At 58.7% G+C, this 112,213-nt stretch carries 118 protein-coding genes, 2 tRNA genes and 1 pseudogene (2 of these 121 cut by a window edge); 55 read left to right on the forward strand and 66 right to left on the reverse strand.

Going from position 1 to position 112,213, the window contains the following annotated elements:
• The 7 genes in view from CFBP4996_RS19540 to CFBP4996_RS19570 are tightly spaced (at most 33 nt apart) and all read left to right on the forward strand, a layout consistent with a single transcriptional unit that may run on beyond the window.
• A protein-coding gene (locus tag CFBP4996_RS19540; RefSeq protein WP_080854133.1) for a dihydrodipicolinate synthase family protein crosses the window boundary here: on the forward strand, positions 1-544 show its 3' portion. 338 nt of this gene lie to the left of the window's left edge; only the last 544 of its 882 coding nucleotides appear in the window; the start codon falls outside the window, past its left edge; it ends in the stop codon at positions 542-544.
• 33 nt (positions 545-577) lie between these two features.
• The gene (locus CFBP4996_RS19545) at positions 578-1,537 is read left to right on the forward strand and encodes a nucleoside hydrolase (RefSeq protein ID WP_080854132.1); all 960 of its coding nucleotides are present in this window, start codon (positions 578-580) and stop codon (positions 1,535-1,537) included.
• Positions 1,534-2,514 carry a nucleoside hydrolase gene (locus CFBP4996_RS19550; protein ID WP_080854131.1) on the forward strand — a complete coding sequence of 327 codons (981 nt, stop codon included), beginning with the start codon at positions 1,534-1,536 and terminating at the stop codon, positions 2,512-2,514. The genes CFBP4996_RS19545 and CFBP4996_RS19550 overlap by 4 nt, the downstream gene beginning before the upstream one ends.
• On the forward strand, positions 2,511-3,485 hold the full coding sequence (locus tag CFBP4996_RS19555) for an ABC transporter permease (protein ID WP_080854130.1): 975 nt from the start codon (positions 2,511-2,513) through the stop codon (positions 3,483-3,485). The genes CFBP4996_RS19550 and CFBP4996_RS19555 overlap by 4 nt, the downstream gene beginning before the upstream one ends.
• Positions 3,485-4,423 (forward strand): ABC transporter permease, encoded by a 939-nt coding sequence (locus CFBP4996_RS19560; RefSeq protein WP_035264986.1) that lies wholly within the window; start codon positions 3,485-3,487, stop codon positions 4,421-4,423. Before CFBP4996_RS19555 ends, CFBP4996_RS19560 begins: the two co-directional genes overlap by 1 nt.
• 4 nt (positions 4,424-4,427) lie before the next feature.
• Positions 4,428-6,233 (forward strand): ABC transporter ATP-binding protein, encoded by a 1,806-nt coding sequence (locus CFBP4996_RS19565; RefSeq protein WP_080854129.1) that lies wholly within the window; start codon positions 4,428-4,430, stop codon positions 6,231-6,233.
• Between the two features lie 12 nt (positions 6,234-6,245).
• Positions 6,246-7,133, forward strand: coding sequence for a ribokinase (locus tag CFBP4996_RS19570; RefSeq protein ID WP_080854128.1), 888 nt, complete (start codon positions 6,246-6,248; stop codon positions 7,131-7,133).
• 75 nt (positions 7,134-7,208) lie between these two features.
• On the opposite strand, the gene CFBP4996_RS19575 is transcribed toward CFBP4996_RS19570, so the two are convergent.
• The 11 genes and pseudogenes from CFBP4996_RS19575 to CFBP4996_RS19625 all read right to left on the reverse strand — a co-directional run bounded on the left by CFBP4996_RS19575 (position 7,209) and on the right by CFBP4996_RS19625 (position 17,627).
• Entirely contained in the window at positions 7,209-8,819 is a 1,611-nt protein-coding gene (locus CFBP4996_RS19575) for an ABC transporter ATP-binding protein (protein WP_162936059.1), read from the reverse strand.
• A gap of 1 nt (position 8,820) precedes the next feature.
• Positions 8,821-9,951 (reverse strand): ABC transporter permease, encoded by a 1,131-nt coding sequence (locus CFBP4996_RS19580; protein WP_080854127.1) that lies wholly within the window; start codon positions 9,949-9,951, stop codon positions 8,821-8,823.
• The gene (gene oppB / locus CFBP4996_RS19585; RefSeq protein WP_035265000.1) at positions 9,944-10,867 is read right to left on the reverse strand and encodes an oligopeptide ABC transporter permease OppB; all 924 of its coding nucleotides are present in this window, start codon (positions 10,865-10,867) and stop codon (positions 9,944-9,946) included. The genes CFBP4996_RS19580 and oppB overlap by 8 nt, the downstream gene beginning before the upstream one ends.
• A gap of 54 nt (positions 10,868-10,921) precedes the next feature.
• The gene (locus CFBP4996_RS19590) at positions 10,922-12,517 is read right to left on the reverse strand and encodes a peptide ABC transporter substrate-binding protein (protein ID WP_078052177.1); all 1,596 of its coding nucleotides are present in this window, start codon (positions 12,515-12,517) and stop codon (positions 10,922-10,924) included.
• 641 nt (positions 12,518-13,158) lie between these two features.
• Positions 13,159-14,199 carry a tyrosine-type recombinase/integrase gene (locus CFBP4996_RS19600; RefSeq protein WP_080854126.1) on the reverse strand — a complete coding sequence of 347 codons (1,041 nt, stop codon included), beginning with the start codon at positions 14,197-14,199 and terminating at the stop codon, positions 13,159-13,161.
• 14 nt (positions 14,200-14,213) lie between these two features.
• A pseudogene (locus tag CFBP4996_RS29555) lies at positions 14,214-14,351 on the reverse strand (hypothetical protein); the annotation flags it as partial.
• Positions 14,348-14,779 carry a hypothetical protein gene (locus tag CFBP4996_RS19605; protein ID WP_080854125.1) on the reverse strand — a complete coding sequence of 144 codons (432 nt, stop codon included), beginning with the start codon at positions 14,777-14,779 and terminating at the stop codon, positions 14,348-14,350. The gene CFBP4996_RS19605 and the pseudogene CFBP4996_RS29555, both read right to left, overlap by 4 nt.
• Positions 14,776-15,444: a hypothetical protein gene (locus CFBP4996_RS19610; protein WP_080854124.1), complete on the reverse strand. Its 669-nt coding sequence runs from the start codon at positions 15,442-15,444 to the stop codon at positions 14,776-14,778. The genes CFBP4996_RS19605 and CFBP4996_RS19610 overlap by 4 nt, the downstream gene beginning before the upstream one ends.
• Positions 15,441-16,049 (reverse strand): hypothetical protein, encoded by a 609-nt coding sequence (locus CFBP4996_RS19615; RefSeq protein ID WP_080854123.1) that lies wholly within the window; start codon positions 16,047-16,049, stop codon positions 15,441-15,443. Before CFBP4996_RS19615 ends, CFBP4996_RS19610 begins: the two co-directional genes overlap by 4 nt.
• Before the next feature lie 55 nt (positions 16,050-16,104).
• Positions 16,105-16,908, reverse strand: coding sequence for an ORF6N domain-containing protein (locus CFBP4996_RS19620; RefSeq protein WP_080854122.1), 804 nt, complete (start codon positions 16,906-16,908; stop codon positions 16,105-16,107).
• 77 nt (positions 16,909-16,985) lie between these two features.
• Positions 16,986-17,627, reverse strand: coding sequence for a helix-turn-helix domain-containing protein (locus tag CFBP4996_RS19625; RefSeq protein ID WP_080854121.1), 642 nt, complete (start codon positions 17,625-17,627; stop codon positions 16,986-16,988).
• 501 nt (positions 17,628-18,128) lie between these two features.
• On the opposite strand from CFBP4996_RS19625, the gene CFBP4996_RS19630 reads away from it, so the two are divergent.
• From CFBP4996_RS19630 to CFBP4996_RS19655, 6 genes are all read left to right on the forward strand, one after another.
• Positions 18,129-18,875, forward strand: coding sequence for a hypothetical protein (locus CFBP4996_RS19630; RefSeq protein WP_080854119.1), 747 nt, complete (start codon positions 18,129-18,131; stop codon positions 18,873-18,875).
• Positions 18,872-19,030 (forward strand): hypothetical protein, encoded by a 159-nt coding sequence (locus CFBP4996_RS19635; protein ID WP_162936058.1) that lies wholly within the window; start codon positions 18,872-18,874, stop codon positions 19,028-19,030. The genes CFBP4996_RS19630 and CFBP4996_RS19635 overlap by 4 nt, the downstream gene beginning before the upstream one ends.
• Positions 19,027-19,482, forward strand: a complete 456-nt coding sequence (locus CFBP4996_RS19640; RefSeq protein ID WP_080854118.1) for a hypothetical protein — start codon at positions 19,027-19,029, stop codon at positions 19,480-19,482. Before CFBP4996_RS19635 ends, CFBP4996_RS19640 begins: the two co-directional genes overlap by 4 nt.
• Before the next feature lie 61 nt (positions 19,483-19,543).
• The gene (locus CFBP4996_RS19645; protein ID WP_080854117.1) at positions 19,544-20,005 is read left to right on the forward strand and encodes a hypothetical protein; all 462 of its coding nucleotides are present in this window, start codon (positions 19,544-19,546) and stop codon (positions 20,003-20,005) included.
• Complete coding sequence (locus tag CFBP4996_RS19650; protein ID WP_080854116.1) at positions 20,002-20,427, forward strand: hypothetical protein; 426 nt, start codon at positions 20,002-20,004, stop codon at positions 20,425-20,427. Before CFBP4996_RS19645 ends, CFBP4996_RS19650 begins: the two co-directional genes overlap by 4 nt.
• Positions 20,424-21,038: a hypothetical protein gene (locus tag CFBP4996_RS19655; RefSeq protein WP_080854115.1), complete on the forward strand. Its 615-nt coding sequence runs from the start codon at positions 20,424-20,426 to the stop codon at positions 21,036-21,038. Before CFBP4996_RS19650 ends, CFBP4996_RS19655 begins: the two co-directional genes overlap by 4 nt.
• Positions 21,039-21,191: 153 nt before the next feature.
• Here the strand turns inward: CFBP4996_RS19655 and CFBP4996_RS19660 are convergent, their stop codons facing one another.
• Positions 21,192-21,518: a cupin domain-containing protein gene (locus CFBP4996_RS19660; RefSeq protein WP_080854114.1), complete on the reverse strand. Its 327-nt coding sequence runs from the start codon at positions 21,516-21,518 to the stop codon at positions 21,192-21,194.
• 90 nt (positions 21,519-21,608) lie between these two features.
• Between CFBP4996_RS19660 and CFBP4996_RS19665 the strand changes: the two genes are divergently transcribed.
• Positions 21,609-21,686 (forward strand) — tRNA-Met (locus tag CFBP4996_RS19665).
• A gap of 162 nt (positions 21,687-21,848) precedes the next feature.
• Here CFBP4996_RS19665 and CFBP4996_RS19670 read toward each other — a convergent pair.
• Both CFBP4996_RS19670 and CFBP4996_RS19675 read right to left on the reverse strand, forming a co-directional pair.
• On the reverse strand, positions 21,849-22,250 hold the full coding sequence (locus tag CFBP4996_RS19670; RefSeq protein ID WP_137396272.1) for a DUF8243 domain-containing protein: 402 nt from the start codon (positions 22,248-22,250) through the stop codon (positions 21,849-21,851).
• Between the two features lie 230 nt (positions 22,251-22,480).
• A complete protein-coding gene (locus CFBP4996_RS19675; RefSeq protein WP_080854113.1) occupies positions 22,481-23,197 on the reverse strand; it encodes a hypothetical protein in 717 nt (238 codons plus the stop codon).
• A gap of 183 nt (positions 23,198-23,380) precedes the next feature.
• On the opposite strand from CFBP4996_RS19675, the gene CFBP4996_RS19680 reads away from it, so the two are divergent.
• From CFBP4996_RS19680 to CFBP4996_RS19745, 14 genes are all read left to right on the forward strand, one after another.
• Entirely contained in the window at positions 23,381-23,887 is a 507-nt protein-coding gene (locus CFBP4996_RS19680; protein WP_137396273.1) for a terminase small subunit-like protein, read from the forward strand.
• Positions 23,838-25,382 (forward strand): phage terminase large subunit, encoded by a 1,545-nt coding sequence (gene terL / locus CFBP4996_RS19685; protein WP_121490324.1) that lies wholly within the window; start codon positions 23,838-23,840, stop codon positions 25,380-25,382. The genes CFBP4996_RS19680 and terL overlap by 50 nt, the downstream gene beginning before the upstream one ends.
• Positions 25,382-27,343 carry a portal protein gene (locus CFBP4996_RS19690; RefSeq protein ID WP_080854112.1) on the forward strand — a complete coding sequence of 654 codons (1,962 nt, stop codon included), beginning with the start codon at positions 25,382-25,384 and terminating at the stop codon, positions 27,341-27,343. Before terL ends, CFBP4996_RS19690 begins: the two co-directional genes overlap by 1 nt.
• An 87-nt stretch (positions 27,344-27,430) precedes the next feature.
• A complete protein-coding gene (locus CFBP4996_RS19695) occupies positions 27,431-28,273 on the forward strand; it encodes a hypothetical protein (RefSeq protein WP_080854111.1) in 843 nt (280 codons plus the stop codon).
• Positions 28,274-28,299: 26 nt separating this feature from the next.
• On the forward strand, positions 28,300-29,421 hold the full coding sequence (locus tag CFBP4996_RS19700; protein WP_080854110.1) for a phage capsid family protein: 1,122 nt from the start codon (positions 28,300-28,302) through the stop codon (positions 29,419-29,421).
• 19 nt (positions 29,422-29,440) lie between these two features.
• A complete protein-coding gene (locus tag CFBP4996_RS19705) occupies positions 29,441-29,881 on the forward strand; it encodes a hypothetical protein (protein ID WP_080854109.1) in 441 nt (146 codons plus the stop codon).
• The gene (locus CFBP4996_RS19710) at positions 29,878-30,195 is read left to right on the forward strand and encodes a hypothetical protein (protein WP_080854108.1); all 318 of its coding nucleotides are present in this window, start codon (positions 29,878-29,880) and stop codon (positions 30,193-30,195) included. Before CFBP4996_RS19705 ends, CFBP4996_RS19710 begins: the two co-directional genes overlap by 4 nt.
• Before the next feature lie 18 nt (positions 30,196-30,213).
• Entirely contained in the window at positions 30,214-30,477 is a 264-nt protein-coding gene (locus CFBP4996_RS19715; RefSeq protein ID WP_080854107.1) for a hypothetical protein, read from the forward strand.
• Complete coding sequence (locus tag CFBP4996_RS19720) at positions 30,461-30,799, forward strand: hypothetical protein (RefSeq protein WP_080854106.1); 339 nt, start codon at positions 30,461-30,463, stop codon at positions 30,797-30,799. Before CFBP4996_RS19715 ends, CFBP4996_RS19720 begins: the two co-directional genes overlap by 17 nt.
• Positions 30,799-32,226, forward strand: a complete 1,428-nt coding sequence (locus tag CFBP4996_RS19725; protein ID WP_080854105.1) for a packaged DNA stabilization protein — start codon at positions 30,799-30,801, stop codon at positions 32,224-32,226. The genes CFBP4996_RS19720 and CFBP4996_RS19725 overlap by 1 nt, the downstream gene beginning before the upstream one ends.
• A complete protein-coding gene (locus CFBP4996_RS19730; RefSeq protein ID WP_162936057.1) occupies positions 32,226-32,384 on the forward strand; it encodes a hypothetical protein in 159 nt (52 codons plus the stop codon). The genes CFBP4996_RS19725 and CFBP4996_RS19730 overlap by 1 nt, the downstream gene beginning before the upstream one ends.
• Positions 32,384-33,061 carry a hypothetical protein gene (locus CFBP4996_RS19735; RefSeq protein WP_080854104.1) on the forward strand — a complete coding sequence of 226 codons (678 nt, stop codon included), beginning with the start codon at positions 32,384-32,386 and terminating at the stop codon, positions 33,059-33,061. Before CFBP4996_RS19730 ends, CFBP4996_RS19735 begins: the two co-directional genes overlap by 1 nt.
• A complete protein-coding gene (locus CFBP4996_RS19740) occupies positions 33,061-34,959 on the forward strand; it encodes a hypothetical protein (RefSeq protein ID WP_080854103.1) in 1,899 nt (632 codons plus the stop codon). The genes CFBP4996_RS19735 and CFBP4996_RS19740 overlap by 1 nt, the downstream gene beginning before the upstream one ends.
• Entirely contained in the window at positions 34,956-37,070 is a 2,115-nt protein-coding gene (locus CFBP4996_RS19745; protein ID WP_205529287.1) for a hypothetical protein, read from the forward strand. The genes CFBP4996_RS19740 and CFBP4996_RS19745 overlap by 4 nt, the downstream gene beginning before the upstream one ends.
• Here CFBP4996_RS19745 and CFBP4996_RS19750 read toward each other — a convergent pair.
• The 3 genes from CFBP4996_RS19750 to CFBP4996_RS19760 all read right to left on the reverse strand — a co-directional run bounded on the left by CFBP4996_RS19750 (position 37,050) and on the right by CFBP4996_RS19760 (position 38,061).
• A complete protein-coding gene (locus tag CFBP4996_RS19750; RefSeq protein WP_080854102.1) occupies positions 37,050-37,289 on the reverse strand; it encodes a hypothetical protein in 240 nt (79 codons plus the stop codon). The two genes, CFBP4996_RS19745 and CFBP4996_RS19750, sit on opposite strands and share 21 nt — an antisense overlap.
• Positions 37,290-37,439: 150 nt before the next feature.
• Positions 37,440-37,754, reverse strand: a complete 315-nt coding sequence (locus CFBP4996_RS19755) for a hypothetical protein (protein ID WP_080854101.1) — start codon at positions 37,752-37,754, stop codon at positions 37,440-37,442.
• A gap of 22 nt (positions 37,755-37,776) precedes the next feature.
• The gene (locus CFBP4996_RS19760) at positions 37,777-38,061 is read right to left on the reverse strand and encodes a hypothetical protein (protein WP_205529286.1); all 285 of its coding nucleotides are present in this window, start codon (positions 38,059-38,061) and stop codon (positions 37,777-37,779) included.
• Positions 38,062-38,234: 173 nt separating this feature from the next.
• Here CFBP4996_RS19760 and CFBP4996_RS19765 point away from each other — a divergent pair, with 173 nt between their 5' ends.
• From CFBP4996_RS19765 to CFBP4996_RS19810, 10 genes are all read left to right on the forward strand, one after another.
• Positions 38,235-38,501 carry a spike base protein, RCAP_Rcc01079 family gene (locus CFBP4996_RS19765; protein ID WP_080854851.1) on the forward strand — a complete coding sequence of 89 codons (267 nt, stop codon included), beginning with the start codon at positions 38,235-38,237 and terminating at the stop codon, positions 38,499-38,501.
• A 9-nt stretch (positions 38,502-38,510) separates the two neighbouring features.
• Entirely contained in the window at positions 38,511-39,464 is a 954-nt protein-coding gene (locus CFBP4996_RS19770; RefSeq protein ID WP_080854100.1) for a phage tail protein, read from the forward strand.
• 1 nt (position 39,465) lies between these two features.
• A complete protein-coding gene (locus tag CFBP4996_RS19775; RefSeq protein WP_080854099.1) occupies positions 39,466-39,810 on the forward strand; it encodes a hypothetical protein in 345 nt (114 codons plus the stop codon).
• A complete protein-coding gene (locus tag CFBP4996_RS19780; RefSeq protein WP_080854098.1) occupies positions 39,807-40,772 on the forward strand; it encodes a hypothetical protein in 966 nt (321 codons plus the stop codon). The genes CFBP4996_RS19775 and CFBP4996_RS19780 overlap by 4 nt, the downstream gene beginning before the upstream one ends.
• Positions 40,772-41,218 (forward strand): hypothetical protein, encoded by a 447-nt coding sequence (locus CFBP4996_RS19785; protein ID WP_205529285.1) that lies wholly within the window; start codon positions 40,772-40,774, stop codon positions 41,216-41,218. The genes CFBP4996_RS19780 and CFBP4996_RS19785 overlap by 1 nt, the downstream gene beginning before the upstream one ends.
• Before the next feature lie 131 nt (positions 41,219-41,349).
• A complete protein-coding gene (locus CFBP4996_RS19790) occupies positions 41,350-42,078 on the forward strand; it encodes a peptidoglycan recognition protein family protein (protein ID WP_080854097.1) in 729 nt (242 codons plus the stop codon).
• A gap of 21 nt (positions 42,079-42,099) precedes the next feature.
• Positions 42,100-42,426 carry a cell wall anchor protein gene (locus CFBP4996_RS19795; protein WP_080854096.1) on the forward strand — a complete coding sequence of 109 codons (327 nt, stop codon included), beginning with the start codon at positions 42,100-42,102 and terminating at the stop codon, positions 42,424-42,426.
• Positions 42,427-42,428: 2 nt separating this feature from the next.
• Complete coding sequence (locus tag CFBP4996_RS19800; RefSeq protein ID WP_080854095.1) at positions 42,429-42,944, forward strand: hypothetical protein; 516 nt, start codon at positions 42,429-42,431, stop codon at positions 42,942-42,944.
• A complete protein-coding gene (locus CFBP4996_RS19805; protein ID WP_080854094.1) occupies positions 42,941-44,296 on the forward strand; it encodes an SGNH/GDSL hydrolase family protein in 1,356 nt (451 codons plus the stop codon). Before CFBP4996_RS19800 ends, CFBP4996_RS19805 begins: the two co-directional genes overlap by 4 nt.
• A gap of 58 nt (positions 44,297-44,354) precedes the next feature.
• Positions 44,355-44,681 carry a hypothetical protein gene (locus tag CFBP4996_RS19810; protein WP_080854093.1) on the forward strand — a complete coding sequence of 109 codons (327 nt, stop codon included), beginning with the start codon at positions 44,355-44,357 and terminating at the stop codon, positions 44,679-44,681.
• A 417-nt stretch (positions 44,682-45,098) separates the two neighbouring features.
• Here the strand turns inward: CFBP4996_RS19810 and CFBP4996_RS19815 are convergent, their stop codons facing one another.
• Both CFBP4996_RS19815 and CFBP4996_RS19820 read right to left on the reverse strand, forming a co-directional pair.
• Positions 45,099-45,413, reverse strand: a complete 315-nt coding sequence (locus CFBP4996_RS19815) for a hypothetical protein (RefSeq protein WP_137396274.1) — start codon at positions 45,411-45,413, stop codon at positions 45,099-45,101.
• Between the two features lie 13 nt (positions 45,414-45,426).
• Positions 45,427-45,714: a hypothetical protein gene (locus CFBP4996_RS19820; protein ID WP_034499648.1), complete on the reverse strand. Its 288-nt coding sequence runs from the start codon at positions 45,712-45,714 to the stop codon at positions 45,427-45,429.
• Between the two features lie 303 nt (positions 45,715-46,017).
• Between CFBP4996_RS19820 and CFBP4996_RS19825 the strand changes: the two genes are divergently transcribed.
• Together CFBP4996_RS19825 and CFBP4996_RS19830 are read left to right on the forward strand one after the other, a co-directional pair.
• On the forward strand, positions 46,018-46,365 hold the full coding sequence (locus CFBP4996_RS19825) for a hypothetical protein (RefSeq protein ID WP_080854091.1): 348 nt from the start codon (positions 46,018-46,020) through the stop codon (positions 46,363-46,365).
• Positions 46,366-46,508: 143 nt separating this feature from the next.
• Positions 46,509-46,787: a hypothetical protein gene (locus CFBP4996_RS19830; RefSeq protein ID WP_080854849.1), complete on the forward strand. Its 279-nt coding sequence runs from the start codon at positions 46,509-46,511 to the stop codon at positions 46,785-46,787.
• Positions 46,788-46,879: 92 nt separating this feature from the next.
• Here the strand turns inward: CFBP4996_RS19830 and CFBP4996_RS19835 are convergent, their stop codons facing one another.
• From CFBP4996_RS19835 to CFBP4996_RS19850, 4 genes are all read right to left on the reverse strand, one after another.
• Entirely contained in the window at positions 46,880-47,302 is a 423-nt protein-coding gene (locus tag CFBP4996_RS19835) for a hypothetical protein (protein ID WP_233283574.1), read from the reverse strand.
• A gap of 205 nt (positions 47,303-47,507) precedes the next feature.
• Entirely contained in the window at positions 47,508-48,323 is an 816-nt protein-coding gene (locus CFBP4996_RS19840; protein WP_080854090.1) for a DUF6236 family protein, read from the reverse strand.
• A gap of 456 nt (positions 48,324-48,779) precedes the next feature.
• A complete protein-coding gene (locus CFBP4996_RS19845; protein WP_080854089.1) occupies positions 48,780-49,991 on the reverse strand; it encodes a hypothetical protein in 1,212 nt (403 codons plus the stop codon).
• Positions 49,992-50,212: 221 nt separating this feature from the next.
• Positions 50,213-50,407 carry a dehydrogenase gene (locus CFBP4996_RS19850; protein ID WP_080854088.1) on the reverse strand — a complete coding sequence of 65 codons (195 nt, stop codon included), beginning with the start codon at positions 50,405-50,407 and terminating at the stop codon, positions 50,213-50,215.
• Between the two features lie 168 nt (positions 50,408-50,575).
• On the opposite strand from CFBP4996_RS19850, the gene CFBP4996_RS19855 reads away from it, so the two are divergent.
• Entirely contained in the window at positions 50,576-50,956 is a 381-nt protein-coding gene (locus CFBP4996_RS19855; RefSeq protein WP_205529284.1) for a hypothetical protein, read from the forward strand.
• 3 nt (positions 50,957-50,959) lie between these two features.
• Here the strand turns inward: CFBP4996_RS19855 and CFBP4996_RS19860 are convergent, their stop codons facing one another.
• The 4 genes from CFBP4996_RS19860 to cpdR form a co-directional block, all read right to left on the reverse strand.
• On the reverse strand, positions 50,960-51,244 hold the full coding sequence (locus tag CFBP4996_RS19860; RefSeq protein ID WP_080854087.1) for a hypothetical protein: 285 nt from the start codon (positions 51,242-51,244) through the stop codon (positions 50,960-50,962).
• A gap of 21 nt (positions 51,245-51,265) precedes the next feature.
• On the reverse strand, positions 51,266-52,501 hold the full coding sequence (locus CFBP4996_RS19865; protein WP_137396275.1) for a hypothetical protein: 1,236 nt from the start codon (positions 52,499-52,501) through the stop codon (positions 51,266-51,268).
• Positions 52,502-52,708: 207 nt separating this feature from the next.
• Positions 52,709-52,783, reverse strand: a tRNA-Val gene (locus CFBP4996_RS19870).
• Between the two features lie 81 nt (positions 52,784-52,864).
• Positions 52,865-53,227, reverse strand: coding sequence for a cell cycle two-component system response regulator CpdR (cpdR, locus tag CFBP4996_RS19875; RefSeq protein WP_003497910.1), 363 nt, complete (start codon positions 53,225-53,227; stop codon positions 52,865-52,867).
• A 182-nt stretch (positions 53,228-53,409) separates the two neighbouring features.
• On the opposite strand from cpdR, the gene CFBP4996_RS19880 reads away from it, so the two are divergent.
• Together CFBP4996_RS19880 and hisN are read left to right on the forward strand one after the other, a co-directional pair.
• Positions 53,410-54,294, forward strand: a complete 885-nt coding sequence (locus CFBP4996_RS19880; RefSeq protein ID WP_003519728.1) for an N-formylglutamate amidohydrolase — start codon at positions 53,410-53,412, stop codon at positions 54,292-54,294.
• 320 nt (positions 54,295-54,614) lie between these two features.
• Positions 54,615-55,391, forward strand: a complete 777-nt coding sequence (gene hisN, locus CFBP4996_RS19885; protein WP_080854085.1) for a histidinol-phosphatase — start codon at positions 54,615-54,617, stop codon at positions 55,389-55,391.
• Positions 55,392-55,412: 21 nt separating this feature from the next.
• Here the strand turns inward: hisN and CFBP4996_RS19890 are convergent, their stop codons facing one another.
• A complete protein-coding gene (locus CFBP4996_RS19890) occupies positions 55,413-56,354 on the reverse strand; it encodes an alpha/beta fold hydrolase (RefSeq protein ID WP_080854084.1) in 942 nt (313 codons plus the stop codon).
• Positions 56,355-56,733: 379 nt separating this feature from the next.
• On the opposite strand from CFBP4996_RS19890, the gene hspL reads away from it, so the two are divergent.
• On the forward strand, positions 56,734-57,216 hold the full coding sequence (gene hspL, locus CFBP4996_RS19895) for a heat shock protein HspL (protein WP_080854083.1): 483 nt from the start codon (positions 56,734-56,736) through the stop codon (positions 57,214-57,216).
• 66 nt (positions 57,217-57,282) lie between these two features.
• On the opposite strand, the gene CFBP4996_RS19900 is transcribed toward hspL, so the two are convergent.
• Positions 57,283-58,302: a bile acid:sodium symporter family protein gene (locus CFBP4996_RS19900; RefSeq protein ID WP_031233554.1), complete on the reverse strand. Its 1,020-nt coding sequence runs from the start codon at positions 58,300-58,302 to the stop codon at positions 57,283-57,285.
• A gap of 98 nt (positions 58,303-58,400) precedes the next feature.
• On the opposite strand from CFBP4996_RS19900, the gene CFBP4996_RS19905 reads away from it, so the two are divergent.
• Entirely contained in the window at positions 58,401-59,261 is an 861-nt protein-coding gene (locus CFBP4996_RS19905; RefSeq protein WP_003519733.1) for a LysR family transcriptional regulator, read from the forward strand.
• Between the two features lie 5 nt (positions 59,262-59,266).
• Here the strand turns inward: CFBP4996_RS19905 and glpK are convergent, their stop codons facing one another.
• From glpK to CFBP4996_RS19975, 14 genes are all read right to left on the reverse strand, one after another.
• Positions 59,267-60,766 carry a glycerol kinase GlpK gene (gene glpK / locus CFBP4996_RS19910; RefSeq protein WP_080854847.1) on the reverse strand — a complete coding sequence of 500 codons (1,500 nt, stop codon included), beginning with the start codon at positions 60,764-60,766 and terminating at the stop codon, positions 59,267-59,269.
• Positions 60,767-60,835: 69 nt separating this feature from the next.
• Positions 60,836-62,557: an ABC transporter substrate-binding protein gene (locus tag CFBP4996_RS19915; RefSeq protein WP_003519735.1), complete on the reverse strand. Its 1,722-nt coding sequence runs from the start codon at positions 62,555-62,557 to the stop codon at positions 60,836-60,838.
• 75 nt (positions 62,558-62,632) lie between these two features.
• Positions 62,633-62,926, reverse strand: a complete 294-nt coding sequence (locus CFBP4996_RS19920) for a DUF2160 domain-containing protein (protein WP_003519736.1) — start codon at positions 62,924-62,926, stop codon at positions 62,633-62,635.
• Between the two features lie 2 nt (positions 62,927-62,928).
• Entirely contained in the window at positions 62,929-63,849 is a 921-nt protein-coding gene (locus CFBP4996_RS19925) for a carbohydrate ABC transporter permease (protein ID WP_003519737.1), read from the reverse strand.
• A 3-nt stretch (positions 63,850-63,852) separates the two neighbouring features.
• On the reverse strand, positions 63,853-64,719 hold the full coding sequence (locus tag CFBP4996_RS19930; protein WP_003519739.1) for a carbohydrate ABC transporter permease: 867 nt from the start codon (positions 64,717-64,719) through the stop codon (positions 63,853-63,855).
• Positions 64,720-64,721: 2 nt separating this feature from the next.
• On the reverse strand, positions 64,722-65,792 hold the full coding sequence (locus CFBP4996_RS19935; RefSeq protein ID WP_080854082.1) for an ABC transporter ATP-binding protein: 1,071 nt from the start codon (positions 65,790-65,792) through the stop codon (positions 64,722-64,724).
• A 12-nt stretch (positions 65,793-65,804) separates the two neighbouring features.
• Positions 65,805-66,875, reverse strand: a complete 1,071-nt coding sequence (locus tag CFBP4996_RS19940; protein WP_080854081.1) for an ABC transporter ATP-binding protein — start codon at positions 66,873-66,875, stop codon at positions 65,805-65,807.
• Between the two features lie 36 nt (positions 66,876-66,911).
• Positions 66,912-68,435: a glycerol-3-phosphate dehydrogenase gene (locus CFBP4996_RS19945; protein WP_080854080.1), complete on the reverse strand. Its 1,524-nt coding sequence runs from the start codon at positions 68,433-68,435 to the stop codon at positions 66,912-66,914.
• Positions 68,436-68,543: 108 nt separating this feature from the next.
• Entirely contained in the window at positions 68,544-69,317 is a 774-nt protein-coding gene (locus CFBP4996_RS19950; protein ID WP_020812079.1) for a DeoR/GlpR family DNA-binding transcription regulator, read from the reverse strand.
• Positions 69,318-69,484: 167 nt separating this feature from the next.
• Complete coding sequence (gene purU / locus CFBP4996_RS19955) at positions 69,485-70,369, reverse strand: formyltetrahydrofolate deformylase (protein WP_080854079.1); 885 nt, start codon at positions 70,367-70,369, stop codon at positions 69,485-69,487.
• A 61-nt stretch (positions 70,370-70,430) separates the two neighbouring features.
• Positions 70,431-71,357: a methylenetetrahydrofolate reductase gene (locus tag CFBP4996_RS19960; RefSeq protein ID WP_233283575.1), complete on the reverse strand. Its 927-nt coding sequence runs from the start codon at positions 71,355-71,357 to the stop codon at positions 70,431-70,433.
• 176 nt (positions 71,358-71,533) lie between these two features.
• Positions 71,534-72,931 (reverse strand): aminomethyl transferase family protein, encoded by a 1,398-nt coding sequence (locus CFBP4996_RS19965; RefSeq protein WP_233283576.1) that lies wholly within the window; start codon positions 72,929-72,931, stop codon positions 71,534-71,536.
• Positions 72,932-72,935: 4 nt separating this feature from the next.
• A complete protein-coding gene (locus CFBP4996_RS19970) occupies positions 72,936-73,061 on the reverse strand; it encodes a hypothetical protein (protein ID WP_272868919.1) in 126 nt (41 codons plus the stop codon).
• A gap of 16 nt (positions 73,062-73,077) precedes the next feature.
• Complete coding sequence (locus CFBP4996_RS19975) at positions 73,078-74,271, reverse strand: ABC transporter substrate-binding protein (protein ID WP_080854078.1); 1,194 nt, start codon at positions 74,269-74,271, stop codon at positions 73,078-73,080.
• Between the two features lie 198 nt (positions 74,272-74,469).
• Here CFBP4996_RS19975 and CFBP4996_RS19980 point away from each other — a divergent pair, with 198 nt between their 5' ends.
• The gene (locus CFBP4996_RS19980) at positions 74,470-75,087 is read left to right on the forward strand and encodes a TetR/AcrR family transcriptional regulator (RefSeq protein WP_080854077.1); all 618 of its coding nucleotides are present in this window, start codon (positions 74,470-74,472) and stop codon (positions 75,085-75,087) included.
• A gap of 51 nt (positions 75,088-75,138) precedes the next feature.
• Here the strand turns inward: CFBP4996_RS19980 and CFBP4996_RS19985 are convergent, their stop codons facing one another.
• From CFBP4996_RS19985 to CFBP4996_RS20025, 9 genes are all read right to left on the reverse strand, one after another.
• Positions 75,139-75,840, reverse strand: a complete 702-nt coding sequence (locus CFBP4996_RS19985; RefSeq protein WP_080854076.1) for an ABC transporter ATP-binding protein — start codon at positions 75,838-75,840, stop codon at positions 75,139-75,141.
• Entirely contained in the window at positions 75,840-76,589 is a 750-nt protein-coding gene (locus CFBP4996_RS19990; protein WP_080854075.1) for an ABC transporter ATP-binding protein, read from the reverse strand. Before CFBP4996_RS19990 ends, CFBP4996_RS19985 begins: the two co-directional genes overlap by 1 nt.
• On the reverse strand, positions 76,586-77,596 hold the full coding sequence (locus CFBP4996_RS19995; protein WP_080854074.1) for a branched-chain amino acid ABC transporter permease: 1,011 nt from the start codon (positions 77,594-77,596) through the stop codon (positions 76,586-76,588). Before CFBP4996_RS19995 ends, CFBP4996_RS19990 begins: the two co-directional genes overlap by 4 nt.
• 4 nt (positions 77,597-77,600) lie before the next feature.
• Positions 77,601-78,515, reverse strand: a complete 915-nt coding sequence (locus CFBP4996_RS20000; RefSeq protein WP_080854845.1) for a branched-chain amino acid ABC transporter permease — start codon at positions 78,513-78,515, stop codon at positions 77,601-77,603.
• Positions 78,516-78,557: 42 nt separating this feature from the next.
• Positions 78,558-79,742 (reverse strand): ABC transporter substrate-binding protein, encoded by a 1,185-nt coding sequence (locus CFBP4996_RS20005; RefSeq protein ID WP_080854073.1) that lies wholly within the window; start codon positions 79,740-79,742, stop codon positions 78,558-78,560.
• A gap of 30 nt (positions 79,743-79,772) precedes the next feature.
• Positions 79,773-80,423 (reverse strand): maleylacetoacetate isomerase, encoded by a 651-nt coding sequence (maiA, locus tag CFBP4996_RS20010; RefSeq protein WP_080854072.1) that lies wholly within the window; start codon positions 80,421-80,423, stop codon positions 79,773-79,775.
• Entirely contained in the window at positions 80,420-81,148 is a 729-nt protein-coding gene (locus CFBP4996_RS20015) for a fumarylacetoacetate hydrolase family protein (protein ID WP_080854071.1), read from the reverse strand. Before CFBP4996_RS20015 ends, maiA begins: the two co-directional genes overlap by 4 nt.
• Before the next feature lie 88 nt (positions 81,149-81,236).
• Positions 81,237-82,904, reverse strand: coding sequence for a benzoate-CoA ligase family protein (locus CFBP4996_RS20020; protein ID WP_080854070.1), 1,668 nt, complete (start codon positions 82,902-82,904; stop codon positions 81,237-81,239).
• Between the two features lie 11 nt (positions 82,905-82,915).
• Positions 82,916-84,058: an FAD-dependent monooxygenase gene (locus CFBP4996_RS20025; RefSeq protein WP_080854844.1), complete on the reverse strand. Its 1,143-nt coding sequence runs from the start codon at positions 84,056-84,058 to the stop codon at positions 82,916-82,918.
• An 82-nt stretch (positions 84,059-84,140) separates the two neighbouring features.
• On the opposite strand from CFBP4996_RS20025, the gene CFBP4996_RS20030 reads away from it, so the two are divergent.
• Both CFBP4996_RS20030 and CFBP4996_RS20035 read left to right on the forward strand, forming a co-directional pair.
• Entirely contained in the window at positions 84,141-84,542 is a 402-nt protein-coding gene (locus CFBP4996_RS20030; RefSeq protein WP_080854069.1) for an acyl-CoA thioesterase, read from the forward strand.
• A complete protein-coding gene (locus CFBP4996_RS20035) occupies positions 84,539-85,369 on the forward strand; it encodes an IclR family transcriptional regulator (RefSeq protein WP_035263466.1) in 831 nt (276 codons plus the stop codon). The genes CFBP4996_RS20030 and CFBP4996_RS20035 overlap by 4 nt, the downstream gene beginning before the upstream one ends.
• A 76-nt stretch (positions 85,370-85,445) precedes the next feature.
• Here CFBP4996_RS20035 and CFBP4996_RS20040 read toward each other — a convergent pair whose 3' ends face one another.
• The 12 genes from CFBP4996_RS20040 to CFBP4996_RS20095 form a co-directional block, all read right to left on the reverse strand.
• Positions 85,446-86,231, reverse strand: a complete 786-nt coding sequence (locus CFBP4996_RS20040) for a maleylpyruvate isomerase family mycothiol-dependent enzyme (RefSeq protein ID WP_080854068.1) — start codon at positions 86,229-86,231, stop codon at positions 85,446-85,448.
• Positions 86,232-86,252: 21 nt separating this feature from the next.
• The gene (locus CFBP4996_RS20045; protein ID WP_233283577.1) at positions 86,253-87,347 is read right to left on the reverse strand and encodes a cupin domain-containing protein; all 1,095 of its coding nucleotides are present in this window, start codon (positions 87,345-87,347) and stop codon (positions 86,253-86,255) included.
• A 294-nt stretch (positions 87,348-87,641) separates the two neighbouring features.
• Positions 87,642-89,099 carry a siroheme synthase CysG gene (cysG, locus tag CFBP4996_RS20050; protein WP_162936056.1) on the reverse strand — a complete coding sequence of 486 codons (1,458 nt, stop codon included), beginning with the start codon at positions 89,097-89,099 and terminating at the stop codon, positions 87,642-87,644.
• Entirely contained in the window at positions 89,071-91,719 is a 2,649-nt protein-coding gene (locus tag CFBP4996_RS20055) for a nitrate reductase (protein WP_080854066.1), read from the reverse strand. Before CFBP4996_RS20055 ends, cysG begins: the two co-directional genes overlap by 29 nt.
• 214 nt (positions 91,720-91,933) lie before the next feature.
• On the reverse strand, positions 91,934-92,269 hold the full coding sequence (nirD, locus tag CFBP4996_RS20060) for a nitrite reductase small subunit NirD (protein WP_003519747.1): 336 nt from the start codon (positions 92,267-92,269) through the stop codon (positions 91,934-91,936).
• 5 nt (positions 92,270-92,274) lie between these two features.
• Positions 92,275-94,722: a nitrite reductase large subunit NirB gene (nirB, locus tag CFBP4996_RS20065; protein ID WP_080854065.1), complete on the reverse strand. Its 2,448-nt coding sequence runs from the start codon at positions 94,720-94,722 to the stop codon at positions 92,275-92,277.
• A gap of 5 nt (positions 94,723-94,727) precedes the next feature.
• The gene (locus CFBP4996_RS20070; RefSeq protein WP_080854064.1) at positions 94,728-95,525 is read right to left on the reverse strand and encodes an ABC transporter ATP-binding protein; all 798 of its coding nucleotides are present in this window, start codon (positions 95,523-95,525) and stop codon (positions 94,728-94,730) included.
• A 13-nt stretch (positions 95,526-95,538) separates the two neighbouring features.
• Positions 95,539-96,432, reverse strand: coding sequence for a nitrate ABC transporter permease (gene ntrB, locus CFBP4996_RS20075; RefSeq protein ID WP_080854063.1), 894 nt, complete (start codon positions 96,430-96,432; stop codon positions 95,539-95,541).
• Between the two features lie 115 nt (positions 96,433-96,547).
• Positions 96,548-97,840, reverse strand: coding sequence for a CmpA/NrtA family ABC transporter substrate-binding protein (locus CFBP4996_RS20080; protein ID WP_035263483.1), 1,293 nt, complete (start codon positions 97,838-97,840; stop codon positions 96,548-96,550).
• Between the two features lie 380 nt (positions 97,841-98,220).
• Entirely contained in the window at positions 98,221-99,507 is a 1,287-nt protein-coding gene (locus CFBP4996_RS20085) for a CmpA/NrtA family ABC transporter substrate-binding protein (protein WP_080854062.1), read from the reverse strand.
• A 34-nt stretch (positions 99,508-99,541) separates the two neighbouring features.
• Positions 99,542-100,129: an ANTAR domain-containing response regulator gene (locus CFBP4996_RS20090; RefSeq protein WP_035260459.1), complete on the reverse strand. Its 588-nt coding sequence runs from the start codon at positions 100,127-100,129 to the stop codon at positions 99,542-99,544.
• A 101-nt stretch (positions 100,130-100,230) separates the two neighbouring features.
• Complete coding sequence (locus CFBP4996_RS20095; protein ID WP_080854061.1) at positions 100,231-100,896, reverse strand: GntR family transcriptional regulator; 666 nt, start codon at positions 100,894-100,896, stop codon at positions 100,231-100,233.
• Positions 100,897-101,264: 368 nt separating this feature from the next.
• On the opposite strand from CFBP4996_RS20095, the gene CFBP4996_RS20100 reads away from it, so the two are divergent.
• The 6 genes from CFBP4996_RS20100 to amyA all read left to right on the forward strand — a co-directional run bounded on the left by CFBP4996_RS20100 (position 101,265) and on the right by amyA (position 109,131).
• Positions 101,265-102,506, forward strand: a complete 1,242-nt coding sequence (locus CFBP4996_RS20100; protein WP_059758322.1) for an NRAMP family divalent metal transporter — start codon at positions 101,265-101,267, stop codon at positions 102,504-102,506.
• A 79-nt stretch (positions 102,507-102,585) separates the two neighbouring features.
• Positions 102,586-103,353 (forward strand): LamB/YcsF family protein, encoded by a 768-nt coding sequence (locus CFBP4996_RS20105; protein WP_080854060.1) that lies wholly within the window; start codon positions 102,586-102,588, stop codon positions 103,351-103,353.
• Positions 103,354-103,364: 11 nt separating this feature from the next.
• The gene (locus CFBP4996_RS20110) at positions 103,365-104,174 is read left to right on the forward strand and encodes a putative hydro-lyase (protein WP_080854059.1); all 810 of its coding nucleotides are present in this window, start codon (positions 103,365-103,367) and stop codon (positions 104,172-104,174) included.
• Positions 104,175-104,181: 7 nt separating this feature from the next.
• Positions 104,182-105,798 (forward strand): 5-oxoprolinase subunit B/C family protein, encoded by a 1,617-nt coding sequence (locus CFBP4996_RS20115; protein ID WP_080854058.1) that lies wholly within the window; start codon positions 104,182-104,184, stop codon positions 105,796-105,798.
• Complete coding sequence (locus CFBP4996_RS20120; protein WP_080854057.1) at positions 105,795-107,528, forward strand: acetyl/propionyl/methylcrotonyl-CoA carboxylase subunit alpha; 1,734 nt, start codon at positions 105,795-105,797, stop codon at positions 107,526-107,528. The genes CFBP4996_RS20115 and CFBP4996_RS20120 overlap by 4 nt, the downstream gene beginning before the upstream one ends.
• A 115-nt stretch (positions 107,529-107,643) precedes the next feature.
• Entirely contained in the window at positions 107,644-109,131 is a 1,488-nt protein-coding gene (gene amyA, locus CFBP4996_RS20125) for an alpha-amylase (protein ID WP_080854056.1), read from the forward strand.
• Positions 109,132-109,161: 30 nt separating this feature from the next.
• Here the strand turns inward: amyA and soxR are convergent, their stop codons facing one another.
• Both soxR and CFBP4996_RS20135 read right to left on the reverse strand, forming a co-directional pair.
• On the reverse strand, positions 109,162-109,617 hold the full coding sequence (gene soxR / locus CFBP4996_RS20130; RefSeq protein WP_003519761.1) for a redox-sensitive transcriptional activator SoxR: 456 nt from the start codon (positions 109,615-109,617) through the stop codon (positions 109,162-109,164).
• 160 nt (positions 109,618-109,777) lie between these two features.
• On the reverse strand, positions 109,778-111,886 hold the full coding sequence (locus CFBP4996_RS20135) for a TonB-dependent receptor plug domain-containing protein (RefSeq protein ID WP_080854055.1): 2,109 nt from the start codon (positions 111,884-111,886) through the stop codon (positions 109,778-109,780).
• A 147-nt stretch (positions 111,887-112,033) separates the two neighbouring features.
• Between CFBP4996_RS20135 and CFBP4996_RS20140 the strand changes: the two genes are divergently transcribed.
• A protein-coding gene (locus CFBP4996_RS20140) for a glycosyl transferase family protein (protein ID WP_080854054.1) crosses the window boundary here: on the forward strand, positions 112,034-112,213 show its start. It continues 1,290 nt past the right edge of the window; the window shows 180 of its 1,470 coding nt (coding positions 1-180); its start codon is at positions 112,034-112,036; the stop codon falls past the right edge of the window.

Raw genomic sequence — 112,213 nt, forward strand, 5'->3', positions numbered from 1 at the left:
CGAGGGTGTGGAAGCCTATTTCACTGCGATCGCCGGGGCGGCCAAGGGCCGTCCGGTGGTGCTCTATACCAATCCGCAATTCCAGCGTTCCGATCTTTCGTTGCCGGTTATCGAGCGACTGAGCCGGGTCGACAATATCCGCTACATCAAGGACGCCTCGACCAATACGGGGCGCCTGCTTTCCATCATCGAGCGAACCCGCGGCCGGATGGAGGTATTTGCAGCCTCCGCGCACATCCCTGTCTGCGTGATGATGATTGGCGGCGTGGGCTGGATGGCCGGTCCGGCCTGTATCGTGCCCAAGCAGAGCATTGCGCTCTATGAGGCGGCAAAGGCCGGTGACTGGACGCGTGCGATGGACCTTCAGCGGCCGATGTGGAAGGTCAACGAGATATTCGCGAAATATTCGATCGCCGCCTGCATCAAGACGGCGCTCGATCTGCAGGGTTTTGCCGTCGGTGCGCCGATGCATCCGCAAATGCCGCTCGGCGAAGCCGCGCGAGCGGAAATCGCCAGTGTGCTGCGTGATGTCGGCGCGCTCTGAGTTTTCTGATCCCACACATTGAAGGCATTGAGAATGAAGCCGATTTCGATCATCGTCGATTGTGATCCCGGTATCGATGACACGATTGCCCTGTTGACCGCATTCGTGTCGCCGGAACTTAAGATTCTGGGCATCACGCCGGTCTGTGGCAACCAGCCGCTGGAGCGCACGGTGCGCAATGCGCTGCAGGTCTGCGAACTCGGCAATCGTGCCGACATCCCAGTCTATGCCGGCTGCTTCCGGCCGATGCTGCGTGAGCCGATCCATGGCCAGTTTCATGGCAAGACGGGTCTCGGCAACACCGTATTGCCGGAACCGGTGAAGAAGGCGGAAGAGACGTCCGCCGTCGATTTCCTGATCGACGCGCTGGGCAAGGCCGCCGAACAGGGCGAGCGTATCACGCTCTGCTGCCTGGGGCCGCTCACCAATGTCGCGGTTGCCTTGCGCATGAAGCCACAGATTGCCGAAGGCATCGAACGCATCGTCATGATGGGCGGCGCTTATCGCGAACCGGGCAACCGCACCATGACCTCGGAATTCAACGTTCTGGCCGACCCACATGCCGCACATGTGGTGTTTTCGAGCGGCATTCCGCTTGTTGCCCTGTCGCTGGATGCCACGCATCAGGTCATGTTGAAGCCGGAGCATGTCGCCGAGTTTTCGCGTGTCAGCGGCCGTATTTCCGAAACATTGGCCGAGTTGATGGCGTTTTGGGATCGCAACGATGTGCGCCGTTATGGTTCGCGAGGCGGCCCGCTGCACGATCCCCTGGTCATGGCCTATATTCTTGCGCCACATCTGTTCGAAACCCAGAGGGCACGTGTTTTCGTCGAGTATGAAAGCGAGCTTTGCATGGGCCAGACGATTGCCGACTGGTACGGCAAGAGCGGCCTGGAGCCGAATGCCGACATCGTCACCAAGGTCAATGCGGAAGGCGTGATCGCTTTCTTCCTCGAGCGCCTGTCGCGTTATGCCGAAAAGGTCGTCGCATGAAACCCCACAAGGTCATCATCGATGCGGATCCGGGCGTGGACGACGCCGCCGCCATTCTGATGGCGCTTGCCTCGCCGGAAATCGAGGTTCTGGGACTGTCCATTGTCGCCGGCAATGTGCCGCTTCGCGATACGGTCGCCAATGCCTGCAAGCTGGTCGGCCTGAGCGGACGGCGTGATGTGCCGGTTTATGCCGGTGCCAGCGGTCCGCTGGTGCGCGAACAGGTCTATGGGAAATATGCCCGCATCGGCGCCTTCGACGATACGCTGGTCAAGCCTGGCGATATCGTTGCGGCGGAAGAAAACGCGGTGCGGTTCATCGTCCGCACGGCGCGGGCGGCGGCAGCGGCAGGCGAGCCGGTCACGATCTGCGCTATCGGGCCGATGACGAATGTGGCGCTGGCGTTGATCCAGCATCCGGACGTTGCCCGCGGCATCCGCCGGATCGTTTCGATGGGGGGCGCTTTCACCGCACTTGGCCATCGCACGCCATGGGCCGAATTCAACGTCTATGCCGATCCGCACGCCGCCGAAATCGTCTTCCAGTCTGGCGTTCCGATTGTGCTGATGCCGCTCGACATGACCTTCCAGGCGCTGTTTACGGCCAAACATTTTGAACGGTTCCGTGCCGGCGGCGAAGCGGGTGATGCCCTTTTCAATCTTTTCTCGACCTTCGACCGCAGCGACATCAAACGTTTCGGCCGACCCGGCGGACCGATCCATGACGCGACGACGATCGCGTGGCTGATCCGACCCGAATTGTTCACCAGCCGCGAGGCTTTTGTCGGCGTTGAGGTCACCGGCCTCACGATGGGTTACACCTACGCCGATTTCTACAAGAAGATGGACCGGGCGGCGAACACCACCGTCGTCACCGATGTCGACGAGGCCGGTTTCATCGAATTGCTGATCGAGCGCATCGCCCGCCATGGCGGTGCAGCGCTCGGCAGAAAAACCCTGGGAGGCTCAAGCTCATGAGCGGATATCTTCTAAGCCGGTCGCTACAAACCGTGCTCACGCTTTTTGTCATGTCGGTTCTGGTCTTTGTCGGCCTCTATCTCGTCGGCAATCCGGTTGACGTGCTGCTGAGCCCGACCGCGACACCGGCGGAACGCCTGCAGGTCATCCAGTCCTTCGGCCTCGACAAGTCGGTTTGGGAACAATACTGGCTGTTCCTCACGCGAGCGCTTTCCGGCGATCTCGGCAATTCCTTTGTGTTCAACCAGCCGGCGCTGACCCTGATTTTGAACCGCATGCCGGCGACGCTGGAACTTGCCTTCGTCGCGCTGTTCATGGCGCTTGTTATCGGCATTCCGCTCGGCGTTTATGCCGGCCTCAAGCCGAAGGGCTTTATTTCCAAGTCGATCATGACCTTCTCGATCCTCGGTTTCAGTCTGCCGACATTCTGGATCGGGCTGGTCATGATCATGCTGTTCAGCGTCTATTTGGGCTGGTTGCCCGCATCGGGTCGCGGTGAGACTGTCAACGTCCTTGGCGTGCCGCTCAGCCTCTTCACGTTCGATGGTTTGACGCATCTGCTGCTGCCGGCCTTCAATCTGGCGCTGTTCAAGATTTCGCTGGTCATCCGTCTTACACGCGCCGGCGTGATGGAAACCATGCAGCTCGATTTCGTTCGTTTCGCCCGCGCCAAGGGTCTGCCGGAACGCCGTATCGTCACCGTGCATGTGCTGAAGAACACGCTGATCCCGTTGATCACCGTCATCGGTCTGGAACTCGGCTCGCTGATCGCTTTCGCTGTCGTCACGGAAACGATCTTTGCCTGGCCGGGCATGGGCAAGCTGATCATCGACGCTATCGGCGTTCTCGACCGTCCCGTCATCCTCGCCTACCTGATGATCACCGTGGTGATGTTCAGCATCATCAATCTTCTGGTCGACATTCTGTACTCCATCGTCGACCCCCGCGTTCGCCTTAAGGGGAATTCGTGATGACCGACAACAACAGCTCGACCGTTTCGGTTCATGCCGCCGCAAACAGCGGCGCGAAATCCACCTCGCGTTCCCCCGCACGGGAGGTTGTCCATGCGCTGCTGCACGACAAGCTCGCGCTCGTCGGCATCATACTGGTGACGATCTTTATCGTGGCGGCCATCTTCGCACCGGTCATCGCACCGCAAAATCCGTATGATCTGGCTCAGCTCGACATTCTCGACGGTCGCCTGCCACCGGGTTCGGAAAGCATGTCGGGCATGACCTATCTGATCGGCACCGACACGCAGGGCCGCGACCTGTTCAGCGCCATTCTCTATGGCCTGCGCACCAGTATCCTCGTCGGCCTCTCCAGTGCGGCAATCGCGCTCGTCATCGGCGCATCGATCGGCCTCACCAGCGCCTATGTCGGCGGTCGGCTGGACTCGGTGCTGATGCGTATCGTCGATATCCAGCTCAGCTTCCCCGCGATCCTGATTGCGCTGATTTTCCTCGCCATTCTCGGCCAGGGCGTCGACAAGATTATTCTGGCGCTGGTGGTGACGCAATGGGCTTATTATGCCCGCACGATCCGCGGTTCGGCGCTGGTCGAGCGCAAACGCGCCTATGTCGATGCCGCCCGCTCGATGGCGCTGCCGGACCGCAACATCCTGTTCCGGCACATCCTGCCGAACTGCCTGCCGCCGCTGATCGTCGTCGCCACCATGCGCGTCGCTTATGCCATCATGCTGGAAGCAACGCTTTCCTTCCTCGGCATCGGCCTGCCGGTGACGGAACCGTCCCTTGGTCTGCTGATCTCGAACGGCTTCGAATACCTGCTTTCCGGTGATTACTGGATCAGCCTATTCCCGGGCATCGCCCTTCTGTTGCTCATCGTCGCGATCAACCTGATCGGCGATTCCCTGCGCGACATCCTCAATCCGCGTCGCGAGGGCTAAGATCATGACCAATCCAATTCTTTCGATTTCCAATCTCAACACGGCCTTCCGCGTCGGTGGCGAGTGGCGCAATGTCGTGCGCGATGTCAGCTTCGATATCGCGCCGAAGGAAACCGTCGCCGTTGTCGGTGAATCCGGTTCGGGCAAGAGCGTCACGGCGATGTCGATCATGCGGCTTCTGTCGCCGGGCAATTCGCGCGTGGCCGGAAAGATCGAGTTCGAGGGCAAGGATCTTCTGTCGATCCCGCTTGAAGACATGCAGAAAATCCGCGGCAATCGCATTGGCATGATCTTTCAGGAGCCGATGACCTCGCTCAATCCGGTGCTGAAGATCGGTGCGCAGATCACCGAGGTCCTGCGCCAGCATCGCGGCATGACGGAAACCGAAGCTCAGGCGGAAGCCGTGCGGCTTCTGGAAAAGGTCCGCATTCCTTCGGCAAAGTCGCGGCTTAACGAATACCCGATGAACTTTTCGGGCGGCATGCGCCAGCGTGTCGTTATCGCGATTGCGCTTGCCTGCGACCCCAAGCTGCTGATCGCCGACGAACCGACGACGGCGCTCGATGTGACCATCCAGGCGCAGATCCTCGAACTCATCAAGACATTGCAGGAAGAGGAAGGCATGTCCGTTCTCTTCATCACCCATGACATGGGCGTTGTTGCGGAAATATCCGACCGTACGGTGGTGATGTATCGTGGCGAGCAGGTTGAGACCGGCACGACGCATGATCTCTTTGCCGGCGCCAAACATCCCTATACCCGCGCGCTGTTGTCGGCAGTACCGCAGCTTGGCTCGATGACCGGCAAGGATCGTCCGTTGCGGTTCCCGCAGGTGGACATGGCAACCGGGGAAATCCAGCCGGTCAAGCCAACCGAGGATACGGTCAAGCGCAATCACCCACCGATCCTCAAGGTCGACAACCTGATTACGCGCTTTCCGATCAGGAAGGGCTTCCTGCGCAAAACCATCGGCTGCATCCACGCGGTCGAAGGCGTATCGCTGGAACTGCGTCAAGGGGAAACCCTGTCGTTGGTCGGCGAATCCGGTTGCGGTAAATCTACCACCGGCCGCTCGATCATTCGGCTTACCGATGCGGTATCCGGTGAAGTGCAGATTGGCGGCAAGAATGTACTCACGGCCGGCAAGAGCGATCTCGCCGATATCCGCCGCGAAGCGCAGATGATCTTCCAGGACCCGTTCGAAAGCCTCAATCCGCGCATCCGCGTCGGCCAGGCGATCGCCGAGCCGATCATCACCCATGGTCTGGCGCCAGCTTCGCAAGCGCGTCAGCGCGTTGGTGACCTTCTGGAACGTGTCGGCCTTTCCGCTTCGATGGCGGATCGCTTCCCGCACGAATTTTCCGGCGGCCAGCGTCAACGCGTCTGCATCGCCCGCGCCCTGGCGCTGGAGCCGAAGCTCCTGATTGCCGACGAGTCGGTGTCCGCGCTCGATGTCTCGGTCAAGGCGCAGGTCATCAATCTGATGCTGGACCTGCAGGAAAAATACGGCCTCGGCTATCTCTTCATCAGCCACGACATGGCGGTTGTCGAGCGCATCAGCCACCGCGTCGCCGTGATGTATCTCGGAGAGATCGTCGAAATTGGCCCGCGTCAGGCCGTCTTCGAAAACCCGCAGCATGAATATACCAAGCGGCTGATGGCGGCGGTCCCGATTGCCGATCCCTCGCGCCGGCAGACACGCCGTATCTCCAACGACGAGATCAAAAGCCCGTTCCGCGCTGCCGATTATGTGCCGCCGAAGCGGACCTACGAAGAAGCCGGCGAAGGCCACTTCGTTCAGATCGCTTAAGGAAACCGCGTCATGATCATCACCTTCGGCTCAATCAATGTCGACTTCGTTTATGAGGTCGAGGACATGCCGCAGCCGGGCCAGACGCTGCTTGCCAAAGGTTTCCGCACGGAAGCCGGTGGCAAAGGCGCCAATCAGGCGCTTGCAGCGGCCCGGGACGGTGCCGAGGTGGTGATGGTGGGTGCGGTCGGGCAGGATGGTCTGGCCGAGATCGGCTTGCAGAACCTGAAGACGGCAACGGATATCAGCCGCGTCGCCTCTCTTGGCGAACCGACCGGCAATGCCTCGATCCATATCGACGCCAAGGCTCGGAATATGATTGTGGTGGCGGCTGGCGCCAACCTCGCGGTTTCTTCGAATTGCGTGGAGGAGGATTTGTTGCAGCAGGCCAATGTCGTGCTCATGCAAATGGAAAACGATGTGGCCGAAGTGGAAAAGCTCATCCGCCGCACGCATGCCTCAAAGGCCATCTCGATCCTCAACCTCGCACCGGCATTTCCTTTGGCGGAAGAAGTTCTGTCTTTGTGCGATCTGATTGTCGTCAATGAAGACGAAGCCGAGGCTTTGGCGGGTTGGCTCGGTTGCGATGCATCGGCAGAGGCCTTGTCTGTGCGTCTTGGCATCGGCGTTCTGCGCACACTCGGCGGTGAAGGCGCGGAAGCCTGCGCGTTTGGCGAACATGTTCGTATCGCGGCCATGCCCGTCGACGTAGAGGACACAACGGCAGCCGGCGATTGTTTCGTCGGCGTGCTTGCCGCAGGACTGGACTGCGGCTTGCCGCTGAAGGCGGCGATGCGGCGGGCGTCGATCGCCGCGGCGCTGACATGCTCACGAAAAGGCAGTCAGAGCAGTATTCCCGAGCGGCGGGTTACGGATTCCGTCGAAAATAGGTGCAACTAACCCGGCCGCATGACGTTGCCGCTCTTTTTCAGGTGGTTCAGGGCCAGAGAAGGCCTGCCATGGCCGTGCTATAATCTATGGTGCCGCTTCCACTGAAAAAGCAGATTTGATGAGTGTTTCGGTATATTCAGCGGTCGGATTGTTGAATATGGCATCCGTTTCTCCTTCCTCCACAATCTTTCCGTTTCTCATGACGATGACGTAATCCGAAATCGCCTTGATGACAGAAAGGTCGTGGCTGATGAAGATGTAAGAAAGGCCATGCGTCTTCTGCAAATCACGCAGTAGATCGATAACTTGTCCCTGAACGGATCGGTCCAGTGCGGATGTCGGTTCGTCGAGAATGACGACATCCGGTTTGAGGATGATCGCGCGGGCGATTGCGATACGCTGACGTTGTCCGCCCGAGAACTCGTGAGGGTAACGGTTGCGAGCGGCGGGATCGAGACCGACTTCTTTCAGTGCTTCTATTGCCCGCTTGTCCCGTTCCGCTCGGCTCAGCCGTTGCTCATGCACAAACAGGCCTTCCGTAATGATCTCTCCGACCGTCTGTCTTGGCGAAAGCGAGCCATAGGGGTCCTGGAACACAAGCTGCAGACGCCGCCGCAATGGCCGCATTGCCTTCCGATCAAGTCCGGTAATTTCCCTCCCGCCGAAGAAAATACGGCCATCTGCCACAATTAGACGCAGAAGCGCACGACCGAGCGTGGACTTGCCTGACCCGGATTCACCGACGATGCCTATGGTCTGTCCCTGGTGAAGGTTGACATTGACGCCATCGACGGCTCGAAACCTGCGAGACTTCGACAAGAAGCCACCAGGAATTGTATAATCGATCGTCACGCCCTGGCCGGAGAGCACGACCGGCGCCTCTGTACTAATTGCCGGCTTGTGCCCGCTGGGCTCGGCATCGAGAAGCATCCTGGTGTAATCCGCCTGCGGGCGATCGAAGATATCTTCCGTCGTACCGGACTCGACAATCTCCCCACGGCGCATGACAGCCACACGATTGGCAAAATGGCGGACCACGCCAAGATCATGCGTGATCAGGACGATGGCCATGCCGAAGCGTTGTTGCAACGACTTCAGAAGGTCGAGGATTTGCGCCTGGATCGTCACGTCAAGCGCAGTGGTCGGCTCATCCGCAATCAGAATATCCGGTTCATTCGCAAGAGCCATGGCGATCATGACGCGCTGGCGCTGGCCACCGGAAAGTTCGTGGGGATAGCTGTCTATGCGCCGCTCCGGATCGGGAATTCCCACGAGCTTCAGGAGTTCGAGAACGCGGGCGCGCGCCTCTTTTTTGCTGCCGCCCCTGTGGTGGAGGATCGGTTCGGCGATTTGCGCGCCGATCCTGTAGAGAGGATCGAGCGAGGTCATCGGCTCCTGGAAAATCATGGTGATTTTCGCACCCCGGATATTGTTCAGCTCGCCGACCGGCAGACCGATCAGCTCTCGTCCGCGATATTTTGCCGAGCCCTCAATAACGCCGTTGGATGCTAGCAACCCCATGATGCCCATCATGGTCTGGCTTTTGCCAGAACCGGATTCTCCGACAACGGCAAGCGTTTCACCCTGCTTGACCTCAAGATCGATGCCCTTGACGGCTTTCACCGTGCCGTCCGGCGTTGTGAAATCGACCTTGAGATTACGGACGGTGAGGATGGTTTCAGATGTCGTATTCATGTCAACGATCCTTGGGATCGAGTGCATCACGCAACCCGTCACCCACAAAATTGAGCGAAAACAGGGTCAGCACGAAGAAGATCGCCGGAAATATCAGTAGCCAGGGGGCCGATTGGATATTGTTGGCGCCTTCGGAAATCAGCGCACCCCAGCTCGTAAGCGGCGCCTGCACGCCAAGACCGAGGAAGGAGAGGAAGCTTTCCAGAAGAATGACTTTGGGTACGACGACCGTGACGAACACGACGACGGGCCCAATCGTATTCGGGATAATGTGACGGCGGATGATCTGCCAGTCGCTCAAACCCAAAGCCTGAGCGGCGCCCACAAATTCTCGCCGTTTCAGGGCAAGCGTCTGGCCACGGACGATACGCGCCATATCCAGCCATTCCACCGCACCGATGACCAGGAAGATCAGGATGAAGCTGCGGCCGAAAAACACCACCAGAACGACCACCAGAAAGACAAAAGGCAGCGAATAGAGGATTTCGACGAAACGCATCATCACATTGTCGACACGCCCACCGATATACCCCGCGGTTGCGCCGTAAAGAACGCCGATTCCGAGTGAAACGAGGCTGGCGAGAACGCCGACGGCGATCGAGATTTGCCCACCCAGCATCACGCGAGCCAGCATGTCGCGACCGTTCGAATCCGTGCCGAAGAAGAAGTATTCGCGGTTTACATCGCCTTCCAGCTTCAGTGTTCGCCCCTCATCTTCGGTGGCAACGACCTTTGTGTTTTCGAATTCGTTGGCGCGGTCGAAATAACGTGTCGTGCGCGGGTCAATCGGACCGCTGGAGGTGACGGTTGCCGTGAAGCTTTGCCCTTCGACGGAGAATTCCTTCAGCTCCACGCGCGCCCGGCTGGCAACGCCCTCCATCACGTCTTGCAGGTTGTTCACATCCGGGCGTGGCTCAAGGCTCGGCGGGACGGAGACATAGGACGAAAACACCTGATCATAGGTGTGCGTGAGGAAATGCGGACCGATGAACGAGAAAAGCGTGATCAGCAGCAGCATGACGGAACCTGCCATGGCGGCCTTGTTTCGTCTGAAACGCAGGGCTGCCAGCTGGAACAGGCTTCGGCTTTTTACCAATGGTTGAGGGGCAATATTGCCGGGGATATCAGTCATGTCTGACCCTCGGATCGAGCAGGCCGTAGAGAATATCGACCACGAGATTGAACAGGATAACAAAAATGGCGACGAGAACGACGGTTCCCATCACCAAGGTATAGTCACGATTGATCGCGCCAAGAACGAAGTAGCGGCCGACACCCGGAATAGTGAAGATCGTCTCGATGACCGCCGAACCCGTCAACAGTGCCGCGGCGCACGGAGCCAGATAGGAAACGACCGGAAGCATCGCCGCGCGCATGGCGTGGAATACCACCACGTTGCGCGCCGGAAGGCCGTAAGCCTTGGCGGTGCGAATGTGGTCCATCCGCAAAGCCTCGATCATTGCGCCGCGTGTCAGACGCGCGATAACCGCAAGCTGCGGTAAAGCGAGCGCGATCATCGGAAGGATGAGATACCTCAGCGATCCGTCGCCCCAACTGCCGGCGGGCAGAAGTCCGAGTATGACGGCAAAGACAAGCGTGAGAACGGGTGCGACAACGAAGTTCGGCACGGTAACGCCGACCGTCGAAATGGACATGATCGAGAAATCGAAGGCACTGTTCTGCCTGAGCGCGGCCAGGGTGCCGGCAAGAACGCCGCCCACCAGCGCCAGCAAAAGAGCATAGCTGCCGAGTTCCAGCGAATAAGGCAGACCTTTGCCGATCAACTGCGCGACGGTATTGTCCTTGTAGACGTAACTCGGACCGAAATCGCCGGTGACGGCATTGCCGAGATAGATGAGATACTGGCGCCATAATGGTTCATCCAGATGATAGGTTCTCATCAGGTTTTCCATCGTCTGCGGCGGCAGGGGACGTTCAAGATTGAACGGACCGCCCGGTGCGAAACGCATCAGGAAAAACGAAATTGTGACGACGATAAACAAAGTCGGCACCGCACTCGCCAAACGGCGCAGGATAAACGAGATCATGCTTTTTCGGGCTCCGGCATGGCACGGTGGTGTCAGCCACCGTGCCGACGCTGCTTATTCGGAAACGCTCAGGAAGCGGCTGAGGTGTGCATTGGCAGCATTGTCGACCCAACCCTTGACGCGGTTGGAAACCAGCCAGAGATCGGCCTGCGTCAGAAGCGGAACAACCGGCTGTTCCTTCATGAGGATGGTTTCTGCCTCATGCAGCAGCTTGGAGCGAGCGGCAGGATCCTTCTCGTCGTAGGACTTCTGCATCAGCGCGTCGTATTCGGCGTTGTTGAACTTGGAATAGTTGAAGGTCTTGTTGGAAGATACCGAAAGCGCCAGGAAGTTTTCGGCATCCGCATAGTCGGCAACCCAACCGGCACGCGCCACGTTGAATTTGCCGCCTTCCTGAAGGTAGCCATAGTGCGAGGCGACGTCGAGGTTCACCAGCGACACCTTCGCGCCGAAGGTGTTCTTCCACATATCAGCGATAGCCGTCGCGACGCGTTCATGGTTCGGGTTGGTGTTGTAACGGATTTCGATGGAAAGCGGCTTGCCACCCTCACCGTAACCAGCGTCCTTCATGAGCTTGAGGGCTTCGTCTTCACGATCGAGCTGAGACAGCGTGGCAAAGTCGGCCTTTGCCGGCTCTTTGTAGGAATCCATGCCCGGAGGAACCATGGAATAGGCCGGAATCTGAGAACCGCTATAGATTTCCTTGGCGAGGAAATCGCGGTCCACCGCCATGGAGAGCGCCTGGCGGACACGGACGTCATTATACGGCGCTTCGCGGGTATCGAAGGTGTAGTAATAGGTAGCAAGCGTCGGCGAAACGTGAACCTGTTCGCCATAGGCCTTGCGCAGACGGTCAATCTGATCCGCGGAAAAGTTGTAGGCGAGGTCCATTTCCTTTGCTTCGAAACGACGAACGGATGCGGCCTGATCGTCGATCGGGTAGAAGATGACCTTGTCGATCTTGGTGTTGGATGCATCCCAGAAACTGGTGTTCTTGACGACCGTCAAGCTGTCATTGGGAACATGCGCTTCGAGTTTATAGGCACCGTTCGAGACCATGACGCCGGGCTTTACGAAGTCGGTGCCATTCTTTTCGTAGCTTGCCTTGGAGATTGGCAGAGCCGCCTGGTGAGAAAGGAGTTCAAGGAAGAAAGGTGTCGGGCGCTCGAGTGTGATCTCAAGGGTCTTGTCATCCACCGCCTTGACGCCAAGCTGGTCAACCGGAACATCGCCCTTGTTGATCTTTTCGGCGTTCTTGATCGGGTAAAGAATATTTGCATATTTTGCGGCGGTCTTCGGATCTTCGACGCGCTGGTAGGAGAACACAAAATCTCCGGCCGTTACCGGCGTGCCATCCGACCATTTCGCATCCGCACGCAGTTTGAACGTGTAGACGGTACCGTCCTCAGACAGTGTCCAGCTTTCCGCCGTACCGGGAACGATCTTGCCGGCGGCATCGTAAATGGTGAGACCTTCATAAAGGTCTTTCAGGATAAAGGCTTCGATGTTGATGGAGGTCTGTGCCTGATCGAGCGTCTGCGGTTCCCCGGCATTGCCGCGGTGTAGAACTGTTTCTGCAAGTGCAGAACTCGCCCCAATCAGAAGCGATCCTACCAGCAGAGTGGCGCGAGTTGTTGTTTTTATGGACATCATTTTCTCTCCCCGTGAAGATTTTGAGTCTACAAACAAGGCGATATTGCTCCGAAGCGCAACAACAATAAATTGTGAGTTGATGGGAAGCCGTGACCTCGGCAGACAAAGAAAACCGCCCAAGTGGGACCTGTGATCGCTACAGATCGCGATAAGCCATCCCCGGTGTGATGACCTAAAGCCGGTTCGAACGCCTGACTGGAAAGCGCCGTGACCTCGTCGATGCTCTTTCAATGCCCGGACTGTCGACAACTGATCTGAATACCCCCAGAGCAGAAATCCGAACCCGGGGGTCAATCTATCGTGAAAGACCTGCGCGATACGAACGTTATCTCCGAACCGCGTGGCGTCGAAGACGGTAAGGCAGATGCAAGCGTCACTCGCTGGGGGCCAGTATGTAAAAAGGCCCTGCGATCTCTCGCAAGGCCTTGATACTCAAGAATTCGGATGGTGGGCGTGACAGGGATTGAACCTGTGACCCCTACGATGTCAACTTTCGGCCTCCGGCGGAAAGTCCTGCATTTCTGGGACATATCCGCTTCGTAAACTGCCGTTTCCGGTCTTACGTTCCGTCTGTGTTCCGAATTTCAGGTTCGCTGAACCTGAGGAGCACTTCGTAAATCAGGCCGTTGATATCGTTATCAAACTGCTTTCATTACCGGGTCAGAGGTTCGATACCTAGGCTCCGGGTCATTGTTTTTCATGTCCAAGGTATCTGCCAGGTCGCGCAGGTGTTCCGGCGAATACCGGGCATATACCTTTTCCGTGATACGGCTGTTGGAGTGTCCAAGGAATTGGCCAATCCTCGTCATGCTGTGTCCGTCCTCTGCGAGCCAAACCGCGGCTGAGTGCCGAAGCATGTGCGGCGACACGTCGTCCAGATAGGCAGCCTTGGCCGCAGCCTTCAGCCCCTTCTTGATCGACTTCACCGGCACGCCGGCCCACTCGATGACAAACGGTGATAGGGCGGCGTCCTTTGCCTCCTTCAGCGCTTGCATCAGTGTGTCGTTCATCGGCACTGTTGCCCTGCCCTTCCGTCGGGACTGATCGAACGGATTCCGGAGCTGGATAAGCCGCCGCTGAAAATCAACGCGATCCCACGTCAATTCCAAGGCTGCAGCGTTTCGGGCCCCGGTACCGATCATCAGCAGGACCGCCAGCTTGATATGCGGCACCTTGGCTTTCTCCATCAGCCGCATAACTTCCACCCGCGTCAGATATCCCTCCTTGGGATCTGGCTTCGGTGGCCGCTCTACATGGGGGGCGCGATCGATCAGGCCGTTCTTCATCGACCAGACCAGAACCGTTCTCAGGTGGCCCAACTCGGTGTAGATGGTGCCATCCTGAATTCCGGCCTTTCGACGCTCCTCAGTATGCGCACGGCAATCCAGCACGGTGACGGCCGTGCCTTCCATCGGCCCGAAGCGGGCTTCCAGCGCCTTCCATGTGAACCCCATGGTGCTGACGACCGCCCTGCCCTCCTTCTCTACGCAGTACGCCTTCCAGAGATCGGCGATGGTGGTTCCTTTTGGCCGTATCAGCTCCGCGTATCGAGACGCGGCGCGGCGGGACGCCTCTTTCTGGTCTGTTGTGCCAAGTCGATAACGTCGGCGGATTCCTCCGGCTTCGTCCCATGTAACGCAGAATTCCCCGTTGAGCCGGGTAAGTCTCCATTCTGGCATTCGTATGCCTCCACGTCTTCCAGTCTGATCCTGAGGAGCTTTCCGCCAAGACGGAAAGACGGTAGCGCCCCGCTCGCACATAGCTTGCGGATATGACGTGCCGAGCATTCCCAACGGTCGGCTAGTGTCTCGGGGGTAAAAGGTCGGATCATCCGTCGTTCTCCCCGTTATTCGACTTATCCACAGAGGCGCTTTTGTCGAATGACTTGACGAAGGCTGCCAGCTCGTTTGCTTCCATGTCCTGGCATTCAGCCTCGTACTGTATGAGCAGACACATACGAAAGTGCGCCTCGTCGTCGTCTTTTGGCTTCCGGTGGTTCAGCGTCTCGATCAGCCGCGTCCGTTCCGAGTGCATAAACTCGAACATCGTGCTGAGGTATTTGCCTGCTGGATTGAGTGCCCTGTCAGTCTTGCTCCTAGGTTGGTTCATAACGCCGGACAGCCCAGTTATGGCGAGCGACAGAGCTTCGTACACTGCGTTGAACTGACGACCTTCGAAAGCCGTCATATCCAACTCGTTGAGCCAGTCCTGCTCCGGACGAAGAAACTGAGCCGGGATACCATTGATCGCGGTATTCATGCTTCTTCTCCCGCGTTGATGAGGGTTGCGAGGAAGACGGCCTGATCCTGGCCGTTCATGGACGAGCCGTAGACGTTCTTGATGTGCGCGGCCTTCATGCGCGCGTCTTCCAGCGTTTTGATCGGGTGCGCGATGATGGCTTCGTTCAGATCGTTTTCCAGACCGGAGAGGCGATCCTGCTCTTTGCCGAGATCCTGGAACCCGCTCGATGTGGCCCAGGCCTGATAGCGCGCTTCGCGGGCGTCGAATATCGCAAGGTAATGCTCGCGATCAACTTCGACCTTGGTAAATCTCGAAGCAAACGTCGCCGGTTTTTCAACCAGTTTGGCGTTAGCTTCCAGTAGACGATTTTCGCGGTCGAACAGTTCGTTCACGCCCTCCCGCGTCATGACCATCTTCTGGCGTAGCATATGCCAGCGGTAGGAGTGCGTCAGCTCTGCGCTCTCCAGCATTGCGATTGGCGGCCGCTCGGGGCTTTCCCAGAGTGCCTCAGACAAGCCATCAAGGTGATTGGCTTCCTCCGTGACTTTGTTGTAGGCCGCGATCAGCGCCACCAGCGCCGACGGCTTGGTCTGCGCGGTCGTTACACCCTCGCAGGCCGTGGCAGTTACAGGGAGCGCGGCAGCAGCTACGCCTCCAAGAAAGGTGCGACGGGTCGTTTTCATTCTGGTGCTCCTTCCAAGTAAAGGAGGGCCGCACGCGTCATGGCGGTGAGGCTGTCGGAACAGGAGAACGCATCGCATTCTTCAAGGGCGTGACGAAGGGCGGTAATCGCGCCCTCTTTTGAAGTGCATGGCGCGTCCCATTCCTTGAGAACCTTAAGGGGCGGCCCGTAGGTTTTCGCGATAACGGCTTCTTCGCCGCCATGCTTGTGGTGGTCTGCGCTGGGAATGGCCTCAAAGGCCTTGTTGCCGTCACGGTAGGCCTGAACGGCGACTATGACGGGATCAACCGGGCGCTGAACTTCACGAGTTTCCAGAAGCGCAAGCACACCGTCCAGCAGGTTCGGCACCATCTCGGGCCCGTCGAAGTCATGGACTTCCTGCACCGCGAGGCGTAGAGCCTGCAATGCCCCATCAAAGGTCGATGGCTTGGCGTCCGTCTCCTGAAGAGCTTCCAGCGATGCATGGAATTCAGCTTCAGCAGGGGTTCCTTGAGTGGCCTCCTTGGCCGTGTCCACTATCGCTTTCGCCGCGAGGTAGCGGACAATCATGGCTTCGAGGGTAATTTCGGGCATGGCTTCGCCAGCGGCCGGAATCGTATTCGGCATGATGGTGTCTCCAAGTTGTCAGGTGAATTGGGGTTGCTGAAAAATCAGCAGGTCATCATTCGTGTTTTGGCAGGACCAGTCTGAATCGGCCGTCGATGTAGGGATGGGTATGGAGCGCGCCGGCCGAGTGCTGGCATTCGCTCACGAAGCGCTTGAAGATTGCCGAGACTTCTTTGACAGCGAAGCCGGAGTTGTGCGCGCCTTCAGCGTGTTGATTGCGCACAAGCACGCGAACCGTCGGCGCGAACGGGCTGTCGCGCATGATCTTGTCGACCACCGGTACGGACAGGCAATATTCCTTGTTCATCCGCTTGCGAATGCGCTCAATGCCTTCGCAGTCGGTCGGCATACGCTCAAGAACCGTGTGCGCCTGCTTGATTTCAGCAATGTCGGAGACAACTGCCTCGAGCTTGGCGTCGTGTTCGGCTTGACGGCGCTCCATATCGACAAGCGCCTGAGCGTTCTGCAGGGCCATTTCTGCCATCGTCATCGGGCGACGGTCAGCGCGATTTGCGAAGTAGGCTTCTTCAAGCTCACCGTAAACGTCCCACGCCATATCAGTATCGAGGATCTTGGCGTGGCGCGATGCGCCGCGGTCTGTCCAGAGCATGAGGCTTTTGGCGTTCTTACCAACAGCATCCCTAAAAGAGATGCTGTTCTTCAGGTCGCGCAGATCGTCGCCGTCCACCTTGAAGAAGTGTTTGCCTTCTTCGAAACGATGAGCGTTGCGGTCGAAATTGTTGATGACCTGAGTTGTGGACGCGCCGAACACCTTTGCCAGACGTTCGGTCGTCAGCACGCGCACGCCATTGAAGGCGGTTACCGGAAGTGCATTCCCATGGATTTCTACGGTATGCATGTTCGCTCCATCGGTTAGGATGGAGTTAATAAGCCATAACGGCTAACACCATGTCAATTGAAAATAAGCCTATACGGCTAAGTTTTCTTCCCGAGGTCCGAAGTGTCGAAATGCGCGACGATCCCCCATGTGGACAGATACCCGCTTAGAAACCAAAAATATTCAATCTCGACATTCTTCATCGTTCTTCCGTTCATTGTCTTGATATCAAAAACTTTTTTGGAATGAACTTTATGTATTGTTCCGACAAACAGATCGGTTTCACCAGCCAAATTATACATGCAAAGTCGGCCTTGGAACTTATGGATGACGGTCAATTCCCGATCTGAAATTAATGTGAACTGAAGCAAATCCCCTTCGCCAAAGAACGGCAACATCGCGTCGTCTTGGACATGTATCCATTTCGCATCATAGTCACCCAACGGGTTACGAAAGGCGCTGAAGCGGTTTTCTTGAGGGTCCACAACTTCTATTTTTTCTCCATCATGGAGACGCGCGCTGGCGTCCATGCTGAATAGTTGGAATCCGCCCCATATATCCATTTGTGGGGCGTCTAGCGCATCAGACAGGCGCTCAAGCCAACTACCGGTGAGTTGCATTACTCCGCGCTCAAGTTTGCTTACGGTTATGACATGGACGCCGAGTTTGTCAGCCAGTTGCTGCTGGGTGATTTTCTTTTTGCGCCGAATTTCTGCGATGTTGTTCGTTTGCTTGCTCATGGAAGCCAATATGGCTTAGAACCATTTAGGAATACATAACCGATTTGGCTAATTTTGTGTTGACACAAACATAGCCGTTATGGCTTACTTTAATGATTATGAGCACAATCACTCAATCCCCAAAGCGCTGGCGACAGCAACGAAAAATGACAATGGCGGGCGTTGCTTCGATGCTCGGCATTACAGGGAAGAACCCCTCTCGCACATGGCAGCGGTATGAGACTGGCGAGCGTGAGCCGCCAGTTTCGGTTATGGCGAAACTTGAAATGATAAGTGAGGGTGCTGTCACGACTTCCTCGTGGATGCAGGTCCGACAGTCTTACCAGTCGCGGCAGGTGTTCCCATGAGCGCCACCTCTGCCGCCATCTGGCTTTCAAACCTGTCAACTTGGCCACTCGAACCCGCCCAGGAGTTGGCGACGCGGTTTGGCCTTTCCATGCCTCAGGCTCGTGAAGCCGTCGAGGAAGCCCGCAATATGAGGATGCTGCGGAGGGCTTTCGGATGAGCCATTACCGCAAGATCGACGTTCACGTGTGGAATGATGCCCGCTTCATGTCGCTGACGCTTCATGGGCAGCTTGCATGGTTCATGCTCCTCACGCATCCGATGATGACATCTCTCGGCGCCATCCGGGCCACGCCTGATGGGCTGGCTGCCGAACTCTCCAGAGGTGACGAAGGCTATCGTGAAGCCTTTCGTGAAGCCTTACAGGATGTCATCGACAAAGGCATGGCGGATTACGATCCGAAGGCCAATCTTTTGGCCCTGCCGAACTTCCTAAAATACAACAAACCGGAGTCTCCGAACGTCGTAAAAGCGTGGGCGAAATCGGCCGGTATGCTTCCCGAATGCGATCTGAAAACCCTTATTATTCAACGGTCTATCGCCTATGCGGAGAGCTTGGGTAAGGGGTTCAAAACTGCTGTTCATGAGGCTTTCCCGAAGGCTTCCGGTAAGGCTTCCCCGAAGACTTCCCCTATACAGAGAGCAGAGAAGCAGAGAGCAGAGAGCAGAGAGGAAGATTCTGCTTATGATGAAGAAAGAGACTCTAGAGAGGGTACGTATACGCGAGAGACGATGTTCACTCCGTATCCTAAGCCTTCTTCAGCAGCAGAAGGCCGGACATTCCTTCTGAGCAAAGGCGTCCCTCAAGAGCTTCTCGATGAATGCCTTCATCGCCTGATGGACGGAAATCTCAGCCCGTATGACCTCGAAGGCATTCTGGCCGATGCGAGGAGTGCGGCATGACGCAACTCGATTTTTTCAAAGCTGATCCGAAGAACTATCCGCCGAACGTGATCGACATCATGCCGGCAGTCATTCGCAAAATCGCCGCAGAGCCTGTTTGGCCGCCTACGCCAAAGGCTGGCGAAATCGTTCAATTGAAAAGGAGCGTGGCATGAACGGCTATTCCCAAACCCTTACGGAATACGAAGCTCATCGACTTCTCGATTTCACGCAGCAGCGCGTCTTCGGCTGGACGATTGTCATCGGCATGAACAATGCACGCGGCAGAACTGACGGGCGAACAAGGGAAGCTAAGCTTTCACATCGTCTGATGCGCGAGTGCTTTCTGCTTGGCCCCAGGCCAGGCGCAGCGCTCGACCACCTGATGGCGGGCAAAGAGCCTGAGCTTCTCTGGCCAGAATCGCATCGCGAATTCATCCGTTTCTGCCTCTGGCATCGAGTGCCGCGGGATTTGAACGAGCCGTTGAACGACGATCTGCCCGAAGATTGTGGCCCTCGTCGCGAATGGCCGGACTTCATCAGCCAGTACGACAAGCCGGCGACGTTGGCCGAGATGCCAGAGCCGCCGCCCGTATCGGAGGAATTCAAAGCGAGGTTTGGCGCATGATCCTGTTCGAAATCATCAAGATCAAGCTGCAGCTGATTGCCCGTAAATGGAAGGTCGCGCGATGAGCCAGATCCTCAACGTTACCCGCAACGACGACGGGCAGTTCGAAATCGTCAACACCGCCGGCAAGCTCGTGGAAGGTCCGTTCGAAACAAACGCTGCCGCGTGGAAGGCCCTTGATCGGATTGACAACGACGACGCCAGCCGACCGGACAAGCGGCGCAGCAACAAGAAGGTGCTCTGGGGCAAGCCGGAGAAGAAATCGAAGAAGCAGCGCCGTCGGGAAAAGCGCCTGGCCGAACACCAGCACGGCAAGATGACGCCGAAGCAGGAACACCAGATGAAGGTCAACGCTGCAAAGGCTGTGGGCTGGGTGCGCACGGTGGCCGCCGCGAAGTTCGATCCGGCTGCAAAGCGTGCGTATCGAGATCACAAGCTCGGCACGTTCGGCGCCGCATCTGAGGTCCGCAAGATCGATCCCGCCCAGTATTTGGCCGAGAAGGCGGCAATGGGTGAGAATTGAACCGATCACCCAACGGCATCAACGTGCACCGCTTCCTTGAAGGCTACGGCGTCAAGGTGCTGCCGTATCATCTCAAGCGCGACCCGCGACCGGCCAACGTGGTATACGGCGGCCGGGAAGTTGCGCGCCTGCTGCGGAAGGACATCGACAGGACCGGGATAACCGTCCGATGCATCCAGGCGAGCAACCCCGTTTGCTTCGATGATACCTATCTTTGGTCGATATGGCGGTTTCTTTCCGTCCATTTCCCCCAGAGCGAGGCAAGGGCAGCGATTGGCGCGTTTTCGACCATCGATGTTGCCGAGATCAAGAAAGCCGCTCTGCGCCTCTCTGTGGGGGCCGGTGGATCACTCACAAAACAGTCTGTCGCTATCGGTATCGAATTGGCGCGCGCCATTCTTCAGAAGGAACAAGCCGCATGAGCAAAAACGCATCCATAACCGAAGCGCAGAACGGTATTCTTGAGCGACTGATTGAAGCGTTCGAAACTGATATAGCCCTGCCGGTGCGCGTCGGCCCGAAGGCCTTCGGATCGTCCATGCCGGATTACATCCACACGCCGGCCGAAAACTTTGCTAGAGAGCGGGAAGACATCGCAGAAGGCGGTCAATGGAAGAAAGACATGGTGGCAGCCGAGCGCCGTCGAACTGAACGCCGCGCCAAGTGTTCAAGAGAACGCATCTCGCGGATGGAAGAGGCGTTTGACTGGATCAGGCGCTTCATCTGGGACGATGACGTCCGCCAAGTGCTGCTTGCCTACGCAGAGGTAAAAGCCCGCGGATGGGATTGGAGCCGGTATCTAACCAACCGGAACCGCCGCAACCCGCAAAAAAAGGCATGGGTTAAACGAACGGTTCAGCGCTGGATTGTTCGGTCATTACAAACAATTGAAAGTAATATCCACCAGAGTGGAGCAATCTGGTCCTTGGAGACAGGTTTACAGGTGGCCCATGACGAGGCAAAACACACGGGCAAATCAATAAGATCGGGTTTGCGTTCGTGGACATCACCCGAAGAAATGCCCGCTGCATAGCGGATGAAGAGCCGGGGTCCACATGGAGTTTTGAAACGGATGTTTTCCGATTCGGACGCGGTTTCACCGCCATCGAGCAGATCGAAAGCGCGATCGGATGTAACTCATAGCGGGTAAAGAGCCCATGACCGGCGCAGGCCATGGGCAACTTCCTCAATCCGCGAGTGGCTTGTCAATAAATTCAAAGGTTGTTCCGACAGGCTGGATAATAAGCATTGTGGTGTCTGACTTAGCTACACCCTGATATTCAAACCGACCACATCTGTAGTCGGCTAGAGGACCTACTGTTCCGCCATCTGAAAACGTTATCTCGCCTTCCAAAATCAGGTGAACAACATCATCCGTATGTTTATGCAATGGTATTTCTGCACCGGACTTAACCTTCACAACTTGAACTTCCACCGGGCCGCTGATGTAGGTGGCGAGATCCAATCCGGGTACAATGTTGTCAAACTTTAGCTTCGAAGTGAAATCGCTCATTAAAACCCCCTGTTGTTGTTGCTCGACAATTTTACATTGTATTTTTTAATTGCAACAGAAATATTGGCGGTTCGTCTTGCTAAACGAATATGTCGGTGTAGAGCAGCCCGGTAGCTCGCTTGGCTCATAACCAAGAGGCCGCAGGTTCAAATCCTGCCACCGCAACCAGTTCAGGCCTGTCAAAAGACACGGTGGAAGCACGTACAGCAGCGAGTGGTAGCTAACTCGCCATTCCGACAGCCGGATAGCAACCGGACGGACTTGCTGGAAGGCCTGAAATAATTCGCCCAACAGGGAAACGGAATGCGAGGCGGCGCTGGCTGCCTCGTATCAAGGATCAGACGAACAAGCGTAATTTGACATGTTGTAAGCGTGCCCGCTCGGGCTCCATTCTGCACAAACGGAGCAGCGAACTAGACGCGCCGCATTGACGACGCGCTTTGTCCCAACCAGCGTGTGGAGGATAAACGATTTGTGGTGTCCAGCATCTATAAGTGCGGTGAACACGAAGTCGTACATTGAGAGCTTGTGCCCATTTGGGCAGGCCCCTGACTGAAAGTAATACGGGGTATCTCCTAGGGTTCCTGGTAGGACGTCTAGCAAGCGCTCTATCCTTGCTTTTACGTCACTGCTCGTCACCTCAAATTTATTTGAGTCTTCTAGTTCATGGTCCGAAACGCGTTTCTTATTAAATTCAATCTCTTCCATAGACTGGACGGAGTTGTAGTTCATACCCACGCTCCTTTTGGTTTAATCCCGGGTTGCTACAGAAGCCAGCGCTCAAGGCCGAGGCTTGAGGGGAATTTTGCAATGCCTGATCGAAAGAGTCGATCCCCTCGCAAGTATGAACATGGCGCGTCATGAGCTTGTGAAGTTCTGGCACGAGGTTGTCGACACTATTAAACGCGCAGAGCCAGCCCCATGACCACCACCGAGCAAGAGCGGGGAAAATCCTTGTGCGGTCATTTCTCGAAAGGGTCAGAGACGAACCTTAGGAAAGCGTCCCCGTCGTTTGTTGACCTCTTAGCGAGTAAGCTTGCGCTAGTCCCCATCGCGTTCATGCTGCCCGTATCCGCTAAGCCCTCTCGGTCTAACTCTGCCAGTATCCGTTTGAGCCCCGCATAATCTATTACCGTTGAAGGGATAGCTTTTTGCAACCCGCTTAGCTGAGACCCCGCGTAAGTATTCTGCGCAAATTCGCGCATTTCAGGAGAAGAGATTGGGTCTGATAATAAACTCAGCACCCTGATGTGAGCGGGGCTAAAGCGGTCTATGTACGAGAAAAAGGAACCCCTGAGTAGTTCATCGATAGTTTGCCCCGCGGCGATGTTCAGCACCCCATTTCGGAGGGCTTCTAACTTCTCATGACGTGAAGTCTTCATGGCGGCTTGGGTTGCTTCGAAGACGGCAGAAACGAAATCCTCGTTTGCCTCAAGTGAGGCGGGGTCGAAGCCATGAAGCCGCTCTTCAAGGTCCCGCAGACCAGCGCCCACTCTCTCAAACCATTCGTCGCGTCGCTTCTGCAGCGGGGCGGCGACAAAACGCTCAACCAGTTTGCCAACGGCATAACCCCCGCCGGGGACCAGCGAGGCAGCAGCGTCGATAGTGGTGCGAGCGACTTCGTAACCGAAGCTTCTATCGTCACTGTTTGGATAACTAGGAAGTTTGTCACCCGACATGCCAGTTCTCCGCAATCCGCGTCATGAAATGTTTGCCCAAGCGCTCGCTAAAGGCGCCACCGGTACGGATGCATACTCGCAAGCCGGTTACAAGGGGGCAGGACCGCCGCCCCTAGGTTGTCAACAAATGTCAGATCGTGGCGCAAAGCAAGGCAAACCGGATCAACCTAACGGGATACCAGAATGGCAGATGGCGAGAGAGGGCGTCCAACGGCATACACGCCGGAACTCGCCGCCCTGATACTGAACCAGATCGCGGCAGGAACAAGCCTTCGCAAGATTTGTGAAGCGGAAGACATGCCAGCCGAAAGCACGGTGAGGCTTTGGGCAACAGAGGATCGCAACGGTTTTTCTGCGCAATACACACGCGCAAGAGAGGCCCAGATGGATGCTCTGGCCGAGGATTTGCTTGAAATCGCGGACGATGACGATGCCGACGTGAACCGCGCGAGGCTTCGTGTCGATACTCGCAAATGGCTGATGAGCAAGATTGCTCCGAAGCGGTTCGGGGATCGCAAAACCCATGAGGTTAGCGGCCCGAATGGCGGGGCGGTCAGAGTTAACGTGTCTGGGATGAGTGATGAACAGTTGGCCGCACTTGAATCAGCGCTCGTTGGACTTGCCGCTACCGCCGTTGCAGATGCTGGAGGTAGTGAGGTCGGAAAGGCAGAAGAGGGAAGCGAGGCGTAATCTCGACCGCGAGCTTGAACAGACAGGGGCGTCTCTGTCGTCGTTCACGAAGGCGGCGTGGCACGTCCTTGAGCCTGGGCAACCTTACAAGCACGGTTGGCATCTGGACGCCATCAGCGACCATCTGGAGGCGGTTACAGCAGGCCATATCACGCGCCTGCTGATCAATATTCCGCCAGGCACAATGAAGTCGCTTTCGGTTGGAGTGATGTGGCCTGCATGGGAGTGGGGGCCGAAGGGTTTTCCGCACATGCGGTATCTCGGGACATCGCATAGCCATCCGCTTGCCATTCGCGACAACCTGAAAATGCGGCGTCTTGTGGCGTCGGAATGGTATCAGGATCGTTGGGGCGAGCACGTCCAGCTTATGGCTGACCAGAACGCCAAACTGAAGTTTGAAAACACCGCCACTGGATTTCGCGAGGCGATGGCTTTCACCGGCCTTACTGGTTCGCGTGGTGACAGGGTACTGATCGATGACCCCTTGTCAGTCGACAACGCGAACTCTGATACGCAGCGAGAGGCGGTCAATGATACGTTTCGGGAATCGGTGCCAACACGCCTCAATAACCCGGATAGCTCTGCAATCATCGTGGTGATGCAGCGCCTGCATGAGAATGACGTGTCTGGCCTGATCCTCGCAAATGATTTCGGGTATGACCATCTGATGCTTCCGATGGAGTTCGAACCGGAGCGGCGCTGTTACACGTCTATCGGGTTTACAGACCCGCGTAAAACTGAAGGGGAGCTGCTGTTCCCTGAACGATTCCCGCGTGAAGTGGTGGAGCGCGATAAGAAAATCATGCTCTCCTACGCCGTCGCTGGCCAGTTTCAGCAGCGTCCGGCGCCAAGGGAAGGCGGGTTATTCAAGGCGGAATGGCTCAAGCCTTGCCAGATGAAGGATTTGCCGAAGAAAGAGACGCTGACGATTTACGGCGGTTCCGACTATGCGGTGACTGCCGACGCCGGCGACTACACGGTTCATGGGGTTGTTGGCCTCGATCCTCAGGGCCGCATGTGGCTGCTAGATATCTGGCGCAAGCAGGCCTCATCCGATCATTGGGTGGAATCGTTCTGCGACATGGTTCTTGAGTGGCGGCCGATCGGATGGGCCGAGGAAACGGGACAGATCAAGTCGGGCGTCGGGCCGTTCCTAACGCAGAGAATGCGGAAAAGGCAGGCGTATGTCGCTAGGGAGATGTTCCCTACACGGGGTGATAAGGCGATCCGAGCGCAATCGATACGCGGCAGAATGGCACTGGATGGCCTTTATGTTCCGATTGACGCACCCTGGTATGAGAAGTTTGCCTCTGAATTGCTGACGTTCCCGTCGGGCAAGAACGACGACCAGGTGGATATGCTCGGTCTTATCGGCCAGCTGCTTGATCGGATGTATTCCAAACCGGAACCTGAGCCCGAAAAAGAAAACCGTGTGCGCGACTGGTTCGAAGAGCCGGAAGACGATGACGATTCCCCAGATTGGAAAGTAGCCTGATGGAAGACATTCAGTTTCACGGATGGCTCATCGACATGTTCACCGACGCCGAAGACGGGTCTGACAAGTCGAGGAAGGGCGCGGAAAAGTACCTCGACTATTACAACAATCGTCAATGGACCGAGCGCGAAGCTGAAATCCTGCGCAAGCGTGGCCAGCCGGTGGTGTCGTTCAACCTGATCCGCAACAAGATCGACTATCTTCAGGGTCTGGAGCGGCAGCAGCGCACCCAGCCGCGGGCATTGCCGCGCACGCCTATGCATGAGCAGGATTCGCAGGCTGTGACGGACTCGCTGCGCTACGTGTGCGACGATCAGGGTTATTCGGACATCAAGTCCTTGGTCTGGGGTGACATGCTCAAGGCTGGCTGGGGCGGTGTAGAGATCACGGTTCGCTTAAAGCGGTCGTCGCTGCTGTCGTCCACGACAATGACAGAACCCGATTATGACGTGAAACTGACGCGCTGCGCATGGGATCGAATGTTCTGGGATCCGCATAGCTGTGAAGACGACTTCTCGGATGCAACCTATCTTGGGCTGATCATCTGGATGGACCGGGAAGAGGCCGTGAGGCGGTACGGTGGAGGCGCGGCGGCTGTCTTCGATGAAACCGTAACCATCGCCACGACGGGAGAGACATACGACGACAAGCCGAAGTTCTCATGGGTGCACAGCGCGCGCCGCAAGCGTATCCGCGTCATCCAGATGTACTTTATCGGGCAGGATGGCCAGTGGAGTTATGCCGAGTTCACCAAGGGTGGCATTCTTCGTGATGGACCGTCGCCATGGCTGGACGAAGACGGAGAGCGCGAGCATCCATATGCTTGGCGTTCGTCCTACACCGACCGTGACAATGGCCGGTATGGTCCGATCCGCGATCTGGTCGATCCACAGGACGAGATCAACAAGCGCCGGTCGAAGAAGCTGCACCTTGATACGTCGCGACAGACGTTCGGCAACGACGCCTACAATTCGAACGTCAAGGAAAACAAAAAGCAGCTTCAGAAAGCTGACGGACACATCACACTGACCGGACCGGCCAAGTTCGGCGAAGATTTCGGTATCATCCCGACAAACGACCAGTCGCAAGGCCACATGCAGTTGCTTGAACAGGCCATGGCGGTCTTCGAGGTTATGGGCCCGAACGCTGCGATGCAGGGCAAGCAGGCTGGCCAACAGTCGGGCCGCGCCATCATCGCGCAGCAGCAGGGCGGGCAGACCCAGATGGGCTTGCTCACCGATGCACTGCGCCAGATGGACATGGATGCATACCGCAAGATGTGGAACCGCATTCGCCAGTTCTGGACTGGTGAGCGCTGGATTCGTGTTACCGACGACATGCGCAATCTTCGGTGGGTGGGGCTGAATACCAACCCGATGTCCATGCCTCCTGGTGCTGTGCCGGAAGGTGCTAATGTGTCGATGATGGAGGGCAAGCTTACTGAAGTGGACATCGATATCATCCTTGACGATGCGCCGGCCGTCGGCGCGCTGATGGATGAGCAGTTCAGCCTGATCGTTGACTTGAAGCGGATGGACACCAAGGGTGAAATTCCGTTCAAAGCGGTTATCGCAGCGGCTCCGAACCTTCGATCCAAGGGCGAATTGCTCAAGGCGATTGGCGATGCCGAGCAACAGCCACCAAACCCGATGGCAATTGCCGGGGCTCAAGCCGAAGTGGCAACACAGCAGGCCACAGCCAAGCTGAGAAACGCGCAAGCGGAAAAAGCGATGGCAGACGCCCGCCAAACCATGGCGCCATCTGACGGTGGCGCTGGGGCATCTGAGATCGATTTCGCAAAAGCAGGCGCTGAAATCCGAAACACGGAGGCCAGCACGCAAAAGATCATGGCGGAGACTGATCAGACCCGCCTTGAAACGACCCTGGCAGGGCTTGGCCCTGTTCCATGGTCGATCCTACCCGGTGCCGGGGTAAACGGGCAGCCGGTCGCAAGCCGTTAATCTGCATGGTGGTGCCGACCTGAACGGGCAACGAACCGGTGCCGGGTTTTACGGGCAATCGTACTCCCCACGAACGAGGAAAAGACTGTGACTGAACAATCGCTGGACGACATCATGTCGGGCCGGGGCGTTTCTGCGTCTTCGGATACCCAGACCGAAACCAACGCTGCAAATGCTGCAACGACCGCCGCTCCGCCCTCGGGCCAGACGACGGAACAGGGGCAGCAGAGAGACGGTCAAGGCCGTTTCGCTGGAAAGGAACAGACACCGGCACCCGGTCAGGCTGAGAACGCCGCGACCCAGCAGCCGGGACAGGTTCCTATTCAGGCACTCGACGCCGAGCGCGGCAAGCGCAAGGAAACCGAAGAGCGCTATGAAAAGAAGCTGAAGGAACTGGAAGACCGGATCGTCAGTCTTTCCCAGCCTCAGCAGCTGGCACAACCGCAGCCGAAACCGACGTTGTTCGACAATCCTGACGGTTACATGCAGGAGCAGCTTACACCGGTTCAGACGGCAATTCTGGATATGAAGGAATTCGTCTCTGAAAGCATGGCCGTGCAGTCGCATGGCCGGGAGAAGGTGGACGCAGCAAAGGCAGCAATCGAGCAGGTAGCAGCCACGCCGGACGGCCAGAGGGTAATCGCTGAAATGATCAATTCGCAGCATCCTTTCGAGGTGCTGATGAACTGGCACAAGCGACAGATGGCATTTGCCGAAGTCGGAGACGATCCCGAAGCATGGTTTCAGAAACGTCTTGCCGCAATGCAGGGCGGTCAGCAGCAGCCGCAGGCACAGCCCCAACAGACCCATCAACCGGCGGCACAGGCCGCGCCACTTCCGACCGACTTTTCGGGTGCGCCTTCGGGTGGACCGAGAGGCGGCCCGGAGTATGGCGGCCCTCGCTCGCTCACCGACATCATGAAGCGCTGAAGCTTCAAATCAGAAGGTAGACTGCAATGGCGGAAACCCGCGCTACTGAAGGTCTGATCCCGACAATCTGGGACGATCAGTTCAGTGTAGAATTCTATCAGACAAACCCGTTCGCGGCTTACGCCGGGACCGGCACCACCAATCCGATCGTGATGAAGGAAGACTTTGCTTCCAAGCAGGGCAACGGCATCACCTTCGAGTTCATCACCAACCTGCAGAGGGGTGCGATCAAGGGTAAACAGCCGCTACGTGGCCATGAAGACAAGCTTGGCGAATACGGCGACAAGGTGAACTGGGACCTTCGCAAGAAGGGCATTTCGCTCCATGAGCTGGATGTTGACCTTGCGGCGATTGATCTGCGCAAGGCGTCGAAAGGCGCTCTGAAAACCTGGGCTGACGAGGACATCAAGTTCGAAGTTATCGACCGCCTGCAGGATGTTGGCCAGAACCTCGATGTTGCTTACTCGGAAGCTTCGGCTGCCGACAAGAACACCTGGCACACCAACAACAAGGACCGCGTGCTGTACGGCAATTCGCCGTCCAACTACGTCACCGCGAACCATGCCGCCTCTCTGGCAAACGTGTCGGCATCCACCGGCAAGTTCACCAAGGAATCGGTGTCGCTGATGAAGCGTGTTGCCCTGGCTGCTCGTCCGCGCATCACGCCGACCAGCATCAGCGAGAGCGAAAACCGCCGCTTCTTCATCTGCTTCGTCAACTCTCTCATGATGCGCGATTTCGTCGCCTCCATGAACGAGAGCGAGCGCCAGCAGTCGGTTGCCCGTCGTTCCGAAGGCATGTTCCTCGGCGGTGACCGTGAATGGGATGGTGTTTTCGTTCACGAAGTTGACGACATGCCGATCCTTGCCGGTGTCGGCAACTCCGGCGCAAACCTCGCTCCTGCGCTCATGCTCGGTCAGGAAGCACTCGGTTGGGGCATCAAGTCCCGATACAACAGCCGTGAGCAGAAGGACGATTACGGCCAGGTTACCGGCCTCGGCATGTTCGGCAAATGGGGCATGAAGAAGCTCGGTTACACCATCGGTGACGCCGGCCGCACCGTCGAGCTTAACGACGGCACCCTCACGAACGTGGTTGGCAAGCAGCGCGGTCTCGTCACCGGCTACTTCGCCGCGACCGGCGATTGATCAGGAAAGGATCAGAGCAATGGCTAATCCGATTTGGACAAACCCGATCAAGCATCCTGAAGACGTTGGCGTCGGCGCATGGCGCCGGCGTGTAACCTTCGACCAGAAGAACATGGCAACGGGCGTTCCCGTCGTCACGCTGGAAAAGGGATGCATCCCGCTGCGCGCCTACGCCCGCATCGAAACGGCCTTCAACGCCGGCACCACGAACGTACTTGTTCTTGGCTCTGCCGCCGATGATGACGGACTGGTGACTTCTGCAAACGCCGCCGCAACGGCCACCGGTTTCAAGGCTGGCTCCGGTGCAGAACTCGGCGTTGAACTGGCGAATGACACCACGTTCTTTGCCAAGTTCACCCAGACCGGCACGGCGGCCACGACCGGCGTTGTTGAATTCATCGTTGAGTTCATCAATCCGCGGAACTGGGCGCACTACAGCAACAGGAGCCAGGGCGCATGAGCAAGGTAAAATACGTTGCCGGCGACAGTGGCGCCGACGAAGTGAAGGCCTTCGGCTACTCCTTCAAGGACGGCAAGTCTGTCGAGGTAAAGGACGCCGATATCGGCAGGTTCAGCGGCAATCCGTTCTTCGAGGTTTCATCGAAAGCCGAGAAGTCCGAAGACGCTGACGAACTGAAGGCCGTTCACAATGGTGGCGGTCGCTATGTCATCAAGAAGGGTGGCGAAGTGGTCAAGGACGGCCTGAGCAAGACCGATGCTGAAGCCTTCAACCGCATGTCCGACGAGGACAAGGCCGAATACGTGGCCGCTTAGACGACAGGAGAGACGGCGATGGCCGAAGAACAGGAAATCGCCGTCCTCAATCCCGGTGATGTGATCCACGCCGCAATAACGGTGCGTGGGACGGGCATCAGCGAAAGCCTGGGTATCGAGATGACAAAACCAGCACTCAACGCCTGGCAGCGCCAGCAGATGCCACGGTTGCCAGAAGGTCACCGTTTCGAATTCACAGACAGCTTTGTCGACAAGCCGCAGGGCGAGCATTCGGTAAGGCGCGAACTCACGGTGGTGAAGATCGATGAAGACAAGGCATGAACTGATTGTTGCCGTCCTTGAGCTTCATCAGGCCGATGGCGGCGCTGGGCAGGCTCCGGCACCCGAAGATATCGAAATCGTTGACAAGTATATCGACGGCCAGCTGACGGCGCTCAGCCGCAAAGGCATTCTGACGACAGAAAAAGACCGGTTCGATGATGAAGTGGTTGATCCTCTTGCCACCATCATTGCCGACGCCTGTTCGCCCAGATTTGGGGTAGCACGAAATCCAGCGTCACGAGCGGAGGCGGAACTGGCGCTCCGTCAGATAACCGCGGCAACACTGGTGCCTGAAGATGTCACGTCGAGCGAGTATTTCTGATGGTCGATATCGTTTTCCCCACCTCGACGGCTCCGGGTGCGCGGCCGGGTGAGGGATCGGGGCGACTGATCAACTGCTATGCAGAAGCGCTGGACAATGGCGCGCGCAAGCAGTTCGTTCGTCGTCGCGCTCCGGGCCTCAGGAAGGCCGCCAACACGAATTTGCACGTTGGCTGCCGTGGTTTCCACTTCCACAACGGAACGCTCTACGTGGCGCTTGCTGAAAGGCTGATGAAGGTCACCTTTGACGGCACGAATTACGTTTTTGCCGATCTCGGGAGCCTGCCAAGCTCCGGCCGGGTGACATTCGCTCGGAACAACAAGGCGCCAATCCCTGATATTCTGGTGACGACAGAGGATGACACATTCATCGTCAGCAGCACGGGCGCACCTGTCAGTCTCAATGACGGTGACTTGCCACAGGCGCTCTCTATCGACTTTCTGGATGGCTATTTCATCTGGGCCATCCGTGATGGCCGGTTCTTCGTCTCGGCCATCAACGACAAGACGGTGAGCGCGCTTGATTTCGGCAAGGCTGAAAGCCACCCCGGAGGCATTTATCGCGCCGTGGCATTCGGTGAGCTTCTTTACCTCTGCGGACCTTCCTCGATTGAGGTGTGGCAGAATGCGGGGAACGCCACCGGCTCGCCGTTCTCGCGCGCCTCGGTCATCTCTCGTGGCATTGCGGGCACGTTTGCCATTGCAGGAAACGAATACGGCTTTCCAGCGCTGATCTTCGTCGGTGACGATAATGCGGTCTACCGGATTGACGGTGGGTATCAGCACACCCGTATTTCAACGCCCGATCTCGACCGGCTGATTGAAAAGGTTGCCGACAAGTCGAAGATCGATGTGACCGTTGGCATTGCCAGCGGCCATTTCTGGGCCACAGTGACCGGGCCGGATTTCTCATGGACATACGAGGTTGCTACCGGCTTTTGGCATGAGCGCGAGAGCTACCTGGCGAACAGGTGGCGCGGTGTTTGCTCGACGCAGGCCTTCGGAAAATGGGTGATTGGCGACCGGAAAACCGGCAATGTCTGGTTCCTCGATCCTGATTATCAGCGCGAGGGTGATGATCATCTGGTGATGACTGCCATATCTTTGCCGGCCAGTGATTTCCCGAACCGTGTGGCCGTACCGCGCGCTGATTTCGATGTAATCGTTGGTCAAGGCCTTGTGAAAGGTGACGAGCCAATCGACACGGACCCGATTTGCAAAATCGCGTGGTCAGACGACGGCGGAAACTCGTTCGGAAAGCCTTTGCAGCGCTCTCTCGGACGCCAGGCTGAACATATCACGCAGGTGACCGTGAACCGCACTGGCATGGCCTCCCGCTATGGCCGCCTGTGGAAGTTCGAAGTGTCCGATCCTGTTTATGTCGGGATACTTGGTGGCGCCATGGACGGTGAAGCGAGGTCGCGCTGATGGCATCCACATTGAAACCGCTTGTTCCGCTTCCGCCACCTTCCCAGCCGCTTGTCGACACAGGCGGGCGGATGAACAAGGACTGGTATCTCTACCTGAAAGAACTCGACCGCCATCTGCGTGAAGTCGAAGAGCGGGCAACCGCAGGAGGTTTGTAATGGGGTTTTTGAGCGCATTGACCGGAAGCAGCACCGGCAAAGCCACGATGAATGCGGCCAATCAGAACAAGGGACTGATTAAAGACCTCCAGACGACGGGCAATACCATCATCAATACCGGTGAAGGCAAGAGCGAGGGCGCGCTAAACTCTGCCATTGACGCATATCAGCCGTGGGTGGATAGCGGCAGTGCCGCTAACACGATGTACGGCAATGCCTTGGGGCTGAACGGTGCGGACGGCAACGCGGCTGCTACCGGCGCATTCCAGACCGGTCCTGGCTATCAGTTCGCCCTTGATCAGGGTACGCAAGCGGCTCTGCGTGGTGCCAGCGCGGCCGGTATGCTCAACAGCGGCAATACGCTGACGGCGCTCACCAGTTACGGCCAAGGGCTTGCCAATCAGGAATACGGCGGCTGGCTTGATCGGCTGTCCGGTATGTCTTCTCAGGGGCTCAGCGCTGCCGGCGGGCAAGCGTCTGGCTATGGCGCGCTGTCTGATCTTTACCAGAGCACTGCCGGTGATCGTCTCGGGCTGGAAAGTTCTGTCACGCAGGGCCTTATGGGCGTCAACAATCAGTGGGCTCAGGGCAAGGAAGCGCAGAACTCCGCCAAGGGCGGCTTCCTCAAGGGCCTTGTGAGTGGTGGTCTTAAACTCGCTACGGGAGGTCTTTTCTAATGGCTCAGATCGCAAGCCTTCTCGTCCCTGGCGTCAGCATTCCCCAGCCTGATAACTCGTGGCTGAGCGGCATAGCCGACAGCATCGGTGGTGCAATCAAGAATGTTCGCGCTGACAGGTCGTTTAATGGCCTCGCTGATCGCATTCAGGGCACGACGCCCGCACAGCAGCCCGCTGGCGGCTTCCTGTCTGGTTTGATGGGCAAGGTCGCCGGCAACACGTCTATGCCTCTCCCCGGCGCCGCTGGTGAGATTGCGGCCGCGTCTCCCAAGGTCACAGCGACCGCTCCGGCGACTGGTGACACGTTCACGCCATTCATGAACACCATCCGGGCTGGCGGCGTGCAGAATCCTTATGCACTGGCAGCAATCGCAGCGACTGGCCGTGCGGAAAGTGGGTGGTCTGCGGCCAATGCAAACCGGACGTGGGATGATCCAAGCGAAAGCGGGAAGCCTGGCCGTGCGGGTGGTATCATGTCGTGGCGTGGCCCTCGATATCAGGCACTTGCATCGACCGGTGATTTGTCGCCGGAAGGTCAGGCACGGTTTTTCCTTCAGGAGGACCCGCAGTTGATCCAGAAGCTGAACGGCGCAAAGAGTGTCGAAGAGGCGCAGCAGCTTATGAATAACTCGTGGGCATTCGCTGGATATGATCGACCAGGGGGCGAGTCTGCCCGCCGTCTCGGTTACGCTATGGGATATCTTCCGACGTTTCAGGGTTCAGCCCCGACAGAGGTTGCCAGCCTTGATCCGTCTGCGGGGATGTCGACAACGCCGTCGCCTGTCGTAACAGCGCCTCAGGCCATCGAGGCGGCTGCCCCTGCTTCCGGCTACATTGACCCCATGGTGAGGGTGGAGCCGCGCGCTGACGCTGCGCCTTACACCATGGCCTCGGCAACAGCTCCACAGCCTCAACAGCAGCCCCCAGCCCAGACGGCGACTGCGGCGCCTCGCAACGGCATGATCGCTCAAGGCGTCACTCCCGTGCAGCGTGGCAGCGTCGATCCTGGCCTGATCCAGTACATGCTCCGCGACCGCAATCTTCGCGATGTGGGCCTGAAGCTCTGGGCGGCCAACGTCGAAGGGCAGAAGGCGACGGAGCCGTGGCAGTTCGTCACGCTTCCTGATGGAACGCTGGCGCGCGCCAACCAGCAGAGCGGCGCCATCGAGGCGGTCGGACGATTCCCGAAGGATCCGAAAGCAGAAGGTTTGGGCGGAAGTGAAGCCGGCCTTAATCTGGTCTACGGTCAGGACGCTGACGGCAATACCGTCGCCTTCCAACCGCTCAAGGGTGGCGGCGTGCGCCAGGTTGAAGTCCCGGCCGGCATAAAGCTCACTCCCGGCATTTCGAGCAACGACCTTGGTACAACGGTGGTCACTCGTAACAGCCGAACGGGCCAGGTGATAGACACGCGGGAAAAGGACGTGGCCGGTGCCGCTGAACAGACCGCTGACGGAAAGGCTCGATCTGAAGCGAAGGCCGCTCTTCCTGCCATCCAGTCGGCGTCTGATCAGATGCTGGCGACCATCGACAGTTTGGCCAACGACACATACCTGCCGAACATGCTTGGCCCGATCAACTCCCGCACGCCGAATCTGACATCTGATGCCGCCCGTGTTCAGTCGAAGATGGATCAAATCAACGGCCAGACGTTCCTGCAGGCGTTCAACGCCCTCAAAGGCGGTGGGGCAATCACTGAAATCGAAGGCCAGAAGGCTACCGAAGCGATGGCGCGGCTCAACACCGCCCAGAGCCTCGAAGACTATCAGGCCGCGCTTGCCGAACTGCGCGGCATCGTGACGCGCGGCATTGCCAATGCACGGTCCAAGGCAAACGGCTCGACGGCACCCGCCGGCAATCAAACGTCTTCGGGCGTGAAATGGAGCATTGAGGAATGACGGTTCTCAACATCGGCGGCCGGCGCGTCACGGTCGATGACAGCTTCAAAAGCCTGTCGCCGGAACAGCAGAGCGCGACAGTGGAAGAGATTGCCAAGACCCTTGGCACATCAAATCCCTCGGTTGGCCAAGACCAGCCGGCGCAAGCTGCCCAGCCGACGGTCAAGGCAACTGTTGAAAAGCCAGCTGATCCTCGCGACAGCTTTATGGGCAAGGTTGACAGCTTCGTCCGCGGTGCTGCCGACACGCTGTCCTTTGGCCTTGCCGATGAAGCCGCTGCCGCTGGAGACGCGCTGTTCAATCCCGTATTCGGTACCGGAAAGGAAGGTGGCAGTTTCACCGACCGGTATAACGCCAATCTTGACGCGCAACGCGCAACGGTTGCGTCCGACAGCAAGGATCGCTTCGGATATCGCCTCGCCGGGCAGATCGGCGGCGGCGTCACGGGCGGTGTCGGGCTGGCCAAGGGGGGATTGTCGGCAACTGCCAACGCTGTTGAGCGCGGCGCGAGTCTGGGCCGCGTAGCCGCGGCCGGTGCCGGTGAAGGTGCAGTTCTTGGCGGCGCACAGGGTTTTGGCAGTGGCGAAGAAGGTTTTCTGAACCGATTGTCAAAACTTGGAGTTGGTTCGTTAACCGGTGCTGGTGTTGGCGCCGCCGCTCCCTATGCTATAGCCGGTGGCGGATCGTTCCTTCGTTCAATCGCGTCTCCGATCACGTCGCGTCTGCGACCTGACGCCGCCGCAAATCGCGCTGTTGGCACTGCATTGCAGCGCTCGGGCAAGTCGCCGGAAGAGATTGAAAGCATCATGCGTTTGGCGGCCGATGACGGTCAGGGCGAATACGCCCTAGTTGACGCCCTCGGTCACAGCGGGCAGCGCATGCTCTCCGCCGTTGCCAGAACGCCCAACGATGCCCGTCAGGAGGTCGTAGGACAGCTTCTTACGCGTCAGGCTGGTCAGGGTGATCGACTTGCCAATGCGATTGCTGAAGGTTTCGACGCGACCGACACCGCCGCCCAGCGCGCCGCCTCTCTTACTGCCGCTCGTGATGCAGAGGCCAACGCCCTCTACACCACTGCGCGACGGGAAGCGGGCGCGGTTAATGTCACGCCGATCCTAGAACATATCGATGAGACCATTCGACCCGGCGTCAACCAGATCGTCAGCCCACGTGACCGGATCGCAAATGACAGCATTGAGGGTGCACTTACTCGCGTTCGCTCCATGCTTTCCGACGGCAACAGCCAGGTGACAGACTTCAATACCTTGTTCAGGGCAAAGCTTGATCTTGACGACATGATTGCCCGCTCGGACGCTCAAGGCGCTGGCAACAGGGCGTTTGCTCTCAACCAGGTGAAACGCCTCGTGGATAAAGCGCTTGAGGATTCCTCCCCGGCCTTCCGGATGGCAAACGATACGTTTCGCACACGCAGCAGCGTGATTGATGCTGTCACGGAAGGAAGCGCTGCAACATCCGGCCGCCAGCGCGCAGCAGATACCATTGAGCGGTTTTCGCAGATGACGCCGGACGAACAGGCCGCATTCAGGGCCGGTTATGCCGATCCCCTCATAGCCCGTGTTGAAAGTGCCGCCGGCAGCCCAACGACAAACAAGGCCCGTGCGCTCAATACACCGAAGAACCGGGAAGAGTTTCAGGCCATCGCATCGCCTGATCAGGCTGACCAGTTGGGCCGCCGTATCGGTCGTGAACAGCGCATGTTTGAAACGCTCAATCAGGCAACGGGCGGGTCAAGGACTGCCGACAATCTCGCGGACATGGACGATATCGCTAACTTCGACCCTGCCGTGCTGACGAACCTGTTCAGCGGCGGGTGGAAGGCGGCGGCTATCGGCGCCGTTACCAGAGCCTTGAATGAAGGCAAAGGTCTGCCGCCTCGTGTCATCGAAAAGGTTGGCCGCTCACTCATGACGACCGATCCAGAGCACGCTCGTCGTCTTTTGACGGTAGCGGCCAGCACGAAGATGGATGATGCGACAAAGAGAGGGATGGCCACGGCCATTCTGAACACGTTGACGACAAGTGCGACCGGTCGTCTTCCCGGCGGCAGCACGAAGCGCGCGCCGATGGAGTTAAACGTCCCGGTCAAGTGACCGACGACGCCAGGAATCGGGAACCTTGTTCCCGGTTACCTCAATCGCCCAAGCAGCCAAAACACCACCAACACCCACACCGCCAAGAAAAGACGGCCAACTGATTGTTCCGGTGATGGCATTAATAACGACCATAACGACGAGCACGGGAAACACCCAGCGCCATGGACCCGGTGTCCGGTCAATCTTCGGCTCGTTGTGGTCGTGCTCGATCTGCATGCCCGTAATCTACACAATTTGAAGGAGAAATGAAGATGTCGAAAATCAAGCGTTTCCGCATGAACACTGTTCTCTTCATCGCACGTTTGTTCAACGTTCCGATTGATGTGCAAGGGCAGTTTTTCCCGCGCCGACCTTGCGCTCCATGCACTAAGCCTTCTGCGCAGTGACGAAGAAAGATTTCAAGACATCGGGATGTGAAAAGTTTCCGAAATATCCCATCGACATGTCTGAAGGGTCGAAAATCAGGAGCAAATCATCGGCTTTGCTTAGGCCGGCAGACGCCGCTTTGATGAAGGCGGATGTCGAGAGGGGAGAGCTCACCAGGAAGAACGATGTCATTTCCTCCCAGTAACCAGCTCCCTTGGTATATACAGCATCAATGACCGACTGGCGTCTATCGTCATAAGTCTTTCCGTTAACGGTCTTGGCCGCGATGCGAAACGCAACACAATACGTAGACATTTCTTATCTCCTGAAGACGCTGTTACCAGCGGCTGCTCGAATGACCATACCGGCCGTTCGATGACGGCGTTCCGTTGAAGTACGGCGAGGTCGTATCGCTGCGATAACGGTTCGAGCCTGAGCTGCCTGTGTAAGGATTTGAATTGCCTTGGAAGGAATAATTATCGGTCACGGTCCCATTAGGACTGCTCCGGTAGTGCGGAGCGACATAGGTACCGTTGCTCTTGAAATAGCCGTTCACGTTCTGAGCGAACGACGCAGAAACGGTTGCGCAGGTCAGCGCCAGCGCGATCAACAAAGTCTTCATAATGGATACCCCCAGTTGTGGGTAGAATTAATGCACAAGTTGTATTTGGAGTCGAGTCGATAGTCTTGGCGAATTGATGACCGTCAAGGATTTCGAAGTTTTGCGGACCAAAAACAGGAATTCGAATGTATGAGGCGGTCATTTTGGGCCGCCTTTTTCTTATGGAGGCCTCAATGGCAGCATCAGATCCGTATCTGAAGGATATCACGCAGGTTGGCCCGGCCCGTTACGCGGTGGCGGTGGTTCCAAGTGACGCAAACGAACTGGCGACGGTGCCACGCGCTGTCTGCGTTGGAGCCGATGGTAACGTCGTCGTCATTATGTCCGGCAACAGCCAGGAAGTGACTGTGGCCATGGTGGCAGGCGTTCTCTATCCCTTGGCCGTAAAGCAGATCAAGGCGACTGGAACGACGGCAACCGGCATTGTGGCTGTGTGGTGAGGGTCTGACATGGCCGGCTTCTGGTACCAGTCCAACACGCAAATCCACGACCCGAACGGGCGGCCCTTTATTGGCGCGCGCGCCTATTTCTACAAAGGCGGCACGACAACGCCGATCACGGTCTACAAGTCGTTCGATCTTGGCAGCATCAATGCCCATCCCAACCCGTTGATGACGTACGGAAACGGCTTCTGGCCACCGGTCTATTTCGATGAGGCCGATGAGTTCTTCCGGGTTCGCATCACCACGTCGCAGGGTGTATTGATCGTTGATGCCGACGGCATTCCTATCGTTGGCCCGGCAGGAGGTGGCGGTGGAGGCAGCACGACCCCTGTTGACCCTGACGCAGTTTCAAAGACGGGTGACCTGAAACATCGGTACGGCGAAGGCTTCGTTCCCGGTTGGACGCGATGCAACGGCCGCACAATCGGTTCCGCCACGTCCGGCGCCACAGAGCGAGCCAACAGCGACACGCAGGCGCTTTTCGAGTTCCTGTGGAACGCAGATCCCAATCTTGCTGTCGTCGGCGGTCGTGGCGCCACGGCCCTTGCTGACTGGAGTGCGAACAAGCAGTTGACGCTCCCCGACATGCGCGGTCGAACGCTCGTAGGCCTCGACATTATGGGTAACGTTGCTGCGAATGTGCTTGTGTACGCTGCCGCGCTAGGCTGGGCGGGTGGTGTTGACCGCCACGTTCTGACCATCGCTGAAATGCCGTCGCACACGCATACCGGCTCAACGAGCGCCGATGGCTACCACCAGCATCTCATCCCGACGAACAACAACAATGATGGTGGCCCGAATGCGATCAGTGCGGGCGATACCGGCCCCAACCAGTTCGACAAGTTCACGGATGGCGCGGGCCTTCACACCCACACCTTGACGACGGATGCGACGGGCGGCGGCGCGGCCCACAACAACCTTCAGCCCTCAATGGCTGTCACGATCTACATAAGGCTCTGATATGTACGACGCTCACCTGCAGCCCGTTTCAAACCGTGCCGACTGGATCGAGACAATCGAACTGGTGGATGACGATAACGAGCAACTCATCACTGACCTTTCCGGCGTGACGATGCGCCTAGAAGTCAGGGACCGCGACCGCCGCCGTTGCCTCATTGCGACGACAGAAGACGGTCACATTGAATTCGTCGGATTCGGCGTCATTCAGTGGCATTTCACCAAACAGGAAATGTCCCAGCTGTGCGCCGGGACTTATGAAATCGGCATCACGGTCAGCCGTGACGCGATCACTGAACAAGAGCTTATCGGCTCGGTCCCGGTCGTTGATGGGGTGGTAAGACAATGACTCTCAGACTTCGCGTTTTGCCACGCTTCCCGGCAAAGATTTCCAGCGGTGCCGGCATTAAAATCGCCCGAACCGAAGGGACGGCCGACCTCGTTGTTTCTGTCGATGTGTCGGGGCTTGTCCGTGTCCCATCGGTTGTGGACAGCGACAAGGTGTTCTTTCTCGCATGGAACTCCGATCTTGATTCCTATTCGATCATGAGCTTCACGGACACTTTTCAGGCCGTGGTCGACACGACGGGCCTCATGCTCCAGTCGGTTTATGACCCACAGGGAATTCTTGAAGACGCTTTCGACCGGTCCAATCATACCGGCGAACAAGCCGTGGCGACTATCACGGGGCTACAGGCCACTCTCAATGACCTGGCAACACGGGTTACTCCGGCGCAATTGACCGCGGCCATTAACGGAATTCTGGCCGATCCGTGGGCGCTTTATCCTATCGGCGTTCCCATTCCTGCCAATATGGGTATTTCCGGATGGAGCGCACCACCTCGAAATCTGGCTTACAAATACATTGTCCTGAGCGCTGGCCAGACTGGGGCAGGAGGCTACAATCAGGGCCTGCTGACAGGGGAAAGTGTCACGGGTTCCGCCCCCAACATCAATGCAACTGCTACCATTTCCTTGGCTGGATCACCGTTAAATGGCGGCGCGGTAACACTTCTGAACACCAGCCGTGAGTATCTGCGCCCCGGCAACATAGCGGTGCAGGAAAACAGCCAGAACGCTTCTCACGTGCACACCTATACTGATCCGACGCATAGCCACAACCTAAACATTGTCGTTGGCAACACTGGAACTGGCGCGGCGTTCAACGTGGCGAACCCTGCCGCGAATGAGACCCCAACATCTCGCGGCGCGGCCGCTAACTCTGGCGTCGGGATCACAATCCAGTCCAGCGGCGGTGACGAAGCTCGACCACGCGCGCGCGGCGTCAACTATTACATGAGGATCTTGTGATGCCCTATGCATTCGAAGGTGGCATTTGCACCGATGCCCGAGACGGCGCGATTCAGATTACCGATGCGCAGTATGAGGAAGCGCTTGGCGCAATCATCGATGGCAAGGCAGTTTCGGTCAGCGGTGGGTTTGCGATTGTAGACGCGCCGGCCGCTGAAGAGCCTCCAAGTGATCCGCCGACCATGGCGGACTACGAAGACGCCATTCAAGCGATTGTCGACGGTACGGCGAAGACCAAGCTGTTTCGTGATGGTGTGACGCTCGCCTCCTACACCGCGTCGACAAATCCGGTATGGGCCGCAGAGGCTCAGGCTTTCGTCGCTTGGCGGGATGGCGTTTGGACCTATGCGTATGCAGAGCTTGCAAAGGTGCAGTCCGGCGAACGTGAACAGCCTTCCGTCACCGAGTTTCTGGCGGAGATAGAGCCGATCAACTGGCCCATCTGAAATGACCCGGCGCCTTCTCAGCAGCGCCGGGTCTTTATCGCGCGTCAGGTCGTAGAGCGCGCGACGATTTTTCATAGGGATGACGCCGACCTACGGCAACCCAAGAAATCACCCACAATCAGGAGATCAACATGGCGACTGTACGCGAGGTACAGCAGCGCTTGATTTCGCTCGGCTATCAACCGGGGCCAGTCGATAACGTGAAAGGTCAAAGGACCATTGCTGCTATCGAAGCCTTTCAGCGAGATTTTGGCCTTGTTGTCGACGGCATAGCAGGGACACAAACCCTCGCTGCGATGAAGCAGGCGGAAACCGCGCCGAAATCGAAGAAGCCAGAGCCGGATAAATCGGCAATTCAGAAGCCGGCTCCCATCGGGTCTTCGCGGAAGGATGAGGCAAAAGCGCCGCCGAACGCGGCCAGCCTGAAGCTCCTCAACACTGCGCGCCCGATCAGGGAGATGATCTGGCATTGCTCGGCAACGCGGGAAGGGCAGGACTTCACCGTCGAAGATATCCGTTCCTGGCACAAGCAGCGCGGATGGTCCGATATCGGATATCACTATGTCGTCTATCGCGACGGCCGGATCATGGCAGGGCGGCCAATCGGCCAAATCGGCGCTCACTGTGAAGGCCACAACACCGGGACGGTCGGTTGTTGCTATATCGGCGGCGTGACTGCCGATAACAGCAAACCCAAAGACACCCGCACGCCCGAGCAGCGCGCCTCAATGCTCTGGCTCACCAAGCAGTTGGGAGAGAAATTCCCAATCAAGACGATCAGCGGACACAATCAGTACGCTGCAAAAGCATGCCCCTCCTTCTACGTCCATAACGACCAGCTTTCGACGCTGGCGCGATAACCCTCCATCAAAGGAACGATCATGTTCAAGTCTCTGCTCATCGTGGCGGCGGCAGCCTTTGGCCTGTCCGCTTGCCAGTCCACCGGCTCCATCGATACGGCGATCCAAAAGAATCTCCCGCAGATTTGCTCTGCCGCCGCAACGGCGCACAGCGCATTTCTGATCGTCGCCAGCACCGGCAACATCAAACAGTCCACCATCGCCAAGGAAAGCGCTGCGTGGGCGGCTCTGGACGTCGTTTGCCGAGATCCTTCCTCTGTCACTGCCGCAACGGCACTCGTCAAGGCGGCTGAAGCCTATGCTGCTATCACCCTCGCTGTCCGTGAAGCGCAGAAGGTGGAGGGCTGACCATGCGACCCATCCATTGGATTATCGCCGCCGCTATGGCGCTCGTCTGCCTCGTGGCGTTCTTCTTCGCCCCGGCTTGGGCGCAGGACGCAGCGCCGGTCATCGCGCCTTCCTCGTGGCTCTATGAGGTGTGGACCATCGTGCAGCCCGTCGTGGTGCTGCTGGTCTCGACCGTGGGGCCGGTGTTGGTGACGTGGATCAGCGCGCGGCTCATTGCTCTCCTGAAGGTGACGGACGAAAAGCAGCGTGTCGAGATCGAAGCCAAGCTTCGCGATGCTCTTCACCAGTCGGCCACAAATGCTCTGCGGTATGCACTGAGCAAGGCAGGGGTGCCGAACGGCGTCATTCAGATCGGCGGCGCTGTCAATGATGCAGTCCTGGCAGAAGCCGCCAAATACGTTGCAGAGAAGAACCCTGAAGCGCTGCAGAAGCTCGGCGTTGATGCCAAGGCGCTGAACGACATTCTGCTCTCAAAGCTTCCGGAACTCATCCAGCAGACCAAAGGAACGCCCACATGATCGGTATCGGCGTTGGTGTCTCGATAGACGGCTCTGGCAAGGCGTGCAAAGGTGCGCGCGCCTTCAGTCCGCTGAAAACGAAGCTTGAGGCAGGACAGGATGTCGTCATCTTCATTAATGCCGACAGCACCGGATATTCTGATTACGGCCCATTTTACAAGTTCGCCGTCGCGCTTGGCGACCTGCACGATTACACAGTTTCTCTCTACCGATGGGCAGAATGGGACGGATCGGCTTCAACCGGTCCCAAGCAGTATGCCTTACCGGTTACTTTGCGCACCGGCACGGTCGGCACGCTGACGGTTTATCTGGCTGCTCTCCCCGGTCAGGTGGCCGGTTGCATGTTCGACGGTACGCGGCGCGCGAATGCGATTGATGCGATCCCCACGCCGGATCTCTGCATTCTCCACCACGGCCATAACATGCAAGCTTTCAACACGCCGGGCGGCGCAGGAACTTACGCTTCTGGTGCGGGTGTATTTCTCGGGCCGATCGGCATGACAGAGGTGCAATGGCCCGCTGTGCCGCAATTAATCACCAGTCAGAACCCTTGGCGAGACGATACGGGTTACAGCAAGGTTTATCAGGCGATTTTGCTTGTACAAGCTGCGCACCCGACCATGACGCTTGTCGACACCAATGTGCAGTTCACGTCGCGGGGAAAACCCGGGGCACTCTATCGTGACAATATCCACCCGAGTGACACGTCGGCAAACAGCGCAGGAGCACAGCTAATTTCTGATACGCTGCTCGCGGCTTATCAGTCATCCAAGGCCGCAGCCTACACAACGCCCGCATGGCCCCTCATCTCGGCGCCAAATCTCATCGATAATGGCGGGTTTACGGACTGGTCGGGCGCTGTCCCGGCAAACTGGTCGCTCGCGGGATCGGGGACTTCGTGCACCAAGGATATAGATGTCAAGTACGGTGCGGCGGCCTATTCTATGGCGCTGACGCCGAGCCTGACCGTGAACGGCCAGCTAACTTACTTGCAGAAATATCTCTCGAACACGGAAATGGCGAGGATTGCGGGCAAGACCGTCGATGTTGCCATTCTGGTTAGGGGGAGAGTCACCCAGCCCAGAGTTTACGCGAGCTTCAGCGTCCCCGATCAATCAGCATCTCCCGCCATCCGCACGTACGTCATGGGCGATTTGCTCAATTGCAAAGACGGTTGGATGTGGCTTGTCGCGTGCGGTATTCCGGTCGTCAACAACCCGGCCGAGACATGGAAATATTTGCGTATCTTCCCGGCTTTCGACGTGGTCACTCCGTCAAGCTCTGATCCGCTTAATATCCAGCGCGTTCTGGTAACTGAGGGTCTTTCGCCCAAGGGGCTTATCGCGGCTTGATTTGTTCCCCCTCGACCTATGCCGAGGCTCTTTTTTACTCGCATCGCAAGGGCTAATCATGCACCTTACTGACCTCCTCGACGCCATTGGGATTAAACTCGGTGTGCTTATCGCCGGCCTTGCTGGAGGCCTTCTGCGCGCGCTGTCGCGGCAGAAATACACATGGCGCGAAATGCTGGCCTCTCCAGTGTGTGGCGCTCTGGCGGCTGCATATCTCACCACGCCGCTCCTGCACTACCTCTACAGCATCAATTGGCCTCTGCCGGAGGATCCGATTGCAACGATGAATGCTGCGGCTTTTCTGACCGGAGCGAGCGCGATGTGGATCTCGGATCTTATTATAGAGGCGATGCAAAGATGGGTGAGGGGCGGGAAGTCTGCGTGATTGAGGTCACTACATAGCGTCAGCGTCATAACCATCGTAGAACGGCGGGCGAACTATATGAGAACATCCGCGTCCATTGGACTAAATTAGATTTTCCTCAATGAGAACATCAGCTTGCCTCTATCAAAAGCCGCTCCAGATAGCTGGAAGCGGCATGCTTGATGAAAAGAATAGAGTACGAGTTGCCAATATTCGGGAAAGTATGTGAGCTAAAAATACATCGCCCGTTCCCATGAAACGCTGAGATTAATGAAACTTGTCCTTCAGCCTGTCAATTACAGATCCAGGATATGCTTAATCGGTGAGCTTTTAGATATCAGAGACCTACGGCAAGGCCGAATAGCTGGCCACCTTCAAACAATCAGTGTCGAAAAATACAAAAGCCTTCCCCGCAAGAGCGGGGCTCGCAGGTTATCTTTATTCCGGGAAAAATCTTATGAGCTGGGTCTTCATAAGCGTATCGCGACTCGCCGCATCAAAGGAAATGCAATGTTCAATATTTGTGCGTAACTCTGCGGGCATTTCTGGTCCGCCGGCTTTCAGGAGCTTGTCGCCCATCGCGAGAAGAGCCGCCAGTTCGACACCGCATCGGGACGTAGACATAACAGTTGCTCCCGCTGGACCGGGTCGTATTTCTTCAAGGTCGTTGCTGGCGGTATAAAGCGTCAACAAATACCAGATCAGAAAGAAAGCGGACCAAAGCATCATGCTTCCAAGAACATATGCGCGCACAGGTGTTTCCCCGCTATCTGCCGAACCCCGGAAGACCTTGGATTGCATACCTCGGGAGTGGTCTGCGAGAGGGCACACGTTCCCGTTTCTGTACCCCGAACAGGAACAGCATTTCTCCTTTGAGTTTGGAAGGGTCGGTCATTCCACCCTGAAAAAGATCAATTATCTTGCGGGTGGCCTTGTTGAATGACCGGTCGTCATCCGAGCGCGTGTCGATTTCAAAGCCGGCATCTGACAACAGGGACCGCAACATATTCAGATCGTGAGACGAAATCGGGCCGTATTCTTGTGTGGAAGACATCGTGTCCTCCTTTCGTTGGGGCCAAGGGATTTCACCTTGAAGCGGTAACGCCCTTTAAAAAAGCTACCGAAGGAACGAGCCTGCGCGTTTTAAGGTTCATTAGCAAGGGAATTCCAATGTGCTAGAACGCAGCCGCCGCTCAATAATGACCAGCGAATGGCTGGTGAACTTCGCTGGGGCTTTCCAAAACCGTATTCGCTTGCGTCTTAAGCTATTCAGGCGCACTGTAAGGCGTCGGTAGCGATGTCACGGGCACTACTGGTTGAGGGTCGGTTACCCTAGCCCCAACGAGAGGAGGACATTATGTCTTCCCACCCCAGTTTTGCAGCCATCTCCCCGGAAGAGATGGAGATGATCCAGTCAGTTTTGAAGAGTGCGGGCTATAACGCCACATTGCTGGGCAATGACCAGCGACAATTCAACACGGCCGCGTTTCTTGTAATGAGACTGTTTCTTGCGGGAGAAACATCTGCCGATGCTCTCGCAGCACAATTGAAACGCCGTCTTGGGAATGCGGACTCACTCACTCAATCCTACCAATCACGGCCTGTCCTTGAGACCATCAGAAGTGTCCCGCGCAACACGATATACGTCCTCAGCTTTTTCAGGAAGGCAAGTGGTCGATCAATTGGGGCTAATAAACAATCCTGAAAGAACGAAGCCGGCACTACAGGCAATCCCGTTGTTAGTCCCTCTCAGGGTCCGAAATCCGCATAGCGAAGAGCAGCGACAGGCAACCGTTGATGATTTCGCGGTTCAGTCAGAGTTATCGCGTCAGGAAAGAGTATACCGGTATGAAAGAAAGAACGACATACAGCGAAGTCACCTTCTCGAATCCGTTTGTAGTTGGGGGACTCGTGGTGCCCCTGGAAGCTGGAACATATCGTCTGGTTGTTGATGAACAGCTTGTTGAAGGCCTTAGTTTCCCTTCGTACCAACCAGTAGCAGTACACCTTGAGATACCCGCAATCTCGGCACAAACAGTCAAGCGCCAGTTTTTGCAGGTGTCCGCTGCTGAGATTGAGGAGGCACTGCAAGAAGACGCCAAATCGCAAGGTGGTGCGTCCAATTAATGATAAAACGTGCTTCAGATGGATGGCGGGTGCGCGGGTCATTTTGTTTCCAACTGGCCTGAAAAGAGACCCGCCGCAGCTCATTTTTTACTTCACCAGCCGCCAGGCCGCGACATCGCGCTTCGATGGCCACATAGGCTGCCATCCGCCGCTCGGTCGTAGTAGGAGTAACAGTTGCCGGGATAGGATCTCGTCGGATAGCCGCCCCCGCAATTGTTGTTGGCGCAAACAGCGACTGCCGTCCCGACCAGCGCGACAGCAACCAAAGCCGCGGCCGCCGCATCTTGGCTCTGAACCATCTGAGGACAATCATAAGCTTGAACGCCGCGCCGATTCAGTTCTTTCAGAATATCTTGCTGAAAGACTGGATCTTGGCTCTGCAAATATGTGCGACAGAGCGTCGGTTTATCGATCGACTTCGGATTGGCGTTAAATGCTTCGCGCGAAGTGGTGCATGCGCTCAAGGCACACGAAATGAACAGGGCGCCAAGCACCCGCAAATATATAATTGTCAAGAAAGCCCCCAATATAGTCCCCGCTAATACAAAACACGCAGAGAGATTGGAGTCGAGTCTACTCAACTAGAATTTTCATTAGGGGAGTTAAAAAAACTCCGGCGGGGAGGGCTTTAATTCGTGCTAACCTTACAGAAGGTGCACGAAGGAATGGGTGGAGGGGAAGATCCGCCCGCGTGGCATATCTGGATGCATTCTCACGCGGCTATCGGAAAACTTCATTTCCATATGACGTGAGATAACGGAAAGGGCTGAAACTTTTCTTTGGATTTACCGCGCCTAAAATATTCGACACAGAGACGCTGGCGCCGGCAAGAATGGTGTTGCCCACTATTGTGGACATGGAAGCGCCGAAGGCGAAGCTGCCGGTTGCGGCCACGCCGGCCGCAAATAGGTTGAAGTCAGCCGTGAGGCTGTAAAGCCGGTGAGCAAAACCTGCCTCGATGGTGACTTCCAATTGCTCCCGAACTCCACGCGCGATCTTTTCAAAAGCGATATGCTGGGCGAGGGGCTTATCTGGAGCTGCTGTCACCGAAAGATAGCATTCATCAATGTAGGCCAACAAGGCGTCGCACTCATCCTTACGCCGCTCTCGGAACTCTAAAATCTCTTCGATCGGAACTTCCTTGTCCGGCACAGGGAGCGCATTAACGAGTTCAAATCGCAGCGCCCGGCCTTTTTCTGGCTCCGGCCCTTCCCAAGCTCCAACCCCAGATGCAACTGCCCAACAGCCTGGGGAGGCTTTCTCCAGCTCTTCAAATGTCTTTGCCCGCGTGTATATCATTATCTGCCCAGCATTGCCGTTTGGGGACTGTACGCGATGGCGTGTAAACACCTCCTGAGATTCTAGATACGATAGCTCAATTCCCAGCTCATTCATGATGATAGACGTTTGTGGATATGCCAGCTTGTCCCAAAACAGGCACCAAAACCGAACAAGGCTAGGGTCGGTTGAGCCGCCAATGTTGATCCCTTGTTGCCCCAAGACCTTTATCTGTGGTGTAACAATAATACCGCGCAAATTTTTATCCTCATCGCTGATCGAGATGGCAGGCCAAGCAAGAAACCCCCGTTTGTTTCGAACGCAATCTCCCCACCTTCGACTCTTCCAACGGCTCAAAAATCATCTGCACATGCTACGGTCAACGTAGCTCTTATTGCCGCTGGCAGTCAGATAATAGCACCCGCCACGAGAACCGGTATGGTACTGCCGGAATACAGAGGGACGTCGGGGCTTGGTGGGCGCGAGGTATCCACCGCCTGAAGCGCGCGCACCGCAGCGTTTGCCGTCTGCCGCGATGCTACCAGGCGTAGGGCAATTGCCACTGCTGTTTACACTCGGAACGGAGATCGCCGCCGCCGCGCTGAAGTTATCCGCCGCAACGGTTGACCCTATCGTGAGCCCACGAGCGAAGAGCTGCACGGTTAGCGCCATAATCGATCTAGTCAGGCCTCGCAAGCCATGGGAAATATTTCTCTAGTCGGTGGGTGAGGCCGCATCCGTCGCCGCGCGATCCCGTCTTCTTCCCCATGAAAAAAGGTCGTGCCAAGGGGTGCCGGGCGTGTGGCTCTCAACAAAACGGATAGGCGCTTCATCGATACGATCAAGTGCTGACCCGAACAGTCGAGCAGAAAATGCTGGGTCGATCCTTGCTGCCTCGCGGCGGTAACCTTCGTACGCCTTTGCAACTGAGGCTTTGAAGGCATAGTCTTCCGCGAGGCGGAACCTATGACCAATCTGCTTTGTCGCTATCCAAGCGAACCATACGGGCCCGGCAATAGAAATCAATGCCAACACGAGAGCGACGTTGAGGCGTTCGGCTGGAACGTTTTGTATCATCAGATCTTGCAGCGCTCGGACGCGGAACGTGCCGACAACCGCGCCAGCTCCAAGAGCTAGGACCAGGCCTGCAACCCAAATTCCCATTGATCTCGATAATTCTTGAGCCCGGGTCTGAAACGCTTCCCCTAGGCCCCTTGTTGTAGCGGCGCTGTAAGCATCCTCGGTATTTTTCAGTAACTGTGCTGCCTCAGCCTCCTTCTGTTTCATCGCCTCCACATAGTCATTGATTTGGTCCAGCGCCGTCTTGGCTATCCCTTCGTTCTTTTCAACCGATGCCCGTAGCTCCAACACCGCTTGACGCGCCTCGCGCAACTCGTCCATGTCAGTCGGCAGGGCCGTTGCGGCGTCATGTGCCGCGTTGATCTCGGCAATCTTGCTGCCAAGCTCACCAAAGTCAGTGTCGAATTTTTTAATTCGACTTTTATATGAGAGAAGTTTCCCGGAAATTTGTTTGGGGAGCTGTCCAGCTTCTATCGATTTTTCCCAGTCGGTATTTTGAACGAACAGCGGGCCAAAGAATGATGAGATGTGGTCCAGCAGCGTTGCATACATGGGTACCGCGAATGACCCATTTCCGGTAAAAAATTGCGGCAGTGTGTTCGCCTTGAATTCGGCTATCTTATTTAGGGTCGGCTGCGGATCAAATTTCGAACTTAATCTGTTGTGGTCGCACCCGTCCAAGCGAGCGGCGAGCGCAGTAGCCATATTTGCCAAGTCGTGCCGATTGAGAGCAGGATGGTTCCAACCATACACCGAAACGAGCGTCCGATCGTCCGCACTCAAGGCTCTGATGCTCGCATCGATATCCCGTAACGCCGCGCTGATTTTGCTGATCCGCTCATCCATGACCTATCCCCCTTTTTGTGGCGAACGGGAATATAGTAGACGCGGGTAAATTTCTGGTTGAATTTAGTTCAGTGATAGACAGTCGGGCGCCGCATTTTATTTACTCGGATCCGACGAAGTGATCTTCTGGTGGGCGCTGCGGAACAAAGATGCCCGTGGGCTTTGGCGGCAGATTGTCGTTGCTGCCGCCGGTAAGATCGATCCCGCGAAGGTGGCGCATATCATTTCCGCTCGGCGTCCGGTTTCCACCCTCTCGTGAATCCCTTGCCCATCGCTGCGGTCGCCAATGCGAGCTGCATCCGCAAATGCTGGATGTCTTCCATCAGGGTTTCTATCGCAGCGCGGCTATCGCCATCGTGCCATGCAATGATGTGATCCACCGGATCGGCTTCCGGTTCTCGTCTCTCTGGGCGCACGTTCTCATTCTCCGGTTCAAGAGTTCAAATCGTCCCTGATTTTACGAAAGGCACACGCCGCCGTGCCAAGCAATGTTCTAATTATGTTCTGGTTTGGGATAGAGTCAAGCAAGGGCATAAAGATTCATTGGATGACTGCTCACCGCCCTACAACAGAAGGATCTAACAATGCCAGACCGGGATTTCCCGCCGGTGAAGATTACAGAAATGATCACTCACGATGAGCTCATTGAACGTTGCCCTTGGCTGACCGCTCAGATCGTGAACAAGTGGCGCCGTACTGGAGCTATTCGCTTCTTCGGTGGCAAGAACGGAATGATCGTGTATGCGATCAGTGACATTGAGCGAGCTATTACGGAAACGCTAAACGCGTCACTTGAAATTTATAGAGGACCACCACGTTCACCCAGCGCGTCTCGTGACCACGCTTCTGCCGTCTCCCGCGAGATGAGCGAAGCCGATAAGATTAGAGAAGAAATGTGGCTGCGGGAGCTCAACGAGCGGAAGTTCCCCGCGCACAAAAGTCCCAGCCACAAACCCAGCAAATGAACGTTATCGCTTCTTTTTACCCTTCTCCAGCCGATCAAGAAGTTTCTCTGTATCGCTCTCGGTCCAGCCCGGTTTTGAAGATGAGGTGGCGCCCTTAGGCCGAGGTTTCGCCGCCGCAATCAAAATCTCTATGTCCTCCGGCATAAAGAACATAGCTTTGCCGATGATCCGACAAGCGCCAACCTTTCTGGCAAATTCACGCAGCGTGCGTTCAGAGAGATGAACGCCTCTCTCCTGCATTTTCGCGACCACGCTCGCTGGTGTTATTGCATCTGAAAAATCTGCCACCTGTGTTCCTCTGGGTTAAAGCTAGTCGTCCCAATAGCTCATCTTTGGTGGCGGATCGCCTTCTGGATCGTGGAGTGGATCAGGATTTGCGAAGAGCTGCTTGGCCTCTAAAGACGCCTGAATTGTCTGGACACTCGTTTGCTCCTCAAGCCGCATCAGCCGCTCATCAGCCCACTTAAGCATGCGCCGGTAGTCCGCCGGAAGCTCTTCACAATCGGGGACGTTGGCAATTGTATAACGCAAATCGTCCGCTTCACGGCGGGCATCGGCGATACCTTGCAAAAAGGCAAGACGGTCACTTTCACGCTTTGTGCGCTGCTCCGCCATTTTTCGCCGTGACGCCATGTAAGCTCGGCGCGCAGCTGCTTGGCGAGTACTTTCTTCGCGCTCCATCTCGGCAACATGATTTAAGCGAAAACTCTCGACCATCTTTTCCAGGTGGTCTTCGATAGGTTTGGCATCAGTATCTATCCATTCCCGTTTCACCCCTTCCACGTGTCCATAAATCTGGAGCTTGATCCGACCAATGTGAACGTAGGAAAAGTGCTTCCAACCTGATCTTGAAACCTCGGTAATCCGTTTTCTCGGAGCCTCGATCCGGAAATTTACCGTTGTACCGTCCTTTGAAAAGCCTATTCGGCTACTTTCGCCGTCGAACGTGAATCCGAAATAACTGAGCTCCTGCGTTAAAGCGCTCAACAGTGCCCCCACTCGGGTGACGTCTTTCGGTGGGACCTTGACGTACTTGTGGTAAACGAACCCGTCTCTGTCGGCTTCACAAGTCCTGAGTGCCGATACGAACGATTGGACGTCAGACTGCAGCTTGCTAGCCGTCTTCTTTCCAACCCGTTCTTTTTCAACAGGCAAAGTCTCGGGGGCGTGAGTGATCGAAGGACCAAGAAGAGGGGCCTGATTCAAGACAAGCGACATTCGCTCATTTTCGATCTCAATCTCCCGTTTGGCAGTCTCCAGAACCTCCAAGAGATATGCGCTTGGCCGACGCGGTTGTCCGCTACCTATTCGAACGTGATGAAGCGCAGTGTTTTCGACCGGCCGCAGCGGCGTTCTCTTAACGGTTTGGCCTGCTTCAACTCTCGCCCAATATCCTCTCGATGGAACGGGAACGAGATGTCTCTGGCACGTCTTTGCCAAACCTCGATCTGATAGGCCGTATGTCTCTGCCAGCTTCTGCATAGGCGTCGACCATACCAGAGCGTAAAGCTCCTCGCGGCTCATTGAGCGTTTCGGTTCTTCCATGAGCGCCTCCATTCCGGACGAGAAGCCATAAGGCCCCCTCACCCTCTGTACGCCATCGGGAAGTAGCCATTTTGACAATCCAACAAGTTGGAGATTGATGGATAGGATGCGCGCGCTCCGAATTAGCCAGGTTCGATGAACCTTGAGGCCACTATGTAAAAAGGCCCTGCGATTTCTCGCAAGGCCTTGATATTAAAGCAATTCGGATGGTGGGCGTGACAGGGATTGAACCTGTGACCCCTACGATGTCAACGTAGTGCTCTCCCGCTGAGCTACACGCCCTCCGTGGCGGCGGATAGACCACAAAACCGGTTCATGCGTCAACTGCTTTTTTTCGGTTTTGTGAAGGTTTTTTGAGAGGCCTTACGCCACAAGGAGTTTGTTGACCTCATCCACCAGATCGCGCAGATGGAACGGCTTGGAAAGCACCTTGGCGTCCTTCGGAGCCTTCGAATCGGCATTCAGCGCAACGGCTGCAAAGCCGGTAATGAACATGACTTTCAGGTCCGGGTCGAGTTCGGTCGCGCGCCGCGCAAGCTCTATGCCGTCCATTTCCGGCATGACGATATCGGTCAGCAGAAGCGAAAAGGGCTCTTCGCGAAGCCGGTCATAGGCGCTGGCGCCATTGTCGAAGGAAGAAACCTTGTAACCGGCTTTTTCCAGCGCCTTGACGAGGAAGCGGCGCATATCGTTGTCGTCTTCAGCGAGAAGAATTTTCTGATTCATCATAAGTGACCGTAACTACTCAATGTTTGGAATACCCTAGCCCGATTATAGGATTTTCACGGTAAATATCCTGTGAACGCGTGAATCGGTATAGCGCTGATTGGGCGATAGTATGGACTTGCCGCGCCGTAACTGGCAACATGAACATCCTGATAGTTTTACGACATGGTAAATGACCCTGAATGGACTGGATAACGGGTGAATATGAGCTGTTCGAAGTAACGGAACCTGCCGTTCAAACCCTGCCATTCGTCTATAATTCCCCCCATAGCGGCCGCTGCTACCCGATTTCCTTCCTGGAGTCGGCAAGGCTCGATTCGCATGAGATCCGCCGCTCCGAAGATCACTTCGTCGACGAGCTGTTCGCGGCGGCACCGGAGATCGGCGCGCCGCTTCTCAAAGCGAATTTCCCGCGCGCCTATCTGGACGTCAATCGCGAGCCCTACGAGCTCGATCCCCGCATGTTCGAAGGCACGCTTCCGCCTTATGCCAATATCGGCTCCATGCGGGTCGCCGGCGGTCTGGGAACGGTGCCGCGCATCGTCGCCGAGAATATGGATATCTATGCTCACCGCCTGCCGGTCGACGAGGCGCTTTCGCGGATCGAGACGATCTACAAGCCCTATCATGCCTGCCTGCGCCGCCTGCTGTCTCGCACCCACGCCAATTTCGGAATGGCGGTGCTGATCGATTGCCATTCCATGCCGGGCAATATCCGCGTTGCCGGCTCGAATCTCAGGCCGGATGTAATCATCGGCGATCGCTACGGCACCAGCGCATCCCAGGAAGTCTCCCGCGCCGCGCTGCATTTTCTTGAGGAACTGGGTTTCGTCGCGGTCTGCAACAAACCCTATGCCGGCGGCTTCATCACCGAACATTATGGCCGGCCCATCCGCTCTCTCCATGCGCTGCAGATCGAGGTCAACCGGGCGCTTTACGTGGACGAAAAGACGCTTTTGAAAAAAGCCGATTTTCCCGCCATTCAGGCGTCGCTTGAAATCTTCATGCGCCAGCTTGGCGCCTTCGTTTCCGAATACGCGATAGAAACGTCGCTCGCTGCCGAATAGCAGCTCGAATCATCCGCTATATCAATCTTTTATCCCGGATCGTCTGGCGGCCCGCCGGACAAAAAAAACCGCGCCTTGGCGCGGTCAAGTCTAGGGAGGAAACACCCAAGGAGGGTATTTACAGTCAAAGACTGTAGGATCACGCTACGCAGTAATTGCACAATTGTCAATCATTTTATTTTATGCATATTTTTTAGGCTTATGCTGAAAATATGGAAACACCGGCGCCGTCATTCGTATGAGTGGACGGCGGATACGATTCCGGTCTATGCATTGCCCCAATAGAATTCAGACCCAATATTCAGGCAATGAGGTTTCGCATGCTGCCCGACCGGGATTTCTTCTTCAAACTTGCCGATGCCGCCAGCGCCGAAACGCTTCCCCGCTTCCGCACGGGCATTGCCGTCGCCAACAAACAGGATGGCGGCTACGATCCGGTGACGGAAGGCGATCAGGCAGCAGAAACAGCCATTCGCGCCCTGATCGAGGCCCGTTTTCCGCAGCATGGCATTCTGGGCGAAGAACACGGCAATATCGGTCTCGACCGCGAGCATATCTGGGTCATCGACCCGATCGATGGCACCCGCGCCTTCATTTCAGGCGTGCCGGTCTGGGGCACGTTAATCGGCTTCCAGTCAGCCGGCCGCGCCACCATGGGCATCATGGAACAGCCCTTCACCAAAGAGCGTTATTTCGCCGATGGCGAGGCGGCGTGGTATTTCGGACCGGATGGCGAGCGGAAAATCCGCACGCGCGACTGTGCTTCGCTATCGGACGCCGTGCTGTTCACCACGAGCCCCCACATCTTCACCGCGGAGGAGAAGACCCTATACGAAAAAGTGCAGGATCAGGTCCGCCTTTTCCGCTACGGCGTGGATTGTTACGCCTATTGCCTGCTTGCGGCCGGCCACGTCGATCTGGTGATCGAATCCGGCCTGAAGCCCTATGATGTCGGCGCGTTGATCCCTGTCATCGAACAGGCCGGCGGCATCATGACCACCTGGGATGGCGGGCGTCCGGAAAATGGCGGCCGCATTCTCGCAGCCGGCTCAAAGACGGTGCACGAACAGGCGCTCGCCATTCTCTCAAAACTCTGAGGCAGCCCGCTTAAGCGGCCATCACTCCGGCGCAAAAAAGGCGTCGATGGCCGCCAGCGCCTGTTTGCGGAAAACGTCGCGCTCATGCAGCAATTCGTGGCGCGCACCGGTGATAGGAAGAAGCTGTGCTGCCCGGAAATTGCGTGAGAGTTCTTCCTGCGCCTTATAGGGCGTGATGGTATCGAGCATCGGCGCCAGAATGAGGGTTGGAATGGTGATATTCGTCAGATGGTCCTGACGGACCACCCGTCCCATGGTCTTCAGCGCCTCATAGACCCAGCGCGCCGTCGGCGCACCGATGAAAAGTTCCGGAAACTGCCTGTGCAGCGAAAGATTTCTTTTAAAACGTCTGGCGTCCGAGGTGAGCGGATTACCGTCGAAATCCCGCTCCCGCTGATCCTTGCCGAGCTGCACCCGCCCAAGGCCAACGAGACTTAGAGCCGTCGCCACCGCCCGAATGACGGAAGAGGGGACGGATTGCTGACTGTCCAGCTCGATGAAGGGCGAACAAAGCGCGAGACGGTCGATCCGGTTCGACAGGCCGGGCGCGGCGGCAAGCGCTGCAAGCGCGCCGGTGGAATGCGCGATCATGAAGAATGGCAGCCGCGTATCCGGCAACACCACCTGTTCGAGAAAAAGGCCGATATCACGCTGATAGTCGGAGAACCGCCGCACATGCCCGGCACCCGGTTTTTTCAGCAACCTTTCGGAACCGCCCTGCCCGCGCGTATCGAAGGTCGCAACCCAGAAACCCATGGCGGTGAGATCGCCGACCGTTTCGAAATATTTCTCGATACATTCGTTCCTGCCATGCAGCAGAACCACGGTTCCGCGAGCCACCTGGCGGCTGGCGCGAAAGATCGCATAGCGAAGCTGTTTGCCGCGATCGCCGGTAAAATATCCGACGGTATGGTTGCCGGGAACCGGGTTGTCTTCGCTCTCGCGCAATGTGGCTTCGATCATCGGTCTTTTCCGGCTTTTCTGCCTTTTCGGGATAGGTCGGCGGCGCGGGAAGGTCAAAGAAAAAATTGCCGGAACCGTCGGTTAAAGCAGTCGCGGTTCCGGCGAATAAGACAGAAGAAGAAGGGACGTTATTGCTTCTGTCCACGGAGAATGTCTCCGATGACCGATGTTTTATGGCTCTCAAACTGAACGATGCCGGAACCTGACGTTCAGCCATGGTTCATGTTGCTTTCGCCTTTTCACGCCCCCTTGACGCGGCGGCAGGCCATTCCCATCTCATTCATGCGGTCGCCAGAACGGGACCGCGCCACATGTCCGGCCGTCGCCAGAACGGGACGCCGGGCTTAACCGCAAACAGTCGCTTCTTAAGGAGGACACCATGCGTCACGTTGATTTTTCCCCTCTCTATCGTTCCACCGTCGGCTTCGACCGTCTTTTCTCGATGCTTGACGGCCTCGGCCAGCCCGAGCAGGCCCAGTCCTATCCGCCCTACAATATCGAGCGGACCGGCGAAAACAGCTATCGCATCACCATGGCCGTTGCCGGTTTCGATGAGAACGAACTCAGCATCGAATCCCGCGCCAATGCGCTGACCGTGAAAGCCGAGAAATCCGCGGATGAGAAATCCACGGAAGGCGAGTTTCTCTATCGCGGTATCGCCACGCGCGCTTTCGAACGCCGCTTCCAGCTTGCCGACCATGTCGAGGTCCAGACCGCTTCCCTGAAGAACGGCCTGCTCCACATCGATCTCGTCCGCAATATTCCGGAAGCCATGAAACCGCGCCGCATCGCGATCTCGTCCGACAGCGCCGATGCGCCGAAGACCATCGAAGCCCAGATTTCGCCGGCTCAGGTCAACTAAGCTTTCCTTACATGCAAAACGAACGGCCCCTTCATGGGGCCGTTTTATTTGCGGAGAACTCTCGCGTCAGCGGCTGGAAGCGGCTGCACCTTCCGTGGCAACCGGTTCCGGCATCGCCGCTTTTTCATGGGCCTTGCGCGCGTAACGCTGGGCCAGAACCGCGCAGACCATCAACTGAATCTGGTGGAAAAGCATGATAGGCAGGACGATTGCGCCGATGCTCTGGCCGGCGAAGATGGCGCCCGCCATGGGCACGCCGCTGGCGAGGCTCTTTTTCGAGCCGCAGAAGGTGATGGTGATTTCATCAGCCTTGTCGAAACCCAGCAAACGGCTGCCGAACATTGTCACGCACAGGACAAGCGCCAGCAGCAGGATATTGATGACGATGACCACGCCGATATCCCTGAGCGAAAACGTGTGCCAGATGCCTTCGATGACCGCATCGGAAAAAGCCAGATAAACGACCATCAGGATGGAGCCGCGATCGACCGGAGCCAGCAATTTCTTGCGCGCCCTGATCCAGTCGCCGATCCACGGCTGCAGCACCTGACCGACGATGAAGGGCAGAAGCAGCTGCAGGAAGATTTGCAGGAACGCATCCAGCGAAAATCCACCGCCATGCCCCCCCACCGTAAACAGCAGGCCGACCAGCAGCGGGGTCAGGAACATGCCGAAAATATTCGAAGCGGAGGCCGAACAGATCGCAGCCGGCACGTTTCCGCCCGCCATGGAGGTGAAGGCAATGGAGGACTGCACGGTGGATGGCAGGACGCAGAGGAACAACACACCCATATAAAGCGGCGCAGGCAGAATATTCTCGGGAATGAAGCCAATCGCCACGCCGAGCAGCGGGAACAGGCCGAAGGTGACGAGAAGGATCGCCAGATGCAGGCGCCAATGCAGGATACCGGCAATCACCACATCCCGGGAAAGCCGCGCGCCGTGGAGGAAGAACAGCAAAGCGATCGCGAGTTTTGTCGCCAGTCCGAAATACTCAGCCGGCTCACCGCTGATCGGCAAAATGGAGGCCAAAATCACGGTGGCGACCAGCATCATGGTGAAGCGATCAGGTAGGAAGCGGGTCATGGGAGATCTTTCCGGCGTCGGTTTTGCTTGAAACGCGCGCTACTATCGCTCATCATGAATTCCGATGCAAAGATTAACAGTTATCGCGATTCAGGATAATGCTGAACCTTCAACATCTTGCGAGCTTCGTGATGCTTCAGCAGACCGGCAGCTTCACGTTGGCGGCCGAACGGCTGGGGATTGGCCAGTCCACCGTCAGCCAGCATATTCAAAGGCTTGAGGCCGCACTTGGGCGCCGGCTGATTGCCCGCAGCACCCATCAGGTGAAACTGACGGGTGAAGGTGAGGCGCTGCTGGGTTATGCCCGCAATATGCTGGAAATCGACAGCAAGGTGTCGTCGCTGTTCAGCGAGAACCGTCTGCGCGGGCGGTTGAGGCTTGGCGTTTCGGAAGATTTCGTCGCCAGCCGGCTGACCGCCATTCTGGAAGAGTTCATCCGCCTTTATCCCCTCGTAGATCTGGAACTGACGGTTTCGCTGAGCGGCGTGCTATACCAGATGCAGGACAACGGCGAACTGGATGTGGTGCTCGCCAAACGCCGTCTCGGCGACAAGCTCGGGCACTTTCTCTACCGCGAACCGCTCGTGTGGCTGGCGCGCGACCCGGAGCGGATGCTGAACCAGCCGGATGCCCTGCCGCTGATTGCCTTTCCGCCACCGAGCATCACCCGAAAAGCGGCGCAGGAGGCGCTCGACCGGGCCGGTCTCGCCTGGCGGATCGTCTGCACCTGCGGCAGTCTCAGCGGGCTGACCGCCGCAGCAAGGGCGGGCATGGGAATTCTGGTGCAGCCGCGCAGCATGGCGCCGGCAGGCCTGAAGGAGATTGCCGCAGGCGTGCTACCGCCGCTGGAGGACGTGGAATTCGTGCTTCAACCGAGCAAGGGAGCGGATGCGAAGCTGGTGCGCGCCCTTTCCGATCTCGTTTCCAGCAAGAGCATCGCACCCGGCAGTTTCGTATAGCCTGTTCAATTCTCCCGTCGCGACAGGCAGCGGCCGACACTGTCGCGCCAGCCCACAATGGCGTCTTTCCGTTCGGCCTCTTCCATTGCGGGGCTGAAACGGCGGTCACGCCGCCAATGTTCAGCAAAGGCCTTGCGGTCCGGCCAGATGCCGGCGCGCGAGGCGGCAAGCCAGGCTGCCCCGAGAATGGTCGTTTCCAGGAAGACCGGCCGGTCGACCGGTGCGGCGAGAATATCCGCCAGCCGCTGCATGGTCCAATCGGAAGCGACCATGCCGCCATCGACCCGGAGCACCGTCTTGCCATTGTCACCCGCCCAGTCCTTGCGCATGGCGTCCAGCAGGTCGAAGGTCTGATAGGCGACGCTTTCCAGCGCCGCGCGGGCGAATTCCGCCGGACCGGTGCCACGCGTCAGCCCGAAAATCGCGCCACGCGCCTCCGCGTCCCAATAGGGTGCGCCAAGGCCGGTGAAGGCCGGAACCAGATAGACACGCTGATTGGCGTCAGCCTTTTCCGCAAGCGCGCTGACCTCGGAAGCGACCGAGATGAAACCGAGCTCATCGCGCAGCCATTGCACGGCGGCACCGGCAATGAAAATGGAGCCTTCCAGCGCATAGGTGGTGACGCCGTCGAGACGGTAAGCGATGGTCGTCAGCAGCCGGTTGGTGGAGGCGACGCGATCCGTGCCGGTATTGAGCAGTGCAAAGCAGCCCGTGCCGTAGGTGGATTTCATCATGCCCGGCTCGAAGCAGGCATTGCCGATCACCGCTGCCTGCTGATCGCCGGCGACGCCAAGGATCGGAATTTCCGCGCCCAGCAGCGACTTGTCGGTCACGCCGAAATCGGCGGCGCAATCCAGCACCTCCGGCAGCATGGCGCGGGGAATGTCGAGGATCGACAGGAGTTCATCGTCCCATGTATTTTCCTCGATATTGTAGATCAGCGTTCGCGAGGCATTGGTGGCGTCGGTTACATGGCGGCGGCCGCCGGTGAGACGGTAGATCAGGAAACTATCGACCGTGCCAAAGCAGATTTCGCCCTTCACGGCTTTTTCGCGAAGGCCGCTGACACTATCGAGAAGCCATTTCAGCTTCGTGCCGGAAAAATAGGGATCGAGCAGCAGACCGGTCTTTTTCGAAAAAAGCGGCTCCAGCCCCCTTCTTTTCAGATCCTCGCAGATGGGGGCGGCGCGGCGATCCTGCCAGACCACGGCCCGGTGCACGGCCTCGCCCGTGTTCCGGTCCCACAGCACCGTCGTTTCGCGCTGGTTGGTAATGCCGATCGCCTCGATATCGGAGGCGGCGATGCCGGCATCGGCGAGCGCCAGGCGGATGGTTTCGAGCACGCTTTTCCAGATATCCTCTGCATCGTGTTCGACCCAGCCGGAGGCCGGAAAATGTTGCGGAAATTCTCGCTGTCCGACACCGATGACCCGCATGTCGCGATCAAAGACCATCGACCGTGTCGATGTCGTTCCCTGATCGATCGCCAGAATATAACCGCCCATCATTCCACTCCCTTTCAGACGCAATGACCGGGGCGGCAAGCCGCCCCGGTTTCAGATTTTACGCAGACATTACTTCTGCCAGCTTTTGACCAGTTCGTCGTAATTGACGGTGACCGGCTTTTCCTTTTCGTTGGCGATCTTCAGCTGCGGCGCCAGATTGCCCTTCGAAACGGCATCCTTGTTCCAGTATTCGATATCGTGCTCTTCCGCCAGTTTCGGGCCGATATCGCCCTGCACGCCGGCGCGTTCCAGACGGCTCATGACCTTTTCCTGCTCGGCGCAGAGAGAGTCCATCGCGGCTTGCGCGGTTTTCGCGCCGGACGAAGCATCGCCGATCGCCTGCCACCACAGCTGCGCCAGTTTCGGATAGTCCGGAACGTTGGTGCCGGTCGGCGACCACTGCACGCGGGCCGGCGAACGATAGAACTCGATGAGACCGCCGAGTTTGGACGCCCGATCCGTGAAGCTCTTATGGTGGATGGTGGTGTCGCGAATGAAGGTCAGGCCCACATGGCTCTTCTTCACATCCACGGTCTTGGAGGTCACGAACTGCGCGTAGAGCCACGCGGCCTTGGCGCGGTCGTCGGGGGTGGATTTCATCAGCGTCCACGAACCCACATCCTGATAACCGAGCTTCATGCCGTCCTTCCAGTAGACGCCGTGCGGCGAAGGTGCGACGCGCCATTTCGGCGAACCGTCCTCGTTCACGACAGGCAGGCCGGGCTTGGCCATATCGGCGGTAAACGCCGTGTACCAGAAGATCTGCTGTGCGATATTGCCCTGCGCCGGCACCGGACCGGATTCGGAGAAGGTCATGCCCTGCGCTTCCGGCGGCGCATATTTCTTCAGCCATTCGAGATATTTCTCGATGGAATAGACCGAAGCCGGACCGTTGGTATCGCCGCCGCGCGCCACGCAGGAGCCGACCGGCTGCGACTTGTCGTTGACCTTGATGCCCCATTCATCCACCGGCAGACCATTCGGCAAGCCCTTGTCGCCGTTGCCGGCCATGGAGAGCCAGGCATCGGTGAAGCGCCAGCCGAGCGAGGGGTCCTTCTTGCCGTAATCCATATGGCCGAAGACCTTCTTGCCGTCGACATCGCGGCCGGTGAAGAATTCGGCAATATCCTCATAGGCCGACCAGTTGACCGGCACGCCGAGGTCATAACCATATTTGGCCTTGAAATCGGCCTTGTTCTTTTCGTTGTTGAACCAGTCGTAACGGAACCAGTAGAGGTTCGCGAACTGCTGGTCGGGAAGCTGGTAGAGCTTCTTGTCCGGCGCCGTCGTAAAGGCGCTGCCGATGAAGTCCTTGAGGTCGAGGCCGGGATTCGTGACGTCCTTGCCTTCATTGGCCATGAAGTCGGTCAGGTTGCGCACCTGCTGATAACGCCAATGCGTGCCGATAAGGTCGCTGTCGTTGACCCAGCCGTCATAAAGGTTCTGGCCGGTCTGCATCTGGGTCTGGATTTTTTCGACGACGTCACCTTCCTGGATCAGGTCGTGCGTGACCTTGATGCCGGTAATGGCGGTGAAGGCCGGAGCCAGAACCTTAGATTCATATTCATGGGTCGTCAGAGATTCGGAAACGACCTTGATTTCCATGCCCGCGAAGGGTTTCGCGGCATCGACAAACCATTGCAGCTCCTTTTCCTGATCGCCACGCGAAAGCGACGAGAGATCGCCGATTTCCTTGTCCAGAAACTGCTTTGCTTCCTCCATTCCGGCGAAAGCGGAACCCGTCATTGCCAGCAGCATGGCCGCCGTCGTCGTCATCAGATGCCGTCGCATATCAGTCCTCCCAGGGGTTTGCGATTGCATGAAGTCTGCGGGTGCGGTTTTCCTCCGCCGCACCGTTTTCCTGCTCTAGACAAAACGGAAAACGCCGATGGCGTAAACCAAGGATAGAGCGAGAGCCCACCACAGGTTCGGGCCGACCAGCCCGAGCCATGCGAGATGAATGAAGGCGCTGCCGAGCAGCGAGATGAACAGCCTGTCGCCGCGCGTGGTCTCGAAGCGCAAGAGGCCGAAGCGGGGATTGCCGCCGGGCGAGAGATATTCCCAGAACCACATGCCGACGAGCAGCAGCGCAATCGCGCCGAAAAAGGCCGCCGTCTGCCAAGTCCACGCCATCCAGGTAAAATCGGGCATCTTCGTCATGGTCAAACCCTCCCGAGCGCGAAGCCCTTGGCGATGTAATTGCGCACGAACCAGATCACCAGCGCGCCGGGGATCAGGGTCAGAACGCCGGCGGCGGCAAGCAGGCCCCAATCCATGCCGGCGGCAGAGACGGTGCGCGTCATGGTCGCGGCAATCGGCTTGGCGTCCGTCGTCGTCAGCGTGCGGGCAATCAGAAGCTCGACCCACGAGAACATGAAGCTGAAGAAGCAGGCGACACCGATGCCGGAAGCGATGAGCGGCATGAAAATCTTCACGAAGAATTTCGGGAAGGAATAGCCGTCAATATAGGCGGTCTCGTCGATTTCCTTCGGCACGCCGGACATGAAACCTTCGAGGATCCACACCGCCAGCGGCACGTTGAACAGGCAATGCGCCAGCGCCACGGCGATATGCGTATCGATCAGCCCGAAGGCCGAATAGAGCTGGAAGAATGGCAGCGCGAAAACGGCCGGCGGGGCCATGCGGTTGGTCAAAAGCCAGAAGAACAGGTGCTTGTCGCCCAGAAAACGATAACGCGAGAAGGCGTAAGCGGCCGGAAGGGCCGCCGCGACCGAGATCACCATGTTCATGACGACATAGATGATCGAATTGATATAGCCCGAATACCAGGATGAATCCGTGAAGATCGTCCGGTAGTTCTGCAACGTCGGCTGATGCGGATAAAGCGTCATGGAGGAGACGATTTCCGTGTTCGTCTTGAAGCTCATATTGACAAGCCAGTAGATCGGAACGAGCAGCAGCAGGATATAGATCGTCGGCACCAGCCAGGAAAAACGCGACGGCCCATGGTGGCGACGGCGCGCATTGACGGCAAGGCCGGATCGTCCCGTCGCAGTGGCTCTCACCGGCGAACTGCCGATGCCGTTGCGCTCCACGCTTGTGGTGACATTCGAGGCGCTCATGTCTCAAGTCTCCGCGTCGTGGCTGGTCATGACGGTGTAGAACACCCAGGACAGCAGCAGGATGATGAGGAAGTAGATCAGCGACATGGCCGCCGCCGGCCCGAGGTCGAACTGGCCGAGCGCCATCTTCACGAGATCGATGGACAGGAAGGTGGTGGAATTGCCCGGGCCGCCGCCGGTGACGACGAAAGGCTCGGTATAGATCATGAAACTGTCCATGAAGCGCAGCAGGAAAGCGATCAGCAGCACCCGCTTCATCTTCGGCAGCTGGATGTAACGGAACACCGCAAAACGCGACGCGCCATCGATCCTGGCTGCCTGATAATAGGCATCCGGAATGGAGACGAGGCTGGCATAGCACAAAAGCACGACAAGGCTCGTCCAGTGCCAGACATCCATGATGACGACGGTGATCCACGCATCGACCGGATCGTTGACATAGTTGTAATCGAGCCCGAGCTGATTGGCGTAATAACCGAGCAGGCCGATATCGCTGCGGCCGAAAACCTGCCAGATGGTGCCGACGACATTCCACGGCACCAGCAGCGGCAGCGCCATGGTGACGAGGCAGATCGGCACGCCGATGCCGGATTTCGGCATCTTGAGCGCGATGAAGATGCCGAGCGGAATTTCTATCGCCAGAATGATGCCGGAGAACAGCAGGTTGCGCCCCAGCGCATCCCAAAAACGGTCCGAGGCCAGAATCTCCTCGAACCATTGCGTTCCCGCCCAGAAGAACTGGTTATTGCCGAACGTATCCTGCACCGAATAATTCACGACGGTCATCAGCGGAATGACGGCAGAAAAGGCGACCAGCACCAGCACCGGCAGCACCATGAACCATGCCTTGTTGTTCCAGCTCTTTTCCATGGTCAGGCCCCCATCTTTACACGCCACGAGTCGGCGAAGACGCCGATGGCTGCCGGATCGAAGCGAACACCCGCTTCCGCCGGGATTTCCTCGTCTTCGGCAACGACGATCGCGAGTTTCTGGCCGGCGAACCGGGCGCGCACGATCTTCTGCCGGCCGATATCCTCGACCTTGTCGACAATGATCGGCATGCCGCCCCGCTCCAGCCGGATAAATTCCGGGCGGACACCAATCTCGATGCGCTGCGCGCCATCGACCTTTGGTACACCGGCGAGCGGCACACCAAGGCCGCCGACCACGGCGGTCGTGCCGTCTATCTTGGCGGGAAGCACGTTCATGCCCGGCGAGCCGATGAAATAACCGACAAAGGTATGTCCCGGCCGTTCGAAAAGCTCAGCCGGCGTGCCGATCTGGACAATCTGCCCGTCATACATGACCACAACCTTGTCGGCGAAGGTCAGCGCTTCGGTCTGGTCATGGGTGACATAAACCATGGTGAAACCGGACTGCCGGTGCAGCCGTTTCAGCTGCGAGCGCAGCACCCATTTCATATGCGGGTCGATCACCGTCAGCGGCTCGTCGAAGAGGATGGCGTTGACATCGGACCGCACCAGCCCGCGCGCCAGCGAGATCTTCTGTTTCTGATCCGCCGTCAGACCACGCGCATGGCGTTTGGCCATGCCGGAAAGATCGGTCATTTCGAGGATTTCCCGCACCCGACGGTCGACCTCGGCTTCCGGCACATGCCGGTTGCGCAGCGGAAAGGCCAGATTGTCGTAAACCGTCATCGTGTCGTAGACGACCGGGAACTGGAATACCTGCGCAATATTGCGGTCTTCCGTGGCGAAATCCGTCACGTCGGTTCCGTCAAAGGCGATGCGGCCTTCGGAGGGGCGCAGCAGCCCGGAAATGATGTTGAGCAACGTGGTCTTGCCGCAGCCGGAAGGGCCGAGCAGCGCATAGGCGCCGCCGTCCTCCCATTCATGATGAACTTCCTTCAGCGCATAGTCACCGGCAGCCTGCGCCTTTGCGTTATAGGCGTGGCGGATGTGATCGAGCGTGATGCGTGCCATGACCGATCTCCCTCAAGCCGCTTCGCCGATGGCGCGGCCATTCGCGTCAAAGGCCATCAGGTGTTTTGTATCGAGAAACAGCTCTATGTCCCTGTCCGGCTCGATGTCGTGAATGCCATGCGCGAGCATGACCCAGCGCCGACCCGAAAATTCCACATGGACGAAGCTTTCCGATCCGGCAATTTCCGAAATCAGCGTCCGCGCCCGGATCGACTGGCGGGCCTCACCCTTTGCCTGGGGGAAAAGATGATGCGGCTGGAAAGCGATGGTCAAAGGTCCATCCGGCACGGCGGTAAGATGCGCCGGCACCGCAATCACCGCCCGGTCGGCACGGGTGAATGCACCGCCCGCCTTGACAACCTCGATGGTGTTGAGCGGCGGGTCGGCAAAAATTTCCGCGGTGACGATATCCACCGGACGCCGGTAAACCTCGATGGTACGGCTGAACTGCGTTACCCTGCCCTCGTTGAGCGTTGCGGTATTGCCGCCCAAAAGCAGCGCCTCGGAAGGTTCGGTGGTGGCATAAACGAAGATGGCGCCGGATTCGGCGAAAATGCGCGGCAGTTCCTCGCGCAGCTCTTCGCGCAGCTTGTAATCGAGATTGGCCAGCGGCTCATCGAGCAGCACCAGATTGGCGTTCTTGACGATGGCGCGGGCGAGTGCCGTTCGCTGCTGCTGACCGCCGGAAAGATTGAGCGGCGTACGGTCTAGATAGGGTGTCAGCTTCAAAAGCTCGGCGGCTTTCCTCACTTCCCTGTCGATGGTCGACTGATCCTTGCCGGCAACGCGCATGGGCGAGGCGATGTTTTCGTAAACGCTGAGCGCCGGATAGTTGATGAACTGCTGATAGACCATGGCGACGTTGCGCTTCTGCACCGGCCATCCCGTCACATCTTCGCCATTGAAAAAGATCGAGCCGGCGCTCGGCTTGTCCAGCCCGGCCATCAGCCGCATCAGCGTCGTCTTGCCCGAAAGTGTCGGTCCAAGCAGGACGTTCAGGCTTCCGCGCTGCAACGTCAGATCGGTCGGGTGAATATGATATTCACCGCCCACCATCTTAGAGACGTTTCGCAATTCAAGCATGGTGATCCAAAGCCTCCTCCGCTTTTATCCGGATCGTCAGATTGCCCTTAAGCGTCCACCTGCAATGTCTTCGACATAATCCTCCAGCCCACGCACCTCTTCCGGGGTAAAAAAGAGCCCCTGCTTGGTGCGGCGCCACAGAATATCCTCCGCCGTCAGCGCCCACTCCCGCGCCATCAGCCAGCGAACCTCAGCCTCGTAGAGCGTACCGCCGAAATACCGCCCCAGCGCCGCCGCCTCTGTCGCATTGCCGATCAGCACCGCCGCATCCGTTCCGTAGCAGCGCACAAGCCGCTCCGCATGACGCTCTTCAAGAAAGGGATAACGCGACCGCAGCGCCGAAACTTCCGCGGTGTAGGCCTCGGCGCCGAAATTTCCACCCGGCAAATGCGAGCCCGCCGTCCATGGCGCGCCCTTTTCACCCAGCGCATCGCCGATTTTTTCAAGAGCATGTTCGGCAAGCCGCCGATAGGTGGTGAGCTTGCCGCCGAAAATATTGAGAAGCGGCGCTTCGCCTTCCGCCCCTTCGGTTTTCAGCACATAATCGCGGGTCGCTTCCTGCGCCTTCGATGCCCCGTCATCGAACAGCGGGCGCACGCCGGAATAGGTCCAGACGATATCCGCCGGCTCCACCGGTTCAGCGAAATATTCGCTCGCCGCATTGCAAAGATAGCTGATCTCCTCGTCGCTGATCTTAACAGCCCGGGGATCGGCGGTATAGTCGCGATCCGTCGTACCGATCAGCGTAAAGTCCTGTTCATAGGGAATGGCGAAGATGATCCGCCCGTCCGGATTCTGGAAAAAATAGGCACGCGGATCGGAAAATTTCTTGCGCACGATGATGTGGCTGCCCTGCACCAGGCGAACATTATGGACATTGTTTTTGCCGAATGCCGAGGACAGCACCTTGTCCACCCAGGGACCCGCGGCATTCACCAGCATGCGCGCCCGATAGGTCTTGGTCTCTCCGGCGGCATTTTTCGTTTCGACCCGCCAGAAGGCGCCTTCGCGCCGGGCTGAAACCACCTGCGTGCGGTTGAGGATGAGCGCGCCGCGATTGGCGGCGTCGCGGGCATTCAGCACCACCAGGCGGGCATCGTCCACCCAGCCATCCGAATATTCGAAGGCGCGGGCAAAAATCGGTTTCAAAGGTTTCCCGGCGGGATCGCGGCGCAGATCGAGCGAGCGGGTCGCGGGCAGAAGCCTGCGGCCGCCGAGATGGTCGTACAGAAATAGCCCGAGACGCACAAGCCAGGCCGGGCGAACCCCGCCCTTCTGGAACGGCAATACGAAGCGCATGGGCCAGATGATATGCGGCGCCATGGCCCACAGCACCTCACGTTCCATCAGCGCTTCGCGCACCAGACGAAACTCGTAATGTTCGAGATAACGCAAACCGCCATGGATAAGCTTGGTGGCGGCGGACGAGGTGCCGGAGGCGAAATCGTTCATTTCCGCAAGTGCGACGGAATAGCCCCTGCCGACGGCGTCACGCGCGATGCCGCAGCCATTGATACCGCCGCCGATCACGAAAATATCGTGGATTGCCTCGTCAGACATGGATCCTCCCGCGCTTTCATCGACGCTCTCCTCATCGATATACTGAAAGCACGGACATCTAATTCGAAGACAAAACGAATGTCAAACGAAATTCATGGGCCGTCCCGATCAGGACTCGACCATCTCGGTTTCGATCAACCGGACGTCATGATCGGCACAGATGGACCGGATCGAATCCACCGGACAATGATCGGTGATGAAAGTATGCACCTGGGAAAGATGGCCGATACGAACCGGAGCCGTGCGCTCGAATTTGAGCGAATCCGACACCAGAATGACATGGCGCGCATTGGAGATGATTGCCTGCGCGACCTTGACCTCACGAAAGTCGAAATCCAGCAAAGCGCCATCCTCATCGATGGCCGAAACGCCGATGACCGCAAAATCCACCTTGAACTGACGGATAAAATCCACCGCCGCCTCGCCGACGATACCGCCATCGGAACCGCGCACGACACCGCCGGCAATCACCACCTCGATGCCGGGAAAGACCCTCAACCTGTTGGCAACGTTGATGTTGTTGGTGATGACCATCAACTCGTGATGATCCGCCAGCGCTTCGCCCACGGCTTCGGTCGTCGTGCCGATATTGATGAAGAGTGACGAGTTATTGGGGATAAGGGCGGCAGCGGCGGCGCCGATCGCCTGCTTTTCGGAAGAGGCGATCGCCCGACGCGCCTCGTATTTGACGTTTTCATTGCCGCTTGGAAAAAGCGCGCCGCCGTGGATGCGGGTCAGAACCCGCGTATCGCAGAGATCGTTCAGGTCCTTGCGGATCGTCTGGGGAGTGACTGAGAACCGCGCCGCCAGCTCGTCGACCAGCACCCGCCCGTTCGCTTTCGCCAGCGCAACGATTTCATCCTGACGCGGTGTGAGCAGCATTTCACCCTCCCTCCTCTTTCAATTTTTTCGTTTTATTGAAGAGCGAACGAAAAACCAATGTCAAGGGACGGTTTTCAGCCATGGCACGCGGCGGCCGGTGTGAACCGGCCGGCGAAAGATAGCGCGCTTGTCGTCGCACCCTGTCCACGCGCACTGCGTTTCAGCGTTTATCCCATCCGCTCGGAAGCATAACTTCCCGGGCTTGGCGGGAAGACGACGGTGCGGTTGCCGTTGATGAAGGTGCGGTGGTGGATATGGGCGTGGATGGCGCGGGCCAGCACCTGGCTTTCGACATCGCGGCCGAGCGAGACATAGTCGTCGGCCGATTGCGCGTGGGTGATGCGCACCGTGTCCTGCTCGATGATCGGGCCTTCGTCGAGATCGGCGGTGACATAGTGCGCCGTGGCACCGATCAGCTTCACACCGCGCTCATAGGCCTGCTTGTAGGGGTTGGCGCCCTTGAAGGAGGGCAGGAAGGAATGGTGGATGTTGATGATTTTGCCCGACATCTTCCGGCACATATCGTCGGACAGCACCTGCATATAGCGCGCCAGTACGACGAGTTCCGTGCCGCTGGTCTCGATCAGGTCCATCAGCTGGGCTTCGGCTTTGGGTTTATTCTCCTTCGTCACCCTGATGTGGTGGAAGGGAATGTCGTGGTTGACGACGACTTTCTGGTAATCGAAATGGTTGGAGACGACACCGACGATATCGATGGGCAGCGCGCCGATCTTCCAGCGATAGAGCAGGTCGTTGAGGCAATGGCCGAAACGGGAGACCATCAACAGCGTCTTCATGCGCTGGCCGTCCGGATAGATATCCGCCTCCATGCCGAATTTTTCCGCCACCGGCTTGAAGCCGTCGGTGATGGCCTCAAGGGTCGCGCCGTCCTCGGAAATGAAGGAGACGCGCATGAAGAACTTGCCGGTCTCGAGGTCGTCGAACTGCGAACTGTCGACGATGTTGCAGCCTTTTTCCGCCAGATAACCGGAAATCGCAGCCACAATGCCACGGGTCGATTTGCAGGCTACGGTCAGAACATAGGATGTCATTCGTTTTTCCGTTGTTGAAGCAGGTTCATTGGATTGTGTCATAGGCAGGAATCTCTGCAGATCAGGTCGCGACACGCGCCTCCTCGCTCAACCGGCCGTTCATCCAGTCGGCACCGGCAGCGATACCGCCGAGCGGAAAGACGTGTATCTGTGCAATGCGGCTTTGTGGATGGGCCGCCTTGTAATCCGCTATATCCGCCAGGACTTCCGCCGGTTCGTAAGGCTTCAGAAGCTGGCTGAGATCGAGCGCGCGCCTTTGCAGCACGGCAAGCGATGGGCCAACGCCGCAGGCAATCGCAAATCTGATCAACGTCTGCAATTTGGTCGGGCCGGCAATGCCGACATGGATCGGCAAGCCAATACCGGCTGCGGCTATGCGCTCCGCCCAGGCGATCACGGGGCGGGCGGCGAAGGCGAATTGCGTCACGATGGCCATGTCCGCATCCGTGCGCTCGCAATAGTCCTGTTTGAGGGCCAAGGCTTTATCGACGATGCGGGTGGAACCGTCCCTGTCAATCGCTCCATTGCCTTCCGGATGTCCGGCGACATGCAGCCGCCTGAAACCGTGACGGTCGAACAGGCCGGTCTCGAGAAGCTGGATGGAACTGTCGAAATCTCCCGCCGGTGTCGTAACACCGCCGCCGAGAAGCAGGGCCTCCTCCACACCGGCCTCATTTTTATAGCGCGTGATCCATTCTTCCAGCGTCGCCACATCCGCAATGAGGCGGGATGGAAAATGCGGCATGACCGGAAAGCCGTCCTCACGAAGACGCCTTGCCGTCGCCACCATGTCATCGATCGGCGTTCCCTCTATATGGGCGACGTAAACCCGCGTGCCGGCCGGCAGCAAAGCCTTGAAATCATCGATCTTTGCCGCCGTTCTCGGCATCACTTCAATGGAATATCCGGAGACGATATCCTTCAGATGGGCCGTATCGGGAGATTTCTCCCCGCGTCTGCCTTTCAACAGGTCCAGTAGTGCCACCATGTGTCCTCCGGGAGGTCTGAAGAGAATGCGGCAGGCTTGCCGGACCCGCCAGCGCATACCGAACTCCATGAATTATTGAAAGATTTTGATATCCGGCGACCTCTTTCATCGGGCACGCCGCAATGAAAGAGGTCACGATTTCAAGGTCCACACAGGCGCGGGCGAAACCGCCCCGGCTAGATCACCGCACGCAGCTTTTCCTGCGCCGCCTTGGAGTATGGAATGGACGAAACCCTCGCCCTGATCGTCGTTTGCGCGTGGCGTTCGACATGCGGCTTGCGCGAACCGCCGTTCACTTCTCCCCATGTCAGCACGACCTCGGTGCCGACATCCGCATAGGCCTCGTCTATGCCGCAAAGCGAGATCATGTCGCGCTCGTTGATGTTGTAACCGCAATATTGCGACATGCCGATCAGCCTGCCGTCTTTCGCACGGACTTCATCGGCCTGCGGCCAGCCGAAATAGGCGGTCGGCATATCGATCGCCTTGTAGATCGGGCCATCCCCCAGTTGAGAGGCGAATATCTTGAGAACATCTTCCTTGTTCCATTGCAGCGCGCGCTTGACCCGGCGCGGCTGCTTGAGCTGCGCTTCCAGCGCCTCCCGGCCGATAAAATCATGGTCGAATTTCACCAGCCGCTCATAACCGAGCGCCCAGGGCGTCCAGTAATAATCCTCGATATTGCTGGTGTAGAGGCTGCCGCCGAGCTGCATATTCGCTTCCCAGCTATCGGCCGGAAGCCATTCGCGGTAGGAACGCAGTTCCTCGCCGGAGTAGATGCCGGGCAGCGGATAGGGTATCCAGCCATCCTCGAGCGGCGTGCTGTAATAGGTCCGGGTGCCGGCCTGAAGCAGGCCGTATTTTTCGCCCGCCTTGAGGATAGCGTCGCGGACGATATCCATCTCCGCGAAAGCGCCGGATATCTCCGCGCCGGCATGGCCCGCCATGCCATGGCGCAGCACATGCACCCTGCATCCGGCAATGGTGACATAGGCCGTATGGAAGAACTTGATTTCCGGCCAACCGCCTTCGCAGATTTCTTCAAGAATATCGCGGGCGTTCGGCCCTTCGATCTGGAAACGATATTTCGTGCGTTTGCCGTCCGGGCTGTAGGGTGTGGTCGGATCGAAACGGAATTCGACATTATAACCGCCGGTCTCGCCATTATAGCGAACCCAGTTCAGAACCGGCATGCCGCTGATGAGTTCGAAGCCCTCATCCTCGCCGTAATAGTTCAGGATGCAATCGCCGATATGATGGCCGCGTGGCGTGCAGGCGATATATTGCTTGGCGCGACCGGTGGAGAGATTGGCGAACGAGCAGGGGGAGAGGTCGCTCAGAAGCTTTTGCGCGTCCGGACCTTTCACATAAAGAACCGGCATATGATGCGATTGGTTGAAGAGAACGGCGCTTTCACGCCAGGCCCTCTGTTCTTCGCGCCAGTTGCTATATTCCGGCGCGATCAGCGTCGCAAAAAGGCTGGTCCGCGATTTGTGATACTGGGAAATCGTATCGTTATAGAAATAGTCGACCAGGTTCTGTTTCGAATCGATCAGTTCTTGCAGATTTTTCATGGTATCAGCCTTCCTGTTCATGATGCTTGATATGGTCGCCGCGCAGGCGGTTCTGGCGCAGGCGGGAAAATTGCGTAGGCTCCGCCGCTCCGACCCGGGCCGGTTCCACGGCCGGGGCGGTTTCAGTCATGCTGGAATGCCGGCGATTACTTCACGGCGGGCATGTCGCAGGCGGAGACGTAAGGGTCCTCGCCCCGCTCCATTGCGATCCGCGGCGAACCCATGCGCCATTTGCCTTCCGGCCCCGCTTCCACCTCAAGGGCGTAATAATTGTCGAGCGGCATATGGTTCTTGCCGAAAGTCAGCTTGCCGCGAACGGACTTGAAATCCGCCGCTTCCAGCGCGGTGCGAAGGGCGGCCTTGTTCTCAAGGTCTCCCTTGGCTGTTTCCACGGCGGATTTGATAAGCTGGATGGCGTCATAGGCGGCGGCGGCATAATTCGAGGGATCCCGACCGTATTTCTGCCGGAAGTCGGCGACGAAACGCCGGTTTTCCGGCGTTTCGAGATCGGGATACCAATAATCCGTCAACACGGAACCGAGCGCACCCGTCGCATTGCCTTTCTGAAGCGCCGGCAGGGCGATCTGGTCGAGCGTATAGACGGTATAGAGCTTCACCTTGCCCTTGAGGCCGGATTGCTCGAACTGGGTCATGAAAGCGGCAGAACGACCGGGATAGAAAGCAAAGAGCGCTTCCGCGCCGCTCGCGGCCACCTTGCTGAATTCGGCGGAGAAATCGAGCTGCGGATCGTCACCCCATTTGGTGAAATCCTGGCCGACGACCTTGCCCTTGAAGGTATTGAGCAGACCTTTGACGACATCCTGCCCGGCGGCGTAATTCGGCGCCATGGTATAGATCGCCTTTACGCCACGCTTGTTGAGTTCTTCGCCGAGCGCCATGGACATCACGTCGCCCTGCCCGCGCATGCTGTAAAAATTCGGATTGCACAGCTTTCCGGCCATGTCGGACGGCGCCGCATTCGTGCTGATGACGATCGTGCCGGAATCGAGCGCGCTTTTGCGCGAGGCAAGCAGAACATTCGACCAGATATATCCGGTGATGAAATCGACCTTGTCCTGGCGCACGAGCTTCTCGGTCTTCTGGCGGCCGACATCGGGCTTCAGGGCATCGTCCTCGACCACGAGTGCGATGGGCCTGCCGGCGATCTTTCCGCCCGCATGATCGACCGACAGCCGGATCGCATCTTCGACATCCCGCCCGATGACGGCAGCCGGCGTCGTCAGCGTGGTAACGAGACCGATCCTGATCGGCTGCTCCGCGGATAATGGCTCTGTGAGGCTGAATAGGGCGGCAACGGCCGCGAGATATTTGATTGTCATTTTCCCCTCCGTGCCGGCTCCTCTCCGGCCTTATTTACATACCGCTTAATCGGTATGTTTTCAACAAAAAGATTCTCTGCTATGGAAAGTTTCGTCTATTGAATACGGGAATAGCTCCGGAATTTGCGACGGAGCACAGTGCGAAGATGGCGAATACAAGAGCCCCGCAGGGGCACAACAGGATAGTGGCATCAGGCAATGCAGAAAAAGCGACGGACACAGGCTGAACGAAGCGCCGAAACGAAGGAGAAAATCCTGCAGGCGACGATCGACCTGCTCTTCGAACAGGGCAATGCACGGCTGACGACAGCGCTGGTCGATGAGCGGGCTGGCGTCTCGAGCGGCGCGCGGGTGCATCATTATCCCGCCAAGATCGATCTGGTCGTGGCCGCGACCGGTCATACTTACGAGCTTGCCGCACAGCTCGGTCGCCAGCGGGCGCTTTCGGCGCGCAACTCGCCGGAGCCTCTTCGGGAATATGTGAAGGATTGCCTGTCGATCTATTTCGACTGGCCGTTCGTCGCCGCGCTTGAGGTTGTCATCACCGCGCGGACCGACGAGGTGTTGATGGAGCGCCTGCGCCCGGTTCTCGAAAATTTTCACGGCGCCATGAAAGCGACATGGATCGAGACATTCGTGGCGACCGGTTACACACCGTCCGAAGCGGAAGAGGAACTCGCTTTGACGCTCAATCTCATCCGGGGAATGGCCGTCAATAAAATCTGGAAAAGCGGCGATGCGGCCTATGCGCCATTGCTGGATGCCTGGTGCGCGGACCGCGCCGCGCGGCGCAAGACGGCGGCGGCGCTCAAGTGATAATTATGGACCATTCGCATTGAGATGGCCGGAAGCGAACGCCGAAACGGATCAGACGCTCAGATATTGCTTGACCGTTTCTTCCTCGGCACGCAGCTTCTCCGGTGCGCCCGTCCAGACGACACGACCCTTTTCCACCACATAGAACCTGTCGGCGACGCCAAGCAGCCGCTTGATGTGTTTGTCGATGACGACGATGGATTGCCCCAACTCCCGCAGGCGGGCGATGCAGTGCCATATCTGGTCGCGCACGACGGGTGCCAGTCCCTCCGTCGCCTCATCGAGAATAAGCAGCCGTGGATTGGTCATCAGCGCCCGGCCGATTGCCAGCATCTGCTGCTCTCCTCCGGAAAGAAGATTGGCATAGGAGCCGTTTCTCTCGGAAAGCCCCGGAAAAAGCTCGTATATGCGCTCCACCGTCCAGCATTGCGGCTCCGCCCGGCGGTTGGCGGCCGCCACCTTCAGGTTTTCATGCACAGTGAGGTTTGGAAAAACCTGCCGCCCCTCCGGCACCAGACCCAACCCCGTCCGGGCGACGCGGGCGGTCGAAAGGCCATCGAGCCTTTTGCCCTCGAACTCGATCACGCCGTCCCATGCCGGCAGCAGGCCCATCAGCGCCCGCACGGTGGTCGTCTTGCCCATGCCGTTGCGGCCCATGAGGCAGACCACCTCGCCGGCATCGACCTCGAAGGACATGTCGAACAGGATCTGGCTGCGGTCGTAACCGCTCGTCAAATTGCGGACTTTCAGCATCAGGCATCCTCCCCGAGATAGGCTTCCCGGACCCGCGTATCGTTGCGGATGTCTTCGGGCGTTCCAACGGCGACGATCTCGCCGCGCACGAGCACGGTCACCCGGTCGGCCAGTTCGAACACGGCCTCCATGTCATGCTCGACCAGAAGTATGGTGATGAGCCCCTTGAGGCCGGCGAGAAACCGCGTCATCGCCCGGCTTTCCTCCGAGCCCAGCCCGGCCATCGGTTCGTCGAGCAGAACAAGGGCCGGATTGCCGGCAAGCGCGATGGCAAGCTCCAGCATGCGCTGCTCGCCATGGCTGAGATCGGCCACTTTTCGCGACATATCCATGCCGTTCAGGCCGATGAGCGCAAGCATCTGCGCCGCACGCGCCTGCAAATCCGCATTGCGGTCAACCCGACGCCAGAAGCGGAATGCATGGCCATCGCTTGCCAGAAGCGCCAGGATAAGGTTTTCCCCGACACTGAGGTCTCGAACCAGCGTCGTGATCTGGAACGACCGTGCCATTCCGAGCCTCGCCCGCTCATGCGAGGGGCGGTTGGTGACATCGACGCCGTTGATGAGCACGGCGCCGGATGTCGGCATGATTTCTCCGAAAAGCTGGCTGATCAGCGTCGTCTTGCCCGCGCCATTGGGGCCAATCACCGCATGAAGCTCGCCCTTGGCGAGCGACATGGAAAGATTGCGGGTGGCGTGCAGGCCGCCGAAAAATTTTTGCAGATTGCGAACCTCGAGCACCGCGTTCATGCGCGCCTCCCCGAACAGATGAGACCGACGAGGCCACCCTTAGCGAAAAGCACGACGGCGATCAGGAACAGACCGAACCAGAAGTGCCAATAGACCGTCAGTCCGCCGAGAAATTCCTCGATCAGGAGAAAGACCAGCGCCCCGACGACGGGACCGGCGACCGTGGACACGCCGCCGACGATGACCATGAAGATAAGCTCGGCGGAACTCGTCCAGCTCATCGATTCCGGTGTCACGAAACTCGTGAAATTCGCATCTAGGAAGCCGGCAAGGCCGCAGATCACACCGGCGGCGATATAGGCGGCGAGGCGATAGCGATAGGGATCGAACCCGACCGCCTTCACCCGCCGTTCATTGCCCTTCGCCGCCTTGAGGAGCAGGCCGAAATCGGATTGGCGGATACGGGCAAAACCCAGCATCACAAGCGCCAGCACCGCCAGCACCACGTAATAAAGGATGGACCTGTCACCGAGATCAACTACCGTGCCGAAGTTGCTCGGATAATTGATCGTCAGCCCGTCATCGCCGCCGAACTGCCTGAGGCCGATCATGGTGAAATAAACCATCTGCGCGAAGGCGAGCGTGATCATGATGAAATGCACACCGCGCGTTCTAAGCGCGACGAGGCCGGTCAGACAGGCGAAAAGCCCGCTGACGCCCACCGTGACCAGCAACTGGATGACACCGTTGTCAATGTCGAAATCGGCGAGGATGCCGACGGAATAAGCGCCGATGCCGAGAAAGGCCGCGTGACCGAGACTAACCAGCCCGCCGAGGCCGATGATGAAATTGAGGCTGACGGCGGCAATTCCAAGGATCATCGCCCGCAGCAGGACTTCCACCCAGAAGTCGTGGCCGAGCGCCGCAAGCACCGATGGCGCCACCGCCAGCAGGAGAAGGACGGCAATCGCCGTCAGCAGATCGCGATCCACCGCCCTGCCCGATGCGGTCTCCCGCTTTGCGGCCGGCTGTGTCAAGGGAGCGACTACCGAAGTGGTTTCTGTCATCACATCACCTGCTTGCTGGCGGGAAGAGGCCCTCGGGCCGGAATATCAACACCAGAGTCATGGTGAGATAGATCAGGATGGAGGCGAGCGACGGACCCGCCGAAGAGGCGACTTCCGGCGGAAACACCGCATTCAGCAGCGACGGCAGATAGGCCCGCCCAAGCGTATCGATCAGCCCGACCCCGAGAGAGGCGATAAAGGCGCCGATGATCGAACCGATGCCGCCGATGATGATCACCACCAGCGCCAAGATGACGATCTGGTTGCCCATGCCGATAGAAGCACCGGTGATGGGGGCCACCATGATGCCGCCGATGCCGGCCAGAACCGCGCCGATTGCGAACACCAATGCGAAGACCATGCGCGTTTCTATGCCCAGCGCCCGTGCCATTTCCTCGTTGGAAGCAGATGCCCGCACCATCATTCCAACCCGTGTGCGGGTGATGACCTGCCAGAGCGCAATCGCCACGAGAGCCGCGACGATAACGATAAAGAGGCGATAGGACGGCAGGGTGATGCCGCCAAGCGCGATCTGCCCGCTGAGCCAGACCGGCAGGGGAACCGACAGTCCTTCCGGCCCCCAGAGATATTTCACCGCCGTATCCGCGCACAGCACAAGACCGAATGTCGCCAGAACCTGGTCGAGATGATCGCGCTTGTAGAAGTGCCGGGCAATCAGCCATTCGGCGATAAAACCGGCCGCCAGTGTCGCCGGCAGGGCGATGAGCATGCCGAGCACAAAGGAATCGAGCGCGATGGCGACGGTAGCGCAGATATAGGCGCCGATCATGTAAAAAACGCCATGCGCCAGATTGATGAAGTCCATGATGCCGAAGACCAGTGACAGGCCGGCGGCCAGCAGAAACAGGATCAGTCCAAGCTGAACCCCGTTCAGAAGTTGATTGGCAAACAGGATAATATCCATTTTCTCCTCCCAGAGCCGTGCCGCCGAAACGTTGTCTCACCCCTCGTTGCGGCAGGCATCCACATAGGGATCGGTCAGGTCTTTCATTTCGAGACCGTCCGACCTCAGGCTCCAGACACCGTTCGCATCCGGTGCGACTTCAAGGCTGAGATAGCGGTCGATGGGAAAATGATTGCGGGCAAGCTTGTAGCGGCCACGCACGGAGTCGTAATCGGCCTTGGCGAGCGCCGCACGCACCGCATCCGTGGCGGAAATATCGCCGCCCGCCTGCTCCACCGCTGCTTTGACATAGGGGATCAGATCATAGGCAGCGGCGGCGTAATTCGAGGGCACGCGGTTATATTTCGCCTTGAAATCGGCAACGAAGCGCTGGTTGGCGGGTGTTGCAAGATCCGGCGACCAGTAATCCGCCGAGCTTGACCCCAGAACCGCATCGATCTTCGCTTCCTGCAGCTTCGGCAGCGCGATCTGGTCCATGGTATAGACGCTGTAAAGCTTGACCTTCTTGCTCAGTCCCGATTGTTCGAACTGGCGCGCGAAAATCGCGGCGCGGCCGGGATAGAAAGCGAAAAGCGCGTCCGCGCCCGATGCCGCCACCTTGGCGAATTCCGCCGAAAAATCGAGCTGCGGATCATCGCCCCATTTGGTGAAATCGCGACCAGCCACTTCCCCGCCAAAGCTGCTTTCCACCCCGGCGGCCATGTCCTTGCCGGCGGTATAGTTGGGCGCCATCACGTAAAGTTTCTTCACGCCGCGCTCGTTCATGACCTTGCCGAGCGCAATCGGCACCATGTCGTTCTGGCCGCGCAGCGAAAAGAAATTGGGGCTACAAAGCTTGCCGGCAAGCTCGGAAGGCCCGGCGTTGGTGCTGATCAGAAACCTGCCGGAATCGAGCACCGATTTGCGCGCCGCCATCAGCACATTGGACCAGATGAAACCCGCGACGATATCGACGCCGTCCTGGCGCACCAGCTTCTCCGCCTTCTGGCGGCCGAGTTCCGGCTTCAGCCCGTCATCTTCGAAAACGACCTCGATCGGATGGCCGGCGATCTTGCCGCCGGAATGTTCGACCGCGAGCTTGACGGCATCGACCATATCGTTGCCGATGGATGCGGCGGGCGTGGTCAGCGTGGTGATGAAACCGATCTTGATCGGCTCCTGTGCGCCCGCCGTTCCGCTCATGAGCAAGGCGGACAGGGCCGCTGCTACGAAACGTTTCATTGTGTTCTCCTCCCTGAAAACATAATTTCGTTATTCGTTATCCGGCTGATTGACAGGCGCCGCCTTGCGGAAAGCCTCCAGTTCCGAAAGCGCCTGCCCGATCCTGCCGATATGCGGATAGGCCTCCATATCCACATCGAAACGCCTGTTGTTGACGAGCTGCGCCGCAAGGCAGATATCCGCCAGCGTCACGCTGTCGCCGTGGCAGAACCGGCCGGTTTCCGGCTCTGTCGCAAGCCGGCGCTCCAGCGCCGCGAAGGTTTCGACCACCCAATGCCGGAACCACGCGCCCTGCGCTTTTTCGTCGGCGCCAAAATGCTCCTTGAGATAGGCCAGCACCCTGAGATTATTGATCGGATGAATGTCGAGGGCGATCATCTGCGCAAGGCTGCGCACACGCTGACGCCCTTCGGCATCCTTCGGCAGCAAAGCCGGCTCCGGAATTTTCTCCTCCAGAAATTCGATGATCGCGAGCGACTGCGTATAGGTTTCGCCATCGGTCCAGGTGAGCGCCGGCACGAGGCCCTGCGGGTTGAGCCTGAGAAAACGGTCGGACCGCTGCTCGCCCTTGCGCAGATGGAACGCTTCGTAATCATAGTCCACACCCTTGAGCGCCAAGGCGATCCTGACGCGATAGGAGGTGGAGCTTCTGAAATAATTATGCAGGATCGGCCGGTTCATGCGGCCTTCCCCGCGCGCCGGGCGGCGGATGCGGGCTCCACGATCTCGATGGCGATCTCGCCCAGCCCGTCGATACCGCCGGTCACCCTGTCTCCCGGCACAATCGCGCCGACACCCGCAGGCGTTCCCGTCATGATGATATCGCCGCGCTTCAGAGACATGGAGCGCGACAGGATGGAAACGATTTCCGGCACATCCCAGATCAGCTCGGCAATATCGGCTTCCTGCCGGCTCGCACCGTTGACCGCAAGCCAGATCCGCCCCTGCGACGGATGACCCACCTGCGAGGCGCGGCGGAGGGGCGCGATGGGAGCGGAAAGATCGAAGGCCTTGCCCCAATCCCAGGGCCGTCCCTTGTCCCGCGCCGCCAGTTGTAGATCGCGGCGGGTAAGGTCGATGCCCACGCCATAACCCCAGACCATATCGAGGGCCGCTTCCTGCGGCACATCCACACAATCCTGACCGATCGCCACGACAAGCTCGATCTCGTAGTGGAAATCCTCGGTCTCCGGCGGATAGGGTATCGTGCTGCCATTATCCACCACGGCGTCCGCCGGCTTGGTGAAAAAGAACGGCGGTTCCCGGTCCGGGTCCTTGCCCATCTCACGGGCATGGGCGGCGTAGTTTCGGCCGACGCAGAATATGCGCCGCACCGGAAAACGGCTCTCGCTGTCATGGATGGCAATGGATGCCGGTGCCGGGGGATCGAATTCGAAATCGCTCATGGGTTTTCCAATCTGTCCTTTATCCGGGTCTGAAAGCCGCAAAAGCGGCATCAGACCATCTCGTGGTCCTGTCGGGGCCAGCGTGTCCTCAATGGACGCGCTTAACGCTCAGATCGATTTTCCGCAGGGTCTGCCGATCGATCTTGCCGGTTCCCGTCTTCGGCAATTCCTGGAAGAAAATGACGCTGCGGGGATATTTGTAGGGCAGCAGCGTCTTCTTGACGTGTTGCTTGAGCGTCTCGGCGGCGCTCGCCTCATCCGCATCCAGCTGCTCGAGAACGACGAAAGCCTGAAGCGTCATCCGCCGGTCGGCCATTTCCACCGCCAGCACCGCGCATTCGCGCACCAGCGGGTGGTCGGCGAGGCAAAGCTCCACTTCCAGCGGATAGACCCATTGCCCCGAAACCTTGACGAACTCATCGGCGCGACCGAGGAAATAATAGAACCCGTCGGCATCGCGCTTCATGCGGTCGGAGGTGTAGATCCAGCCATCGCCGCGCATGGTTTCAGCGGTTTTGTCGGGTCGGTTCCAGTAAAACGGCGCGTTGGAATCGCCGCGCACCCATAGGACACCGCTTTCGCCATCCGGCACTTCATTGCCATCGGGATCGCGCAGCGAAATCTCGTAACCCGGCACACGCAGCCCGGCAGCGCCCGGCCGCCGCATCTCTTTGGTATTCGAAAGATAGATATGCAGCACCTCGGTGGACCCGAGACCTTCGACAATGTCGTGACCCGACAGTGCCCGCCAGGCTTCCGCCACCTCATTGGCCAGCACTTCCGCCGCCGAAAGGCAGAGTTTCAGGCTGGAAAGATCGGCTTCGGCCGCCTCCGGCGCATTGATGAGCGACGTATATAGCGTCGGCAGCCCGAAGAAATGCGTCGGCCGATAACGTCGGATCGCATCGAAGACCACATCGGCCTTCGGTTGCCCCGGAACGAGAACGCTGGTCGCCCCAACCGAAAAGGGAAAGGTCAGGGAATTGCCGAGACCATAAGCGAAGAAAATCTTCGGCACCGAAAAACAGATATCGTCGGGCGAGATATCCAGAACATGATGCCCGAAGGATTGTGCCGTAAAAGCCATGTCGTGCTGCAGATGGACAATGCCCTTCGGACGCCCGGTGGAACCGGAGGAATATTGCCAGAAGGCCATATCGTCACGCCGCGTCGGCGCCGCTTCAAGCTCCGTGCCGGCATCGGCGAGGAATGTCTCCGCTTCGACCGCCGGCACCGGGCAATCGGCCGGAACCGGACCGTTCGTGACGACGACCTTTTCCAGCAGCGTATCGGTGCAGGCGACGGTGTCGAAACGGGAAGCGAAGGCGGCATCGACGATGGCGATACGCGCCGAGGAATCCTGCAGATAGAAATTCAAGAGGTCGGGCGGTGTCAGCGTGTTGATGAGCAGCGGCACGAGGCCGGCCCGAAGCGCACCGAACAAAGTCGCCGGACAGGCGGGCGTGTCATCGAGAAACAGCAGCACCCTGTCGCCATGGCCAAGACCGGCTTCAATCAAGGCATTGCCGAAACGGCAGGCATCGGCGCAGAGTTCGGCATAGGTGCGGGTTCCGGCTGGGCTAATCACGGCCGGATGGTCGCCCCGGCCCCTTTCTAGATTATCGAAAAGGATAGCGCTGGCATTGTAGATTTCCGGCACGGAAAAGCCGATTTCGAGACTGCCGGCGGCATTGCGTGGCACCCCGTCTTCGGGCGGCTGCGGCAGGGTTTCGTAAAGCTTGGCCTGAACGGTCATATCTTCCTCCTTCAGGCGGCCGGGCGCGGACGCGAGGCGTCGTAGCGCTGCATGAAACGCGGGGACATCGACCGCAGCCGCTCATCGTCGATACGGCCGGAGCGAGTGATGTAGCTATGGGCGAAATCGACCGGCGAAAGGCGCATATGTTTTGGAACATCCGCATACCAGCCGGCGCTTTCACGCGCGGCCCGCACCAGCTTTTCCACCACCGGCTGCCTTTCGGTCTGATAGTGCTCAAGGGCATCGCGCACATCGCCAGGATGCGCCTCGAGCGCCTTTACCAGCGCCAGAACATCCTCGAGCGCCAGCCGGGTGCCGGACCCGATGGAATAATGCGCGGTGTGCAAGGCGTCGCCGATCAACACCATGTTGCGATGCGACCAGCGCCCGTTCCATATCCACGGGAAATTGCGCCAGGTGGACTTGTTGGCGACTAGCCCGTGGCCATCGAGCGTTTCGGCGAAAATCGCCTCGCAGCGCGCCTTGCTGTCTTCGGGGCCGAGCCGATCGAAGCCAGCTTTCAGCCAACTTTCACGATCGCACTCGACGATGAAAGTGCTCATGGTTGGCGAATAACGATAGTGGTGGGCATTGAAAGCGCCGAATTCCGTCTCGACAAAAGTCTGTGTCAGCGTTTCGAAGCGCTTGGTGGTGCCGAACCAGACGAATTTTTCATCGAGATAGGTAAGCGACGTCTGGAAATCGCCTTCAAAGGCGCGACGCACCAGCGAATTGACGCCATCGGCGGCAACGATAAGGTCGTAACCATCGAGTTCCGACACCGACTGCACTGTCGTTGAAAACGAAAGCTCCACACCTGCGGCGCGCGCCCTTTCCGTCAGCAGCAGGATAAGGTCGAGGCGGCCGATGGCCGAAAACCCGACGCCATCCAGCGCGACACTCTCACCACGATGGACGAGGGTGATATCCGACCAGGTCTCCATGCGGGCCGTAACGAGGTCCGCCGTTTCCGGATCGTCGGTACGCAGGAAATCCATGGCCTTTGCCGAAAACACGACACCGAAACCGAAAGTCGCACCTTCCGGATTGTGCTCAAACACCTTCACGACGTCGGCCGGATGCCGCCTTTTCCACAGACCGGCGAAATAAAGCCCTCCTGGCCCACCGCCGATAACAGCCACCCGCTTCATGCGCATCCTCCCTCACGCAATTGCTTTTCATCAATCTAGCGGATATTACGTATAGTGCAATAGATTTTATGGAGCGCAACGAATGAAAACCTTCGCAACGGAAATCACGGTGGAATGGGGGGATTGCGACGAGGCGGGCATCGTTTTTTATCCGAACTATTTCTATTGGCTGGATTGCACCTTCCAGAGGCTGCTGCGTTCGCAAAATCTGGGGCAACGGCAGAACAGGGCGGAATTCGGCGCGGTGACGCCGCTGGTGGATGTCGGCCTGCAGTTCAAGGCGCCGGCCCGCTATGACGATACGCTTCGCATCGAGGCCACCATCGTGGAATGGCAGGAACGCAGGTTCCGCATCGCCTATCGCATTTTTTCCGGTGAAAAGATCATCGCGGAGGGTTATGAGGTTCGGGCATGGGCAACCATGACGGATAATGGTCTCAAGGGCGCGCCCATATCCGAGGAATTCAGGAGGCGAATGCAATGAACGGCGAGGACGATGTCGACAACGAGGCTTCGGGCAACGGCAATGCCCGAGGCGGCATTCAGGCTCTCGATGCGGCTCTGACCGTGCTGCATGCGCTTGCCGATTTCGAAGGGCCTGCCGCATTGATCGACATCGCCCGGGCGGTATCCATGCCGTCCAGCAAGGTGCATCGTTATCTCGCCAGTTTCATCCATGCCGGTTTTGTCCGGCAGACCCAGCGATCCGGCCGTTACGAGCTGGGGCCGTTTGCGGCTTCTCTCGGCATCGCCGCGCTCGGCCGCAGCGATTTCGTCAATCAGGCCGCCGATGCGCTGCCGGACCTCGTGGAACAGACGGGCCTGACGGTGCTGCTCACCGTATGGGGCAGCCAGGGCGCGACCGTGATCCGCTGGTGCCGGGCGCCGAGCCCGATGGTGACATCCTTCGGTCTCGGCAGCAGCCTGCCGCTTCTCACCTCCTCCAGCGGCCGGGTCTTTCTCGCCTTTCTACCGCGCCACGTCACCGCCGCTCGGCTTTATCTCGAGGTCGAACGCGCGATGGATGCAGGCCTCTCATGGCCTGATCTCGATCTTAGCGGCGCAAGCATCGACCGGCTGGCGGAAACCATTCGCGCCGATGGTTTTGCCAGCGTCGACGGCCGCTACGTCCCCGGCCTTCGGGCGGTAGCGGCGCCCGTCATCAACTGGCAGGGCGAGGCGGAAGCCGCCGTTACCCTGATCAGCAACTCCGAGCAGATTCTGTCGGCGGATAATCCGGCCGTGCGCCAGCTGCTTGATTTTACAACAGCCATATCCAGCCGGCGGCAATGGCCTTCATCGAAGGCCTAAAGCGCGTCGCGTTTAATCTCTTTGTTTTATGCATGTCGTTATCCCGAAACCGCTGCACGCTTTCGGGCGACATGCATTAGGGCCTCTCCGGCCAGAAGGGCGGATCTGCAATTTCGCCGTTGAAAACAAGGCTGCGGCGCGGGCCACGTCCCGTCAGCCACCGAAGCAGGTCGGCGGCCGGCCCGCTGACCGTGTTTTTACCGGAGCCAATGACGGTGGACCCCACCCCGTCCGTCGGCTTCAGCGTCAATGAAAACGGCTGGCCACGCATGTCCAGCGCCTGCGCCGCCTCTCGAAGAAGGCGATCCACCACTTCGGATGGGACATCCAGCAGGGAGGCCCCATTGTCGAGATCGACGGCGCAGAGCCATATTTCCCTAGTCCGCAGCCACGGTGTCTGAGCGATCTCGACAAGACCTCCATTCAGCGGCTCCACCTGCGCCCGCCACCCCGCCTCATCGAGATCGCGCCACTCGACATCCAGATGCACCTGCGAATGTTTGAAAAGGTACCTCAGCGCATGGGCCGGCAGGCTTGCGCCGAAGGCGATATCCTCGTTCTGCGCTTCCGGCTCTTCCAGCGTTTCCCGTCGCCGCCCAAGGCGCGCCGCCTCGACCAGCCGGGCAAGCGCGCGCGCCTGAAAACCGACATGGGCGATCACGTGCCGCCTGGTCCAGCGGGGAACGAGCGAAGGAAGAGCGAGTTCGCCATCGGAGAGTTCGTTCAGTTTTCTCGCGAAATAAGCAGTTCCCAGCCGTGCATATCGCAATTCGGCGGCCGGCGCCGCAGACGAATCGTAACGGGCGCCAGCCCCCAGACGTTGACGCAGTTCCAAACGGGCGTCGGTGAGATCAGAAGACATCGCCCATCCCTCCCGATCGCGTCACCGGTCCCGCTCTTCCACATGGGTGCGGGCGAAGTGAAGCCGCTCCATGATCGGCGCATCCGAAAACCGGAAAAGATCGAACTGGCTTTCCGCCCGCAGCGACCATTGCACCCAGGACGGCACGACGAACATATCGCCCTTGTCGAGCCTGTGTTCCTTGCCGTTGAGCACGACGGAGCCCCGGCCATCGAACACCTGAAAAACCGACGAGCCCACCTCGCGCCGGCCGGGCGTGACGGCACCTTCCCGCAGGCGATGAAATTCCGCCCGGATGGTCGGCATGACGTCGCCGCCGGTGGTGGGGTTGATGTAGCGCACCGCCGCGTGCCCCGGCCCCATGGTGGCCGGCTGCCCCTCCTCCTCCAGCAGAAGCTGCTCTGTCAGGGCGCGGTCGGTATGTTCCCAGCGATAGGCGCCGATCGGCGAGGATACGGTTGCCGCAAGGCCGGAAAGCGGCCGCAGGCCCGGGTGACACCAGAGCCTTTCGCCGCGCGAAAATTTCGGCGTCGCATAATCGGTGACGCGGTCCGACCCGAATTCGAAAAAGCCGACATCGTTCTGGTAGGAAAAGGGGATGTCGAGCCCGTCGATCCAGGCCATGGGGTGGTCGGTATCGTTGTGATGGCCATGAAAATGCCAGCCCGGCGTCAGCAGAAAATCACCCCGGCTCATCCGCACCGGGTCGCCATTCACCACGGTCCAGACCCCTTCGCCTTCGACGACGAAGCGGAAGGCATTCTGTGCGTGGCGATGTTCCGGCGCCGTTTCGCGCGGCCCGAGATACTGGATCGCGGCCCAGAGCGTGGGGCTGATATAGGCCCTGCCGCCAAGACCCGGATTGGCAAGCCCGATCGCCCGCCGCTCCCCGCCACGCCCGACCGGAACGAGATCGCCCGACCGTTTCGCAAGCGGATAGAGCCTGGACCACTTCCAGACATGCGCCACGGCCTTGGGATTGGGCACCACCGGCATCAGGTCGTCTATCTGGGTCCAGAGCGGTTTTAGATGTTCCGCTTCGAAATCCGCATAAAGCTGGCGAAGCTCCGGCGTGTCATCCGGCACCATCATGTTGCTTTTCGTCTCGCTCTGCACGGTTTCGCTCCTCCCTGTCGTCTTCCGCGGCGGCGCTTCAGGCCGGGAGCATCTCGTCATCCCGCTATTGTCATCGCCCTATCTACCTCTTATTACGTACAGTAAAATATATTGCACTGAATGCAACACCAAAAAGCATTGCAAGAAAACCTCCATGGCCAGAACCATGGAGGACCGCGATATCGATCTGTGATTTGGATGGCTTTGTCCGGACCGCGCGAAGAGGCAGACGAGCTTTACGGCATCGTGCCACGATGCCCGGAGGCTAGAACGGGGTTTTGCGCCCTGCCTGTCTCAGATTGCGGTTCGTGCAGGCTGCCATTCAAGAGCTTTCGAGGATGCGGCGCTGAACACATCGCCGATACCGATCAGCACAGGTTCGTTCACGCCCAGTCTCTCGACGGCAGCACCGAGTTCCATCAGGGGCCCGCACCAGCGCTGCTCATTCGCACGGCTGACGGAAATCATGACCGCAACGGGTGTTGAAGCGGGCATGCCGTGAGCGAGCAGGCAAGCCTCTATGCTGGCTGCGGTTCGCCCGCCCATATAAAAAACGGTGGTCACGGAGGGGTTCGACAGGGATTGCCAGTCGATATTCTCCGGCAGCTTTCCCTGCCTGGAATGGCCGGTGATGAAGCGTACCGACTGGGCATGGTCGCGATGGGTCAGGGAAACACCCAGGCGCGAGGCCATGGCGCTTGCGGCGGTAATGCCGGGCACGATCTCGACCGGGATATTTTCAGCCTCCAGCGCGGCGATCTCCTCGCCGGCGCGCCCGAAAATCATCGGATCGCCGGATTTCAACCGCACCACCCGTTTGCCGGCCTTGGCGAGACGGATCATCATGTCATTGATGTCTTCCTGCCTGCAGCTTTCCCGGCCGCCGCGCTTGCCGACCAGCATGCGCTTCGCCTCCCGCCGCGCCAGTTCCAGCACCTCGGCCGAAACGAGATCGTCGAACAGGATGACATCGGCCGCCTGCAAAGCGCGCACCGCTTTCAGCGTCAACAGTTCGGCATCGCCCGGTCCGGCGCCCACAAGCGTTACGAGGCCGCGCCCCGATCCTGCCCGCGCAGCCTGCATTCCGATATCCGCAAGCAGCCGTTCCTCGCTGCCCTCACCCAGCCTTTCGGTAAAGGCCCGATCGACGAATTTTTCCCAGAAAGAACGCCGCGACGCACCGGGAGCGAGCCGCAGATTGACGCGCTCGCGGATTGTCTGGGCAAGCACGCCCCAGTCCTTCAGCGACAGCGGCAGCAATGTCTCGATGCGCCGGCGGATGGCCTGCGCCAGAATGGGTGCTGCGCCATCGGTAGAGATCGACACCACGACCGGCGAGCGATTGACGATGGAGCCGAACTGGAACTGGCAGAATTCCGGCTTGTCGATGACATTGACGGGAACGCCGGCCACCCGCGCGGCATCGTAGAAGCTCGCGGCTTCCGCATCGGTCTCGCAATCCGCCAGCGCCAATTCCGCGCCGTCGAAGATATCCGGACACCACGGACGGTCATGCCATGTCAGCATCTGGCTTTTTGCGACAAGCGCCGCAAAGCTTTCCGAAAGCTCGCTTTCCTCGCAATAAAGATGCAATTCCGCCCCGCAGGCCAGCAGCAGTTCCGCTTTCCAGGCGGCTCCATCCGATCCGCCCGCCAGCACCACGCGCTTGCCCTCAAGCCCCCAGAAGACCGGCAACTTGGCTAATCTTTCCATGCGGGCCGGTTCATTCCGCTGCGGTTTTAAGGCATCCATCGATGATCCCCCTGATTTCGGCGCGGCAGGAGCCGCAATTGGTTCCGGCATTCAACGCCTTGCCGATGGCTTCGACGCTGTGGCAGCCTTCGCGGATGGCGGCGGTAATCTGGTTCACTCCGACGTTGAAGCAGGAGCAGACGGTGGCGCCCGGATCGGCGCGGCCGGCACCGGGGCGACCGGCAACCAGCGCAAAACGCATGCGCAGGTCCTGATGGCGCTCAGTCAATTGCGAGATCGCCCAGTTGCGGGCAACGGCCACCGGCTGCCTGGCGATGAACAGCGCCGCCAGCAGGATATCGCCGTCGAAGAAGGCAAGGCGCAGGTCGCCCGTCTGCCGGTCGCTATAACCCAGCGGCTCGATCCTGGCCTCGATGCCGAAGACCTGTCGCGCCCAGAGTGTCCAGTCCTGCGGCTCCTCGGCAAAGGCAAGCTCCATACGATAGCCGCCATCCGCTTTGGCCGTGGCCCAATAGGCACAATCCGGCGCATCCGGCCGGATGCGGGAGATGGCGAAACCATAGGCCTTCGCTTCGAAGCGCCGTGCCCTTACCGCCACGTTTTTCGAGGCGGGCTGGCCCGAATGCGGATCCGTCACCGGGGCAACCACGACATCGATGCGCGCCTGCGAGGCAAACTGGTCGTTCCAGTGCATCGGCGCAAACACCGATCCGCGCGCCTGCCTTTCGCTCACCAGCGCCCGCAGCAGAACCTTGCCATGGGGACTTTCCAGCTCCACCAGATCGGCGCTTTCTATTCCCAGCGCCTGCGCATCGCGCGGGTGAAGCTCGGCGAAGGGTTCGGCGATATGGGCAGTAAGGCGTGCACTTTTGCCCGTGCGGGTCATGGTGTGCCATTGATCGCGGATGCGGCCGGTATTCAGTGTCAGCGGATAATCCGCCAATGTCCTGCCGGTTTCCGGCAGGGCGGTGGCGATGAACCGCGCCTTGCCATCGGCATGGTAAAACCGCCCATCCGCGAAAAAGCGGGTAACGACGGCATCGCCCGGTCCGGCCTTCGGCCATTGAAAGGGCGTCATCGCACAATAGGAATTCCGTTCGACACCGCTGATGTCGAAATCGCGACTGCCCGCATTCTCGAAACCGGAAAGAGCGGCATGTTCGGCAAAAATCTCCGATGGCTGGCCATAGGCGAAGGCCGTGCCGAAGCCCATGCGCCGGCCCACTTCCGCCATTTGCCACCAGTCCGCTTTCGCTTCGCCCGGCGCATCGAGAAAACCGCGCTGACGGGAAATGCGCCGCTCGGAATTGGTGACGGTGCCGTCCTTTTCACCCCAGCCGAGCGATGGCAGAAGCACATGGGCATAGCGGGCCGTATCGGTATTGGCTATGACATCGGACACCACGACGAAAGGACAGGCCTTGATGGCCGCCTCGACGGCGCCGGCATCCGGCATGGAAACCACCGGATTGGTCGCCATGATCCACAGCGCCTTGATGCGGCCGTCAGCCACGGCCCTGAACATGTCCACCGCCTTCAGGCCGGGTTTTTCCGCAATAGCGGGCGAGGCCCAGAAACGCCGCACGCGGTCGCGATCCTCGGCATTTTCGATAGCCATATGGGCGGCCAGCATATTGGCCAGCCCGCCGACCTCGCGCCCGCCCATGGCGTTCGGTTGGCCGGTCAGCGAAAACGGCCCCATGCCCGGTTTGCCGATGCGGCCGGTGGCGAGGTGGCAATTGATGATCGCGTTGACCTTGTCCGTGCCGCTTTGTGACTGGTTGACGCCCTGACTGTAACAGGTGACGGTTTTTTCGGTGCGTTCGAACAATTCGTAAAAGGAAATCAGTTCGGCGACTGTCAGGCCGGTGGCCTCGGCGATCTCCGGCAGGCTATGTGCGGTTGCTGCCTGCATCGCAGCATCAAAACCGACCGTGTGATTGTCCACATAACCGCGATCGATTGCAGGACTATCGGAAAGATGCGCCAGCAAGCCGGTAAACAGCGCCACATCTCCATCCGGGCGGATGGCGAGGTGCATGTCGGCAATATCTGCGCTCATCGTCCGGCGCGGATCGATGACAACGACTTTCATTTCCGGCCGCGCGGCCTTTGCCGCCGCAAGCCTTTGGTAAAGCACCGGATGGCACCAGGCGAGATTGGAACCGGTGAGGATCACCAGATCGGCAAGCTCCATATCCTCATAGGTGCCCGGCACCGTATCGGCCCCGAAGGCGCGGCGATGGCCGGCAACCGAGGACGACATGCAGAGCCTTGAATTGGTATCGATATTGGCCGAGCCGATGAAACCCTTCATCAGCTTGTTGGCGAGATAATAATCCTCCGTCAGCAATTGGCCGGAGACGTAAAAGGCGACCGAATCCGGGCCGTGTTCGGCAATGGCTTGAGAAAACCGGGAGGCGACGAGGTCAAGCGCTTCGTCCCATGCCGCCCGCCTGCCGGCGATTTCGGGGTGGAGCAGGCGACCGTCGAGATCGATGGTTTCGGCCAGAGCCGAACCTTTGGAGCACAGTCTTCCGAAATTGGCGGGGTGGTCTTGATCACCCCGGACGGACACCGCGCCATCGTCGTTGACAGTGGCGATGACGCCGCAGCCGACGCCGCAATAGGGACAGGTGGTTTTGGTTTCAACGGGCATGGGTTTGCCCTCGTAGGGTGCGGCGGTTACCCCCCTCTGTCCTGCCGGACATCTCCCCCTCAAGGGGGGAGATCGACAAGCGGAAGGCTTGCCGCTTCATCTCTGCGACCGGCGACGCAAGCCGTGAATGGAAATTCGCGCCGCGATTGATCTCCCCCCTTGAGGGGGAGATGTCCGGCAGGACAGAGGGGGGTAACGCCACCGCCATTGAAAATCACTCCGCCGCGATCATCAGGGTTTCAAGCGCAATTGAGAGCCGTCCATCCAGATTGCGGACGGGTATGGTCCGCACCTCGCCCTCATCCGCCCCCAACGCCTTACCGGTTTCCAGCGAAATCACCCAATTATGCAAGGGACACGTCACCGAAGCCCCATGCACGATGCCCTGGCTCAGCGGCCCGCCCTTGTGCGGGCAATGGTCCTCGATGGCGAAGACCTGATTTTCCGCCGTGCGGAACACGGCGATCTTGCCCATTGGCGTTTTTACGCAACGCGCGCCGCGCAGGGGAATGTCGGAGATATCGCCAATATCGATCCAGTTGCTGTCCATCGTTCTCACTCCGCCGCTTCACTGAAACCGATTGCCGCCATGGGCCTGAATTCGTGCTTGTCATGGCCGGATACGCGTTCCGACCAGGGGTCGACCTGCGCGAATTTCTGGCTGAAGACGAAGCGGTCGAAATAGGCCTTGCGCTTTTCCGCATCGTCCATGATCTGGCGGCGGATTTCGTCGTAACCAATGCGCTTGGCCCATTTGTAGATACGCTCCAGATACCGCGCCTGTTCGCGATACATCTGTGTCAGCGCCACGATATGTTCCAGCGCCTCATCCTCGGTTTTGACAAGACCCAGAACTTCCGTGCCCTTGATATCGAGACCGGCGGCACCGGCAAAATGGATCTCGAAACCGGAATCGACGCAGATGACGCCGATATCCTTGCAGGTGGCCTCCGCGCAATTGCGCGGACAGCCCGAGACGGCGAGCTTGAGCTTGGCCGGTGTCCACGAGCCCCACATGAATTTTTCGATGCGGATGCCAAGTCCGGTGGAATCCTGCGTGCCGAAGCGGCACCATTGCTGGCCGACGCAGGTTTTGACCGTGCGCAAACCTTTGGCGTAGGCCTGGCCGGAAATGAAGCCGGCCTTGCCGAGATCGGCCCAGACCGCCGGCAAATCCTCCTTCTCGATGCCGAGAAGATCGATGCGCTGGCCGCCCGTCACCTTCACCATCGGGATTTCGAACTTGTCGACCACATCCGCAATCGCCCGGAGTTCAGAGGAAGAGGTAACGCCGCCCCACATGCGTGGCACGACGGAATAGGTGCCGTCCTTCTGGATATTGGCGTGGACGCGCTCATTGATGAAACGCGACTGGTAATCGTCGGCATATTCATCCGGCCAGTCGCAGACGAGGTAATAATTGAGCGCCGGCCGGCATTTGGCGCAGCCGCAGGAGGTCTTCCATTCCAGCTCCTGCATCACGGCTGGGATGGTCTTCAGCCCCTTGGCCTTGATGAGACGGCGCACATCGTCGTGGCCAAGATCGGTGCATTTGCACATGGGCTGCACGGCAGCGGGGTTATAGCTGTCGCCGAGCGTTATCGTCATCAGCTGCTCGACGAGACCGGTGCAATTGCCGCAGGAGGCGGATGCCTTCGTGTGGGCGCGCACATCGTCCAGCGAGGTCAGCCCCTTGGAGGTGATGGCCGATGTGATCTTGCCCTTGCAGACGCCGTTGCAGCCGCAGATTTCCGCATCATCCGGCAAGGCTGCAACGGCCGCCATAGGGTCCAGCGGCGACCCTCCCTGATAGGCCTGGCCGAAGATCAGAGTTTCGCGCATGGCGGAAATATCGGTCGATTTCTTCATCAGATCGAAGAACCACGACCCATCCGCCGTTTCGCCGTAGAGAACCGCGCCGATGATGCGGTTTTCCTTGAGGATCAGGCGCTTATAGACACCGGCCGTGGCATCGCGCAGCACGATTTCCTCGCGGTCGTCGCCTTCGGCGAAATCGCCGGCGGAAAACAGGTTGATGCCGGTGACCTTCAGCTTGGTATTGGTGACAGAGCCGTGATATTCGGCCGAACCGCCACACAGCCGGTCCGCCAGCACCCGCGCCGATTCATAAAGTGGCGCGACGAGGCCATAGCACATGCCGCGATGCTCGGCGCATTCGCCGAGCGCGTAGATCGAGGCGTCGGACGTCATCATGCCGTCATCCACCACGATGCCGCGATTGACGGCGATACCAGCCTCCTTGGCGAGACCCGAGGCAGGACGGATGCCGACCGCCATCACCACCATATCGCCCTTGATGACGCGGCCGTCTTCCAGCTCGATGCCCTCGACCTTCTCCTCACCGAGAATGCATTTGGTATTGGCCTTGGTGATGATGTCGATGCCGCGCTCATTGAGCGCCTTTTCGAGAAGATAGGCCGCTGCCGGATCGAGCTGGCGCTCCATGATCGTCGGCATCAGGTGGATGACGGTGACATCCATGCCCTGGCGCTTGAGGCCATAAGCGGCTTCCAGCCCGAGAAGACCGGCGCCGATGACGATGGCGCGGCCCTTGCCCTCGGCGATCGCCAGCATCTTGGTCACATCGTCGAGATCGCGGTAGGCGAGCACGCCCGGCAATTGATGGCCGGGGACGGGAATGATGAAGGGCAACGAACCGGTGGCAATCACCAGCTTGTCGTAGGAAACCGTGATGCCGTTTTCGCTGGTCACGGTCTTTCTGTCGCGGTCGATACCGATGACCTTCGCGCCCTTGTGCAGCGTGACATTGTTAGCCGCATACCATTCGTCATTGTGGATGACGATGTCTTCATAGCTCTTTTCGCCCGAGAGCACCGGCGAGAGCATGATGCGGTCGTAATTGACGCGCGGCTCGGCGTTGAAAATGGTGACGTCGTAAAGGCCGGGAGCGGTTTCGAACAGGTTTTCCAGCATGCGCCCCGGCGCCATGCCATTGCCGATGATGACGAGTTTTTGCGTCATGGGCGTTACTCCGCAGCTTCGACGAAGCGGTGACGTTCGTAGAGGAACTTCAGCACGGCCTCGCGGCATTTGAGGTAGGTCTTGTCGGATGCGAGCTCGATGCGGTTGCGCGGACGTGCCAGCGGCACGTCGAGCACTTCGCCGATATGGGCGGCCGGACCGTTGGTCATCATCACGATACGGTCGGAGAGCAGCACCGCCTCGTCGACATCATGGGTGATCATGACCATGGTGTTGCCGAGCCGGGCGTGGATTTCCATCACCGCATCCTGGAGATGGGCGCGGGTCAGCGCGTCCAGCGCGCCGAAGGGCTCGTCCAGCAGCAGGATCTTCGGCTCCATGGCAAGTGCGCGGGCGATGCCGACACGCTGTTTCATGCCGCCGGAAATTTCCGAAGGCTTTTTGTCCTTGGCGTGGGCCATCTGCACAAGATCGAGGTTGCGCATGACCCAGTCATGCCGCTCGGCCCGGGTCTTGGTGTTGCGGAAGACCTTCTCGACGGCGAGATTGACGTTTTCATAGACCGAAAGCCAGGGCAGCAGGCTGTGGTTCTGGAACACGACGGCGCGCTCCGGACCCGGCTCGTTGACCTCGCGGTTTTCGAGAAGCACCGCGCCGGCAGACACTTTCGTCAGTCCGGCGATGAGATTGAGCATGGTGGACTTGCCGCAGCCGGAATGGCCGATGACGGAGACGAATTCGCCTTTTTCGATGGTGAGGTTGATGCCTTTCAGCACCTCTGTACGCGAACCGCCCTTGTCGAAATATTTGTCGATGTGATCGAGCTTCAGATAAGCGTTCATGATCGTCGCCCTCTTAATTTGCCGCAGCGCCGCGGGTGATGACCTTGCCGAGCGCCGCCACCAGCTTGTCGAGCACGAAGCCGACGACGCCGATGTAGACGAGCGCCACGATGATGTCGGGCAGGCGCGAGGAGTTCCACGCATCCCAGATGAAGAAGCCGATGCCGACGCCGCCGGTCAGCATTTCCGCCGCGACGATTGCGAGCCAAGAAAGGCCGACACCGATACGCAGGCCGGTGAAGATGTAGGGTGCCGCCGAAGGCAGCATGATCTTGAAGAAGAATTCCAGCTGATTGAGCCGCAGCACCTGCGCCACGTTGCGGTAGTCCTGCGGAATATTGCGCACGCCGACTGCGGTATTGATGATGACCGGCCAGATGGAGGTGATGAAAATCACGAAAATGGCCGAAGGATTGCTGTCCTGAAAGGCGGCCAGCGAAAGCGGCAGCCAGGCAAGCGGCGGTACGGTGCGCAGCACCTGGAAGATCGGATCGAGACCACGCATGGCCCAGACCGACTGGCCTATCACCGCGCCGAGAATGATACCGGCGATTGCCGCAAGGCCGAAACCGTAAGCCACACGCTCCAGCGAGACCAGCACGCGCCAGCCAAGGCCGATATCCTGTGAACCGTTGTGGAAGAAGGGCGATACGATGAGATCGTAGCTCTCCTCGAAAACCTGGCTCGGCGGCGGCAGCGATGAGCCGGGGGCGGAACAGAGCAATTGCCAGACGCCCAGCAGAATGGCGAGGACGATGAACGGCGGTACGATGTTGCGAGCCGCCTCCGCACCCCATTTGCGCAGATCGATCCGCGGCGACTGTTTCGGCGCAAGTGCCACGACGTTTGCCTTCTGCGCTACCGGCTGCTGCGGCTCTTCGTTGAATTTTCGGGCCAATGCGGACATGGGCGTTTCCTCTTGATTTCGGTTGCGGTCTGGGGTTCGCCCCTCATCCGGTCTTCAGTCGCGCCGGTTGGGCAGCGCATCTGGCAGATGAGGGGCGACACCCCGGGTCTCCTCCTCAGGAGGCCGCCTTGATGGACAGGCTTTCGAGATAGGCCGACGGATTTTCCGGGTCGAAGACCTTGCCGTCGAAGAAGGTTTCCTTGCCGCGCGAGGTGGAGGCGGGAAGATCGGCGACGCCGAGATCCTTGGCCGCCGCGCGCCAGATATCCTCGCGGTTCACCTTCTCCACCAACGCCTTCACATCCGTATCGGGCGCGAATTTGCCCCAGCGGATGTTTTCCGCGATGAACCAGCTGTCGTGGCTGCGGAAGGGATAGGAGGCATGATCCTGCCAGAACTTCATCTGCAGGCCGGTATTTTCGAGCACGCGGCCGTTGCCGTAATTGATATTGCCCTTGAGGCGGCCGAGAACATCCTTCGGCGGCACGTTGAACCATTGGCGTTTGCCGAGGATGGTGGACATTTCCTCCTTGTTCGCCATTTCATCGCACCACTGCTGCGCTTCCATCACGGCCATCAGCAGCGCCTTGGTGGCGTTGGGGTTCTTTTCCACCCAGTCCGCACGCATGCCGAGCGCCTTTTCCGGATGGCCCTTCCAGAGTTCGCCGGTGGTACAGGCGGTGAAACCGATGCCCTGATTGACGAGCTGCTCGTTCCAGGGTTCGCCCACACAGAAGACGTCCATATTGCCGACCTTCATATTGGCGACCATCTGCGGCGGCGGAACGACGATGGTCGAGACGTCCTTGTCCGGATCGATGCCGCCGGCGGCAAGCCAGTAGCGGATCCAGAGATCATGCGTGCCGCCGGGGAAGGTCATGGCGGCCTTGATTTCCTTGCCTTCGGCCTTCTTCTTCTCGAAAGCCGCCTTCAATTTGGAGGCATCGAGCTGAACGCCGGTTTCGGCATATTCCTTGGCGACGGAAATGCCCTGGCTGTCGAGGTTGAGGCGGGCGAGGATGGTCATCGGCACCGGCACATTGTTCTGGGTCACCTTGCCGGTATGCATGAGATAGGGCATCGGCGTCAGGATGTGTGCGCCGTCGATGCCGTTCGATGCGCCGCCGAGCACGAGATTGTCGCGCGTCGCGCCCCAGGAGGCCTGTTTCAGAACCTCGACATCCGGCATGCCGTGTTTGGCGAACAGGCCCTTTTCCGCCGCAATGATGAGCGGGGCGGCATCGGTGAGCGCGATGAAACCGATTTTCGCGCCTTTCACTTCTGGCTCAGCGGTGGCTGCGAAAGCACCGGACGGAAAGGCCACGCGCACGGCGCTGACAAGGGCGGCGGTGGCTGTCGTCTTCAGTATCGTGCGGCGGCTGACATCGCCGGAGAATATCTTTTTCATTCGCATGTTCCCCTTATTGGGCCACCTCGGCGGGTGACGTTTTCGCTTGCGAAAAAACCTGAAAATAAAAAAACGCCGCTCGGTGTTTGCGCCTGCGGAACGGGAGGTGTTCCGGGCAGCAAAACCTTGCGACGTCTGTGTCTTGTGAAAGCGCCTATGCCGCGCCTTGCTTGCCCCGATCGCCGTTGACCGGTGCAAAAAACAAGAAGCAAGAGGCGTGCCAGTTTATAAAAAACAGATTATATTATTGAAAATAAAGGAGTATTTTTGCAAATCGATCTACTGATTAAATTTTAATCAGCGCGTTTTCTGTCTCCCATTTGTGCAAAGAGAAGAATCCAGCGCTTGAAATTTGCGCAGCCCGAAAGGCATGACGCCGCTTACGTCTCGCCTGAAGTGGGAGAAAACGGCTCGGCGGTGCGCACGGAAAAGCCGTTTACGTAGCCTGTAATGTCGGCGGGATCGAATACGAGGCCATCCACGAAACGGTCCTGCTCTTCCTGCCCTTCGATGCGGATATCGGCATCGTCAGGTGCATTGGCGTCACCCAGCGCCGCCCGATAAATATCCGGCCGGTAGGCAGACAGGGCGGCCTCCACACCGGCCTGTGAAAATTCCGCTTGCCCCCAGCGGATCATCTGGCTGTAGATCCACAATGCCTGGCTCTGGCGCGGATAATTGGCGTGACCGCCGTGGAAGATGAAATAATTGTCGATCACCCGGCGGTTGCCCTGGCTGTCGATACTGAATTCACCGGCAAGCACACGGCGGATGATGCCTTCCGGTGCGCCGATATAGCGGGGATCGGCAAGGGCTGCGCTGAGATCATCGTGATTTTCTGCAAGGTCGCACCAGCGCGCGGCGGCATCCAGCGCTGTCAGCAGCCGTCCAACCGTTTCCTGCTGATTTTCCGCCCATTCGGGTCGCATGCCGATGACCTTTTCCGGTGCGGAAGGCCACAAATCCTGCTTGGCCGCAACGATGCGACCGACACCGCGCTCGGCAGCGACGATGTTCCATGGCGCTCCGACGCAGAAACCGTCAATGGCCCCTGCGGCAAGCGCATCCGAGGTCAATGGCGGCGGCACCACCACAAGCTTGACATCGTGATCGGGGTGAATGCCGCCGGCGGCAAGCCAGTAGCGAAACTCGTAATTATGCGATGAAAACGGATAGGTCATGCCGAGCGTCGGCGTCGGTTCGCCGCGCGCGCGCATATCATCGAGCACCCGCTTCAACGCCTCGGCATTTTCGAGCGCTCCCGCCGTTTCGGAAAGCCCGGTCAAAGCCTTCATCCGCGCAAAAAGCCGGGTCGAAAGCGTGATCGCATTGCCGCCGCGTCCGAGTGAAAAAGGCGTGACGGTCGGCGACGGGTTGGAGCCGAGCCCGAGCATGGAGGCGACGGGCATCGGCGACAGCATGTGGGCGATATCGAATTGCCGAAACGCCAGCCGGTCGCGCACATTCGCCCAGGAAACATCCTTGACGAGATCGAGCGAAAGGCCCTCGCGTTCTGCGAAACCGAATTCGGCCGCAGCAATCAGGACGGATGCGTCGACAAGGGGAATAAAGCCGGCGCGCAGGATTTTCTGCCGGTCGCTGCCGACGATTGCCGGTGCTTGCGTTACGCCGCTGTCTGATCCGGCCGTTTTTTCCGGTGCCGCCATATCATTCACTCCACACTGTCCGACCGGCGGTTAGTCACATCAACAGACCGGCCGCGGTGACCACGCTTTGCGCGATCTCGGAAATCTTCTTCTTCTCGTTCATCGCCGTTTGCCGCAAAAGCGCAAAGGCCTCCTCTTCGGAAAGGCCGCGCATCTTCATCAGAATGCCCTTGGCGCGCTCGATGACCTTGCGTTCCTCAAGCGCCGATTTCGCTTCGGCAAGTTCCTGCTGCAGACGGCTGAAGGCATTGAAGCGGCTGACCGCCATATCGAGAATGGGCTTGACCCGCTCCTTCTTCAGCCCGTCCACCACATAGGCGGAAACGCCCGCCTCGACGGCCGCCTCGATGGACGCGGTATCGGAACGATCGACAAACATGGCGATCGGCCGCCCGACCGTGCGGGTAAGCTGGAACAGATGCTCCATCATGTCACGGTTGGGGTTTTCGAGATCGATGAAGATGACATCGGGCTGCAGCGTCTCGATAGTGCGCGCCACCCCGTTCACCTCGTGGATGACGGTGACGCGATGATAGCCGGCCTCGCGCAGCCCCTCCTCGATGATGGAGGCGCGGATCGCGTTTTCGTCGATAACGAGAATGGTCAGGTCGCGAAGCGTCATGTCAGCATTGATGACGCAGCGCAGCAAACTTGGCAATCGGCTGCGGCTGCAAAAAATGGCGGGAGCGGCAAGGGTCGTTTCCTGCCCTGCCGCCCGTCATGTCAGGAAACGTGTTCGACGGCGCGTTCAAGCGCCTTCAGAACCGTCCGCTCGGACAGATTGAGATAGATTTCCATCTCGTCGCCGGCCTCTTGCGCCTTGCCCTCTTCCATCAGCGACAGGATCTTGCTGTTCATGTCCACGAAGGGGGAATGAAGCTGTTCGGGATCTTTCAGCAAACCGAAACAAAGCCTGAGTTCAGCGGCGATACGCTCGTAAAAATCGCTGAGACGGGCGCTGTCGAGAAGATCGACGACGGCGGCGTGAAATTTCATGTTGGCGCTGCCCACACCCAGCCAGTCGGCATCTTCGCGCTTGACCTTGGCATCCTCGACCGCTGCCCGCATCGTCTTGATTGCGGGATGCTTGTGCCAGGCTTGGCGAAGTGCGCCGCATTCCACCATGCGTCGCACCCGATAAATATCGATGACCGAGGACATGGTGGGAACGGCGACGAACACGCCGCGATTTGCCTCATGGCGCAGAAGCCCGTCCTTGGTCAGCAGCCGAAAGGCTTCGCGCAGCGAATTGCGCGAGACGTCGAAACGTTCACTGAAGGCTGCCTCTGAAAGGCGCTGCCCCGGCATCAACTCGCCGGAGATCAGCAGGGTGCGAATACCCTTGGCCAATCGATCCGCAAGCGGCAGACCCTCTATCGTTTCGGTCATGGCGCTCCTTTCCTTAAGAGCAATGCAGCATCGGGAATTCAGTGACAGGCATGTTCGGACACGGCATGATCTGCCCTTAAAGCGTGTCGCGGATCTTTCAGACCCGCTCCTTACGCTTTAAGCCATTGTTGGCGCATGTCGTTATCGCAAACCGCTGCACACTTTGCGCGACATGCTTTAGCACAAAGCATTAGCAAAGCACGAAAAAAACGTGATTAAATCCTGCTCATTACGTCCAACAAATGGACAAAATGAAAGAACGATAACTTTATATTGTTGAACAAAGTTGACAATTTCGCAGAACACGACAAGATCGGTGGCATAAAGCATCCGCGAGGGGCGGATTGCGACAGGAGCGGAGAAAATCCATGGAGCAGAAAAAGCTCACCCCGACTGCCGATATGAAAATGTCAAAACGCGCATCCCTGATGGGTGCGATCTTCCTGATGGCGACATCCGCCATCGGTCCCGGCTTCATCACGCAGACGGCGACATTCACCACCCAGCTCGGTGCTGCCTTCGCCTTCGGCATCCTCGCCTCCATCCTCATCGACTTCGTCGTGCAGCTCAACATCTGGCGTATCGTGACACTGACGCGCATGCGCGCATCCGACATTGCCAATGCCGCCATTCCCGGCTCCGGTTATCTTCTGGCCATTCTCGTCATCATCGGCGGCCTGTTCTTCAACATCGGCAATATTGGCGGCACCGGCCTTGGCCTGAACGCCATTTTCGGGCTGGACCCGAAAATCGGCGGCGCCATCAGCGCGGTCTTTTCCATCGCCATCTTCGTTTCCAAACGCGCGGGCCTTGCCGTCGACCGGTTCATCATTTTCGCCGGTATATTGATGATCGTACTGACGCTTTATGTGGCCTTCGTTTCCGCACCGCCGGTGGGTGACGCCTTCCGCCAGACCTTCCTGCCGGATACGATCAATTTCGCAACCATCACCACCATCGTCGGCGGCACCGTCGGCGGCTACATCACCTATTCCGGCGCACATCGGCTGCTGGACCGGGGCATGGTCGGCATCGAAAACCTGCCTGCCGTCAACCGCGCGGCGCTAACCGGCATCGCTGTCACCGGCGTCATGCGCTATGTGCTATTCCTCGCCATTCTTGGCGTCGTCGCCAGCGGCGTCATCATCGATACGTCGGGCCAGGCCGCCAACCCTGCCGCACAGGCCTTCCGTTCGGCTGCAGGCGATCTCGGCTTCCGGCTCTTCGGCATCATCTTCTGGGCAGCGGCCATCACCAGCGTCATCGGCGCGGCCTATACTTCCGTTTCATTCCTGCCCGTCTTCAAGCAGGACATGACCGAACGCGCCCGCAACATGGCGACGATCGTTTTCATCGCCGTCTCGCTCGTCTGCTACCTGCTGATCACCACGCCACCCGCCGCCATGCTGGTCTTCGTCGGCGGCCTGAACGGCCTCATCCTGCCCATCGGCCTCAGCATCTTCCTGTTCGCCGCATGGAAACGCGAAGACCTGATGGGCGGCTATCGTTACCCGCGCATCCTGCTTGTGCTTGGCGTTCTGACCTGCGCATTGACATGGTACATGGGCTACAAGTCCGCCGGCACCATCTTCGGCCTGCTCGGCCTGTAATAAACTAGTGTTTTTACGCATTTTCCGGACGCAAAACCGCTACGCACTTTTGCTGGAAATGCTCTAAAGGGAGGCAAACATGGCCGCTATCGATCTCAACAGCGATCTTGGCGAAAGTTATGGCGCATGGCGCATGGGAGACGATGAAGCGATGCTCGCCATCGTCTCCAGCGCCAACATCGCCTGCGGATTTCATGCCGGCGATCCGGCCGGTATCTACCGCACCGTCAAGGCCGCCGCCGAAAAGGGCGTGGTCGTCGGCGCCCATGTCTCCTATCCGGACCGCGTCGGCTTCGGCCGCCGCGATCTGGACGCGACCTCGGAAGAACTGATCGCGGATGTCATCTACCAGATCGGCGCGCTGAAAGGCGTCGCCGCCGCTGCCGGCACAACGGTGCGTTACGTCAAGCCGCATGGCGCGCTTTACAACCGCATCGCCAATGACGCGAAACAGGGGCAGGCCGTCATTGACGGCATCAAGGCCATCGATCCTTCGCTGGTACTGATGGGTCTTGCGAACGCGCCTATCCTCGATCTTGCCCGCAAAGCAGGTCTTGCCGTTGTCGCCGAAGCTTTCGCGGATCGCGCCTATACGCCTCAGGGCCAGCTCGTCTCCCGCCGCGAAGCCGGTGCCGTACTACACGACGCGGCCAAAATCGCCGACCGCATGGTGCAGCTTGCCCGCGAAGGCACGCTGGAGGCCATCGATGGCAACATCATAAAAATCGAGGCGCAATCCATCTGCGTGCACGGCGATAGCCCCGGCGCGGTCGCCATCGCCCAGGAAATCCGCCGCCGTTTCGAGGCTGATGGCATCGACATCCGCTCTTTCGCATCCAATCGCTGAAAGGATAGCCGATGACGATACCGACATCCTATCTCAACCACACCGACGCGGAGGCCGCGCGCAAGGCCCGTGCGACCTATCGCGACGGCCTCGTCGCCCCAACTTCCGGCATTGCACCCGGCTTCACGCAGGCGAACATGATCGTGCTGCCGCGCGACTGGGCCTTCGATTTCCTACTTTACGCGCAGCGCAATCCCAAACCCTGCCCGGTGCTGGATGTATCCGATCCCGGTTCGCCCACCACGCTTCTGGCGCCCGGTGCCGATTTGAGAACCGACCTGCCGCTCTACCGCATCTGGCGGGACGGCAAGCTCGTCGAGGAAACGGCTGACGCCACCGCCGCCTGGGCCGAGCGGGACGATCTCGTCGCCTTCCTGATCGGCTGCAGCTTCACCTTCGAAACGCCGATGGTAGAAGCGGGCATCGAAATCCGCCACATGACCGACAAGAGCAATGTGCCGATGTATCTCACCAACCGGCCCTGCCGCCCGGCCGGTCGGCTGAAGGGCAATATGGTCGTTTCCATGCGGCCGATCCCGGCCTCACGCGTGGCCGATGCTGCGACCATTTCGGGACGTTTTCCCGCCGTACATGGATCACCCGTACATGTCGGTGCACCGGAAGAGATCGGCATTGTCGATCTTGCGAAACCAGATTTCGGCGATGCGGTGCGGATCGAGCCGGGCGAAGTTCCGGTATTCTGGGCCTGCGGCGTGACCCCGCAGGCGGCCGTGATGGCGTCGGGCGTGCCCTTTGCGATCACCCATGCGCCGGGGCACATGTTCATCACCGACATTCCCGATTCCGCCTATCACGCGTGAGGATATGATGCGTTTTCTCCCCGTCAGCCTCACCACCATTCTTGTCGAACTTGCCGATCTCGATGAAACGCTGGCGCTTTTCGCCTCGCTTCAGAACGATCCGGTGGAAGGTATCGAAGAAACGGTGCCGGCTGCCCGCACCCTGATGATCCGCTTTCGCCCTGAAAAGATCGGTGCCGAAGCGCTGGCCGCGCGGCTGGCAAGCCGTGATCTTTCCGCGAAAATAGCGCCTTCGGACAATCTCGTGGAAATCCCCGTCCACTACAATGGTGAGGACCTCGCCGATGTTGCCGAATTGACCGGCATGAGCATCGAAGAGGTCATCCACCGCCACACCGAAAGCGAATTCACCGTGGCCTTTTGCGGCTTCGCTCCCGGCTTCGGTTATCTGGTCGGCGGCGATCCGGCGCTGCTCGTGCCGCGCCGGCAAAGCCCGCGCACCCGCATTCCGGCAGGTTCGGTGGCGCTGGCCGGCGCCTTCAGCGGCGTCTATCCGCAAAACAGCCCCGGCGGCTGGCAGATCATCGGCACCACGCCGGTGAAGATGTGGGATATAGACCGCGATCCCGGCGCGCTTTTCCAGCCGGGTTACCGCGTGCGTTTCTTCGACATGGACAAGGCCGGCAAAACGGTCGACATCCCCGTCTCGGCACCGCGAAACGCCACGAAAGAGACCGCAAAAGACGGCCCGCATTTCAAGGTGCTCGCCGCCCCCATGCCCGCCATCTTTCAGGATCTCGGCCGCTTCGGCCAGACCGGTCAGGGCGTTTCGGCCTCCGGCGCGCTGGATCGCGGCGCCTTCAATGCCGCGAACCGCATCGTCGGCAACCCCGTCAACACGCCCTGTCTCGAACTGACGCTCGGCGGATTTTCCTTTAAAAGCACGAGCCGCGCCGTCATCGGCATTGCAGGTGCACCCTGCCCCGTCACCATCACCACGGCAGATCGCAGTTTCGCGGCCAAGACCCATGGCCCGGTGTCGCTCGAACCCGGTGATGTGGTCACTTTCGACCAGCCGCCAAAGGGTATGCGCTGTTATCTTGCGGTGCGCGGCGGCTTCGATGTCGAGCCGGTGCTCGGCAGTTTCGCGACGGATACGCTGGCTGTCGTCGGCCCAGAGCCGGTGGGTGCAGGCGCCATCCTGCCGCTTAAGGGCGAGAAGACCGGCCTTTCCAGCGTATCGATTGACGAGGTTCCGGCCTTCGAACCGCCGGCAATGGGTGAGGTCGTCACGCTGGACGTCGTTCTCGGACCGCGGGCGGACTGGTTCACGCAGAAGGGCATCGAGACATTGACCAGCCAGCTCTGGCAGGTCACCCCACAATCCAACCGCGTCGGCATCCGCCTTGCCGGCGAAGTGCCGGTGGAACGCAGGGACAGCGCCGAATTGCCGAGCGAAGGTACTGCGACGGGAGCGATCCAGATTCCCCATAGCGGCCAGCCGGTTCTCTTCCTTGCCGATCACCCGTTGACTGGCGGTTATCCCGTCATCGGCGCTGTCGCCGAATATCATCTTGATCTTGCCGGGCAGATCCCGGTGAACGCCAAAATCAAATTCCGCCCGATCGGCCCCTTCGCCGAAATCGCGGCCAAGAACACAGAATTCCGAGGAGAAGAGCGATGAAAAAAGTGCTGATTGCCAATCGCGGCGAGATCGCGGCCCGCATCATCCGCGCATGTCGCGATTACGGCCTGCAATCGGTCGCCGTTTATGCCGATCCCGATCAGGATGCGCTTTTCGTCCGGCTTGCGGATGAGGCCTATGCGCTGGAGGGCGTGCGTCCCGCCGAGACCTATCTCGATATCGCCAAGCTGATCGCGATTGCCAAACGCGCCGGTGCGGATGCCGTGCATCCCGGTTATGGTTTCCTGTCCGAGCGCGCCGAGTTTGCGCGTGCCGTTCTCGATGCCGGCCTCATCTGGATCGGCCCCGATCCGCATGTCATCGAGGCACTGGGCGACAAGGTAGAGGCACGGCGCATTGCCACCGGCGTCGGCGCACCGTTGGTCGCCGGCAGTGATGGCCCGGTTTCTTCCGCTGCCGAAGTCACCGCCTTTGCGGAACAACACGGCCTGCCCGTCGCCATCAAGGCGGCCCATGGCGGCGGTGGTCGCGGCCTGAAGGTTGCGTGGAAGATGGAAGAGATCGCCGATCTCTACGAATCCGCCGTGCGCGAGGCGACGGCCGCCTTTGGCCGCGGCGAGTGTTTCCTTGAGCGCTTCCTCGACCGGCCGCGCCATATCGAGGCGCAGGTTCTGGCCGACAAGCATGGCAATGTGCTCGTCCTCGGCACCCGCGACTGCTCGCTGCAGCGCCGGAACCAGAAGCTCATCGAAGAGGCTCCCGCCCCCTTCCTCTCCGCCGAACAGCGGCAGAAAATCCATGCGGCTGCCAAAGCTATCTGCGCCGCTGCCGGTTATTCCGGCGCCGGCACCGTCGAATTCCTGCTCGGCGTCGATGGCACGATTTCTTTCCTCGAGGTCAACACGCGCCTGCAGGTGGAACATCCCGTTACCGAAGAAACCACCGGTATCGATCTCGTCATCGAGCAGTTCCGTATCGCCGAAGGCCATAGACTGCGGGTTCTCGAAACACCGGAACCGCGTGGCCATTCGATGGAATTCCGCATCAATGCCGAAGATCCCGGCCGAGGCTTCCTGCCGACCCCCGGCTCGATCTCGCTTTTCGACGCCCCCTCCGGTCCCGGCATTCGCGTGGATAGCGGCGTCGTCAGCGGCTCCAGCGTGCCGGGCGTGTTCGACTCGCTGATGGCAAAGCTCATCGTCACGGGTGCCGACCGCGATCAGGTTCTGCGCCGCGCCCGCCGCGCGCTGAAGGAGTTCCGCATCGAAGGCATCGCCACGGTGCTGCCCTTCCATCGCGCCGCAATCGAAACCGAAGACTTCGTCGGCACCGACGGTTTCAAGGTTCACACCCGCTGGATCGAGACCGATTTCGCCGCCATGCCGGATGCCATGGAGCGCCCGGCACCAGCCGAAGACCCTTCCGTCACCCGTACTTTTCTGGAAATCGACGGCAAGCGCGTATCGGTCGGTCTGCCCAGCCTGCTGCTCTCCAGCCTCGGTGCGGTTAGCGGCAGCAGCGCGGCTGCTCCCGGCACCACCGCCACCAAGGAAAAGGAAGGCGAAATCACCGCCCCGGTTTCCGGCACGCTGCAGTCCTTCAAGGTAAAAGACGGTGACCTGGTTTCCGAAGGCGATCTTCTGGCCGTCATGGAAGCCATGAAGATGGAAACGCAGATTGTCGCCACCAAGGCCGGCAAAGTGCGCCTGATCGTCAAGGAAGGCGACTATCTGCAGGCGGGCGCTGCCCTTCTCGACATAGCCGGCTAATATACGGACAGGCCACCGGCCTCACTCACAATTGCAGAGCGCGTATGGCCGGCGGCGGAACCCTTTCGCCGCCGGGCCGTTTATGGCGCGACCTGCTAACGACTGTGAGGGAAATATGGCCGGACGCACCTTGCTTCAGTTCTTCCATTGGTATTATCCGGACGGAGGGAAATTATGGAGCGAGGTGGCCGAAAAGGCCGAAAGCCTTGCCAGAATGGGCATCACCGATATCTGGCTGCCACCGGCCTATAAGGGTGCTGCCGGCGGTTATTCGGTCGGTTACGATACCTACGATCTCTTCGACCTTGGCGAATTCGATCAGAAGGGCACCGTCGCCACCAAATATGGCGATCGCGACGCCCTCGAACATGCGGGCCGGACGCTGAAGGAAAACGGCATCCGCGTCATTCATGACGTGGTTCTCAATCACAAGATGGGTGCGGATGAGAAGGAGAAGGTGCGGGTTCGCCGCGTCAATCCCGAAGACCGTACCGAGATCGACGATGAAGACTTTCAGGCGCTGGCCTATACGCGTTTCACCTTTCCCGGCCGCAGCGGCAAACATTCCAAATTCATCTGGGACCTGAAGTGCTTCAGCGGTGTCGACCACATCGAGGAACCGACCGAAGACGGCATTTTCCGCCTCGTCAATGAGTATGGCGATGGGGAATGGAATGAGGAAGTCGATCAGGAAAACGGCAATTTCGATTATCTGATGGGTGCCGATGTCGAATTCAGAAACCGGGCGGTCTATGAAGAGCTAAAATATTGGGGCCGCTGGCTCTCCGAGCAGGTGCAGGTCGATGGCTTCCGCCTCGATGCCGCCAAACATATTCCGGCCTGGTTCTTCCGCGACTGGGTCGGCCACATGCGCGAAACGGTCGATCCCGATCTTTTCGTCGTGGCGGAATATTGGCACCCCGATCTCGAGGCGCTGAAAAGCTATCTCGAACTCGTCGACAAGCAGCTGATGCTTTTCGATGTCGCCCTTCATCACAGCTTCCATGACGCCTCGAAACAGGGCGGCGATTTCGATATGCGCAGCATCTTCGGTGGTTCGCTTGTCTCCGCCGTTCCAGACCATGCCGTCACGCTGGTCGACAATCACGACACGCAGCCGCTGCAATCGCTGGAAGCGCCGGTGGAACCCTGGTTCAAACCTCTTGCCTATGCGATCATCCTGCTGCGCGAAGACGGTGTGCCCTGCGTCTTTTATCCCGATCTGTTCGGCACGAGCTATACCGACACCGGCAATGACGGCAACGAATATAAAATCGATATGCCCGCCATTGAATGCCTGCCGAAGCTCATCGAAGCCCGCAGCCGTTTCGCCAACGGAGCCCAGACGGATATTCTCGACGATGCAAGCTGCATCGCCTTTATTCGCCACGGCACCGCCGATGCGCCGGGCTGCGTGGTGGTGATGTCGAATGGCGAGCCGGCGGAAAAGCAGATCGATCTCGGTCCAGATCGCGCCGGGGCGGTCTGGCGCGACTTTCTCGGGCACCGTGAAGAACGGATTACCCTCGATGAGAGCGGCAAGGGCGTCTTTCCCACCAATGGCGGCAGCGTCAGCGTCTGGGTTGCCGCCGATTCCGAGTGAGGAACAACCGTTCCGGTTCGGAAATCCCGTTCATTCCGCAGAAACGAGGCGGCGCGGACCTGCGCCGTCATCGGCCAGAACATCGTTCGGATTGCGTAACGGACAATCATCCAGCGAAAGGCACCCGCAACCGATACAGCCGGTAAGCTGATCGCGCAGCATGATCAGGCTGTTGATGCGAAGCTGCAGCATTTCCCGCCAGGATTGGGAAAACCTGCGCCAATCGGCCGTCGTCGCCACCCGATCCTGCGGCAGATCGGCCATCGCATCCCTGATGATGCTGAGCTGTATACCCGCCCGCTGCGCGATGCGGATGATGGCGATACGCCGCAGGACGGCGCGATGATAACGACGTTGGTTACCGGCGGTTCGCCAGCCTTCAATCAGCCCCTTCGCCTCGTAAAAATGGATGGTGGACACGGCGATGCCGCTGCGGCGGGCAACCTCTCCAACCGTCAGGCTGTGCTTGAATACGGTATTTTCCATTCTGGCTCCTGCTTCCGTAACGATTTCCGCTCGGAAAACGCGGAAACATAGTGAAGAGCAGCCGGTATAATTCCTCAACCATAGTTGAGGTCAATAGGCGATAGCCCAAAAAAAGAGGCGCCCAAGGGCGCCTCCAAATTTCGTGAATGTTGGCCACGGATCAGAATTTCGCTGTCATGCTGATCCAGAAACGGCGGCCTTCCATGACGGTGTTGAAATCGTCCGTGCCGACATCCTTGTCGAAGACATTGTAAATGGCGGCGTTGAGATCGACATTTTCGGCAACCGCATATTTCGCGCCGATATCCAGCGTGGTGTAGGCGTCATATTTACGCCCGGCCTTGCCGTTGATCGTCACAGGCGTGCCGTTGGTGCCGATGCGCGGGCCGGCATTGATTTCCGATCCGTGGTAATTCAGCGAGGCCCAGGCTTCCAGACCGTCGATTGGGGTTACCCAGTCGCCGCGCAGATTGGCCATATGTTCCGGCGTGCGCGCCAGCGGGAAGCCTTCATAGTCGCCGGTTTTCTGTTCGGAATGGGTATAGGTATAGTTGCCGCGCAGCGTCAGGTCCGGCGTCGCATACCAGGTCGCCGTCAGTTCCACACCCTGAATGACCGCATCGTCGATGTTGTAATTGTACCAGAGACGATAGTTGCGGTCTTCGCTCCAGCGAGCAGGCGTTCCATCCGGATTGAGCACCAGCGCGTTGGAAATCTTGTCCTTGAAATCGGTGTAGAAATAGGTGGCGCCGAGAGCAACGTCGCCATTGTCCCAAAGCGCAGCCACTTCATAGCTCGTGCTCTTTTCCGCTTCGAGGTTGGGATCGCCGATGATCACGCCGCAGGTGCCGCTCGGGCCATAGGTGCAACCGCCACCACCCGTCGTATAGGCATAACCCGGTGCGATCTGGCGGATTTCCGGGGCGCGGAAACCGGTAGAGATGCCGCCCTTGATGGTCAGTTCCTCGGTCGCGCTCCAGACGCCGTAAAGACGCGGGCTGAAATGATTGCCGTATTTCTCGTGATTATCGAGACGAAGACCGCCCGTCAGCGCGAAATTATCGACAATGCGCCATTCATCCTCAAGGAAGAGCGCCCATTGCGTCGCCGAAAATGTCTCGTCGCGGCCGGTGCGGCGTCCCGGATTCTGGTCCGTCAGCCGCGCCTCGAAATATTGTCCGCCCGTGACCAGAGTGTGGTTGCCGAATAATTCGAACGGCGTGGTGAACTTGCCATCGAGAACGGTGTTGCGCACTTCCGGCGAGCGCGGGTTTTCTGTCACGCGGCCGGTGCGGATATTTCTGGTGAAGTTGGTGCGCTCCGCCCATTCCTGCTGGAACGAAAATTCGGATGTGGTCGGCCCCCAGCGGCCGGTATGCGACAATGACCAATGGTCGCGCGTATTGGTATTGTAGGTGCCGTTGGCGTCCGTCGCCGCCAGCGTGTCGCCGGGCTCGGCGCTGCGGCGCAGTCGCGTCTTGCCGCCTTCGAGATAGATGTCGTGATCTTCGTTCGGCGTAAACGTCAGACGACCGTTGAAATCATATTCCTTGGCGCCCGTGGTGCCGCTCAGAATACGGTCTTCGCCGCGTGTGAAACCCCTGCCCCACAGCTGCAGACCGAGCTGGTCCTTCAGGATCGGTCCGTTGGCGTACCAGGAGACCTGGCCGCTATTGCCGAATTTGGAATGCTGCTGAACCGTGCCCTCGGTGGTGACGGAACCTGACCAGACATCGCCGACCTTGCGGGTGATGATATTGATGACACCGCCCATGGCATCCGAACCATAAAGCGAGGACATCGGCCCGCGCACCACTTCGATGCGCTCGATCGCCGAAACCGGCGGCACGAAACTCTGTTCGAAGCCGGAATTGCCGTTGGTGCGGGCATCGCGCGTGCTCTGCCGCTTGCCGTCAACCAGAACCAGCGTGTAAGCGCCGGGCAGACCGCGAATGAAAATATCCTTTTCATTGGCAATGCCGGTGACGGATACGCCCTGAACTTCCCGCAGGGCATCGGTCAGATCGCGATAGGATCCCTTTTCCAGATCTTCCCGCGTCACAACCGTGATGCTGGCCGGAGCGTCCTTCACATTCTGCTCGAAACCGGATGCGGTGACGACGATCTGCTGAAGAACCGTGTTCCCCTCAGACGCCTGCTGCGCAAAAACGGGCAGAGCAATGCTGAGAGCCGTTCCCGCCATTGCTGCCGAAAGACCGGCCTTTATTATCGTCGCGGCCATATCTCGACCGCGGTACTTCAATTCCATGTTACGCCCCCGCATTTAACTTGAGAATTTAACCCCACTTATTTAGGAGGGAGTGCGGGCGCAACGCGTTTGTTTTCGAACAGTTCTAAATTCCAGAAATTGCAAAAAGGGCTCCCCGGACAAGCGGTGGAGTAAAAAAATCGCAAGATGACAACCGGCAAGAGAAAAGATGAACCAGCCTCCACGACAAAACCCGACAGGCTTGGGCAGCTGAAACTACTTGTCGCTTTCGATGCGTTGTTGCGGGAAGGCAGCGTCAGCCGCGCGGCGGCGGGCATGGGACTGCCGACATCTTCCATGAGCCGGATATTGCAGCAGCTGCGCGAA

Origin of the sequence: Agrobacterium leguminum (genome assembly GCF_005144435.2) — a bacterium.
Classification (GTDB): Bacteria; Pseudomonadota; Alphaproteobacteria; order Rhizobiales; family Rhizobiaceae; genus Agrobacterium; species Agrobacterium leguminum.

Coding starts and splice junctions, on each gene's coding strand:
- CFBP4996_RS19545 (WP_080854132.1), top strand. CDS start 578: ATGAAGCCGATTTCGATCATCGTCGATTGTGATCCCGGTATCGATGAC.
- CFBP4996_RS19550 (WP_080854131.1), top strand. CDS start 1,534: ATGAAACCCCACAAGGTCATCATCGATGCGGATCCGGGCGTGGACGAC.
- CFBP4996_RS19555 (WP_080854130.1), top strand. CDS start 2,511: ATGAGCGGATATCTTCTAAGCCGGTCGCTACAAACCGTGCTCACGCTT.
- CFBP4996_RS19560 (WP_035264986.1), top strand. CDS start 3,485: ATGACCGACAACAACAGCTCGACCGTTTCGGTTCATGCCGCCGCAAAC.
- CFBP4996_RS19565 (WP_080854129.1), top strand. CDS start 4,428: ATGACCAATCCAATTCTTTCGATTTCCAATCTCAACACGGCCTTCCGC.
- CFBP4996_RS19570 (WP_080854128.1), top strand. CDS start 6,246: ATGATCATCACCTTCGGCTCAATCAATGTCGACTTCGTTTATGAGGTC.
- CFBP4996_RS19575 (WP_162936059.1), bottom strand. CDS start 8,819: ATGAATACGACATCTGAAACCATCCTCACCGTCCGTAATCTCAAGGTC.
- CFBP4996_RS19580 (WP_080854127.1), bottom strand. CDS start 9,951: ATGACTGATATCCCCGGCAATATTGCCCCTCAACCATTGGTAAAAAGC.
- oppB (WP_035265000.1), bottom strand. CDS start 10,867: ATGATCTCGTTTATCCTGCGCCGTTTGGCGAGTGCGGTGCCGACTTTG.
- CFBP4996_RS19590 (WP_078052177.1), bottom strand. CDS start 12,517: ATGTCCATAAAAACAACAACTCGCGCCACTCTGCTGGTAGGATCGCTT.
- CFBP4996_RS19600 (WP_080854126.1), bottom strand. CDS start 14,199: ATGCCAGAATGGAGACTTACCCGGCTCAACGGGGAATTCTGCGTTACA.
- CFBP4996_RS19605 (WP_080854125.1), bottom strand. CDS start 14,779: ATGAATACCGCGATCAATGGTATCCCGGCTCAGTTTCTTCGTCCGGAG.
- CFBP4996_RS19610 (WP_080854124.1), bottom strand. CDS start 15,444: ATGAAAACGACCCGTCGCACCTTTCTTGGAGGCGTAGCTGCTGCCGCG.
- CFBP4996_RS19615 (WP_080854123.1), bottom strand. CDS start 16,049: ATGCCGAATACGATTCCGGCCGCTGGCGAAGCCATGCCCGAAATTACC.
- CFBP4996_RS19620 (WP_080854122.1), bottom strand. CDS start 16,908: ATGCATACCGTAGAAATCCATGGGAATGCACTTCCGGTAACCGCCTTC.
- CFBP4996_RS19625 (WP_080854121.1), bottom strand. CDS start 17,627: ATGAGCAAGCAAACGAACAACATCGCAGAAATTCGGCGCAAAAAGAAA.
- CFBP4996_RS19630 (WP_080854119.1), top strand. CDS start 18,129: ATGAGCCATTACCGCAAGATCGACGTTCACGTGTGGAATGATGCCCGC.
- CFBP4996_RS19635 (WP_162936058.1), top strand. CDS start 18,872: ATGACGCAACTCGATTTTTTCAAAGCTGATCCGAAGAACTATCCGCCG.
- CFBP4996_RS19640 (WP_080854118.1), top strand. CDS start 19,027: ATGAACGGCTATTCCCAAACCCTTACGGAATACGAAGCTCATCGACTT.
- CFBP4996_RS19645 (WP_080854117.1), top strand. CDS start 19,544: ATGAGCCAGATCCTCAACGTTACCCGCAACGACGACGGGCAGTTCGAA.
- CFBP4996_RS19655 (WP_080854115.1), top strand. CDS start 20,424: ATGAGCAAAAACGCATCCATAACCGAAGCGCAGAACGGTATTCTTGAG.
- CFBP4996_RS19660 (WP_080854114.1), bottom strand. CDS start 21,518: ATGAGCGATTTCACTTCGAAGCTAAAGTTTGACAACATTGTACCCGGA.
- CFBP4996_RS19670 (WP_137396272.1), bottom strand. CDS start 22,250: ATGAACTACAACTCCGTCCAGTCTATGGAAGAGATTGAATTTAATAAG.
- CFBP4996_RS19675 (WP_080854113.1), bottom strand. CDS start 23,197: ATGTCGGGTGACAAACTTCCTAGTTATCCAAACAGTGACGATAGAAGC.
- CFBP4996_RS19680 (WP_137396273.1), top strand. CDS start 23,381: ATGGCAGATGGCGAGAGAGGGCGTCCAACGGCATACACGCCGGAACTC.
- terL (WP_121490324.1), top strand. CDS start 23,838: ATGCTGGAGGTAGTGAGGTCGGAAAGGCAGAAGAGGGAAGCGAGGCGT.
- CFBP4996_RS19690 (WP_080854112.1), top strand. CDS start 25,382: ATGGAAGACATTCAGTTTCACGGATGGCTCATCGACATGTTCACCGAC.
- CFBP4996_RS19700 (WP_080854110.1), top strand. CDS start 28,300: ATGGCGGAAACCCGCGCTACTGAAGGTCTGATCCCGACAATCTGGGAC.
- CFBP4996_RS19705 (WP_080854109.1), top strand. CDS start 29,441: ATGGCTAATCCGATTTGGACAAACCCGATCAAGCATCCTGAAGACGTT.
- CFBP4996_RS19710 (WP_080854108.1), top strand. CDS start 29,878: ATGAGCAAGGTAAAATACGTTGCCGGCGACAGTGGCGCCGACGAAGTG.
- CFBP4996_RS19715 (WP_080854107.1), top strand. CDS start 30,214: ATGGCCGAAGAACAGGAAATCGCCGTCCTCAATCCCGGTGATGTGATC.
- CFBP4996_RS19720 (WP_080854106.1), top strand. CDS start 30,461: ATGAAGACAAGGCATGAACTGATTGTTGCCGTCCTTGAGCTTCATCAG.
- CFBP4996_RS19725 (WP_080854105.1), top strand. CDS start 30,799: ATGGTCGATATCGTTTTCCCCACCTCGACGGCTCCGGGTGCGCGGCCG.
- CFBP4996_RS19730 (WP_162936057.1), top strand. CDS start 32,226: ATGGCATCCACATTGAAACCGCTTGTTCCGCTTCCGCCACCTTCCCAG.
- CFBP4996_RS19735 (WP_080854104.1), top strand. CDS start 32,384: ATGGGGTTTTTGAGCGCATTGACCGGAAGCAGCACCGGCAAAGCCACG.
- CFBP4996_RS19740 (WP_080854103.1), top strand. CDS start 33,061: ATGGCTCAGATCGCAAGCCTTCTCGTCCCTGGCGTCAGCATTCCCCAG.
- CFBP4996_RS19745 (WP_205529287.1), top strand. CDS start 34,956: ATGACGGTTCTCAACATCGGCGGCCGGCGCGTCACGGTCGATGACAGC.
- CFBP4996_RS19750 (WP_080854102.1), bottom strand. CDS start 37,289: ATGCAGATCGAGCACGACCACAACGAGCCGAAGATTGACCGGACACCG.
- CFBP4996_RS19755 (WP_080854101.1), bottom strand. CDS start 37,754: ATGTCTACGTATTGTGTTGCGTTTCGCATCGCGGCCAAGACCGTTAAC.
- CFBP4996_RS19760 (WP_205529286.1), bottom strand. CDS start 38,061: ATGAAGACTTTGTTGATCGCGCTGGCGCTGACCTGCGCAACCGTTTCT.
- CFBP4996_RS19765 (WP_080854851.1), top strand. CDS start 38,235: ATGGCAGCATCAGATCCGTATCTGAAGGATATCACGCAGGTTGGCCCG.
- CFBP4996_RS19770 (WP_080854100.1), top strand. CDS start 38,511: ATGGCCGGCTTCTGGTACCAGTCCAACACGCAAATCCACGACCCGAAC.
- CFBP4996_RS19775 (WP_080854099.1), top strand. CDS start 39,466: ATGTACGACGCTCACCTGCAGCCCGTTTCAAACCGTGCCGACTGGATC.
- CFBP4996_RS19780 (WP_080854098.1), top strand. CDS start 39,807: ATGACTCTCAGACTTCGCGTTTTGCCACGCTTCCCGGCAAAGATTTCC.
- CFBP4996_RS19785 (WP_205529285.1), top strand. CDS start 40,772: ATGCCCTATGCATTCGAAGGTGGCATTTGCACCGATGCCCGAGACGGC.
- CFBP4996_RS19790 (WP_080854097.1), top strand. CDS start 41,350: ATGGCGACTGTACGCGAGGTACAGCAGCGCTTGATTTCGCTCGGCTAT.
- CFBP4996_RS19795 (WP_080854096.1), top strand. CDS start 42,100: ATGTTCAAGTCTCTGCTCATCGTGGCGGCGGCAGCCTTTGGCCTGTCC.
- CFBP4996_RS19800 (WP_080854095.1), top strand. CDS start 42,429: ATGCGACCCATCCATTGGATTATCGCCGCCGCTATGGCGCTCGTCTGC.
- CFBP4996_RS19805 (WP_080854094.1), top strand. CDS start 42,941: ATGATCGGTATCGGCGTTGGTGTCTCGATAGACGGCTCTGGCAAGGCG.
- CFBP4996_RS19810 (WP_080854093.1), top strand. CDS start 44,355: ATGCACCTTACTGACCTCCTCGACGCCATTGGGATTAAACTCGGTGTG.
- CFBP4996_RS19820 (WP_034499648.1), bottom strand. CDS start 45,714: ATGTCTTCCACACAAGAATACGGCCCGATTTCGTCTCACGATCTGAAT.
- CFBP4996_RS19825 (WP_080854091.1), top strand. CDS start 46,018: ATGTCTTCCCACCCCAGTTTTGCAGCCATCTCCCCGGAAGAGATGGAG.
- CFBP4996_RS19830 (WP_080854849.1), top strand. CDS start 46,509: ATGAAAGAAAGAACGACATACAGCGAAGTCACCTTCTCGAATCCGTTT.
- CFBP4996_RS19845 (WP_080854089.1), bottom strand. CDS start 49,991: ATGGATGAGCGGATCAGCAAAATCAGCGCGGCGTTACGGGATATCGAT.
- CFBP4996_RS19855 (WP_205529284.1), top strand. CDS start 50,576: ATGCCAGACCGGGATTTCCCGCCGGTGAAGATTACAGAAATGATCACT.
- CFBP4996_RS19865 (WP_137396275.1), bottom strand. CDS start 52,501: ATGGAAGAACCGAAACGCTCAATGAGCCGCGAGGAGCTTTACGCTCTG.
- cpdR (WP_003497910.1), bottom strand. CDS start 53,227: ATGAATCAGAAAATTCTTCTCGCTGAAGACGACAACGATATGCGCCGC.
- CFBP4996_RS19880 (WP_003519728.1), top strand. CDS start 53,410: ATGGACTGGATAACGGGTGAATATGAGCTGTTCGAAGTAACGGAACCT.
- hisN (WP_080854085.1), top strand. CDS start 54,615: ATGCTGCCCGACCGGGATTTCTTCTTCAAACTTGCCGATGCCGCCAGC.
- CFBP4996_RS19890 (WP_080854084.1), bottom strand. CDS start 56,354: ATGATCGAAGCCACATTGCGCGAGAGCGAAGACAACCCGGTTCCCGGC.
- hspL (WP_080854083.1), top strand. CDS start 56,734: ATGCGTCACGTTGATTTTTCCCCTCTCTATCGTTCCACCGTCGGCTTC.
- CFBP4996_RS19900 (WP_031233554.1), bottom strand. CDS start 58,302: ATGACCCGCTTCCTACCTGATCGCTTCACCATGATGCTGGTCGCCACC.
- CFBP4996_RS19905 (WP_003519733.1), top strand. CDS start 58,401: ATGCTGAACCTTCAACATCTTGCGAGCTTCGTGATGCTTCAGCAGACC.
- glpK (WP_080854847.1), bottom strand. CDS start 60,766: ATGGGCGGTTATATTCTGGCGATCGATCAGGGAACGACATCGACACGG.
- CFBP4996_RS19915 (WP_003519735.1), bottom strand. CDS start 62,557: ATGCGACGGCATCTGATGACGACGACGGCGGCCATGCTGCTGGCAATG.
- CFBP4996_RS19920 (WP_003519736.1), bottom strand. CDS start 62,926: ATGACGAAGATGCCCGATTTTACCTGGATGGCGTGGACTTGGCAGACG.
- CFBP4996_RS19925 (WP_003519737.1), bottom strand. CDS start 63,849: ATGAGCGCCTCGAATGTCACCACAAGCGTGGAGCGCAACGGCATCGGC.
- CFBP4996_RS19930 (WP_003519739.1), bottom strand. CDS start 64,719: ATGGAAAAGAGCTGGAACAACAAGGCATGGTTCATGGTGCTGCCGGTG.
- CFBP4996_RS19935 (WP_080854082.1), bottom strand. CDS start 65,792: ATGGCACGCATCACGCTCGATCACATCCGCCACGCCTATAACGCAAAG.
- CFBP4996_RS19940 (WP_080854081.1), bottom strand. CDS start 66,875: ATGCTTGAATTGCGAAACGTCTCTAAGATGGTGGGCGGTGAATATCAT.
- CFBP4996_RS19945 (WP_080854080.1), bottom strand. CDS start 68,435: ATGTCTGACGAGGCAATCCACGATATTTTCGTGATCGGCGGCGGTATC.
- CFBP4996_RS19950 (WP_020812079.1), bottom strand. CDS start 69,317: ATGCTGCTCACACCGCGTCAGGATGAAATCGTTGCGCTGGCGAAAGCG.
- purU (WP_080854079.1), bottom strand. CDS start 70,369: ATGACATCCTATGTTCTGACCGTAGCCTGCAAATCGACCCGTGGCATT.
- CFBP4996_RS19960 (WP_233283575.1), bottom strand. CDS start 71,357: ATGGTGGCACTACTGGACCTGTTGAAAGGCAGACGCGGGGAGAAATCT.
- CFBP4996_RS19965 (WP_233283576.1), bottom strand. CDS start 72,931: ATGAAAAATCTGCAAGAACTGATCGATTCGAAACAGAACCTGGTCGAC.
- CFBP4996_RS19970 (WP_272868919.1), bottom strand. CDS start 73,061: ATGACTGAAACCGCCCCGGCCGTGGAACCGGCCCGGGTCGGAGCGGCG.
- CFBP4996_RS19975 (WP_080854078.1), bottom strand. CDS start 74,271: ATGACAATCAAATATCTCGCGGCCGTTGCCGCCCTATTCAGCCTCACA.
- CFBP4996_RS19980 (WP_080854077.1), top strand. CDS start 74,470: ATGCAGAAAAAGCGACGGACACAGGCTGAACGAAGCGCCGAAACGAAG.
- CFBP4996_RS19985 (WP_080854076.1), bottom strand. CDS start 75,840: ATGCTGAAAGTCCGCAATTTGACGAGCGGTTACGACCGCAGCCAGATC.
- CFBP4996_RS19990 (WP_080854075.1), bottom strand. CDS start 76,589: ATGAACGCGGTGCTCGAGGTTCGCAATCTGCAAAAATTTTTCGGCGGC.
- CFBP4996_RS19995 (WP_080854074.1), bottom strand. CDS start 77,596: ATGACAGAAACCACTTCGGTAGTCGCTCCCTTGACACAGCCGGCCGCA.
- CFBP4996_RS20005 (WP_080854073.1), bottom strand. CDS start 79,742: ATGAAACGTTTCGTAGCAGCGGCCCTGTCCGCCTTGCTCATGAGCGGA.
- maiA (WP_080854072.1), bottom strand. CDS start 80,423: ATGAACCGGCCGATCCTGCATAATTATTTCAGAAGCTCCACCTCCTAT.
- CFBP4996_RS20015 (WP_080854071.1), bottom strand. CDS start 81,148: ATGAGCGATTTCGAATTCGATCCCCCGGCACCGGCATCCATTGCCATC.
- CFBP4996_RS20020 (WP_080854070.1), bottom strand. CDS start 82,904: ATGACCGTTCAGGCCAAGCTTTACGAAACCCTGCCGCAGCCGCCCGAA.
- CFBP4996_RS20025 (WP_080854844.1), bottom strand. CDS start 84,058: ATGAAGCGGGTGGCTGTTATCGGCGGTGGGCCAGGAGGGCTTTATTTC.
- CFBP4996_RS20030 (WP_080854069.1), top strand. CDS start 84,141: ATGAAAACCTTCGCAACGGAAATCACGGTGGAATGGGGGGATTGCGAC.
- CFBP4996_RS20035 (WP_035263466.1), top strand. CDS start 84,539: ATGAACGGCGAGGACGATGTCGACAACGAGGCTTCGGGCAACGGCAAT.
- CFBP4996_RS20040 (WP_080854068.1), bottom strand. CDS start 86,231: ATGTCTTCTGATCTCACCGACGCCCGTTTGGAACTGCGTCAACGTCTG.
- cysG (WP_162936056.1), bottom strand. CDS start 89,099: ATGGATGCCTTAAAACCGCAGCGGAATGAACCGGCCCGCATGGAAAGA.
- CFBP4996_RS20055 (WP_080854066.1), bottom strand. CDS start 91,719: ATGCCCGTTGAAACCAAAACCACCTGTCCCTATTGCGGCGTCGGCTGC.
- nirD (WP_003519747.1), bottom strand. CDS start 92,269: ATGGACAGCAACTGGATCGATATTGGCGATATCTCCGACATTCCCCTG.
- nirB (WP_080854065.1), bottom strand. CDS start 94,722: ATGACGCAAAAACTCGTCATCATCGGCAATGGCATGGCGCCGGGGCGC.
- CFBP4996_RS20070 (WP_080854064.1), bottom strand. CDS start 95,525: ATGAACGCTTATCTGAAGCTCGATCACATCGACAAATATTTCGACAAG.
- ntrB (WP_080854063.1), bottom strand. CDS start 96,432: ATGTCCGCATTGGCCCGAAAATTCAACGAAGAGCCGCAGCAGCCGGTA.
- CFBP4996_RS20080 (WP_035263483.1), bottom strand. CDS start 97,840: ATGAAAAAGATATTCTCCGGCGATGTCAGCCGCCGCACGATACTGAAG.
- CFBP4996_RS20085 (WP_080854062.1), bottom strand. CDS start 99,507: ATGGCGGCACCGGAAAAAACGGCCGGATCAGACAGCGGCGTAACGCAA.
- CFBP4996_RS20090 (WP_035260459.1), bottom strand. CDS start 100,129: ATGACGCTTCGCGACCTGACCATTCTCGTTATCGACGAAAACGCGATC.
- CFBP4996_RS20095 (WP_080854061.1), bottom strand. CDS start 100,896: ATGACCGAAACGATAGAGGGTCTGCCGCTTGCGGATCGATTGGCCAAG.
- CFBP4996_RS20100 (WP_059758322.1), top strand. CDS start 101,265: ATGGAGCAGAAAAAGCTCACCCCGACTGCCGATATGAAAATGTCAAAA.
- CFBP4996_RS20105 (WP_080854060.1), top strand. CDS start 102,586: ATGGCCGCTATCGATCTCAACAGCGATCTTGGCGAAAGTTATGGCGCA.
- CFBP4996_RS20110 (WP_080854059.1), top strand. CDS start 103,365: ATGACGATACCGACATCCTATCTCAACCACACCGACGCGGAGGCCGCG.
- CFBP4996_RS20115 (WP_080854058.1), top strand. CDS start 104,182: ATGCGTTTTCTCCCCGTCAGCCTCACCACCATTCTTGTCGAACTTGCC.
- CFBP4996_RS20120 (WP_080854057.1), top strand. CDS start 105,795: ATGAAAAAAGTGCTGATTGCCAATCGCGGCGAGATCGCGGCCCGCATC.
- amyA (WP_080854056.1), top strand. CDS start 107,644: ATGGCCGGACGCACCTTGCTTCAGTTCTTCCATTGGTATTATCCGGAC.
- soxR (WP_003519761.1), bottom strand. CDS start 109,617: ATGGAAAATACCGTATTCAAGCACAGCCTGACGGTTGGAGAGGTTGCC.
- CFBP4996_RS20135 (WP_080854055.1), bottom strand. CDS start 111,886: ATGGAATTGAAGTACCGCGGTCGAGATATGGCCGCGACGATAATAAAG.